This window comes from Mesorhizobium sp. WSM4311 (assembly GCF_002295115.1).
Lineage (GTDB): Bacteria > Pseudomonadota > Alphaproteobacteria > Rhizobiales > Rhizobiaceae > Mesorhizobium.
Genome location: NZ_NSFV01000007.1, coordinates 1 through 112,845 on the forward strand (window position 1 = coordinate 1; position 112,845 = coordinate 112,845).

Genomic DNA, 112,845 nt, shown 5'->3' on the forward strand with positions numbered 1-112,845 from the left:
ATGCCGGCCTGGCTGATGGAGATGGCGATGGCGACGGGATCGCCAGTCGTGCTGCCGTCGTTGCCGACGTCAACCCGGCCGACCACAAGGCCGCCCTCGACATTGAGCAGGATATTGTGCCCGGCGAGGGAATCGAAGCCGGAATCGACATTCGCGCCGCTGACGCCCAGCGAAAGCGTCTGGGTGCCGCCGTCGGTGCCGAAGCTCGAATTGGGTGTGACCACCGCCGAGGCGCTGGCCGCCCAGCCGAGCGCTGTGCCGAGCGCCGCGAAGGCGGCGGGCAAGGCGCCGGCCTGGTCATTGGAACTGGCATCGACGCCGGCCGTCTCGTCATGCAGTACCTTGGCCGCGTTCTCGGTCAAGCCCGCCGTCGGTCCATCGTCCCTGATCTGCACCTTGTCGCCGATGGCGATGTTGGTGCTGCTGGTATCGCCGTCGCCGTCCGTGGCAGTGATGATCGCCAGCAAGGCGCCGTCGAGCATCGTCTTCACATCGTTGGGGTTGGTCGTATCCGGATGGGCGATCGCGACATATTGCGCGATGCTGAGAATGCCGGCCTGGCTGATGGAGATGGCGATGGCGACGGGATCGCCAGTCGTGCTGCCGTCGTTGCCGACGTCAACCCGGCCGACCACAAGGCCGCCCTCGACATTGAGCAGGATATTGTGCCCGGCGAGGGAATCGAAGCCGGAATCGACATTCGCGCCGCTGACGCCCAGCGAAAGCGTCTGGGTGCCGCCGTCGGTGCCGAAGCTCGAATTGGGTGTGACCACCGCCGAGGCGCTGGCCGCCCAGCCGAGCGCTGTGCCGAGCGCCGCGAAGGCGGCGGGCAAGGCGCCGGCCTGGTCATTGGAACTGGCATCGACGCCGGCCGTCTCGTCATGCAGTACCTTGGCCGCGTTCTCGGTCAAGCCCGCCGTCGGGCCATCGTCGTCAGTGAACAGCTTGTCGCCGACCGATTGGGTCACCGTCACGCCTTGCGACAGGTCGACCCGGCCGACGTCGAATTTGCCGACCACCGCCGTCGCCTGGAAGCGGTTGAAGGTTTCCACTGCCTGTGTGCTGCTGTTGTCGGTGAACCACTGCACCGTATAGGCATCGTTGAGGTGCTGGGCGGTTATGGTTCCGTCCCCGTTGAAGGTGACGAAGCCGTTCGACGACGTCGTGTCGGTGACCTGCTGGCCGGTGCCGTCCCTGATGACGACGCGAACGATAGCCACCGCCGCATCGTCGGCAAGCGCGCTTTGGCCGGCGTCGTTGCCAAGGTTGCTGCCACTGCCGAGGTTGTTGTCGATATAGCTTCGGCCCTGCTCGGGAGAGGTTGTCGCGCCGCCGGCGCTGAACGCGCCGATCTTGACGGTGAAGTTGGTGCCCGGACTGCCCTCGGTCTGCGAGATGAAGAGCTTGGCGTCGGTGACATCGATGAAGTCGGTGTAGCTCATATTGTCGATGTCGCCATAAGTGCCCGGTGCCTGGCCTTTGACGAAACTGAACACGGCCGTCTCACCCGGATCGAACATCTGGTTGTTGACGCCGATCGTGGCGCCAATGCCGCCCTGGCTGGTCTTGATGTTGTCACCTGAATTGTCGAGCGATCCGTCTGCCTGGATGACCGGATGTATGCCGCTCACCAACAATCCTGCGCCCGATGTGCCGACTGCCACGAACAGATGGTTGCCAGAGTCGAGATTGTCGAAATTGAATGAGGTCGATCCCGAAGCAGAGACATTGAGCAGGTTGGTCCAGTCGATCCGGTCATCTGGATTCGCGGTATTGGGATGAGCAATGGCCTCGAAGGTCACCATCTCGATGCTGGCGCTGAGATTGTCCCCGGCCGCTTTCAGGTAGAAAGCAGCGACGACATCGCCTAACCCTTCGATGGCGCTTGTCGTGGCGAGCACGATCGTGCCGTTGGCATAGGAATGCAGATAGATGGCGTCGCCATCGACCGTTTGCAGCGGGCTGCCATTGAAGATGACCTGGTCGCCGTCAAGCGGCGCGCCGCTACCATCGGAAAAGAACAGCTTGCTGATCGTCGCCCCGTCAGGATTGACCGTGACGAGGCCGGCCGCGCTGACCGCGGCCTCGACATCGTCGGCATAGGCGCGCTGGCCCGCAGACAGTTGCAGCTCGCCGGCAAGGCCGTTCAGGAAAGTCTGGAAAGCGGAGGAAAGCCCGCTGAGATCGCTGCCGATTACGGTGTCGTTGCCGTCTACCGGCGTCTGCTGCCCCGAAGTCTGATCAAGGATCAATGTGCCGTTGATGGTGATGGTGGTGGCCATGGTCGTCGTCCCCTTTGGAGAGGTTTGATGGCGAGGTTTTATTAGAACGATCCGCACGTCCGGCCGGAATGCCCCTACCCGAGTGCATCCGGTCGCGCGCTGTGCGGCCCTCCTACGCGATTGTGCCGCCGACGCAGAGGACGCGTCCATTTGCGCTTCGATAGTATTAGGGTGGATGCCCATAGCTGATCGAACGATATATATCCTTCGATAGATCATGCCGGCGCGGGCGGAGGCGCTGTTGTCGCGGCCATTGGCATCAGGCGGCTTTCCGGCCCGTTGCGGGCATCATGTCGATGCCAAGCTAAAGAGGGAGAGATGGTCAGAGCAGGCCGCTTCGGCCTATTCCTGGACGCTCGTCATCTTCGCCATGCGCTACCCAGGCCAATTCCGCCCGGCCGTCGAGGTGCAGCTTCTCGTAGACGTGATGCAGGTGCATCTTCACCGTACCTTCGGATAGATGCAGCCGCTGCGCGATGGTCTTGTTGCGCAATCCGCGCGAGACGAGATCGGCGATCTCGGTCTCCCGCCCGGTCAGCCTGGATTTCGGCTGGGGCTGCGATCGAGGCATCAGCAGTTGCTGGACGATCTTGTTGTCGATCCACTTCTTGCCCGCCGCCACTGCATTCACGCATTCGGCGAGATAGCGGTGGCTGATGCCGTCGAGCAGCAGACCGTCGCCGTCGAGTGCCTGTATTTCCTTGATATCGAGCCTGCCGTTCGGCTGCACGATGAAGATGACGCCGAGACTGTCGTTGCAGGCTCTCAGCCGGGAGGAAAGACCGATTGCCTGCGGATCGGCAATGTCCAGCCCGACGATGACGATATCGGGCCGATGGCGCGCCACATAAGGGAGAACGTCCGCAGGGCGGCGGCACTGGGCGACAACATCGTGTCCAGCCTTGCGCAGCACCCATTCCAGACCGGCGAGATAAACCCCCCGCGGGTCCGCAACAACCAAAGTTGACATGCGAACCGTCCGTAAAAAACGCAACGAACTTGTCTAAAAATCCGTAAAATCAGGAAACCAGAGCTTAAGCAGTTTGTCAAGCAACAGCTAATATGCATTTTGCTATAATAGCAAGCCAATGCTGTTGAGGCGCCCGGCATGGGCACCTCGCAGGGCAGCAGTCGGAATCGTCGTCGCGGCGAGAGCCTTGAGCCGGTTCGATGCATCAGGATCTTTTGAGGATCTCCGGGTGCTCGAACTGCAGGGCCGCGGGCCGCGATCTCAGGCAACGGCCCAGCGCCTGGGGTTGCTAGGGGGACTGGCAGCGGAAGGCCGCTGGGCCTGACCGACAGGGCCTTGAGGACGGGCGGCGCCGGCTGGCGGGATATATGCACTCCAATTGGCAACAGCGAAACATGCGAATGAAGGAAGTCAAAGCCGGCTGAAGGCCGTGCGACATGGTAGCCCAACAGGCTTAGTTGCAAATTTGCTAATATATGGACAAACTCATTGGAGCGGGGAGGAACCCGAAAACTCACCGCAATGGCCGGTGCGGCGTCTGTCGCGCCCCAAAGCCCACCCGCACCGGCCATTCCCCAACGGTTAACCTACAGCCGATCGAAATCAGCCAGCCCGAGACGTCTTCGCTGGCCCTCTGCATATGCCAGGGCAAACGACTCCAGTTCGAACGCTCGGGTTAGTTCTTCGTCGCCATCGACCACACGGACGAACCACTCTCCGCAGGCTTCGATCACTTCAACGCAAGGATTGACCTCGCCGTCAGACGCCACGCGATCCATCGCAAAGTTCCATAGAATGCAACGGTGAACGTCGATTTTGTTAAGGGTCGCGCGAATCCATTTTCAATATCAAATGTGTATCGAGACATTGGTTGTCTCTAAGAATTTATCCGTGCGGCAGGACGGTGCCCTCCATCCTCACCCGAAGATCTGGCCCGGATCGGCCCGCGTGCCTCTGTCAGAGAGCGCGGGCTTCAAGCCACTTCTTCAGCGACATCGGGCGGCGTCAGCTCCGGACGCGACTTGAAATCATCCACCCGGATGCAGTTGAGGGAATCCAGGTAGCTGATTCTTATGTGATTAGATTGGGTAGCGGGAGAGCGCTACCGCCTTTCCCGAAGGTCGCCGCGACGGTCCAGACATGACAACGGAGGACTCGAATTGTCTTGCATCTCATGATGCAGCAAAGCTCATGTACGTGCCGCGTCGCCTGCTGGACCAGCCTAGGCGTCGCCATCTCCCGTCATAAGGCGGTTGAGATTCGGCAGCTAACTCCCCAGTATGATGCGTGCCAGTCCCAATGGATTCTCGACCGCCGAAAAGTGTCCGGTATCCTTGAGCGTGAACATGCGCGCGTCAGGGAGCAGTGCCCTGGTCCGCTCCCTTTCGTTGGGGCGCGACCAGTCGCTGTCGCCATAGATGAGCGTTACGGGCGTTGAGACGTGCCGATACTGGTCCCGCGCCTCGCTCCAGGATCGCCAACCTGCCAGCACTTTGCGCGCGATGCGCTTATATCCAGGGCGTTGCGCCACCCGGCCGAACTCGGCCAGAAGCTCGGAAGGCAGTTTGCGCGGATCGTGATATCCGCCACCCATGATCTTGCCGAGTACCATCTGGTTTTCCATCCACGCATTGAACGGACCAAGAATTGGGATCTGCAAACTTCCGATGATGAGGTTCGCGAACCAGTTGCCACGTCGCAGGCCATCGCCATAACGGGTTTCGTAGTCGTAAGGATTGCTGGCGAAGACGCGCTCGACCCGCCGCGGAATGGCGGCAGCGACCGTGAGAGCCAACGCACCCCCGATCGATTCGCCAACAAGCGTGACGCCGGTGAGGTTGAGCTTCTCGATGAAGCCGATGACGCTCTGCCTGAAATACGGCTCATCGAAGGACGCGAGCGGGTCGATCGGCGAATGGCCGTGTCCAGGCAGATCGATAGCATAAACCGTAAACGACTTGGCGAGGAGAAGGGCCAAACCGCGAAAATATTCAAGCTGTGTGCGGATCGTATGCACAAGGATCAATGGCGGGCCATTGCCGCTCTTTTCATAACGCAGGCTGAGCGCGTCCGATATTTGCAAGAGGCTTGGCTGGGATTTGGTGGCCGTTAGCATTTCATATCTCTTCTTTGTTTGTGACGGCAAATGAGGCAAGCGCATCTCAATCAACCGGCGCGCCAATCCCACCGTCGGAACAGCGCGCTGGCGTTGACGCCTCCGAAGCCGAAGCCGTTGCAGATCGCGTACTCCATCTCCATTGGCCGGGCCCGGTTTGCGACGAAGTCGATCCCTTCACCCGCTGGATCAGCGGTGTTCAAATTGAGGGTGGGCGGTGCCATCTGATCCCTGAGCGCCAGGATCGCGAAGATCGCGCCAAGCCCGCCGGCGGCTCCAAGCAGGTGTCCGGTGGCCGCCTTCGTGCCGCTGACCGCTATGCCGTAATCTTCCCCGAAGACGCTTTTGATCGCGGCGATTTCCCCCAGGTCGCCGACTGGCGTGGACGTCGCGTGCGCATTGAGGTGGCTGATCTCGCGCGCCGAAATGCCGGCCTGGGCAATCGCGATCTCCATGGCTCGACGCGCGCCATCGCCGTCCTCGGGACCGGAAGTGACATGATGGGCGTCCGCCGTCGTGCCGTAGCCGACCAGTTCGGCGAGCGGTTTGGCGCCGCGCGCAAGCGCGTGGCTCAATTCCTCGATGACCAGGATGCCGGCGCCTTCGCCCATGACGAAGCCGTCGCGCGCCATGTCGAACGGGCGAGAGGCCTCCTCTGGACGATGATTGAAGGACGTCGAAAGAGAGCGTGCCGCGGCAAACCCACCGAGACTGACCGTATTTGTGCAGGCTTCCGTTCCGCCGCACACCGCGATGTCAGCTTCATTGGCGCGGATAAGACGGGCCGCGTCGCCGATCGCTTGAATGCCGGCCGCGCACGCCGTCACCGGCGCTCCGAGCGGACCTTTGAAGGCGTGACGGATCGAAATCTGTCCTGCCGCCAGGTTGACCAGGAAGGATGGCACCGTGAACGGTGAAAGACGTCGAACGCCGCGCTGATCGACCGTTCGCACCGCTTCGGTTATCGCGGGGAACCCTCCGATGCCCGATGCGATGATCGTCGCGGTGCGGACCCTGTCATTTTCCGAGACCGGCTTCCAGTTCGCCTGGGCAATCGCCTCTTCCGCTGCCGCCAGTGCGAAGAGAATGAAGCGATCCACCTTGCGCTGGTCCTTCGGCGCCAGGACGGTATTGGGATCGAAGCCGGCTTCGGGATCCTCTTCCAGGGAAGGAACCGTGCCGCCGATCTTCGCCGGCAGGTCTCCCACGACATCGTCCGGCAGCCTGCGGATGCCCGAGCGACCGGCAAGCAGACGCGACCAGGAGGCTTCCACATGTGCGGCAAGGGGCGTGACCGCTCCCATGCCCGTAATAACGATCCGTCGCATCTATTCTCCCATCACTTGGGTGCGTCGCCAGCGCTGCGTGCGGCTTTCAAGCCGCGACTGCTTCGAGAACTTGATCGGACGCTGCACCCAGAAAAGCCCTCGCGAGGTCGGGATCATTGACGGCGCGCGAGAGGACGACCGCACCGACCATTGTCGAGAGAACGGCCATGGCCTTAACGCCGGCCTCCTCGCCGCGGGTCTTGCCAACCCATGAGCCCAGCATCTCGAGGTATTCTCGGATGCCGGCCTCAAATGATGCTTTCACCTCGGCGCCTTGCCTGGCAGCATCCGAGCCAAGCGCAACCACCGGGCAGCCGTCCATCTTTTCCTCGCGATGCCCGGTGCTGAGATAGAAGTCGATCACGGCGCCAAGCGGATCCTCAGGGCTCGCCGCGGCCGCTGTCGACCATCGGTTCGCAGAACTCTCCAATGCCCTTCTGGACGCCTGCGCGACCAAGTCGTCCTTGGACGCGAACTGCTTGTAGAACCCGCCTTGTGTCAGCCCGGCGCCCTCCATCAAATCCTTGACGCCGATGCCATCGAATCCGCGCTCCCGAAAAAGCCGGCTCGCCACATCGATCACGGTTTGCCGGTTCTGCTCAGCTTGGCTGCGAGTCACACGCATCATCCATCTCCTTTTTGATTGCGTTCATAATCTATATCAGCTATAGAGTACGAATGCAATCTATTTTCACAGAGGGCGATGGGCATGAAAAAGCGACTTGTTATTGGACTGGCGAGCATCCTGGTCGTGGGGCTAGGGGTGGCCGCATTCATTACGCTTCGCACGCAGACGGCCGCTGCCGCGGCTGACCCGAGGCAGGAACCTCCGATGGTCAAACTGGTGACGGCAGCGGGGGTCACCGGATCTGACCGCGGCTTCACGGGCACAATTGCGGCGAGGGTGCAGAGCAATCTTGGTTTTCGCGTCCCCGGTAAGATCATCGAGCGACTTGTGAGCGTCGGCGAACAGGTCAAGGCGGGCCAACCGCTGCTGCGGATCGATGATACCGATCTCGTCCTTGCGCTCACCGCGAAGCGCAACGCTGTCGCTGCGGCGCGCGCTGTCCTGGTCCAGACGAGCGCCGACGAAAAGCGCTATGCCGTCCTGGTCCAGAAGGAATTGGCGGCAACCCCGCAGCGCCATGAGCAGGCGAAGGCAGCACTCGATACCGCGACCGCACAGCTCGCGGCCGCGGAAGCGGACGCGAAGGTCGCGCAGAACGAGGCGGCCTATTCCATTCTGGACGCGAACGCAGATGGAACGGTCATCGAAACGCTTGGTGAGCCTGGACAGGTTGTCACTGCGGGACAGACCGTGGTTCGGATCGCCGACGCCGGTCCCCGCGAAGCGGTTGTAGCGCTTCCCGAAACGATCCGGCCGGAGATCGGCTCGGTAGCCGAGGCGGCGATGTACGGGGCCGATGGGCAGCACTATACGGCGCATCTGCGACAGTTGTCGGACGCTGCCGATCCCCAGACCCGCACCTATGAGGCCCGCTATGTGCTCGACGGTGAGGCCGCGGCAGCACCGCTTGGCGCGACGGTAACCATTCGGCTTGCAAGCCAGGCGAGTGAACCGGAAGTCCAGGTGCCGCTGGGAGCCGTGCTGGATGATGGCCAGAAGACCGGCGTTTGGATTCTGGACGGCGCAACCTCGACCGTACATTTCCGGCCCGTCAAACTTGTTCGTTTGACCAGCGAAACCGCCGTGATCTCCGGGCTGAGTTCCGGTGATTCGATTGTTGCGCTCGGCGCACATCTCCTGCAGGAGGGCACCCGCGTCAGGACCGCCTCTGGAAGCGGGAGCAACTGATGAACCTCAATCTTTCCGCGATCGCCGTTCGTGAGCGAGCCGTAACGCTCTTCTTCATCATCCTGCTGGTCGCCGCCGGCGCCTACGCCTTCCTCATGCTTGGACGTGCCGAAGACCCCAACTTCACCATCAAGACCCTGACGGTCACGACGGTATGGCCGGGCGCAACGGCTCGCGAGATGCAGGGACCTCGTCGCCGAACCGCTGGAGAAGCGGCTTCAGGAATTGACCTGGTACGACCGTGTCGAGACGACGACACGGCCAGGCTATGCCTATTTGACAGTTACGCTGAAGGACAGCACCCCGCCATCCAGCGTGCAGGAGGAGTTCTACCAGGCCCGCAAGAAGCTCGGGGATGAAGCCCGCAACCTGCCGCCCGGCGTGCTCGGTCCCTTCGTCAACGACGAGTATTCGGATGTGAGCTTCGCGCTTTATGCATTGAAGGCCCAAGGCATGCCGATGCGGGAACTCGCGAGGCAGGCCGAGACCATTCGCCAGGACCTTCTGCATGTGCCCGGCGTCAAGAAGATCAACATCCTCGGCGAACGTCCCGAGCAGATATTCGTCGAGTTCTCCTATGCCAAGCTGGCAACCCTCGGCGTGTCGGCACAAGACATCATTGCCGCCTTGCAGCGGCAGAACACCGTCACGCCGGCGGGCTCGATCGACATAGAGGGGCCGCAGGTCTTCATCCGGGTCGCCGGCGCCTATGACAGTGTCCAGGCGATCGCCGACACGCCGATCGTCGCCGCGGGACGGACGCTGAAGCTCTCCGACGTCGCCGAGGTCCGGCGCGGCTACGAGGATCCTCCCACCTACATCATCAGGCACCAGGGTGAGCCGACCATCATGCTCGCGGCAGTGATGCAGGAGGGCTGGAATGGTCTTGAACTCGGCAAGGCGCTGGAGGAGAAGTCCGCTTCCATCGCACAGACGCTGCCGCTCGGAATGACGCTGGCCAAAGTCAGCGACCAGGCCGTGAACATTGGCTCGTCGGTCAACGAGTTCATGCTCAAATTCGCGATGGCGCTCGGCGTGGTGCTCCTGGTGAGCCTGCTCAGCCTTGGCTGGCGCGTCGGCATCGTCGTGGCGGCCGCGGTCCCACTGACGCTCGCCGTCGTGTTTCTCATCATGCTGGAAACCGGCCGGTTCTTCGACCGCATCACGCTCGGTGCCCTCATCCTGGCGCTTGGCCTCCTCGTCGACGACGCCATCATCGCCATCGAGGTGATGGTGGTGAAAATGGAGGAGGGCATGGACCGCATCAAGGCAGCAGCCTATGCGTGGAGCCACACCGCGGCGCCGATGCTCTCAGGCACGCTCGTGACGATTGCCGGGTTCCTGCCGGTGGGCTTCGCGCGCTCGACGGCGGGCGAATACGCCGGCAACATCTTCTGGGTCGTGGGGTTCGCCCTCATCGTCTCCTGGATCGTTGCTGTGATCTTCACCCCTTATATGGGCATCAAGATGCTGCCCGCGATCAAACCAGTCGAAGGCGGCGTTCACGCCATATACGACACACCGAACTATCGGCGCCTTCGCCGGCTCATCACCTTTGCGGTGCGCCACAAGTTTTTGACGTGCGCTGCTGTCGGCATCGTCTTCGCGCTTTCGGTTGTTGGCATGGGCGGTCTCAAGCAGCAGTTCTTCCCGACATCCGATCGCCCTGAAGTGCTGGTCGAGGTTCGCCTGCCGGAAGGCACCAGCATCGAGACGACGACCGGCACGGTCGAGAAGCTGGAACACTGGCTTGGCAGCCAGCCCGAGGCCAAGATCGTGACGAGCTATATCGGTCAGGGCGCTCCCCGCTTCTTCTTCGCCATGGCGCCCGAATTGCCTGATCCCGCCTTCGCAAAGATCGTCGTGCTGACACCGGACGCGGAGGCGCGCGAGGCTTTGAAGCACCGGCTCCGCGTGGCGGTTGCGACAGGGCTTGCCCCCGAAGCGAACGTCCGTGTCACGCAACTCGTGTTCGGACCCTACACGCCGTTCCCGGTCGAGTTCCGGGTCATGGGGCCAGACCAGCGGCAATTGTACACCATCTCCGAAAAAGCCCTCGACATCATGCGCGGCGTGCCGGACGTGCGGCAGGCCAATCGCGACTGGGGCAATCGCACGCCGGTACTGCGCTTCATCCCGGATCAGGATCGACTGAACCTCATCGGCCTGTCACCGGCGGAGGTGGCCCAGCAACTCCAGTTCCTCCTCATCGGCATCCCCGTCACGCAGGTCCGCGAGGACATTCGCAATGTTCCCATCGTGGCACGCAGCGCCGGCGGTGAGCGGCTGGATCCGACGCGTCTGGCCGACTTCTCGCTGATGAGCCGGATGGCCGCCAGATTCCGCTCGACCAGATCGGTCACTCGGACGTCCGCCTGGAAGAGCCGATCCTGAAGCGACGCGATCGCACACCCGTCATCACGATCCGCTCGGACATCAACGAGGCGACGCAGCCTCCAGAGGTTTCCAAGCAGATCATGACGGCCCTTCAGCCGGTGATCAGATCCCTTCCGGCCGGCTACCGCATCGAAATGGGTGGATCGATCGAGGAGGCGGCCAAGGCCAATACAGCGCTGGGTAAAGTCTTCCCGGCCATGATCGCCGCCATGTTGATCGTCATCATACTGCAGGTGCGATCCTTCTCGACGATGGCGATGGTCATGCTGACGGCGCCGCTCGGCCTCGTCGGCGTCGTGCCCATGTTGCTCACCTTCAACCAGCCCTTTGGATTCAACGCCATTCTGGGCCTGATAGGGCTGGCCGGCATCCTGATGCGCAACACGCTGATCCTGACGGAACAGATCAAGGAAAACCGTGCCGCCGGCCTTGACGACTATCAAGCCGTTATCGAGGCCACGGTGCAACGCACGAGGCCCGTGATCCTGACCGCACTTGCCGCTGTGCTGGCCTTCATTCCTCTCACGCACTCCGTCTTCTGGGGATCGATGGCCTATACGCTCATCGGCGGCACGGCGGCCGGCACGGTGCTGATCCTGCTGTTTCTTCCAGCGCTCTATGTCGCGTGGTTCCGGATCAAGCCGACCGCGGATGAGGTCCAGGAGGTTTCGACGCAGGAGCCGGAAGTGCCAGTAGCAATGGCGGCTGAGTAGGGGCCGGCAATCGCAGGAAACTGTTCAGTTCCCGCCGTTGGCTTTGCCCGACCAAGGCAAGGCCAACGGCTCGGACTTACCACTTACTGCTGATCGTCCAGGCCTGTCCCGCAGGCTCGTGCTTCATCAATTCTGGAGACATCCGTGAATCGTCCGCTCCGAACGCGAACTGATCCCGATGAGATGCGCGCACGCATCCTGGAGATGGCGGAGGAGCAGTTTCGCCGCATCGGCTACCATAAGACGTCGGTGACCGACATTGCCGCGGAGCTCGGCATGAGCTCGGCAAACGTCTACCGTTTCTTCCCCTCCAAGGGTGCGATCATCGAGGCCATTTGTGGCCGGGTCGTCAACGAGGTCGCCGAGATCGCCTTTGCGATCGCACGCACGAGCGCGCCAGCCTCCGAAAAACTCAACCGGCTTCTGAGCGCCATTCACCACCACGGCACGACTACCCTGATCAAGGAAAAGCGCATGCACGACATGATTGTCGCCGCGATGCAGGAGAACCGGGCGATCATCAAGGCGCTTATCGAGCGGCTGATCTCAATCTTCGAGGTGATCATCCGCGAAGGCATCGAAGCGGGCGAATTCAAGGTCGAGGATCCCGCCGAGGCGACGCGCGCGGTCAAGACCGCGTTCACACCGTTCTTCCACCCGATTCTGATCGAGCACTGCCTTCAACACGGCGAAGACATCGAAGCGGGCCTACGTGAGCAGATTCGCCTCATTCTGAAAGCCCTCGGCAAGTCGTACTAAGCGGCGTGCCGAAACAAACGTCATGCAATATGCAGCAACCAGGCCGACGCGGCCTCGCGTCATAGATCCGACACTCGCTTTGGGAACTGAAACACGCGCGAAGCTGACTACCAATGTCGCAAACTGGCGGCATCCACGACGTTGGTCGGCACCACAATGTCAGCAGATAAGTATGGCCTCGGGCCTTGAAATCATTGAGGATTTTCAAGCGCGGCGCTATTATATATCCGCGATTTCGTTGTGATTTCAATAGTTTAGAGGAATTTTGGTAGCGGGAGAGGGACTTGAACCCCCGACCCCAGGATTATGATTCCCGTGCTCTAACCAACTGAGCTACCCCGCCAGGGCGGCGAAAGGCCCGAAATCCGCCTCAAATCAAAAGGCATTTCGAGGCGTTCGCCAAGGTCGCGCGGATATAAGGTTGGGAGGGCGAGCCTGTCAAGCTTCGAAGCATTCCATATCGCTGCATATTCTCATTGCCGAAAAAAGCTTTGCCGCGTGGACATTTGGTTGCAACCGCCGGGGTTGAGTTCGAAGGGGCACGTCGCTATGTCTCGGCCACGAGTTTTTAGAGTTTGAAACAGATGAAGCCGCGCATTGCAGTCCTCGGTTGCGGATACTGGGGTAGCAACCATATCCGCACCCTCAAGGCGCTTGGCGCGCTGCACGCGGTTTCCGACGCCAACCGGGCGCGTGCCGAAGGCTTTGCCAGCGAACAGGATTGCCTGGCGATCGAGCCGGACCAGTTGTTCGGCCGGGACGACATCGACGCCATCGTCATGGCCTTGCCACCTCAATACCATGCCGAACTCTCCGTGCGCGCCGTCGAGAGCGGCAAGGACGTGCTGGTGGAGAAGCCGATCGCACTGACGGTGCCGGATGCCGAGCGCTCGGTGCAGGCGGCCAAGGACAAGGCCCGGGTCTTCATGGTCGGCCATGTCCTGCGTTTTCATCCCGCCTTCGAGACGCTGAAGGGGCTGATCGACAATGGCGAACTTGGCGAGGTCCGCTACATCCACTCGCACCGGCTTGGCCTTGGCAAGTTCCATACTGAGAACGATGCGCTGTGGGACCTGGCGCCGCACGATCTGTCGATGATCCTGGCCATCACCGGTACCGAGCCGATCGAGGTGCGCGGCGAGGGTGCGGCCCTCCTCGACAATCTCAGCGACTTCGCGCATCTGCACATGCGCTTTCCCAACGGCCTGCGCAGCCATCTTTTCACGTCGCGGCTCAATCCCTATCGCGAAAGGCGGCTGACCGTGGTCGGGACCAAGGCGATGGCGGTGTTCGACGATGTCGAGCCGTGGGAGCGCAAGCTTGCCGTCTACCGCCATGCGGTCTGGCAGGACAGCGGCCAATGGGCCTTCACCACCAACGAGCCGTCCTATGTCGCGGTCGCGCAAGGCATGCCGCTGACGCGCGAGCTTGAGCATTTCATCCACTGCATCGAGACGCGGGCCGAGCCGCGCACCAGCGGCGAGGAAGCAATCAGGGTGCTGCGCATCCTGACGGCGGGCACGGTCACCCACACCAAGTCGAAAGACTGAAAAAGCGCGACCGTCTATTCGGCGGGAATTTGCGCCGGCCTTGCCGCAAGCTTCGTCAGCATGGCCTCGGCCTCGGCGCCGCGCTCGGAGCGCTCGATGAAGCCGCCGCCGAAGACGCGCGCTTCGTTGCCGTCGTCGGAATAGAGCACGCAGGCTTGGCCGGGCGCGATACCGGACTCGCCGTCGGCCAGTTCGACCGACGTCACGCCCGCGATGTGGCGCAGCACTGCCGGACGCGGCGGCCTGGTCGAGCGCACCTTGGCGAACAGTTCAAGGCCGCCTTCGGGAATATCACTGAGCGGCCCGTCGCCAAGCCAGTTCATGTTGCGCAGATAGATCTTGTGCGTCTCCAGCGCCTCGCGCGGGCCGACGACGACGCGGGCCCGTTCGGCATCGAGATGGACGACATAGAGCGGCTCGCCCGACGCGATGCCGATGCCGCGGCGCTGGCCGATCGTGTAGCGCAATATGCCCTCGTGGCGGCCGAGCACGCGGCCGTCGATATGGACGATGTCGCCCGGATTGGCGGCGGCTGGCTTCAGCTTGGCGATGACGTCGGAATATTTGCCTTGCGGCACGAAGCAGATGTCCTGGCTGTCCTGCTTGGCGGCCACCGTCAGCCCCATCTCCTCGGCAATGGCGCGAACCTGCGGCTTCGACAGGCCGCCCAGGGGAAAGCGCAAATAGTCGATCTGCGCCTGCGTGGTGGCGAACAGGAAATAGCTCTGGTCGCGATCGGCATCGACCGGCCGGTAGAGCGCGCGGTGGGCGCCATTGGCGCCGGAGCGAATGTAGTGGCCGGTGGCGAGCGCATCGGCGCCCAGTTCCTTGGCGGTGGCCAGCAGATCGGCGAACTTCACAGTCTGGTTGCAGGAGACGCAAGGGATCGGGGTCTCGCCGGCGACATAGCTCTCGGCGAAGGGGTCGATGACCGCCTTGCGGAAGCGCTCCTCATAGTCGAGTACATAGTGGGGGATGCCCAGCGTCTCGGAAACACGCCGGGCATCGTCAATGTCCTGTCCCGCGCAGCATGAACCGGCCCGGTGCGTGGCCGCGCCGTGATCGTAAAGCTGCAGGGTGACGCCGACGACATCATAACCTTCGCGTTTCAACAGGCCGGCGACCACGGACGAATCCACGCCGCCCGACATGGCGACGACAATGCGGGTGTTTTCGGGACGTCCGGGAAGGTCGAGACTGTTCATGATGCTTTCATTCTGCGCGGCGTCTGAATGCCAATGTCGAGAATATAGGTCAAGCTTTCCGCCGGCGCCAGCTTGCAAGGCGATCGGCCGATTGCGCGTGATCCGCGATCGGCCGGATTTTTTCCAACCAATTCAAGGCTTCCAGCCGGATATTTCAAATGCCTGCGAAAACACTAACGCGGCGTTCACGATCCTTACCTAGTCATTAGGGTCTGCTTAGGCAATTTTTAAAGCTGTGGCGGTAACGTGGCGGGGATTGGGTCTTTGAGTTTTTTGTAGAGAGTACGATGACCGATCTGGTTAGACCTAGAGTTAAGTATGTTATCGGGCCTGACGGCAGCCCTCTCACGATTGCCGATCTGCCGCCGACCAACACGCGTCGCTGGGTTATCCGGCGCAAGGCGGAAGTGGTTGCGGCGGTGCGCGGCGGGCTTTTGAGCCTCGAAGAGGCATGCCAGCGCTACAAGCTCACCACCGAGGAATTCCTGTCCTGGCAGGCGTCGATCGACGAATATGGCCTTGCCGGGCTGCGCACCACGCGCATCCAGCAATACCGGCACTAGGGCCGGGCTGAAGATACAAAAGGGCGCGGCATGCCGCGCCCTTTTGCTTTTGGGTCGTGTCTTTGCCGGTCAGATCGTCAGCGCCACCTTGCCGATTGGCTTGGTGGTGAGAAAGGCGTGAGCAGCCCCGGCCTCTTCGAGCGGGAAGCTCTTCGCCACATGAACGGTGAGCTTGTCCGCGTCGATCAACCGGCCAAGCTCCACCAGGCCTTCGCGGTCAGGCACGACGGACATGCGCTCGACGCGGATGTCACGCGCGCTGGCCAGCGCCCTGGTGGTGTCGTTCAGATCCAGCAAGGACACCAGCACGCCGCCGTTCCTGATGACCTTCAGCGAGCGTTCCGCATGGTCGCCGCCGATTGGGTCCAGCACCAGATCGATGTTGCTGATCCGGCCGGCAAAATCGCCTTGAGTGTAGTCGATGACCTCGTCGGCGCCGAGATTGCGGACGAAATCGAGCTTGTTGGAACTGGCGGTGGCGATGACGTAGGCGCCGCGCGCCTTGGCGATCTGCACTGCCAGATGGCCGACACCGCCGGCCGCCGCATGCACCAGCACGCGCTGGCCCGACTTCAAGGCGCCATGGCGGACAAGGCCCTGCCAGGCGGTCAGGCCGGCCAGCGGCAACGCGCCTGCCTGGATATGGTCCGCCGCCTTCGGCTTCAGCGCGACCTCGTCGGCCGGCACTGCTGCTCGCTCGGCGTAAGCCGCCGCCTGCTTGGGGAAGCGTGGCATGCCGAACACCTCGTCTGCGACCTTGAGGCCGGTGACGCCGGCGCCGAGCGCCTCGACGGTTCCCGAAATATCCCACCCGACGATGAAGGGCGGCTCTCCGAGAAGCTTGTAGTGACCAGAGCGGACGGCGCCGTCGACCGGATTGATGCCGGCTGCCTTGACCCGGACCAGCACTTCGCCGGGCTTGGGAGAGGGATCGATTTGGTTGGCGATGACAAGAACTTCGGGTCCGCCGAAGGAATTCTGGATAACGGCACGCATGGTATCTCTCCTGCTTGGTTGGTGCCGCTATCATTTGGATAGTAATATTCCCTTGTCCAGTATGTACCTTTTTGATATATACTCACCTCATGGATAGCGATGACGACTCCCCCTTCGGCTATGATGCGTTCCGGCGGACGTGTCCTTCCCACACCGTGCTCGAGATGCTGGCCAGCAAATGGGTCTATCTGGTGGTTTGCGCGCTGCGCAAAGGCCGGCTGCGCAATGGCGAGCTGGCCCGCAAACTCGAAGGGATCACGCCCAAGATGCTGGCGCAGACATTGCGCGTGCTCGAGCGCGACGGTCTTGTGCGGCGTGAGATCTTTCCGGTCATTCCGCCGCGCGTCGAATATGAATTGACCGAGCTTGGCCAGAATCTGGGAGGGCTGCTTACCCAGATCAGGGCATGGGCGGAGCAGCACGCGCCTGACATCAAGGATGCCCGGGCCAGGGCGATTGCCGTAAGTGAAGGGGATTGGGCCGCCTAGAGCGGGGATCTCGCGGCAAGGGGGTGGTTCGGGCCGATGGCCCGATGAACTCCCCGCCCGCGCCGGTGCCGATCTCGCCGGTTCAGCCGATCATGGCGCTGCGGCCACCGGTTTCGGCTTCGCGGACCTTGGTGTCGCGCGATTCCAGCATTTCAGCCTTGGAAAGCTCCGCTTCAGCTTCGCCGAGTAATGATTCGGCAGTGCTTCGCTGTTGGGCGAGGTCGCTTTGCGAATTTCTGAGGTTGTCGCGGCGCAAGCGGGCCGCCTTGGCGAAGGTCGGATAGGCGAAATGATTGATGTCGGTGATGCCGGCTTTCTTTTCCTCGGCGGTGATCTGAAGCTCCAGTTCGACGGCCATGCGTTCGAACTCGGCGATCATCATGTCGAGCTGCAGCAGCTGGCGCCGCTTCTCATTCACCTGAAACTGTTTCAGCCGAACGAGGTTTTCACGTGACTTCATGATTCGGTACTCCCGGAAACGCACACCCGCACATATCGTCCAAACCACCTGGAAAGGCCCAGGCTTTGCCCGTGTCCACCGGCATCTCCCGAACTATGGGAAACAAAACCCTAAAGTTTTTTGCCGGCGGTAACCATTCGTTTACGGGCATTGTTAATCATACGGGTCAGGACTTAAGGCCGGGTAAAAATTCCGGCCGCCGAAGCGAAGGCGCGTCGATGAGTCCCTGGAGTCGCTTAGTCCGGGTTGTTAATGTGTTGCATTAGGAATTTGGGCATGAGATTCGTTATTAGATTCAAGAGGGTGTAGAAAGGGGTTAAAAAATCTGATACCGTCATGGACGGGAAATTAGGTTTTGTTAACCATTCAATGGCAGCCTCTGCACAAGGCAACCACTGCTCCGGGGCAGGACGGGTCGTGAAATGGCCCGGCAGCAGAAAAGGGGAATGAAATGCGTGTTCTGCTGATAGAAGATGACAGTGCAACCGCACAAAGCATCGAACTGATGCTGAAATCGGAAAGTTTCAATGTCTATACGACGGACCTCGGTGAAGAGGGTGTCGATCTGGGCAAGCTCTACGACTACGATATCATCCTTCTCGATCTCAACCTGCCCGACATGTCCGGCTACGAGGTCTTGAGAACGCTTCGCCTCTCCAAGGTAAAGACGCCGATCCTGATCCTTTCCGGCATGGCCGGCATCGAGGACAAGGTGCGCGGCCTCGGTTTCGGCGCTGACGACTACATGACCAAGCCGTTCCACAAGGACGAGCTGGTTGCGCGCATCCATGCCATCGTGCGGCGCTCCAAGGGCCACGCTCAGTCGGTCATCACCACCGGTGACCTGGTGGTCAACCTCGACGCCAAGACCGTCGAGGTCGGCGGCCAGCGCGTGCACCTTACCGGCAAGGAATACCAGATGCTGGAGCTGCTCTCGCTGCGCAAGGGCACCACGCTGACCAAGGAAATGTTCCTCAACCACCTCTATGGCGGCATGGACGAGCCGGAATTGAAGATCATCGACGTCTTCATCTGCAAGCTGCGCAAGAAGCTCGACGCCGCATCCGGTGGCCAGAACTACATCGAGACCGTCTGGGGTCGCGGCTACGTGCTGCGCGAACCCGAAGACATCCGCGTCAGCGCCTGAGCGGCGCGCGCCGCCCGAATCATTGCCATCATCGACAAAAAACCCGGCTTCGGCCGGGTTTTTGCGTCATGGATCAGCGATGAGAGGCCTCTGCCGCCTCAAGCTGCGATTTTCAGGTTTCGAAAGCGCTCGAGCAATTGCGGGCGATTGAACGGCTTCAGGAGATAGCCCTGGGCGCCGGCGCGCTTGGCCCGCATGATCGAGGCGATGTCGAGCTCCACCAGCGAGATCAGGATCTGCGGTCTTATCGGGCTTTCCATGGCGCGCACGCGGCGGATGAGGTCAACCGCCTGCACGTCCGGCAGGGCACCGTCGACGACGATGATGTCGGGCATGTCGGCGGCGCACATCTCCAGTGCATCAAGCCCGCTGGCTGCTTCGATGACCACCATGTCGGAACCGCCCAGGATGCGTTTTGCAACCTTCCTGATGACGCTTGAATCGTCGACGAACATGCAGCGTTTCATTTCCGGGTCCTCTTTGCCTTGGGGCAATCCGGTCGTGCGGGGCATCTGACAAGCACCCTAGGCCGATCTGGTAAAGAACCCGAAAAGTCTTTAGGTAAAATTTTTGGAAAGATGACGCCGGACAGGCTTTTCTTCGCGAATGCTTCGCTGCCGCCGCGGATTGAGCCGTCACGGCAATATTACGCCGTTGAAATACTTTGTTCTCCCGGCAAGCCGGCCGGACGCTCAGGCTGCCGAAAGCACGATTTCTTCCGCCGTCGCATGGATCGATATCGTCATGCCGGCCTCGCGGGCCAGCAGCAGCGTGTAGTAGGGTTGCACCGAATGCGCGTCGATCGGCTCTTCCGGCTTGTGGCCGGAATGCAGTTCGAGGAATTTCGGCGGCACGCGCAGCATCGGGCCGCTTGCCGAAAGCGAAATGCGCGGCTCGGTCTCGAGATTCTCGAGGGTGACGACCAGCTTGCCGCCACGCGGAATGGCGGCGTTGGCGACCAGGATCAGGTTGAGCAGCAGCTTGACCTTGTTCTTGGGCAGAAGCGCGCGCGCCCCATTCCAGGTCAGTTCCGGCTTTTCGTTCTTGAGGAAGGCGATCGCCACCGCTTCGGCGTCGCCGGTGTCGATCAGCATGCCGGCGGAGCCTGCCGCGCCGAAGGCAATGCGGGCGAACTGCAACCGGGCCGAGGCGTTCTTGGCGCTCTGGCGGATGAGCCGCATGGCGTCCTCGTCGGCGCCGCCCTCGTCAAGCAGTTCAAGCCCGTTGTTGATCGCGCCGACCGGCGAGATGATGTCGTGGCAGACACGGCTGCACAGAAGCGCCGCGAGGTCGGGCGCGGAAAGGGTGAACAGATCGGCCATCGGTGAAAATCCCTGCAAAATTCCACAATTCCTGGCCGAGCGAGCGATCGTCGCGCCTGCCTATACGAATCACGCCTCAACCCGAGGCTTTCTGAATACACAGCAGCTGTACGTACAGCAACAAATCCAAAATTGTCGTCCGGCAAATGGCGCCTTTGCGCAGGCTTTCAGAGCCGCGCGACCCCAAAAGCCAGCCTTCGAACCGCCATCTTCCTGTGGGAGTTAATGGTTGAAAAAGGATTACGGCATAGTTTGCCCCTAACAGTCATCCTTAACGGCCGCCTAAAGAGCCGGACCGGATGCGAGGCGTCGGCGAAAGTGCTCCATGACGGAGATTGGAAGCATGTTTTCCCGATTCTACGACCGGAGTTTCCTCCGCGTCACCTCAGGCCGGAAGTTTCTCCGTGTCTGCTCAATGGCGATCACGCTCATGGGCGTCCTCGTCTTCTCGACTTCAGCCCTGCGGGCCCAGGAGTACACCGCTCAGGAGATTATCGATTCCGGTCACAAGTTCTTCGGCGCGACATCGGGTGGGCTCGCCACCGTCGTCGAGAAGATCTTTGCCTCCTACGGGCTGCCCAATGGCTATCTGCTCGGTGAGGAGGGGTCGGGCGCGCTGATCGGCGGCCTGACCTACGGCGAAGGCACGCTCTACACCAAGAATGCCGGCGACCACAAAGTGTTCTGGCAAGGCCCGTCGCTGGGCTGGGATTTCGGCGGCGAGGGGTCCCGGGTGATGATGCTGGTCTACAATCTCGACGATGTCAGCAACCTCTACAACCGGTATGGCGGCGTCGCGGGGTCGGCCTATGTGGTGGCAGGCGTCGGCTTCAATGTGCTGAAGAACAACAATGTGCTCCTGGTGCCGATCCGCACCGGCGTCGGCGCCCGGCTCGGCGTCAATCTCGGCTATCTGAAACTGACCGAGCGGGCGACCTGGAATCCGTTCTAAAGTCCGACCGGTCATGACCGCAATGCCAAGTTTTCGATGGGAATTGTAGGCCTGTGACCCTCCGCGTGCTGCGGCAAGCTCTTGCCGCAGCGCCGGATTTCCGCCATGCCAGTGTGATGCGGTCCAGTTCCGGCGGTTGCCGCCGATAGCGGGTAGTCCTTTGGTTCAGTCGGTCCTGTTCTTTGCCCTCGGCTTTCTCTGCGCCGGCTTTCTGGCGCTGATGGTGGCTCCGGCCGTCTGGCGCCGTGCCGTCGCGTTGACCCGCAGGCGCATCGAGGCCTCCATCCCGCTGACACAGACCGAAATCCAGGCAGACAAGGACCGCATCCGGGCGGAATACGCCATGGCGACGCGCCGCCTCGAAATGAACGTCAAGGCGCTGCGCGAGAAAGCGGCCGAACAGCTCGTCGAGATCAATCGTGGCCACGAGGCGTTGAAGGGGTTGGCGATCGAACGCACGGACAAGAACAACGCGCTCGCCGAACTCGGCGCCAAGAACGAGGCGCTGCGGCAGCGCGAAGAGGAATTGCACCGGCTTTCGGAGCGGCTCAAGGAAACCGAACGCAAGCTGGAGAAGCGGGCGCTCGAGCTGGAAAAGCTGGAGCAGATGTATGACGATGCCAGTTTTTCCTCCTCCAGCCGGCAGATCGAGCTCGTGGCGCGGGAGTCCGAATTGCAGAAGCTAGCCAGCGATATCGCGCTGCTGCGCGGCCAGCGCAAGGAAGCGGACCGGCGCCAGCAGGAGATCGCGGCCGAAAGCAAGGCCGCACGCGATGCGCTCAAGGCGGAGAAGAAAAGGGTGGCCGAACTCGACAAGAAGGTCGAACGGCTGCTGGCGACGCTAGCCGATCGCGAGGACAAGCTCGACCGCCGCGAAAGGGAGCTGGCGCGCCTGCGCGAAAAGGCGAAGGCCGAGGACGGCGGACCGGCCTTGCGGCTGGTCGGCAAGCCGGATGAAGCGGGCAGGCCTGACGAGGCCAAACAGCGCGACGATCTGGACCAGGCGATCGCCAAGCTCGACAGCGACCGCGAGCGGCTGGAGGCCAGGCTGACGGCGCTGGCGCGCGAGAACAAGCGGCTCAAGGCGGATCTCGGCGCCGCGGCATCGTCGGGCACGGCGAATGCCAGTGCCGCGCTGCGCGAGCAGATGAACGAGCTTGCGGCTGAAGTCGTCCACCTGACGGCCAAGCTCGAGGGGCCTGACTCCCCGATCGCCAAGGCGCTGGCGGCACCACAGGACAGCCGATCCAACGGCGGCGATCGTAGCCTCGCCGACCGCGTGCGGGCCTTGCAGAAGGCGGACGCGAACTGAAACGGCGGTGCGCCGCCGTCGCCCATGCTGCTCAACGATGCGAGAAGTGATGCAGCGCGATGGCTGACGCGGCGGCGACGTTCAGGCTGTCGAAGCCTTTCGACATGGTGATCCGCACGGTTTGCAGGCGCGCAAGCAGGCTTTCTGGCAGGCCTTCGCCCTCGGTGCCGAGATAGAGCGCCAAGCGTTCGGCCTGCCTAGCATCGCGTAGGTCGGTTCGTCCACGCGGCGATAGGGCGAATTGTTCAAAATCCCGTTCGGCGAGCATCGCCGTAAAGCCTGATGTGTCGGTGAAGGATGCAAACGGGATCTTGAGCGCGGCGCCGACGGAAACGCGGATCGCCTTGCGGTACAGCGGATCGCAGCATGTCGCATCCATCAGCACCGCATCGGCACCGAAGGCGGCGGCGTTGCGGAAGATCGAGCCCATATTGTCGTGGTTGGCGATGCCGACGAGCACCACCACCAAGGCCTGGTCGGGCAACGCATCCAGCAACGGCCCGGCCGCTTGCGGCGCCTCCTTGCGGCCGATGGCCAGGATGCCGCGATGCATGTGGAAGCCGGCGATCGCATCCATCACCGCGCTGGTGACGACGTAGACCGGCAGGTCCGCCGGCGCCTTGTGCAGGATGTCCTCCAGGCCGCCGAGCCGGTTTTCCAGGACAAGAATGGATTCGGCGCCGAAGCGGCCGGACGACAGAAGCAGATCGAGAACCACTTTGCCTTCGGCGACGAAACGGCCTTGTCGGCCTGCAAGATCGCGTTCGCGGATATCGAGATAGGCGGCGACGCGTGAATCCCGTGGGTCGTCGATGCGAATTGGGTCCATGTCCTGCGCTCAAACATCGAGAGCGTGGTTCGTGCGTTGGAGAGACGCACAAGCCACGCTCCGAAAATCGTCAGCGAGGTAAGCGGCCGCAGCAGCGTCCGGTCAAGTCCCGGCGCGGCGCAATCTCTGTGCCATCTGGGACAGGTCCTCCTTGCCGGTACCGAAAATACCATCCAGCACGACAAGCAGCTCGCGCACCGCGTCGGATTTGCAGGAGTAGTAGATCATCTGACGGTCGCGGCGGGTTTCCACGAGGTCAAGCGCCCGTAGCTTGGCCAGATGCTGCGAGAGCGCGGATTGGCTGAGCATCACCTTGTCGGCGATGGCGCCGACCGACATTTCACCGTCGATCAGATAGCTCATAATCAAGAGCCGCTTTTCGTTGCCCATGAGCATCAAAAATTCGGCAGCAGATTCGGCGTTGGCGATTAGCTTTGTCGAGACCATGAATGCCCCATGCTGTTTGCTCATCAAGGCGCCATGGGGGCAATGGTGCCTGAATCCATAAATTCACTTGCGAAAGGCCACTGACGAGTCAGTGCCACCTGTGAAGGGTAGAACATTTCCTTCAAATCTCAAGTGTTGCTTTTGATCAAATGCAATTAAGTTTCATCATCTGCCCGTCCGGCCGCCTGGCCGCCCCTGGCCATTTCGACCAGAACGGGTCGCAATTCCCTCGTCGCTACCAGAGGTTGTGGGAAGAATACCCGGCAAACATCGTCTCCCGACACCAGATCCATGCCATCGGCGTCCAAACCGGCGATGCCCCAGCCGTCGGCAGATGCCCCAGCGTAATGATGCGCGTAAATGGCGACCGCGTCCAGATGGTCCGCGTTCATGTGCTCGATGGCGGATTGTTCGCTTACCGCAAGTTCTTCGACGATGGGGCCGACGGTGACGAGATCGGAGCGATCGAGCAGATAGGCCTTGCCGAAACCGCCATTGAGGCTGGCGCGCTGCGGCTCGAGGCGAAAGATCGAGAAGTCACCGAGCCCGGCATAGAGGCGGGCCTTGGGATTGCGGTTGAGATAGCGGCGCTCGGCGCGGGCGTGTGCGTCAGAGCCACGCTCAAGCCGCGACGCCTGGCAGATCAGCGTCAGGCGCGGATGCGCCAGCGGGTCGCCCTTGCCGGGCTCGCCGAGCAGCAGGGAACAGCGTGGATCGGCAAGCATGGCGGGCGTGTGGGCCGAGAGCATCGAGACCAGGATCAGCGGTGCGCCGTCGATATCGGTGGCGACGCCGACCCGGCTCGCCAGCGGCGACCCGGTCTGCGGCTCCAGCACCGCCAGGGCGCCGAAGCGGGCGCTGCGCAGAAGCGTCTTCGCCAAGCGGATCGCCTCGGCGTCGGTCTGGCGGATCACGTCCTTCTTTCGATCGGCCAAGGGTCTCGTCCTGCTAAGTTGATTTTCCTATTCCACTTATCAGACGATGATGCCGGTCCTGGCAAGCGTTCTATGCAAGTCGGCCAAAACCGCATCGCACTTCCGGACTTATACTACTTCGGCGCCATGCGGATGGCGCCGTCGAGGCGGATGGTTTCGCCGTTCAGCATCTGGTTTTCGATGATGTGCAGGGCAAGTGCGGCATATTCGGACGGTTCGCCGAGGCGGGACGGGAAGGGCACGGCGGCGCCGAGCGAATCCTGCACCTCCTGCGGCATGCCGGCCATCATCGGTGTCTTGAATATGCCGGGTGCGATGGTGCAGACGCGGATGCCGGAACGGGCAAGGTCGCGCGCCACCGGCAGGGTCATGCCGACCACGCCGCCCTTCGAAGCGGAATAGGCGGCCTGGCCGATCTGGCCGTCATAGGCGGCGACCGAAGCGGTGTTGACGATGACGCCACGTTCGCCGCCCTGCAGCGGCTCGAGCCTGGCGGCGCGGTCGGCGACCAGGCGGATCATGTTGAAGGTGCCGATCAGATTGACCTCGATCACCTTGCGGTATTGATCGAGCGGATGCGGCCCGTCCTTGCCGATCGTCTTCACGCCAATGGCGATGCCGGCGCAATTGACCAGGAGGCGCGGCTCGCCCAGCTTGCTCGCCGTCTCGGCGACGGCGGCGGCGCCGCTGTCGGCGTTGCTGACGTCGCATTGGACGGCAATGCCGCCGATTTCGGCGGCGACCTTGGCGGCGCGATCGATGCCGACATCGAAGATGGCGACGCGGGCACCCTTGGCGGCAAGCGCGCGCGCCGTCGCCTCGCCAAGGCCGGAGCCGCCGCCGGTGACGATCGCGATCTGGCCGTTCGGGTTCATGGCGTCATCCTTTCCCGGAGAAATTCATTATTTCACAAAAGCGCCGAACCGTTTCACATCTTCCTGGAATTGCTCCCAGAAAACAGGGATGGATCAGGCCTGGATCGACGGCCAAGGTCAAGCCATCGCCTAGACGTGCTCGGCGACCCTGGCCTGGCTGGCATGACCGACCTCGCCGGTGAGCCTGGCGACCGCGCCCGGCGTGATCTCGTGCGACAAAAGGCGGTCGAGATCGACAGGGCGCGGCATCGAAATCTGGCCGCGCGGGATACGCTTGAAGCCGAGCGGCCCGTAATAGGGCTCGTCGCCGACCAGTATGACGGCGGGTGCGCCGGCCTTTGCAGCCGCTTCGAGCGCGATCGCCACCAGCCGGCGACCGATGCCGAGATTCTTGAAGGCCGGCCGCACCGCGAGCGGCCCGAGCATCAGCGCGCGGCCGGCACCGGCGGCGATGCGGGTCATGCGCACCGAGGCGACGACGAGATCGCCATCGACCGCCACAAAGGACAGTGCACGCTCGTGGCCGCCGGCTTCGCGGATCTTGTAGGCGGCCAGCACGAAGCGGCCGGGCCCGAAGGCCTCGTCATTGATGGCTTCGATTTCGGGGTCGTGCGCCGGAGTTTCCGGCAGGTATTTCACGTCGGCAAGGCTCATGGTCTTTGCGTTCCGGTAGAGGAGGAAAGGTTGCTGCAAACGGCAGCGTTCGCCAGTCAGCGCTTCATCAAGCGCGGGCGCCCTTTCGTCGTCGGTCAAACCGGATCAAAGCAAAGTCGAACATGCGGAGTGTCCGCTAGCATCAATTTTCGGCCGCCGCAATTGGCCTGATGTGTTCGCCGTCTCCGTCAAGTGACGGTCTGTTCAGCGCCTGACGTCTTCGGCGGGGCAAACTTGCGCCTAGATAATGCGGAAGGATGCAAGGAGATTCGCATGGGATTGCTGGTCGAGGGCAGGTGGCAGGATCGCTGGTACGATACGGCTGACAATGGCGGCAGGTTCGTGCGAACGCAGTCGCAATGGCGTGACTGGATCACCGTCGACGGGGCGCCGGCCGAAGGCCGGAGGCGCGGCTTCAAGGCCGAGCCGGGGCGCTACCATCTCTATGTCTCGCTCGCTTGCCCGTGGGCGCATCGGACGCTGATTTTTCGCGCGCTGAAGAGGCTCGAAGGCATCATCTCCGTCTCGGTCGTGCATCATTTCATGGGCGCCAACGGCTGGACATTCCTGGCCGAGGACGGCGCCACGGGCGACACGCTCTACGGTCTCGATTTCCTGCACCAGATCTATGCCAAGGCCGATCCCGCCTATTCCGGCCGGGTGACCGTGCCGGTGCTGTGGGACAAGAAGGAGCAGACCATCGTCTCCAACGAGTCTTCCGAGATCATCCGGATGCTCAATTCGGCGTTCGACGCATGGGGCGATGCAAGCCTCGACTTCTATCCCCAGGACCTGCGCAATGAGATCGACCGCGTCAACGCGCTGGTCTATCCCGCGGTCAACAACGGCGTCTACCGCGCCGGCTTCGCCACCACGCAGCGTGCCTATGAGGAGGCGTTCGGCGAATTGTTCGCGGCGCTGGATACGTTGGAGGAGCGGTTGTCAAAGCAGCGCTATCTCGTCGGCGACCGCATCACCGAGGCCGACTGGCGGCTGTTCACCACGCTGGTGCGCTTCGACCCGGTCTATGTCGGCCATTTCAAATGCAATCTGCGGCGCATCGCCGACTATCCGAACCTGTCGAACTATTTGCGCGATCTCTATCAGGTGCCTGGTGTCGCCGCGACTGTGAACCTGCATCACATCAAGGCGCACTACTACGGCAGCCACGAAACGATCAATCCGACACGAATCGTGCCGGTGGGGCCGGAGCTCGACTATGGCGCGCCGCATGACCGGGCAAGGTTCGCGATCTGAGAGCCCGTGCGAGAATTCATGATGCACGGGCAATGCGTCTGACGAGGGTCATGATGCATGCCGCGCAAAGGAAGACTTTTGCGGACTTGATGTCGCTTGCGGATCTTTCCAGAGCCGCCGCTTTCGGCTGATCCACGCTAAGAAGCGTTCAACAACCCACCGCTTGGGATGAACGGCGAACCCAATCTGATACTTCGGTTTGCGGACAATCTCGACATCGACGAGCGTCGCAGTTTGCGACTTAACGGCTAAGGCAAGCTTACCAATAGGGCGACGCGGGTTCCTCCCCAAAAACTTCGGCGATCCGTCGCAGCGTTGCCGGCGTCGTTCCCTCCGGCAAACCATCGAGCGGGAAGAAGCCGGCCTCGGCGATCTCGTGGTCCGGCAGCTTCGGTATCGTCTGACTGAAATGCTCGATGACGTAAAAGCCGACATGGTCGCGGCGGCTGGAGCGGCAGTTGAAATGCATCGACTTCAGCACCGCCGGCGCGTTCAGCGCGATGTTGCCTTCCTCGGCGAGTTCGCGCACCAGCGCCTCGGCTAGCGTTTCTCCGACCTCGACGCCGCCGCCGGGAAGCTGCCAGCCGGGCACATAGGTATGGCGGATCAGGAAAACGGAATTCGTCGCGGTATCATGGACGAGCCCGCGCACGCCGAGCGTCATTGGCCGCCGCAGCACGAAATAGAGATGGAACAGCCTGGCCCGCAAACCCGGCCAGCCGGTCTGTCGGAAGATGTCGTCCGGATTTGCCATCAGGTGCGAAACCGGTAAGAAAACCTTGAGTGGAAAGCGCGGCGCTGGTCGCCTATGAGGGATGGATGTTCAGGCTCGCGCATATTTCCGATGTCCATCTGGGGCCGCTCCCCGATGTATCCTATCGCGATCTCGCCTCCAAGCGCGTGCTCGGCTACGTCAACTGGCAACGCAATCGCCGGCGCCACATGCATGACGCCGTCATCGATGCCATCACCGCCGACATCAAGGCGCAGAACCCCGACCACCTCGCCGTCACCGGCGACCTCGTCAATCTGGCGCTCGACGGCGAGATCGAGATGGCCAAGCACTGGCTGGAGACGTTGGGATCGCCGAACGACGTTTCCGTGGTTCCCGGAAACCACGACGCCTATGTGCCCGGCGCCTTCGACAAGGTCTGCCGCGCATGGGCGGCCTGGATGAGCGGCGACGGCGTCAACACGCCGGTCGACCGCAACGCGTTCCCGTATCTGCGCGTGCGCGGCAATGTCGCGCTGATCGGCGTCTCGACGGCGCGCGCCACGGCACCCTTCATGGCCAACGGCTTCTTCATGGAAGGGCAGGCGGAGCGGCTCGGCAAGATCCTGCGCGATGCGGCCGGGCAAGGCCTGTTTCGCGCGATCATGATCCACCATCCGCCGGTGCGCGGCGCCGTCTCGCAGCACAAGCGGCTGTTCGGCATCGCCCGCTTCCACAAGGTCATTCGCAAGAACGGTGCGGAACTTGTCCTGCACGGTCATTCGCATCTGCCGTCGTTGTTCCAGATCGGGCTGCGCGGCACCAAGGTTCCAGTGGTCGGGGTCGCCGCCGCCGGCCAGGCGCCGGGTGGCAAGCATCCGGCCGCACAGTACAATCTGTTCGATATCGATGGCGAAAAGGGCAATTGGCGCATCCGGCTGACGCGGCGCGGCCTAACCGGGCCGGCGATACCGCCTGCCGATCTGCAGACCTTGGAACTGGGTGTGGAGGCCAGCGCTTCTATGGCCGCAGGCTGAACACCATCGCCACGAGGCGGTCCCAGAACAGGGCGACCGACACCGCCAGGCCGACCAGTGCGCCTGCGGCGACCAGGCCAAGGCCTGACAGGAAGGCCGACCAGCCCTTGCCGCGTTGCGGCGACCGCAGCGGCGGCTCGGCCTCCGCCACCTCGGCGCGCCTCATGCTGGCGACGGCCGGCTCGACCCCGCCCTCCATCATCCTCTGGCGCTCGACGATGCGCTCGGCGACATACCGGGTCACCGAATCGGCAACCGGCTTCATCTCGGTCGATTCGGCAAGCACCACACGGCCGATGCGGGTGTCCTTGAGGAAGCGGTAGGTGCGGCGGTCGCGCCCCATGGCGACATGGCTGACGGCATCGATCCACAGACGCGGCTGCAGCCCTGACGAAACGACGAAGTCGAAATTGTCCATGTCGGCGGGCACATCGGCAAAGACGGGTGCGAGTTCGGCGGCCAGGAGATCAAGGCGCATGCGATGCGCCTCGCGCATGTCGACGACGACATCGTCGCGGTCGGCGAAGGCGTTCTTCACATCACGGACGGCATCGGACAGTTTGCTTGACGGATCGATCTTTTCGCCTGTGTCCTTCATCGGCGTCTGCCTCGCGGGTTTGGTTAACACGGGGTTAACACAGACGCCGGCAAAATGCACTGGCGAGATGAAGCGGACCGACGCGCTGTGGGATGTTGCGCCGACGCGCGTCGCGTTACGCGACGCGCTTCAGATCTTTGTTTCATGCATGTCGTGCTGCCAAAAGCGAGGTCATTTTTGGGCGACATGCATTAAGCAACTCAACTGGCCGCGGCGGCGAGTTTGGGGCGAACGGGTCTGGCCCGACGGTTCATATTGCGCCGGATGATGCTGGCGATCAGATCGGGCGCTTCCTCGATCAGCATATGGCCGGCCTCCAGCACTTGATGCACATGAAAGCGCGCCGGCAGGTCGTCGGCTTGGGTGAAGGGCAGCACCGCGTCATCACTGCCCCATACCACCATCACCGGCATGGTCAGCCTGTCCAGATGCCCACGCGGGATGACGCCTTGCCGGTCGTCCCTGGTCATGGCGGCGGCGATCGCGACGAGTTTTTCCGATTGTCCGGGTCGCTGGCGCATTTCGCGGAGCGTATCGGCGGTGTGATCAAAAGGCGGCGCCCGTGGACCCGACATGGCGGCAAGGCAGGCGAGGATCTCGGACAGACTCTGTGCGCCGGCATAACGACGCAACAGCGGCCCGTTGATCTCCGGGCCGAAGCCGCCAGGCGCCAGAAGCGTCAGCGAGGCCGCCCTCTCCGGCTCGGCCAGAGCCATCAAGGTCGCCACCGCTCCGCCCATCGAATGGCCAACGAGATGGATGCGTTTGGCCCTGCGGGCCGCAAGGTCGGCAAGAACGGCCCTTGCCGCCACCTTTGCAGGCCCGGCATCGGGAAAGTCGAGCGATAGGCCATGTCCCGGCAGGTCATAAGCAAGCGTGCGCGCGGAGGGCGCCAGCGGGACGATCACGTCGCGCCAGACGTCAGCGCAACCGCCGAAACCGTGCAGCAAGACGATGGTCTTGGACCCGGCACCCTTTTCGGCAGCGTGGAGCGATGAGATCATGAAAGCGGACGGTATCAAATTGCGGGAACGCTTGAAATGCGACTGGATTGCTCTTTGTCCATGGCCAGTAAACCTTTCGCGATTTTCGCGAGCGCTGGCATGTCATCCAAGGGTTCGTCCGGCAAAAGCCGGGAAATCAGCCGGATCGGCGCTTCGTCCTGTGGGCGCGAACGCCCAACAATTCCATTGGTCCAAACGAGGTCAGCTGGCGTTGCCGAGCCCGGCGGCGCGCAAGGCGCCGATCAGCCGCTCGGTCAGGTCGGCCGGATATTTTCGGTCAATGAAGGTCGCGCGAGGGTTGGCGGCGAATTTGGGGAATTTGGTGGTGAGTTCATCGAGCAGCTTACGTGCCAGGCTGTCCTGACCGGAGATCCTGGCGCCGATCAGCCGGGCTGCAAGATAGTGTGACTTTGTTGCGGTGGTTCTCAGGGCAGAGCTGGCGATCGCGGCCTTGTTCGTGTCGCCAAGCATGAATTCCCCGGCGAAAAGCCCGTAATCCCACCATGTCGGATGGCCGCTGGAGGCATCCACGGCATGGGCCAGAAGGGGGGTTCCCTCGGCGTAGCGGCCGGCGAAAACCAACCCATAACCATAGGCGGCCGCCATGGCGACGTCATAGGGGTTGAGGTCATAGGCCTTGCGCATCCAGCGCAGCGCTTCGTCGGCGTTGCCAAGACGCGAATTGATGTAGCCGTAGGAACGATGCGCATAGGGACTGGTCGGACCGATCTGCACGGCGCGATGGGCGAATGTCATCGCCTTCTCGATCGTCGCATCCGGCGGATAGGCGTAGTGGTCGTTCACGGCCTCGAGGTGTAACGAGGCGAGCTCGGAATAAACAAGCGACGATCTTGCGCCGTTCTCGGCAAGGGTTTCGAGGCAGCGATAGGCGGCCTCGTGGGTTCTGGCGTTCTGGTCGAGATAGTATTTGCCGTTGAGCAGCAGGCACTGCGTCAGGCCGTTCTGAATGCCGCTCTGCTCGATGTAGTTGTAGATCGTGCCGGACGCGGGCAGCGCCGAACTCAGGATGCCGGCGATACGGTCCTCGACGGTCGATGGCGCGCTGTCGGCGACGGTCAGCTTGCGCGACAAAAGCACACGTCCGGTCGCCACGCTTTGCAGTTCGATGGTGATCTCGCCAGCGCCCGGTCCAGGCAGGACATCGAACATGAAGCTCGTTGCACCGGCGGCCGGATCGGTCTTGTCGACAGTGTCGCGACCGATGAAATCGATCGTATCGAAGCCGCTCAGGCCGGCGCGCAACGACGCGGCGACGCGGGTGGCGTCCGCGCCGCTGGCCTTGACGGCGATGTAGACGAGCGGCAGGGCCTCGCTGACCGGGGACGGCCCGATGCTGCTGGTCAGGCCGGCGCTCTCGAACGTCGCCGGCAGATCGCCGCCGGCGAGCAGCGCGCCGCCGCCCTGACGCAGGATCAGGACGCCGAGCATGGCGATGACCACGGCGATCGCCATCCAGAAGAAGCGGAGGTGGCGCGCCACCGAAGGCGCGGGTGCTGCCGCCGGCGCCAGCAATGCGGCGGGTGCCACGGCCTCCTCGGCAGCACTGGGGTGCTCGGCCGGAGCCGCCGCCGGCGTCTGCTCGGCGGGTTTGGCTGCTTCCGGCAGACGAATGGCGTTGAGCTCATAGGCCGGGACGTAGCCGCCGCGTGGGATGGCGATGCGGACGGGGTCGGCGATGCCTTCGTTGGCGAAATACTGCTGCAGCAATTCGCGCAGCCGGCCTGCCTGCACCCGCACCACGGCATCGGTCGATGGATCGAAATCGCCGTCCTTGCCGAAGACGTCCATGGCGATGGAAAAGCCCTTGAGCCTGTCGGCTTCGCCGGCCTGTTCGCGTTCGACGAGATAACGGATCAGTTTGCGCGCGCGCTCGGACCGTCCGAACGTTTCGCTGGCAAGCAGTCGCTCCAGTGTCTCGCGCACTGCGGGGGCGGCAGGCGTGGCATGCTGCAAGTGTCGATCCTCTCGAAGTCGGCACAGGTTGAGGCGCGATCATATAGGGCTCGCATCACCACACAAGTATACACCCCTTATGCGATCGCGTACCTCACCGGATAATTTTCCGGTGGTTAATGACGCGGCCGATGCCGGCTACAGGATTGGTGGGTCGCCGGTGTCAGCCGTTTGAGGCCAAGGCCGAAAAAACGGCTGGCGCGAGAGCGGTTGTGATCTCTCGCGCCAATCGTCGGTAGACGCTACCGCGGCTTGCGGCCGACGATGCGGTTGGCGGCCGACGTCACCGCTTCCAGCGAGGCGGCGACGATGTTGGTGTTGATGCCGGCGCCGAACAGCTTGCCGCCGGGATATTCCATTTCGACATAGGAAATTGCGGATGCATTGGAGCCACGCTGCATCGAGTGTTCGGAATAATCGAGCACCGACATCTCGATGCCGACATGGCGCGACAGCGCATCGACGAAGCCGTCTATCGGGCCTGTGCCGGTGCCGGTAATGGTCACTTCCTTGCCCTTGTCGAGGATCACTGCCTCGATCACGCGCCGGCCCTTGACCACTGTATCGGGATAGGTGTGGTGGTCGAGGAATTTCAGGCGCGCGCCCGGCTGGTCGACATAGGTTTCGAGGAAGCGCTCATGGATGCGCTTGGCCGGCACTTCCTTGCCCTCGGCATCGGTGATCGCCTGGATCGCCTGGCTGAATTCGATCTGCAGGTTGCGCGGCAGATTGAGGCCGTAATCGGCCTGCAGCACATAGGCGATGCCGCCCTTGCCGGACTGCGAGTTGATGCGGATGATCGCCTCGTAGCTGCGGCCGACATCGGCCGGGTCGATTGGCAGATAGGGCACCTCCCACAGGCCGGTGTTGGCCTTTTTCAGCGCCTTCATGCCCTTGTTGATGGCGTCCTGGTGCGAGCCGGAAAAGGCGGTGTAGACGAGCTCGCCGACATAGGGGTGACGCTCGGGGATCTTCAACTGGTTCGAGTATTCGTAGACGTCCTTCATGCGGTTGATGTCGGAGCAGTCGATGCCCGGATCGACGCCTTGCGTGTACATGTTGAGCGCCAGCGTGACGATGTCGACATTGCCGGTGCGCTCGCCATTGCCGAACAGCGTGCCTTCGACGCGGTCCGCGCCCGCCATCAAGCCGAGCTCGGTGGTGGCGATGCCGGTGCCGCGGTCATTGTGCGGATGCAGCGAGATGATCAGGTTCTCGCGGTTGTCCAGATTGCGGCACATCCACTCGATGCGGTCGGCATAGATGTTGGGCGTCGACATCTCGACCGTCGACGGCAGGTTGATGATCAGCTTGTTGTCCGATGTCGGCCTGACGATCTCGGTGACGGCGTTGCAGATCTCCAGCGCGACTTCGAGCTCGGTGCCGGTAAAGCTTTCCGGCGAGTATTCGAAGCGATAGCCGCCGCCGGCCTTGGCCGCCATGTCGGTGATCATCTTGGCCGCATCGGTGGCGATGCGCTTGATGCCGCCTACATCCTTTTCGAAGACGACGCGGCGCTGCAATTCGCTGGTCGAATTGTAGAAATGCACGATCGGGTTGGTGGCGCCCTTCAGCGCCTCGAAGGTGCGCGTGATCAGCTCGGGCCGGCACTGCACCAGCACCTGCAGCGACACATCGGCGGGCACGTTGCCTTCCTCGATGCACCAGCGGGCAAAGTCGAAGTCGGTCTGCGAGGCCGAGGGGAAGCCGATCTCGATCTCCTTGAAGCCCATGTCGAGCAGCAGGCCGAACATGCGCGCCTTGCGCTCATGGCCCATCGGATCGATCAGCGCCTGGTTGCCGTCGCGCAGGTCGACCGAACACCAGATCGGCGCCTTGTCGATGACCTTCGAGGGCCAGGTGCGGTCGGTGAGGCCAACCGTCGGATAGGGTTGATATTTGCGGGCCGCGTCGGGCATGCCGCGGGCTGGTTCCACATGCTCGCCGGCGACCGCGGCGTCAGGGCGGATTTGTTCTCGTGCGTTCATCGTCTTGTTCTCCCGGCGGCCCTCGGATCCGTCTCGGACGGATGGCTGGCGAGTGGCGCCTCTACCAGATTTTCGTTCGCTTGATGTGACTGCCAATTTTGAGACTGGCCAAGGAGCATGCGCTTGCGCGGCGGTTCGACCGCCGGGCGCTCCTTCAGCGAACCCGGCGATCGCCGATAAGGCCGAGAAGAAGCAGGGTCGAGGCAAGCGCGCGCACGGTCTCGCCGGCAAAGCCGGTCTGACGGGAAGCGATGGTGGCGCGTGTGTTCATGCCGGTTCTCATACAGGAGCGCCCCCGCAGAGGCAAGCGGGGGCTGAATCCGTTGAACATTATCCCAAATGCGGGTGCTCTTCCCCAGGCGGCGCAAATGCGCCAGACTTGCGCGCCGGCGGGGCTGCGGTGCGCCGCCGCCATGAGGGGGTGTCCATGAATTTCGTGTTCTTCTCGCCGCATTTTCCGACCAACGGCGCCGATTTCTGCGACCGGCTGAAGAAGGCCGGTGCCACCGTGCTCGGCATTGGCGATGCGCCCTATGACGTGCTGGACGGCAGGCTGAAGGCAGCGCTTTCGGAATATTACCGCGTCGCCGACATGGAGGACTACGATCCGGTGTTCCGGGCGATGGGGCATTTCATCCACAAATGGGGCCGCATCGACCGGTTCGAATCGCTCAACGAACACTGGCTGGAGCTGGAGGCCAACATCCGCACCGACTTCAACATCTACGGCACCAAGCTCGATTTCGTGAAGAACCTGAAGCGCAAGAGCCGCATGCGCGCCTTCTTCCGCAAGAGCGGCGTCGAGACCATCGCGCAGCGCAAATGCTCCGACCGCGCCGGCGCGATGACCTTCATCCGGCGCGTCGGCTACCCGGTGGTGGTGAAGCCCGATAGCGGCTCAGGCGCCTCGAATACCTTCAAGATCTCCAACACAGGGGAGCTCGACCAGTTCTTCCGGGACAAGCCCGAGGACGTGACCTTCGTCATGGAGCAGTTCATCGAGGGGCTGGTGGTGACCTATGACGGGCTGGTCAACCGCGACGGCGAGGTGGTGCTGGCGGCCAGCCACCGCTACGACCAGAGCGTCATGGAGGTGGTCAACAAGGACCGCCATATGAGCTACACCTGCTTTCCCCATATCAGGCCAGCGGTCGAGGAGGCCGGCCGCAAGATCCTGAAGGCGTTCGACGTGCGCGAGCGCTTCTTCCACATCGAGCTGTTCGAGACCAGGGACGACCGGATCATCGCGCTGGAGGTCAACATGCGGCCGCCCGGCGCCTGGATGACCGACGCCATCAACTACACGTTCGACATCGACGTCTACGCGGCATGGGCCGACATGGTGGTCAAGGATGCCGCCGGCGGACCCTATGAGGGCAAGTATTTCACCGCCTATGCCAGCCGCAAGCGGCACCTCCACTATTTGCACAGCCACGAGGACGTGCTAGCGGCGCACCGCGACAAGATCGTCCACCATCAGGCCATCGAAGAGGTTTTCAGCCGCGCCATGGGAAATTACGCCTACCAGATGCGCTCGAAGGATCAGGCGGCGCTGCGCGAGGCGGTTGCCTATATCCACGCGGAAAAGGCCTGAGGCGATGGACATCTCCTATCACAAGCATTTCTCCGGCAAGCTCGGCCGCGACATGGAATACAAGCGCTACGGGCATGCCGGCCGACCCGTGGTGGTGTTCCCGACCTCGCAGGGGCGGTTCTACCAGTTCGAGGATTCCGGTGGCGTCGGCGCATTGGCCGAGTTCATCGACACCGGCCGTATCCAGCTGTTCACGGTCGACGGCATCGATTCGGAATCCTTCTTCGACAAGCATGCCGACGCCGCGCATCGCATCGGCCGCCACGAGGCCTATTTCCGCTATGTGCGCGAGGAGGCGCTGCCGGAAATCCTCTCCACCGCATCGGCCGCCAATGGCGGGCGCAGGCTGAAGCCCTTGTTTTCAGGCTGTTCGATGGGCGGCTACCATTCCTCGAATTTCGTCTTCCGCTTTCCGGAACTGGCAAGCGGCGTCATTTCGCTGTCGGGGGTCTATTCGGCCCGCGATTTCTTCGGCAAGGCGCTGGAGGGCGACATCTTCTACAACTCGCCGCTCGATTACCTGCCCGGCATCGTCGATCCGAAGCTTTTGGCCCGGCTGAAGGCGCTGCGGCTGATCTTTTGCTGCGGGCAGGGCGCCTGGGAAGAACGCATGCTGGTCGAGACGCGCCAGCTGGAACAGATCCTGCGCGACAAATCCATTCCCGCCTGGGTCGACTATTGGGGCGGCGACGTCAGCCATGACTGGCCGTGGTGGCACAAGCAACTGGTCTATTTCTTCGGCCGCTGGCTGGATGATGATCTGATGCACAGGTTGGACTGATGACCACGCCCGACGCGATCCGCCGCCTTGTCCAAGCCACCAATGCCGGCGATACCGAAGCCTTCTAGCCGCATCTAGCGACGATGCTTTCCTGAGCGACCGGGGTCGCGATTTCCGTGGCCGCGACGGGATCGCTCGGTGGAACCTGTCGGACAATATCGGCGTCCAGTCCAACCTTCGCATCGTACGCGTCGCGCAACGCGACGGCGTCTATCATGCCCGCGTCGCCGTGACGGGCAACGGCTTCAAACGGCGAGGGCGACATGCCCTTTCACGCTGGACGGCGATCGGATCGCAAGCCCGGTCATCAGCTGAAGACCGGATGCGTCAAGGCGCCTTCCCGCGGTTTCGTCCGAAAATATGACTGTCATAATCATGTTTTAGTGGCAATGCCGCCGGCGCTGTGGCATGCCGACGCTTGTCGACACCGAGCTTCAGCCGGTGTCGCTGCACTCGGTGTGGAAAGGCCGACGATGAAGCCCTTGAGCGCGCAAACTCGTATCCAAAGCGAAGGCATCTGCGCGGTGATGGACAGGCTGTGCGCTGAGCATAGCGACTATGAGATCGACACCGGCGTTGTCGGCCAATGGGAATTGCGCACGCATTACGGCTCGTTGAATGCCTCGTTCGAGGACGGTGGCGTGCTGATCCGCGTCGCGGCGGAGGACGAGACCTGCCTCTCCTACATGAAGATGATCTTGGCTGGCCACATCGCCGCGCATCTGCGCACGACCGAAGGGTTGCGCTGGCATGGCGACGGCGCGGATGCCGGCACGCCGGTGTTCTTCCGCGAGATTTCGGTCCTGTCCTCGACGCGATTGTCGCCGCATATGCAGCGCCTGCGTTTCTCAGGCCGCGACCTCGACCGCTTCAGCCATGGCGGATTTCATGTCCGGCTTCTGCTGCCGCCGACCGGACGGCAAGCGGTCTGGCCGACCATGGGTGCCGACGGCCTGATCGTCTGGCCGTCCGGCGAGGATGCGCTGACCGTGCGGGTCTACACGATTCGCGCGCTGGACGTGACCGAGGGCTGGCTCGACATCGACTTCGTGCTGCATCCTGGTGCCGAGACGCTGGCCGCGGCCTTCGCGCTGGATGCGCGGAGCGGCGACGTCATCGGCATGATCGGCCCCGGCGGCGGCGGCTTGCCCGAGGCATCGAACCTGCTTCTGCTGGGCGACGATACCGCGCTTCCGGCGATCGGCCGGATGCTGGAAGAGCTTGCGCCGTCCGCTCGCGCCGAAGCCATCATCGAGGTCGATGGTCCGCGAGACCGGATGGCGCTGGCGGCGGGCAACAACATCGCCGTCCGCTGGCTTTACCGGCATGGCCGCGAAGCGGGCGGCGCCGGCCTGCTGCCCGCGGCGCTGCGTGAGCGTGGTCCCGCGGCCGACGATCTCTATGTCTGGGCCGGGTGCGAGTTCGCGGACTTCCGAGAAATCCGCAGCATCGTGCGCAAGGGATGGGACCTGTCGCGCGACCGGCACCTGGTCACCGCCTATTGGCGCCGAGACGCGCAAGGCAAGGACGGGGCCGGCGAGGAATAGCGCTGTCTTCAGTCGCGGTCGCTGACCATGGCGATCGCCGGCGCCGCCAGCAGCGCGACCACGCCGGCGCCGCCGAACAGCGCGCCATAGCCGAGATGTTGCGCCACATAGCCGGCCAGGACGCCGCCCGCCATGCTGACCAATGCGTCCATGCATTGGAAAAGCGTGAAATCGACGCCCGCCTGCCTCGGGTCCGACCAGCGCATGAACTGCGCATAAAGCGCCACGAAGCCGAGCGCCATGATGCCCGAGGAACTCAGCATCGCTATCGCCATCAGCGGACCCGCCGGGAAAGTGCCCGAAAGCGCGAAGGCCGAGAGGGTGAATAGCGATCCGGCCTGCAGGACGAGCGCCAGGACAAGCACACTGCGCGTGCCCAGCCATCGCACGAGAGCACCGCCGGCAAGCGCGGCCGCGACGCCGAGGATCATGCTGCCGGCGCCGTTGACCAGCCCGATGGTGGCAAGGCTGAGCCCGGCATCGATCAGAAACGGACCGAGCATGGCCAGCGCCGCCTTCTGCGCCAGAACGTAGATCGCCGATGCCGCAAGGCCGCGGCGTATCTGCGGGCGCCGCAACGCCGCGGCGAGCGCAGGAACGTGTTCGCGCATTTCCTCGCGCGATCGGCTGGCGATGCCGAGCAGGAAGGGAAGGCCGAGCAACACCAGCAGCGAGGCCATGGCCGAAACCGCCGCGCGCCAGCCATGGATTTCGACCAGATAGAGGAAAAGGCCGGCGCCGATCGCCGAGCCGAAATAAGCACCGCCGACCTGGGCGGCATTGCCCCAGCCGAGATTTTCCCCGGCAAGGTTCTGCACCGCAAAACCGTCGCAGGCGATGTCGACGGTAGAGGCCGCAAAGGCAACGACTGTCAGGCAGGCAATCACGGGCCAGAAGGCGGTGGGGCCGAGCTGGGCAACGGCCAGCAATCCGGCGATGGAAACCAGGCCGCCGACAAGGACGATCGCGCCCGTGCGGTTTTCGCCGGTCGGCGGAAGGCGGTGGCGCTCCACCGCCGGTGACCACAGGAACTTCAGCGCCCATGGCAGGGCGATCAGGGTGAGCAGGCCGATGCGGTCGAGCGGCAGGCCCTGGTCGCGCATCACGGCCGGCAGGCCGGTCCAGGTGATGCCGCCGATCACGCTCTGCGCGACATAGAGGCCGCCGATCGCCGCGACGACGGCGGCCGGCGACGACGCGGCCTGGTTTGGGACCGAGACCGACATCAGAAGCGATAGCGCAGGCTGCCGAACAGCGAGCGGCCTTCGTCGCGGTAGCAATAGCCGGCCGAGCAAATCGTCTGCTGGTTGTCGAACAGGTTCTTGGCGTTGATCTGCAGCTTGACCCCTTCGAGCTTCGGACTGCGGTAGCCGAAGTCGTAGGACAGCGAGGTGTCGACGAAGGCGCGCGCGTCGTTCTCGAAAGTGTTGGCGTCGTCGCCGTAGCTCGCGCCGGCGAAGCGTACGCCGGCGCCGAGCCCGAGCCCTTCCAGCGTGCCGTTCTCGAATTGATAATGGCCCCAGAGCGACAGGATGTGGTTCGGCGTCGCCGACAATTCCTTGCTGTCGGTGCCCTCGGCGCCGCGTTCGATCTTCACGCGCAGATAGGTGTAGGAGGCGATGACGCTGAAACCGTTGTCCAACGAGGCATTGGCTTCCAGCTCGACGCCGCGCGAGTTCAGGTCGAGCTGGCGCTGCTTGTTGATGCCGGTCGAGGCGTCGAAGACGACGCCGTCCTTCTGGTCGATGTCGAACAGCGCGGCGCTGATCGTCGCGTTATGGTCGGGGATCTCGTATTTGACGCCGATCTCCTTCTGCGTGGCAATGGTCGGGCGGGCGACGCGGCCGACAGAACTCGAGACGTCGTCATAGACAAGGCCGATGTTCGGCGAGAAGGAGGTCGAATAATTGACATAGGGAATGATGCCCCATTCGGTCCGGTAAGACAGGCCGACGCGGCCGGAGAAGGCGCTGTCCTTCTGTTTCGACTGGCTGAAATCGGCCGCCGTTGAGGTGGTGTCGACCCAGTCGTAACGACCGCTGGTGAACAGGGTGAGATCGTTCCACTCCATCTGGTCGTGCAGGTAGACGCCGAGCTGGTTCATCTCCTGCCCGCCGGAATGCGGGACGGGGGCGGCCTCGATGTCGTCGACCGAGACGTAGGAAAGCCCGCTGCCGGCGTCATAGTCCGACCAGGCATAGTCGATGCCGGCAATCGCGGTGTGCCTGACCGAGCCGGTATCGAATTCGAGTTGCGCCATGTTGTCGACGACGAAGTTCTTCATCGCCTCGGCGTAGTGGCCCCAATAGCGCTGCAGCGGCTGGTCGGCGCCGACCGAATAGTGGCCGCTGTATTCGATGTCTGAATCGACGGCGCTGTAGCGCAGGTTCTGGCGCACCGTCAGCCAGTCGTTGAAGCGATGCTCGAACTCGTAGCCGATGCGCCCCTGGTCCTGGGTGAAGTCGTTCCAGGCCGCGTCGCCCTCATAGACATTCGACAGGACGCCATAGGCCGAATTGTAGAAGGCCGCGGTGCCGCCGGTGACGGACTTGGAATATTCGCCGAGGATGGTGAGTTTGGTGTCCTCGTCCGGCTTGAAGGTGACGGCCGGCGCCAGATAGAGCTTGTCGTCGGGATAGTCGGGCAGGCCGGTCTCGCTCAGGCGGCCAAGGCTGGTGAAGCGGTAGAGGATGCTGCCGTCGTCGTTGACCGGGCCGGAGGCGTCGAGTGCCGCCTGGAAGCGGTTGTGTTCGCCGGCCAGCAACTCGATCTCGTGGAACGGCTCGTCCTTGGGCCGCTTGGTGACGACATTGACGATGCCACCCGGACCACTGACGCCGTAAAGCGAGGAGGCCGGACCCTTGAGGACGGTGACGCCCTCGATGCCGTAGGGCTCGGTCTTGAACCAGGCAGAGGGGCCGTTGTACTGGCGCAGCCCGTCGCGGAACATGCCGTTGTAGAAGGCCTGGAAGCCGCGCAGGAAGAAGGCGTCGTAGCGCGTATCGAAACCGAAGCTGTTGGGGTTGGCGCTGGCCGTGTAGCCCAGCGCGTCGTTCAGCGTGCGCGGCTTCTGGTCCTCGATCTGTTTTTGCGTGACGACCGAGACCGCCTGCGGGATCCTGGCAATCGGGGTGTCGGTCTTGGTGCCGATGCGGTCCTTCTTGGCGACGTAGCCGTCCTGTTTCAGGATCTCATTGCTCTCGGCTGTCACCTCGATCCGGTCGAGAATGGTGGCGTCGCCGCCATCCTGGGCAATTGCCGGCCAAGCATGGCAGAGGATGGCGCTGCCCGCCAGCAATGATAATCCCCGGCGCCATGTCCTCGACTGCTTCGACATTAACCTGTCTCCAACTCTCATGTTTTGGTTGCGCTTCCGCGCTCTCAAATATGAGTATAAGAGTCAAGTATTTTTTGACGCCTTGCCGGACTTGATGGCGTCACGTGGCGTCAGCCTTCCTGGCAGGCCGGGACAGGAGCAGCGTCTTGTTCCGGCGCCGAACCGCGACGCAGACCGAGGAAGACGACGATGGCGGTAAGCACGGTGATTGTCGCCAGCACGACCAGCAGCCGGTAGAAGGCCGTTTCGTAAGCATGGACCAAGGCACTGGCGTCGGCCATTGGCAGACGCTGCGCTGTTTCGCCGATGTTGCCGGTTGCCAGCAGTTGCGCTGCCGCGGCCGCTTCGGTGGGCGAGGCCAGCCCTTGAACCCCGAGTTGCGTGGCGGTGAAACCAGACAGGGTCGCCATGACGATCGCCACCGCCACGCCCTCGCAAGCGACGCGGGTGGTGTTGAAGATGCCGACCGCCATGCCGGCGCGCTCCCTGGGCACGACGCTGACGGCAAGCCCGTCCATCAACCCCCAAGGCAAGGCGATGCCGACGCCGATCAGCATCAGCGGGGCCACCAGTGCGACGGCGACCGGCGGCGTCAGGCTCAGCCAGACGAGCCCGGCGGCGGCGATGAGCAGGCCTGCGCCGCAGATCGTGGCCGGAGCGACCCAGCGCGCCAGCTGGCCGGCAAGCAAGGGCAGGATCAGCAGCGGCCCCGACAGGCAGATCATCAACTGCCCGGCCTGGATCTCGCTCATCCCTTCAATGCCGATGAAGCGGATCGGCAAAAGCACCAGCAGGACGACGAAGCCATAGGCGGGCGCCGCTGCCAGGAACTGGACGCCGACGAAGCGGGGAAAGCGAAACAGCGTGAGGTCGAGCATCGGCCTGCGCACGCGCCGCTCGACGATAACGAACGCAGCGAAGAACAGGGCGGCCGCCGCAAGCAGGGCGATGACGATGGGGTCGGCCCAACCGCTCTGCGGCGCCTGCAGGACGCCATAGGTCAGCAAAGCCAGTGCGATCGTGAAAGTGCCGGCTCCCGCCCAGTCGAGGCCGGTCGCATCCGGGTCGCGCGATTCCCGGATGGTGCGCAGGCCCAGCAGCGCCGAGGCGATCGCCAGCACTGCCACCAGAAGAAAGATCGACCGCCAGCCGAATGCGGAGATGAGCAGGCCGGAGGCGATCGGACCGAAGGCGAGACCGATGCCGAAACTGGTGCCGAGGAAGGAGAAGGCGCGCAGCCGCAGCTGCCCTTCGAATTCCTGCGCAAGTGCGGAGGCGCCGCCGGCGAAAGCCAGGGCACTGCCGATGCCCTGCGCCGCCCTGAACATGTCGAACCAGACGATGCCGGGCGCCAGCATCGCACCGAGCGACGCCAGGACATAGAGGCAGAGGCCGGCGAGGAAGATGCGCTTGCGGCCGTGGTTGTCGGCCAGCGCTCCAGCCGCCATCAGGCTGGCGCCGAAGGTCAGCATGAAGGCGTTCGTCACCCAGTTGAGCGCGATCGGGCTGCCGCCGAGATCGGCCGCGATGCGGGAGAGCGCGACGGCCGGGCCGGTGAAGGTCAAGGGCATGGTCATCGCGGCAAGGCATACCGACAAGAGCATGAGCCATCGCTCGGCCGGGCCGGTTGAGGGGTTCGAGGTCATGGATTTTCCTATCTGAAGCAGCATCCGCCGGCATGGGCGTGGGTCGCAGCGCCGGTCGCAACGACAAGATAGGTCGGCGGTCTTTCCGGAAAAATGGTATTATATCTCCTGACATACCGGACTGAAGCGCTCGAATGGAAGACTACGATGGATCGTCTCAGTGGCCTCCTGGCCTTCGCCCGCACCGCCGAGCTTGGCAGTTTCATCGCCGCCGGCCGGGCGCTCGGCATTTCGGCCTCCGCCGTTGGCAAGAGCGTCGCAAGGCTCGAGCAGGAGCTCGGCGTGCGGCTCCTGCAGCGCAGCACGCGGCGCGTCGGCATGACGGAAGAGGGCAGGCTGTTCAACGAGCGGGTACGGCGCATCCTCGACGATATCGACGATGCCGAGGCGATGCTGTCGCGGACACGGGAAACGCCGCACGGACGGCTGCGCGTCTCGACGCCAATCGTCACCTACCATCTGCTTTTGCCGGTGCTGTCGGAGTTCATGGCCCGCTATCCCGAGATCGAACTCGACATCGATTTCAACGACCGCATTGTCGACGTCATCGAGGAAGGCATCGACGTCGCGATCCGCAGCGGCGAGCTGCCCGATTCACGATTGGTGTCGAGACCAGTCGCACCCTTTCGCATGCTTTTGTGTGCGGCGCCCGCCTATCTCGACCGCCACGGCACGCCCGGGGAGCCGGCGGATCTCGTCCGGCATTTCGGCATCAACTTCCGCTTTCTCAACAGCGGCAGGCTGCTGGAGTGGCCATTCATGACCGGAAGCGCCGAACCGCAGATCCGCTCGAAGCTGACCTGCAACAATATGGAGGCCTTGAAGGGTGCCACGATCGCCGGGCTCGGCATCGCCTGCATGCCCGATTTCCTGGTCCGCGAGGCGTTGCTGGACGGAAGGCTGCGCACCGTGCTGGACGATCATATCGACGGTCGTGGTCAGTTCCGGATGCTGTGGCCCTCCAATCGCCATCTGTCGCCAAAGGTGCGCGTCTTCGTCGATTTCCTTCCCGAGCGGCTTGCGGCGCGATAGGTAGCCGGCGGTGAAGAGTGGCCTGTCAGTCCCCGATGCTTCTGGCAACCAGCCGGGCGACGCTCGGGCCGACGAGCAGCACGATCAGGAAGCGCGCCGATTGCAGCGCCATGACGAAAGAGATGTCGACGTGCTGCGCCGCGGCGGCGATGATGGCCACGCTGTCCATGCCGCCGGGGCTGGTCGCCAGATAGGCGGTGAGCGGATCGATGCCAAGGAGATGGCTGATCAGGAAGGCGAGCCCGCCGCAAAAGGCGATCAGCGCTACGATCGAGGCGATGATCTGCGGCAGCGCACGCGTCGCATGGCGCAGGATCGGCCTGGTGAAGTTCAGTCCGATCGACCAGCCGACCATGGCGTAGCTGATTGCCAGCAGCCAGGGCGGCAGCTGCATCTCGACATCAAGGCCGAGATGGACGACGGCGCCGAAGATGAAGGTGCCGAGGAAGAAGGGCGAGGGCAGCCGGCACAGCTTTCCCGCCAGGCCGCCGACCAGCGCGATGCCTGACGTGGCGGCGAAGGCTTGGACATCGATCGGCGGAAACCAGATGATTGGCGGGATTTCGATGCCCGATGTGTCGACCCACATTTTGGCGACGATTGCCGCCGTCATCGAAACGAAGATGACGCGCAGATACTGCATGAAGGCGACAAGGCGCTGGTCGGCGCCAAAAGCGCCGGCCATCAGCACCATGGCGGTAGCCGCACCCGGCGAGGAGCCCCAGACGGCGGTGGTGCCGGGCAGGATGCGCCAGCGGCTGATCAGCCAGCCAAGCAGGCTGGAGGCCGCGACTGTCGCAATCACGACGCCCAGGAACAGCGGCCACTCGGCATGGAAGACGGGAAAGATGTCGGCCGAGATCGACGCGGCGACGAGACAGCCGACAATGGCCTGGGCGGAGCCGAACAGCAGGCGCGGCACCCGCACCGTGGCGCCATTGGTGCCGGCGACGATGGCTGCCAGCATCGGCCCGATCAGCAACGCCGCCGGCAGGGCGGCGAATTCGAGCGCGCCGGCAAACAGGGCCGAGATGGTGAGCAGGACCATCCATTGCCAGGGCGTGCCCATCCGCGCCATGCGCTCGGTGGCGGGCTGGTCGCGAGGCTGCACCGAGGAATCCATGTGTCGGTCTTAGACCCGAAGCACGGCGATGCGAACCCCGCCGTGCTGAAAAAGCTGCCCGAAGGCCTCAGCCTGTCTTGCCGTCAGGCAACCCGAAGCCGCCAACGGGATTGGTCTCCACCTGGAACTCGAAGCCGGCGATGAAGGGTCGCGCCTTGGCGATTGCCGCCTGGACTTCCGGAAGCTGCAGCGAGGCCTTATGACTTGCCTGGTCGGTCCACACTTCGGTCACCCAGATCGCGTCGGCATCGGCCGGGTCGGTGGCGACGATATAGCTCAGGCAGCCCGGCAGGGCGCCGGTGCTGGCGCGCAGCACGTCCATGACCGCGTCGCGCTGGCCGCGCGCCGCCCGCATCTTGCCGATCAGTCCGTACATTCAGCTGTCTCCCTTCAAAATCTTCGACAAGAGTACGCGGACCGTCAGTATGCAGATAGCCGGTCACGGCATCAACTGGCCGCCATTCACCTCGATCACCTGGCCGGTGATGTAGCCGCTCAGCAGGTCCGAGGAGAGGAACAGATAGGCGCCGACGCAGTCTTCCGCCGTGCCGGCGCGGCCCTGCGGAATGGTGGCGACCATGCCCTTGATCTGCTCCTCGGTCGAATAGCGCTCGTGGAAGGGTGTCAGGATCGTGCCGGGCGCCACGGCGTTGACGCGGATGCCGAAGCCGATCAGCTCCTTGGCCATACCGCGCGTCACATTGGAAACGAAGGCCTTGGCCGAGCCGTAGAGGCCGGCGCCGCCGCCGGCACCATTGCGCGCGGCGATGGACGAGGTGTTGACGATGAAGCCGCCCTGCTTCTTCAACCACGGCATCGCCTTGCGCGAAGCGGTCAGCACCGAACGCGCATTGAGGTCCATCACTGCGTCGTAATGCGCTTCGGTCTGGTCGGCGTAGGGTACGCGGCCGAGCATGCCGCCGGCATTGTTGACCAGCCCGTCGAGGCGGCCGAAATGCTGGGCGCTGTCCTCGACGACGCGCTCGACGTCGGCGGGGACGGAAAAATCGCCCTGGACGAGGAACACCTCGCCGCCGCTGTCGGCAATGGTCTTGGCGAGTTTCTCGGCGGCCTCGCGGCTCGAATTGTAATGCAGCGCCACCCTGGATTTCTGCGCGGCGTAGGCCAGCGCGAGTGCCGCGCCGATGCCGGTCGAGGCGCCGGTCACCAGCACCGCCTTGCCGGCGAGATCGGGAATGCTGAGCGTGTTGGTGGCTGGCACTGTTGTTCCTCCGGGATGTCTGCCGCCCTTCGTAGGCCTTTGCCACCCCGGTGTTCAAGCCTCAGGGGCGTAGATAGGCATAGCCCTGGCTTTGCAGTTCCGCGAGCTTGACGACGCCGCCCTTGTCGGCGGCATGAAATCCATCGAGCAGGTCGGCGAGCGAAATATCCATGCCCCGCATGGTGTTGCCGCAGGCTTGCGGCTCGAGGCCCTGCTGCACCAGGCCGGCGAAGCGGCCGGAGATAGCAGCTGATATGCCCTTCGACTTGAAGCTCGCCAGGGCCGGGCCATGCACGACCAGCGCGATGTCGACATTGCCGCCGGTGCCCTCATAATGGTTCTTGATGTTGCCGAGCACGAAGTTGACCTTGTCCACATCGCTCAGATGATAGGCGACCTTCAGCCTGGCGGGCTCCGTGGCCGCGGCCTGCGCGGCCCGCAGGCCGAGAAACGTTGCGGTCCCGGCAAGAACCGCGCGGAACATGTCGCGTCGGCGCATGGCATCCTCCTAGATCTTACCGCGATTTGCGTGGCTGCGGCCGCAATACTAGCATAAATTGACGCTGCGTCCTGTCGATGCGAGGAGAGGTCATGACGTTCAGGGCAGGGGAATGGAAGACAATCGCGGGCGCCGGATTTGGCGCCGCGTTGCTTGGCTTGCTGACGGGCACGGCCGTCGCCGACGGCGCGCTCAAGCTTAGGGAACTCAGCCCGAACGGGGCGGACGTCTGTTTCGGCCGGGTCTATGACGCGACCCATCTCAAGGCACATCCGAAGCAGAAGGTGGCACGGATCTTCTTCTACTATGGCCATGACCCGGTCAGCCGGCCGAACGAAGAGCCCACGGCAAATGCCGACACGTCCTACAATGGCTTTCTCACCACGACGGTGCGTGGCGCCAAGGCGCCGCAATGGGCCGGCGGCTGGTGCAATCATGAATCCGAGGATGGCACATCAGGGCCGATCCGTTGCGGCATGGACTGCGACCGCACCATGGCCTCGCTGAAGGTCGATGACAAAGGCCGCCTGATTGTCACCGATGTCTCGGCCGACCTCTATCTCGATGCCGGATCAGAAGAGGAACTCGGCAAGGCCGAATATGACAGGCAGGCGCTGGGCTCAGAAGATGACAATTTCCGCCTCGACCCGATGCCGGCCGCGACCTGCAAGGCCGAGTTCGCGCGCATCGACCCGATCGATCCGGCGCTCGGCCCGCCGCTGCGCGAGCGGCTGAAGCCTGACCAGGCCTTCTGCTACGGCCGCGACTATGACGCGGCGCATCTGGCTTCGCATCCCGAGCAACTGACGCAGTCGATCCGGGTTTTCCGCGGGCCGGTGGAACTGGCGTCCTTCGCTTCGGGCGGCGACATCGCCAACTGGCCTGACGGCGCCGACATCGCCGTCTCGGTCACGGCGCGGCTGAAGTCCGGCAAGATCACGCAGACTTATTCCTGCCAGGGCGAGGCCGACCAGTGGCGCTGCGCGGCAAGCTCGAAGATGAGCGATTTCTCCTGCGACATCGCGCAGAAGGAAATCTTCCTCAAGCGCGGCGCCAACGGCTCAATGATGCTGGCCAACCCCAACAGCAGCCTGCCGATCGTCGATCTCTGCTCGAAGGCAGCCGACGGCAAGACGAAGTCGGACGACAAGGTCTATCGGCTGGAGCCAATGCCGCAATCGGCCTGCGCACCATAAGCTGAAGGGCATCACGCAAACGGCACGGCCGTCGTGCCCTTGGGCAGCTTGGCCTCGTCGTCGGGCTCGACATGGATGGTGACGCGCACCGAGGGGATTTCGGCTTTCAGCGCGTCTTCGATCCGGTCGCAGATGACGTGGCTGGCGCCGACCGACATGTCGGCGTCGACGACCAGATGGAACTCGATGAAAGTGGCGCGGCCGGCGATGCGGGTTTTCAGGTCATGCACCTCCAGCGCGCCCTTGCAATTGGCCGAGATGACGTCGCGGATGCGCATGTTTTCCTGCGTGTCGACGGCACGGTCCATCAGGCCATTCATCGACGAGCCGATGACATGCCAACCCTGCCACAGGATGTTGAGCGCGACGATGACGGCGAGCGCCGGATCGAGGATCTGCCAGCCGGTCAGGATTGCCCCGACCAGGCCGCCGAAGACGCCCACCGAGGTGACGACGTCGGTCATGATGTGATTGCCGTCGGCGACCAGCGCCGGCGACTTTTCGGCCCGGCCGGCGCGGATCAGCGTCCAGGCCCAGAAGGCGTTGATCAGCGTGGCGATACCGTTGACGGCAAGGCCATTCCAGGGCCGTTCCAGGGGCGCTGGCGCTTGCCAGGAGCGCCAGACCTCGTTGAGGATCAAAAGCGCGGCGACGACGATCAGCACGCCTTCGAGCACCGCCGAGAAATATTCCGCCTTGTGATGGCCGAACGGATGATCCTGGTCGGCCGGCTTGTAACTGACCTGGATCGCCCAGAAGGCGGCGACCGAGGCAATGACGTTGACGATCGATTCCAGAGCGTCCGAATAAAGCGCGACGGAGCCGGTAATGTACCAGGCGGCCAGCTTCAGCGCGAGCACGACAAAGGCGACCACGATCGACCAGAAGGCAAGGTTGGCGACCTTGCGCTTCGCGGCCTCCCTGGCTGCGATCGCCATCGTGTTCTCGGCTTCGGCCATCGAGGTCAGGCTGCCTTTTCCTTCGCCTTGCGCGGCAAATGAGCGACGATGTTCTCGATGATGCGCATGCCGGCATTGTGGCCGAGCGTCATGATCGATTCCGGATGGAACTGCACGGCGGCAATCGGCTCCTTGCGGTGCTCGAAGGCCATGATGATGCCGTCCTCCGTCTCGGCCGTGACAATGAAATCATCGGGCAGGCGCACCGGATCGGCGAAGATCGAGTGGTAGCGACCGACGGTGACCTCCTTGGGCAGGCCGGAGAAGATGATGCCGGGCTTGGAGACGCGGATGCGCGAGGGCTTGCCGTGCATGGGAATGTGCAACTGGCGCAGTTCCCCGCCATAGGCTTCGGCCAGCGCCTGCAGGCCCAGGCAGACGCCGAAGATCGGCAGGTCGCGGGCGCGCGCTCGTCTGATGGTCGCGGCGCAATCGAAATCCTTCGGCGTGCCTGGTCCGGGTGAGAGCACGACGAGGTCCGGCTTCAGCCGCTCGAAGACTTCTTCCGGCACCGGCGTGCGCACGGTCGAGACATTGGCGCCGGTCTGGCGGAAGTAGTTGGCCAGCGTGTGGACGAAAGAGTCCTCGTGGTCGACGAGCAGGATGTTGACGCCGTCGCCGACGCGCGCGGTGGTGCGCTCGGTGCTGGCGGAATTACCCATCTTGGCGTCGCGGATGGCGGAGAGCATGGCGGATGCCTTCAGTTCGGTTTCGGCTTCTTCTTCCTCGGGAATGCTGTCGAACAGCAATGTGGCGCCGGCGCGCACCTCGGCGATGCCGTCCTTGATGCGGATGGTGCGTAGCGTGAGGCCGGTGTTCATGTCGCCGTTGAAATTGACCATGCCGATCGCTCCGCCATACCAGGCGCGCGGGCTCTTCTCGTTCTGCTCGATGAAGCGCATGGCCCACAGTTTCGGCGCGCCGGTGACGGTGACTGCCCAGGCATGCGACAGGAAGGCGTCGAAGGCGTCCATGCCTTCGCGCAGGCGGCCCTCTATGTGGTCGACGGTGTGGATCAGGCGCGAATACATCTCGATCTGGCGGCGGCCGATGACGCGCACCGAACCCGGCTCGCAGACCCGCGACTTGTCGTTGCGGTCGACGTCCGAGCACATCGTGAGCTCAGACTCGTCCTTCTTCGAATTGAGCAGTTTCAGGATCTGCTCGCTATCCGAGATCGCATCGTCGCCGCGCTTGATGGTGCCGGAGATCGGGCAGGTTTCGACGCGGCGGCCGTTGACGCGCACGAACATTTCGGGCGAGGCGCCGATCAGATATTCGTTTTCGCCCAGATTGATGAAGAAGGAATAGGGCGAGGGGTTGATCGATTTCAGCTTGCGCGAAATCTCGGAGGGCTGGGTTTCGCAGCGCTCGTAGAACATCTGGCCGGGCACGACCTCGAACAGGTCGCCGCGCTTGAACGAGTCCATGGCGCGCCGCACAAGGTTGGCATATTCGCCCGGCTCATGGTCGCCGCGCAGCGGGATGCGGTCGGCGGTTTTGAACGGCTCGGCGATTGCGTCGCGCGGCAGGCCTTCGGTCGAAAATCCCTCGCCTGAATAGTCGTAGCGGTCGGTCCAGGCCTTGGCCGAATAGTGGTCGACCACCAGGATCTCGTCGGGCAGGAACAGCACCAGGTCGCGCTGGCTCGGCTTGCGCTCAAGCTTGTAGTCGACCGGGTCGAACTGGAAGGCGAGGTCGTAACCGAATGCGCCATAGAGGCCGAGATTGGCGTCTTCGTCGGTCTTGAACAAAGCGGTGATGGCGCGCAACACGGTAAAGACCGAAGGCACGCGGCTGCGCTCCTCCTCGGTGAAGACGCGGCCGGGCTTGGCGACGTCGAGGCGGATCAGCGTCTTCGTCGTCTCCGCGATGGTGATGTCGGCAAGGCTGCCCAGCGTCTTGCCGATGACCGGCAGCAGCGCCTGGCCACGGCGGTTCAGCGCTTCGATGCGCATGGCGCGGCCGCGCGCGGAGATGACCAAAGGAGGGTCGATGATGGCGGTGTCCCAGCGTGTGTAGCGGCCGGGATATTCGTAGTTGGAGGAAAACACCGCGCCCCGGCGCGAGTTCAAGCCATCGACATAGGCGTCGATCGCCCCCGCATAGGGCCGGTCGTGGCGCTCACGCGCAATGGTGATGCCACCCGCGGTCACGAAACTTTCAGCGCCGTTTTCCAGAACCTTCATCGTCATTGCCGTCTCCATCAGCTTGTTGGGGCAACGGACCCGAGACTGGCTTTTAAAAAACAAATGGCCGCCCGGACTTTCCGTTGCGGCCACCCTCTCTTTTCACGCACGCGCGTTCGAACAGGCCGCTGTCAGCAGGCCCACCACCAAATGGTCTTGGTCGAACGCATGTTCATGGCGAAATCCATAGCGGCGAAAAACCGGATGCGCAACAGGTTTGAAAGGTCCGTCCGGTGGCCGCCGCTTCAAGGGCTCATGGCACATCGCCAGGGCCGGCGGTCCCGGCTAGGCTGGACTTCCAACGATACCAAGACGGGAAACACCCATGACCGACCAGGCCCAGCGCGCGCGGACGTTCCATTCCCTTCACGTCAAGGGCAACCCGATCGTTCTCTACAATGCCTGGGATCCGGGCTCGGCCAGGATCGTCGAGAAAGCAGGAGCCAAGGCCATCGCCACCGGAAGCTGGCCGGTTGCGGCCGCCTTCGGCTATGCCGATGGCGAGAAAATCCCGCTGGAACTGGCGCTCGACAACATCAGGCGCATCGTGCAGGCGGTCGATCTGCCGGTGACCATGGATCTCGAAGGCGGCTACGGCGTCGAGCCGGAAGTCGTCGCCCGGACGGTGACACGCGCCTTGCAGGCCGGCGCTGTCGGCTTCAACTTCGAGGACCAGATCGTTGGCGGCACCGGCCTGCACGACATTGCTGTCCAGGTGAAGCGGGTCGAAGCGGCCGCGGCCGCCGTCAAGGCCTCGGATATCCCGGCCTTCCTCAACGCCCGCACCGACATCTTCCTCAAGGCCAAGCCCGATGCGCATGACAAGACGCTGCTCGACCAGGCGATCGAGCGGGCGCATGCCTATGAAAGGGCCGGAGCGAGCGGTTTCTTTGCGCCGGGCCTTGGCGACGAGGGTCTCATCGAGGCGCTGTGCAGGGCGACAGCACTGCCGGTCAACATCATCGCATTGGCGCATGTGCCGCCGCGCCAGCGGCTGGCCGAACTCGGCGTCGCCCGCGTCAGCCATGGTCCGGTGCCATACCGGCAAATGGCGGAATGGCTGGAAGCCAAGGCGCGGCTGGCGATCTCGGGCTAGGTCAGTCCTCCAGCGTACCCGACCTGGCATCGGCGCTTTTCCTGTCGCCGACCAGCTTCAGCAGATCCTCGCCGGCGCGGATGATGCGACGCGAGCGGCGGGTCAGGATGATGCCGTCCTGCGGCGCGAACACTTCCGCGCGGCCATCGGCTTCGCCCGGCGCATGGACGATTGTGGCGAGACGATCGCCCCTGATGACGCGGTCGCCGGGCTTCACGTCATAGAGCACTGCGCCGGCCCGTGGCGCCGGCATCATGTCGATATTTTCCAATGGCGCGACGACGCCCTTGAATGGACCGGGCGCGGGCAGCGCGCTGTCGACGATCACACCGCGTGCCACCAGCAACCGGTAGAGCCCGTCGGCGTCCGCGGCGGCGAGCGCGCCGTCGACGTCGAGGATGCCGCGATATTCGACCGTGGCGGCGACGCGGCGGTCGAACTTCGCTACGTCGGCGGGAACGTTCTGGTAGGGCATGATCGAGGCACCCTCGAAGGTGCCGTCGGTGTCCTCGCTCCACAGCACCACCGCGTCGACGCCCATAGCTGCGGCGCAATCGGCCATGGCCGGCCACAGGCTGGTGTGGATGTAGAGATAGGCAAGGCCCTCGTCGTCGCAGTGCAGGTCGAGCACGATGTCGTGGCCGAGCGACAGCTGCACCAGGTGGGACTTCAGCCGCTGGTCGGCGCTGCCAAAGCTGGTGTCGGGCAAGAGCTTGGCGTCGGGCGCGGCAAGCAGCGGAAAGGCGCGGTTGAAATTGGTGCGGGTGCCCAGGTGAAAGCGGCCCTGATGCTCGCCGAAATGATATTGCGCGCGGCCGATCGGGTTGGCCCAGGGCACGATGGTGATGTCGCCCTTGATGCGGCCTTCGGCAGCGGCCTTGTTCAGCGCCGGCATCAGCGCGTCGATGGTGACGACGCCCGGCAGTTCGCCGGCATGGAGGGCGGCCTGCAGATAGGCCGAGGGCGCCGCCTTGTCGCTACCTGTGAAGCGGAACACCGGGAATTCGTAGGAAACGCCCTCGCTGTCGCCGGCGATGCGTTCGATCGATTTCTGCATGACTTCCTCCATTGGAGCGAGAAGACATGCCCATTTGAGGTATCGCTGTCGATTGGTCCAGTCGGCCGCGCTATGGGCGCAAGATTTCCGTCGCTTTGGCGAATGGATGCCTATTCGGCTGCAGCCTGGAGCGGGACAGACGCGCGCCGGTCCAGCGCCTGCGACAGCACCGCGACGGTGACCGCCAGCAAGGCGAGCACCGTGCCGACCAGCGGCAGGTGGGCGTAGGAGACGCCCGCCGAAAGCGCCACGCCGCCAATCCAGGCGCCGCTGGCATTGCCGACATTGAAGGCGCCCTGGTTCAGCGTGGCGGCAAGGTTCGGCCCTTCGGAAGCGGCCTCGACGACGCGGATCTGCAGCGGCGGCACGACGACGAAGATGAGCATGCCCCAAAGGAAGACGATGCCGATGGCGACACCGGCAATCGCGCCGAACTGTGTGAAACCGACGAACAGCACCGCCATCGACAGCAGTGTGCCGATGACGGTCGGCATCAGCTTCCAGTCCGCCAGCCGCCCACCAATGATGTTGCCGATCGTCATGCCGGCGCCGAACAACAGGAGCACCCAGGTGACTGCAGAGGTCGACAGGCCGGACACGTCGGTGAGGTAGGGTTTTATATAGGTGAAGACGGCAAACAGGCTGGCCGAGGCCAGCGAGGCGATCAGCATCGCCAGCCAGACCTGCAGCCTGCCCAGCACCCGCAACTCGCCGCGCAGGCCGCCGCCGCTCGGCTCCGTGACATCCGACGGCACCAGCCAGGCGATGGCGGCGACCGAGATCAGGCCGATGCCGACCACGGCGATGAATGTGGAGCGCCAGCCGAAAGCCTCGCCAAGCGCTGTGCCGGCGGGAACGCCCAGAATGTTGGAAAGTGTCAGTCCGGCAAACATCAGCGCCATGGCGCTGGCGCGTTTGTTGCGCGGCACCAGGCTAGCGGCAACGACCGAGCCGATGCCGAAGAAAGCGCCGTGCCCAAAAGCGGTGAAGACACGCGCCGCCATCAGTGTCCAGTAGTCAGGCGCGATGGCGCAGAACAGATTGCCGACGACGAACGACGCGGCCAGCCCCACCAGCACCGGCTTGCGCGGCAGATGCGCGGTGGCCATGGCGACGATCGGGGCGCCGAAGACGACGCCGAGCGCATAGCCGGTGACCAGCAGGCCGGCCGAAGGGATCGACACGCGAAGGTCGGCGGCGACCTCCGGCAGCAGGCCCATGATGACGAATTCGGTGGTGCCGATGCAGAAGGACGCGATGGCAAGCGCAAGGATCGGCAGAGGCATGGAGCGTCCAGACTGAATCGGTTCAATCCAGAGATTGCGCGAGGAGTTGAGCTATGCGCAATGCACATTGCTGCAATGCACCAATGCAGAATGTCTGGAGCTTTAGGTGCCTCAGGCCAGCGGCTTCAGCTCCTGGGCAATCGTGGGCAGCAGTTCCGAGACAGTGGGGTGGATGTGCGTCGCGCGCGCCAGCGTGTCGACCGGCGCCTTGGCGTACATCAGATCGAGCACGCAATGCACCGCCTCGTCGCCGCCGGGACCGAGCACGCAACAGCCGAGGATCTGCCGCGTGTCGGCATCGACGAGGATCTTCATGAAGCCCTGCGTCTCGCCTTTTTCCACGGCGCGGCCGACGCGGGTCATCGGCCGCTGGCCGACCAGCGCGCGACGTCCGGATTTCCTCACCGCCGCCTCGGTCATGCCGCAGCGGCCGAGCGGCGGATCGATGTAAAGCGCATAGGCCTCGATGCGGTCGCTGACCTTGCGTGGGTCGTTGTCGAGCAGATTGGCGGCGACGATCTCGTAGTCATTGTAGGAGGTGTGGGTGAAAGCGCCCTTGCCGTTGCAGTCGCCCATCGCCCAGATGCCTGGGACGCTGGTGCGCAGCTGGTCGTCCACGATAACGGCGCCACGCTTGTCGACGGCGACGCCGGCTCGGTCGAGGCCGAGATCGTCGGTGTTGAGCGTTCGGCCAAGCGCCAGCAGCACATGAGAACCGACGGCCGGCGGCTTGCCGGCCGAGAAGGCCACGGCGATATCGTCGCCCTGTTTGGCGAAACCGATGTCGTCGGCGCCGACATGGACCGTGATGCCTTCGTTTTCGAGGATGGACAGGATGGTGGCCGAGACGTCCTCGTCCTCGCGGCCGGTCAGGCGCGGGCTCTTCTCGATGACGGTGACTTCGCTGCCGAAACGGCGGAACATCTGCGCGAATTCGAGCGAGATGTAGCTGCCGCCGACGACGACCAGATGGCGCGGCAGGACCTCGAGATCCATCATCGAGGAATTGGTCAGATAGTCGATGTCGTGGACGCCGGGCAAATCGGGCACGGAAGCGCGGCCTCCGGTGTTGAGGAAGATCCTGTCGGCGGTCAGAAGGTCGTCGCCGACGCGCACCGTATTGGCGGTTTCGAAGCGCGCATGGCCGCGGTAGAGCGTGCATTTGTCCATGCCGGCGATCCACGTTTCCAGCCCGGTGCGGGAGGCGCCCGAAACCTTGTCCTTGCGCGCCTTGATCTTGGCATAGTCGACACCGACAGGGCCGCTGAGCGTCACGCCATAGTCGGCGGCGCGCCGCGCCAGATGCGCGGCATAGGCGCTCGCCACCATCGTCTTGGTCGGGATGCAACCAGTGTTGACGCAGGTGCCGCCGACCAGCTTGCGTTCGATCAGCGCCACGCTCATGCCGGCTGCGTTCAGCCTGCCGGCGAGCGGTGTGCCGGCCTGGCCGGCGCCGATGATGATGGCGTCGAAAGTTTTTGCCGTCATGCCACCGCCGCCACGATCAGCAGGCCGCCGATGATCGCCACCGCGTCCTCGATGAAGGCGGCGGGCGGGTCCTTGCCGAAAGCAGCCGCAAGCCGGCCGCGCGCTTCGGCGCCGCCCAGCGTGCCGATGACGGCACCGATGGCGCCGGCGATCAGGCAGACGATGGTGGCGCCGGCGGTCGCGCCGATCACCGCGCCGGTGAAGGCGCCCATGATGATGCGGGCGCCGAACTGCTGCGGCACTTTACGGCTCGGCGTCGACGGCAGCTGGTCGGTGACCAGCTCGACGATGGCGAGGATGGTGAAGATGCCGACAGCGGCCCAATGGCTCATGAAGCTTGCCCAGGTGCCGGCAACCGGCAGCCAGCCGAGATAGGCGCCCCAGGCGACCGCGGCCGGCGCGGTCATGGCGCGCAGGCCGGCGATGACGCCGATCAGAAGTGCAAGAAGATAGAGCATGTTGATCCCCTCGATCACCAGGCCAGGACGGCCTGAACGGCAGGCTACCATAGGTCCGATATTTGACCAGTACTTGGATTGGCGCTTTTCTGCTGGTCGCAACTATGCTTTGCAAGGACGCAAGGACGTCAATTGGGGACCCGCCATGGCTGGAAGCGAGCGCGCGAAGATGACGGCCGGCGAATGGTACTCTTGCCTCGATGACGAGCTGGAGGCGCTGCGTGCCCTCGCGCGCGACGCGGTGTTCGAGCACAATTGCCTGCCGCCAAGGCAGCGCGGCAATCTCGGGCCGGACCTCAAGGCATTGCTCGGCGGCGTGGGCGAGGGCGCCCGCATCGAGGCGCCGTTCCACTGCGCCTATGGCTTCAACATCGTTCTCGGCGATGGCGTCTTCCTCAACGCCGGCTGCACCATCCTCGACACGGCAAGCGTGCGCATCGGCAAGGGAACGCTGCTTGGCCCCAATGTGCAGATCTATTGCGCCGAGCACCACAGGCAAGCCGCGGGCCGACAGGCGGGGCTGGAGATCGCCAGGCCGGTCGAGATCGGCGCCCATGCCTGGATCGGCGGCAGCGCGGTCATCCTTGGCGGCGTCAGCATCGGCGAGGGCGCCATCGTCGGCGCCGGCGCGGTGGTGACGCGTGATGTGCCTGCAAACGAGACGGTGGTCGGCAATCCGGCGCGGCCGGTCAAGCGTGACTGAATTTCCGCCGCAAGCAATCAGGCCTGCGCCATCCGTTCTTCCTGGTCAATCCGCTGGGAGAATTCGCGCCGATACTGCGCCGGCGATGTCCTCAGCCTTGCGGCGAAATGCTGGCGCAGCGAGGTGGCGCTGCCGAAGCCGGCCTCGAAGGCCACGATGTCCATCGATTTTTCCGTCGCTTCCAGCAGCCGCTGCGCCAGTTCGATGCGCTGGCTGGTCAGCCAATCGCCAAAACTGGTGCCGATCGATTTCTGGAAGCGGCGGGTGAAGGTACGCCGCGTCAGACCGGCGGCCTCGGCGACGCTGTCGAGGCTGTGCGCCTCGCCGAGCGTGGCGCGCACCGCGTCAAGCGCTTGGGTGAAGCGATCGGCATTCGCGCTCTTTGCCACGGGGCGTTCGATGAACTGCGCCTGCCCGCCCTGCCTGTGCGGTGAGAGCACGACGTGCCGGGCGAGCCGCAGTGCCGCTTCCGCGCCATAGCGGGCGCGCACGATATGCAGGCAGCAATCCAGCCCGGCGGCGACACCGGCGGAGGTGACGATGTCGCCATCGTCGACATAGAGCACGTCGGCATCGACCGAGATGTCGGGGTGCAGGGCGCGCAGCTGGTCCGTATAGGCCCAGTGCGTGGTCGCCTTCCGGCCTGAAAGCAGGCCGGCGGCGGCAATGGCAAAGGTGCCGAGGCACAGGCCGACGATCAGCGCGCCGCGCCGGTGCGCGCGACCGAGCGCTTCGTCGAGCGGCCCGGCCAGCGGGGCTTCGAGATCCTTCCAGCTCGGGATGATGATGATGTCGGCATCGTCGAGCGCGGACAGACCGTGCGGGACAAGGATGCTCAGCCCGGCATCGGTCCGGATCATGCCTTGCTCGACCCCGCAGACGCGGAAGTCGAAGCGCGGCAGGCCGAGCCTCGTGCGGTCGGCGCCGAACACCAGGCAAGGCACGGAAAGGTGGAACGGGCTGATGCCGTCGAAGGCGAGGGCGGCAATGATCGGGGCGGTCATGGGCATTTCCGGTTCGAAAGCTGGATTGTCCCAATTCTTTCGAATGATGTCAATCGGGCCACTTTCGATCACTCCTGAAGCCGCTTATTTTCGGCTCATCGCATTCAAGCCGGAAGGAAAGCACCATGTCTGCCCCAGCCAAAACCACGCCACGCCGCGCGCTCATCGTCATCGACGTCCAGAACGACTATGATGGCGGCAATCTGGCCATCCAGCATCCGCCGTTCCGCGACAGCGTCGTCAATGTAGCACGCACCATGGATGCGGCTGCCGCCGCCGGCATCAAGGTCGTGGTCGTCAAGCAGATGGCGCCGGAGAGCTCGCCGATCTTCGCCAAGGGTAGCCACGGCGGCGAACTGCATCCCGAGGTCGCGAGGCGAAGCCGCGACCATTATGTCGAAAAGACGCTGCCGTCGGCCTTCACCGGCACCGACCTCGAGGCGTGGCTACGGGCCAATGCCATCGATACGCTCACGGTCGTCGGCTACATGACGCATAATTGCGACCTGTCGACCATCATCCATGCGGTGCATATGGGCTTCGCCGTCGAGTTCCTGTCGGATGCCACCGGCTCGGTGCCCTATGCCAACAGCGCCGGCTATGCCTCGGCCGAGGAGATCCACCGCGTCGTCACGATCATCCTGCAGTCACGTTTCGCGGCCGTACTGAAGACCGCCGAATGGGTCGACTGCCTGAAGACCGGCGCCTTGCCGGAACGCGACACGATCTACGCCTCCAACCAGCGGGCGCTAGCGCGCAACGCGGCGTAGGACCACTCCGCAAACGGAAAGGGCGCCGCATCGCTGCGGCGCCCTTTCCGTTTGGGATTTGAAGATTCTAGAACAGGCCTTCGATCTGGCCGACCTCGTTGAGGAAGATCTTTTCCGAGGACGGCGCCTTGGGCAGGCCGGGCATGGTCATGACCTCGCCGCAGATGATGACGACGAAGCCTGCGCCCGCCGAAAGCCTGACCTCGCGCACCGGCACGGTGTGGCCGGTCGGCGCGCCGCGCAGGTTCGGGTCGGTCGAGAAGGAGTACTGGGTCTTGGCCATGCAGACCGGGAGGTTGCCGTAGCCGGCCTGCTCCCAGGCGTGCAACTGATCGCGCACCGACTTGTCGGCGATCGCTTCCGAGCCGCGATAGATGCGCTGGACGATGGTGTTGATCTTCTCGAACAGCGGCATGGCGTCGGGATAGAGCGGCGCGAATTGCGAGGCGCCGGATTCGGCCAGCGCCACCACCTTGTTGGCGAGTTCCTCGATGCCGGCCGAGCCGTTGGCCCAGTGCTTGCACAGGATCGCCTCTTCGCCCATCGAAGCGACATAGTCCTTCATCGCCTGGATTTCGGCGTCGGTGTCGGAATAGAAGTGGTTGATGGCAACCACCGCCGGCACGCCGAACTGGCGGATGTTCTCGATGTGGCGGCCAAGGTTGGCGCAGCCCTTCTTCACCGCCTCGATGTTTTCCTTGCCGAGGTCTTCCTTCTTGACGCCGCCGTTCATCTTCATGGCGCGCACGGTGGCGACGATGACGGCCGCCGCCGGCTTCAGGCCGGCCTTGCGGCACTTGATGTCGAAGAACTTTTCCGCGCCGAGATCGGCGCCGAAGCCGGCTTCGGTGACGACATAGTCGGCAAGCTTGAGCGCCGTCGTGGTGGCGACGACCGAGTTGCAGCCATGCGCGATGTTGGCGAACGGGCCGCCATGCACGAAGGCCGGGTTGTTTTCCAGAGTCTGCACCAGGTTCGGCTGCATGGCGTCCTTGAGCAGCACGGCCATGGCGCCGTCGGCCTTGAGGTCGCGGGCATAGACCGGCGACTTGTCACGGCGATAGGCGACGATGATGTCGCCGAGGCGCTTCTCGAGGTCCTTGAGGTCGGTCGACAGGCACAGGATGGCCATGACTTCCGAGGCGACGGTGATGTCGAAGCCGCCCTCGCGCGGAAAGCCGTTGGCGACGCCGCCGAGCGAACAGATCATCTCGCGCAGCGCGCGGTCGTTCATGTCCATGACGCGGCGCCAGACGACGCGGCGGGTGTCGATGCCGAGCTCATTGCCCCAGTAGATGTGGTTGTCGATCAGCGCCGACAAAAGGTTGTGCGCCGTGGTGATGGCGTGGAAGTCGCCGGTGAAGTGGAGGTTCATGTCCTCCATCGGCACGACCTGTGCGTAGCCGCCGCCGGCTGCACCGCCCTTGACGCCGAAATTCGGGCCGAGCGAGGCTTCGCGGATGCAGACGATTGCCTTCTTGCCGATGCGGTTCAGGCCGTCGCCGAGACCGACCGTGGTGGTGGTCTTGCCTTCGCCGGCGGGCGTCGGGTTGATGGCGGTGACGAGGATCAGCCTGCCGTCCTTGTTGCCCTTCACCGATTTGATAAACTCGGCGGAAATCTTGGCTTTGTCGTGGCCGTAGGGCAAAAGGTGTTCGGTTGGAATGCCGATCTTCTGGCCGATCTCCTGGATCTGCTTCTTCTTGGCGCCGCGCGCGATCTCGATGTCGGACTTCACTTCGGCCATGACGGCTTTCCTCTGGATTGGACTGTGGAGGGGACGGGTTTGATCTCACTGGCAGGCAGGTTGGAACCGGGCGCGGGCTGTTTTAACCCTGTCGCTGCCGCGGCGTCAACTTGCATGCAACTATGTTTCCTATGAAGAAAATTCCTCTGCGGACCGGCCGACCTGTTCTCGGGTTCTTTTCGGCTCCGTTGCCGCGCCGTATAGAAGCCAGAGGACGCGCCGTTCCGCCGTCTCAAAACAGCCGCACAATGCACGGAATGCGACAGAGGCGACGGCGCAAATTCGCCATCGCCAGGCTAAAGCGCATCGCGCTTTAGCCTTTTGTTCTTATGCATGTCGTTCGCCCAAAACCGGGGCCACTTTCGGGCGACATGCACTGCGACCGGCGAACGCTATTGCGTCAGCACGTTGCTGATTTCGACCATGTTGGAGCGCACGCGCAGGATGTAGAAGCCCATTGTCGTTAGGTGCGTCGGCAGCAGCCAGCCATCCTCGCGGCCATTGGCGATGATGAAGGGCTGGATACGCAGGGCCGAGACGAATTGCGCGTCCATCGTGTCCCACAGGCTCTGCAGGTGCTTTTCCTTGATGACGTCCTCGAAGTCGGCCTGCGCGCCCTTCATCAGGCCGTAATAGGCATAGAGCTGGCCATAGGCGAACCAGTAGCGGTCGTCGGCGCGGGTGTCGAACCAGCCATTGTTGTGGTTCTCGGCGCGTTCCTTGAGGATGGCGGAAGTCGAGCCGATGTCCGATGCGATGCGGTCGATATACTGCTTCAGATTGTCGGCGCGGGCATCGAAAGTGGCCTGGCAGGTGGCGAGGCGGGCATTGAACGAGCGCAGCTTGCGCACCGCGTCGCGATAATAGCTCGGGGTCGGTGTCTTCGGGCCGAACGGGCTGACGCCGAAATACCAGGTGTATTCGTCGAACTGCAGATTGCCGCGCGCATCCTGCAGATCGGCATCGATCTGCGAAGTCGTGCGCACGCGGCCGAGATTGTCGGCGAGCTCGGTCGCCGTGCGCCGCACAGCCTGGTTGATGCCGCGCTGGAAGGACGCCTTGTTGTCCATCCACGGCGTGTTGTCCCAGTCGATGCCGAACAGGCCGAGCTTGTAGAGGATCATCGACGAGATCCAGGCATTCTGGTTGACGTTGAAGTCGGTCAGGTCCGCCGCGATCTGGGCAATGCCGGAATTGCCGCAGGTCTTTGCCGTGTCGGTGCCAGTGCCGGCGGCCACCTGCTCGCCGGCGGAAACATTGCGCTTCTCGAAAGTGTAGGTGTCAGGATAGTTCGGGTTGAAATTGTTCCACCACTGGGTGGCATAGAAGAAGTTGGCGTAGAGGCCGATCAGCACCAGCAGGGCCAGGCCGAGCACGGCCTTGAGGATCCAGCCGCGCTGCGTGTACCAGCGGCCGGCCCATAGGAACGGCCACAGGATGGCGCCGATCAGAAGGCCGATGCCGCGGCCGATCCACTGAAAAATCCTGACGAAGAAGTTCACGATCGGATCGAGCATGGCTGTGTCACCCCCTCAAAGCATGATGCCAAAAAGTTGCAGACTTTTTGGATAACATCATGTGCTAAAACAATAAGTTAGAACAAAATGACAGCTCGTTTCGTTCTAGTCGGTCAGGCCGTAGAGGCGTGTGCGAAACGCCACCTTGTCCTTCAAATATGTGGTTTTCAGAACGTCCACAACATGCGATCTCCAGGCGTCGCTGAAGCCGTCATAGTCCTTGTAGAAGCCCTGCTTGTTGAAGATGTAGCGCGAGACAAAGTCGGTCGGCACGAAATCCGAGATCAGCCGGTTGGTCAGCCAGGCGTCGGGATGGTCCGGCTTGGCGCGCACCACCAGGAAGCGCTGCTGCGGGAACACATCCTCGATCTTGAGATGGCCAAGCTGGGCGATCTCGCGCTTGGCGGCGTTGAGGAAGGGGAAATTGCCGTCCTTGGTAATCAGGTCGGCATGGCTCTGGATCCAGGTCTGCAGCCAGACCTTGTCGACATCGGTCAGATTGCGGTTGGGCTCGGCGTCACGGATCAGCGCGCGCACCACCATCTCGGCGCGGTGCTCGAGATAGCCGGACGTTTCTACCCAGGAGGCGCGCGGCAGCTCGATGCGGCCGGTGCTGGCCAGGAACTTGAAAACCTTGTCAGCGTCGTTGATCGAGAGATAACTTACCTGCCACGGCCGCGAGCGGCGAAAGCCCGGGGCCGCCGGATCGCTGATCACCGTCGTCATGTCGGGATCGACGAACACGTAGAGCCCGCCGAAATGGCTGGTCCAGTAGGCATTGTGGCGGAAGATCACCTGGTCTGGCACCAGCGCGTTCTCGCGGATGTCGCCGCAGATTTTCGCCAATTCCACCATGCGCGTCAGCATGGCGTTGTCGCGCCAGGCATCGGGCTCCTGCTTCAGCCGGTCGACGAGCTTGCCGAGTTCGGCTGCCTTGCCCAGCACATCCTCGGCCGACAGAACCTTGAACTCGACCTGGTTGATCGACAGCAGGTCCTCGATGTCGATGACCTTGGGAACGGAATCCTCGATCTCGCCGTAGATGACGTCCTTGATGGTCAGCGCGTCGATGGCGCGCTGATTCTTGGACATGAACTCGAACATCAGCTGCGAGGTGTTGGAGAAGGCCGTGTGCACCACCGGCAGGTCGATCTGCGACGGCGTCAGGATGATGAAGCGGCGATTGACCTCGTTGGGGTCGAGATAGTCAGGGTCGCCGCACTCGTCGGCGATCTCGGGCGAGAAGCCGGTGCGGTCGATCTGGAAGCTCTTCAGCTTGGTCGGAGGCAGGCCAAACGCGGCCAGCGCCTTGTTGTAACGCTGGACGAGATGCGGCTCGTCGACGGTGAGCAGACGGCCGTAGATGAGTTCGTTGTCGCGCAAGAGGTCGGGTTTTTTGGCGCTCATCTTTCCTTCTCCCCGTTCACGGCGAGAAGGTGCCCGAAGGGCGAGTGAGGGGCGGCGCAAGCGCTCATTATTCTTGCTCCAACGCCGTGGCCGGCAGAAATTTCGCACCGACACCGATCATCTTGCGATCGAGTCGACCATCCAGCGCCGCGACAATCGTATCCAGCACGCTCGAAAGATTGGCTAAAACATCCGCGTGCCAGACCCTCAATACCGACCAGCCGTTGTCGTTCATCGTCTCGTCCCTGTACCGATCACTGAATTGACTGGCATGGTGGCTTCCATCGACTTCCACAACCAGATTCGCCTCGCGGCAGGCAAAGTCCGCGAAATAGGGGCCGATCGATAGTTGGCGAACAAACTTGTGACCATTCAATCGCCGTCCGCGCAATTCATGCCAAAGCCTTTCCTCGGCATCGTTCTCAACTCTCCGCAACTCGCGGGCTCTCACAATCTTTGGCTCATTTCTTCCACGCATGGCGCTGCCCCTCATCCGCCCTTCGGGCACCTTCTCCCCGTAAACGGGGAGAAGGAAAAGATCACCACAGCCCCTTCTGCTTCATCTCCTCCATCTCGCGCGCCGCCCGCTCGCGCAGCCGCGCGTCGCGCAGCAGCTTTTCCACGGCGGCGTCGTCGGACTTGTCGGAGTAGCGGAATTCGGAATCGGCGTAGCGGTTGATCTCCTGCATGACAATGTCCAGAGAGAACGGACCGCGCAGTTCCTCGATCATGGCTTTCTTCTCGTCATAGCCCTTGTGCATGAAGGCTTCCGGCTTCTCGAACCAGTCGTCGGGAAGCTCGATGTCCATGGCGCGCATCTTGATGGCGTCGGTGACGTTCTTGATGGCGCGGCCAGTGAAGCGCGGCTCGGCGTCCTTGATCAGGTGCAGATAGGTGCCGATGTCGGCCATGGTCTTGGGCGCGCCATTCTCCTTCATGTAGCGCTCATAGACCTTCATCAGGCCGTCCTCCTGCGGCTTTTCGTGCTCCTCATAAGCCTCCTCGACAGCGCGCTGGATTTCCTGTGCGGCGTAAAGCTCGTGCTTGCCCAGAGGGATTTCGTGGTTCTTGCCGGCGAGCAGCACGAAGATGTCGATATAGTCGTCGCGGGTCTGCGGGCCGTCGACCAGCCAGCGGGCACCGGCGCGCTGGCGCAGCGCGTCGTCGACATTTTCGGGATAGTTGGAGAACATGCCGAAGGAGCAGTTGCCGCGCACCACGGTTGACGCGCCGGCGAAGGCATCCATCAGGACGCCGGTGATCTCCTGCTGGCCGGCCGAGGCGCGGTCGTCGGAGCGGCGCGCCGCCACCTGGTCGATATCGTCTATGGTGCCGAAGCCGATGACGCGCGGGTTGAGCACGTTGTTGATGAACTGGCGGCAGTTCTGGCCCGATTTGCCCTGATAGGACGAGATCTGGTCGACGCCGAAATTCTCATAAGCAAAAGGATAGCCGGCGACCTGGCAATAGCCGTTGACCAGGCCGGCGATCATCTGGATCAGCGTCGTCTTGCCGGTGCCGGGCGCGCCGTCGCCGATGAAGGTGAACAGGAAGCCGCCGAGTTCGACGAACGGGTTCAGCTCGCGCTCGAAATCATAGGCCATCAGCATCTTGGCGAGCTTGACCGACTGGTATTTGGCGATGTGGTTGCCGACGACCTCTTCCGGCTTCTTGAAGGTCATCACCAGCGGCTTCGACCGCTTGCCGGGGGCGACGTCGAAGCCGTCGAGGGTGAAGTCGTCGGCATCGATGCGGATATGGGCGTTCTCGAACGGGCCGATGCCGTCGAAGCGGCCTTTTCTGGCCAGCAGCCCATCGATGGCGACGCGGGCGAAGGCGCGTGCCCGTGTCGCCAGGTCGGCATCGTCCTTCGAGCCCGCTATCGCCTTGTCGAGGCCGGCGAGGATCGACTTCACCGCATCCTGCGGCGTGTCGAAAAGGAAGTCGGGTTCGGGGATGTCGTTGGGTGCCTCGCCGTCGCTGTCGATCAGCTGGAACAGATAGGATGCCAGGCTGAAGGCCGAGATATAGGCCGAGGCCGACAGGAGCTTCTTGAAGGCCGACGCCTCGTCGCCCTCGAGCGGGGCGCGGGTGTTCTTCGCCTGCAGGCTTTCGAGGTCGGAGCCTTCGGCGAAGACATCCGATATGGCCAGCGCGATCGCCGTGCCGCGCCGCGCGCGAAACAGAAGCGTGTGCTGCGGAATGGTGAGCAACTGGTCGTCGGGATGGACGGCGCCGACGGTCTTCGACAGCTCGACCTCGCGCGTGCGACGCACCGAGCCGACCGAGACGGTGGAGACGAAGCGGCGATTGGTGCCGGCCAGTGCCGCGCCGGACTCACGCGACGGGTCTTCCAGCACGACGATGCGGGTGATGAAGCTCTGCGCCGTGGCGCGGTGCTTCTCGATCGCCGCTTCCGGGATGGTGGTCAGGCCGGTGTCCATGAAGTGTGCTCCGTGGTGTTACGGTCAGACGTCTGAAATGACCTGTCCGTTGGACAGGATGTGGACCTTGTAGCCGCCAAAGATCTTCTGTGCTTCGCCGGCGGCGTAGAGCGCCTGGTAGGCCTCGTGCGGGATCAGCGCGTGGTTCTCGTAGCTGGACACGCCCTGGCGCGCGGCTTCCAAATCGTCGGTGTTGATGAAGAATTCCTGCGTCGTCTTCTCGCTGGAAAACAGCCCCTTGCGGCCGGGCTTCTCGCCCTTGGAATAGACCTCCTGGATGGTCCAGGTCAGCAGCCAGGCGTTTTCCGGCTTGCGCACCTTGGCCAGCACTTCGGTCACCGTCGAATTGTTGTCGGTAATGCCCGCGGAATAGAAGGGGCCAAGCACGACGCGGCGCAACTGCTTGGGGTGCAGCGGCTCGAAATCCTTGTCGAGATTGACCGCAATCGTCGCCGGCGACAGCGTGTAGGCGGAGTTCTTCTCGGTGAAATCGTCGAAACGGTGGGCGAGCTCGGGATTGAGCAGGCCGTCGACCGGCAGTGGGATATCGACCTTGTCGTTGAGCTTGCCGTTTCGGTCGACGAGCTGGCGGACCATGTTCTCGGAGGAATCCTCCACCGTCACCATGTAGACCAGCGGCAGGTTAGCGCTGCCGTCGAAGGTCGCCCAATGGACGAGATAGTAGGGCAATGCCGTCTTCGGATTGACCGACACCTTGGCCGTCTGCGCCAGCGTGAACGGCCCAAAAGTCTGCTCGCTCCTGACGTCCTCGAGATAGAGCCGCTCGGCCATCGACTTCTGCAGCGCCTCGGGGAATTCCTTGTGGCGCAGGATGAAGTCGGCCATCTCCTCGCGCAGCTCGCCGGCCAGAGGGATGTTGGCAAGGCGCGCATCGGCCTGGCGGCGGTCGTTTTCCAGTTCGAGCAGGTTCTGGAACACCGGGAAGCCGCTTTCGGCGCGCGAAATGCGGAACGTGTCCATGAAGCCCAGCCGGTTGCGCCAGCAGCCAAAAGACTTGTCGAGCCGGGCGATGTATTCGGCAACGATCTTGGCGACGATGCCGTGCCGGTAAAGCGGCGAGCGGTCGTCGCGCATGAACACTTCAAGGCCGCTAAGCGCGGCCGTGATTGCCGAGAAATACCGCGCCGCCGCGTCGTTTTCGGGGGTCATTCTGTCAGCCCTGGGCTTGTCGCACCGGTGCGCGCGGCAATTTATGACTGCACGTAGTTGGCCGAATTGTGCTTCTTCAGCACCTCGTCGAAGCGCCGGGCAAAGGCATCGTCGGCGAGCTTCTTGCGGCGCTGGATGTCGGCGCTGGCAACCATGTTCTTCTCGTGCATTTCGAGCAGGTCGCCAATGTGCTTCTGCGAAGCGGCGCCGATGCCGGCCATGGTTTCTTCCGCCGTGTTGTCGACCTGGCTGCCCAGCGTGTTGATCTTGTGGGCGACGTCCTGCTGCGCGGCGGTCTTCAAGGAATCTTCCAGCGCCTTGTAGAGCACGATGCGCTGCTCGGTATCGATGGTCAGCTTGTTGATCAGCGTCGACTGCGCGGCGATCTGGTTGTTGAGCGAATCGACGAAAGTCTGAAACATCGAGGTGTAGCGCTCGAGCGTCTGGCTTTCGGCCAGCAGTTCCTGCTCCTTGGCCTGCTTCTCGTTGTATTCGGTGGCGAGCTTGGAGCGTTCGCCCTCAAGCTGGGTGCGGTTCTTCTGGCTTGTCGAGGCGGCGATCTTGTTTTCGATGTCGAGCAGCATGGGGTTGAGTTCCTCGATGCGTTTCTGCACGGCTTCGAGGTTCGACATGGTGGTCTTGCGGCGCTCGATGACCTGCGACAGGCTGGCCTCGGAGGTCTTGTAGCGCTGGTCGAGAACCTCCTTCTGCGCCTTCAGGATGCCGACGATGGTGTCGGACTTGGCCAGAAGTTCCTGCAGATTGCCGGCCAGCGACATGTTGCGGACGCGGTCGGTGCGCATGCGCTGCTTGCGCTGGCTGGAGAAGACACCGACGAAGTTCTCCCAGCCGGTGTAGTTCTTCATGCTCTCGAACTCGGCGCCGAAGACGTTGGTGGCGTCCTCGAGGCCGATGATCAGGTCGGCAATGTTGCCTTCCATCACCTTCTGCTGCTTCAGCACGTCCTCGATGCGGGCGTTCTCGATGTCGAAATTGGCGTCGCCGATCTTCTTGTCAGCGGTGGCAAGCGTGTCGAGCACGGTGCCGGACTGCTCGATCTTGGTGCGCATGTCCTGGACGACCTGCTTGGTCTTGGCAATTTCGGCATCGAAATTCTGCAATGTCGCCATAGGGGCCTCCCGCTTCGGCTTCCGGTCGCTGGTTGCGAACAGCGGCGAATATATGTGGGGCATCCGGGGATTGAAAGACGTGAAGACAAGGGCCGCGTGAAAACAAAAGAATCCGCCAAGGCCTTGAAAGACAATGCAGGTGGGGTCATGGCGTGATTAGCCGGTCAGTCGGGACTAGTTCAGCTGTCATTGAACTTTCATGCCGGCAAGACAGTCAGCCCCCGCCGACGCGGAAATGCTGAATTCGGCAGGGGATTGAACCGGTTGCAGGCAAACACATCAGTGCGGCCGCACCGCACAGACGCCACTCAGGGCTTCGGATCGGCCTTCAGATAGGCGATGACATTGGCAATGTCGTCATCATTCGTCAGGCCACCAAAAGCCATTTTGTTGCCGGGAACTTTGAGCTTAGGGGCCCTGAGATACTCGGTGAGATTTGCCTCGTCCCAGACGAGACCGGCAGCGCCCGCACTCTTCATGGCTTCGGAATAATGGCCAAGGAAGCTTTCCGCGGTGCCTGCGGCGCGGCCGACGACACCCTTGAGATGCGGGCCAACCTTGTCGCGGTCGGTGGCCGCCTCATGGCAGGCCATGCAGCGGTTGAAGACGTGCTTGCCCTGTACGGGGTCGCCGCCGGCATGGGCGGCAATGGAGGTGGCAATGAGAAGAAGGCTGGCTGAGGAAACGGCTCGAAGCATGGCTGACCCCGGAGAGCTCTGGCTGACGGCCTTATAGGACCGAGGCCTTAACAAACGCTGCATCGTGGCGAGTGGAGACGGTCGTACCTGCTCGCGCCTTTCGCCGGCATCGGCCAGCATGTTCCCGCTCATGCATGGAGTTGGCTGGTCAGCATCGGCGTGCTGCACACCGGCATTGCCTATGTGCTGATGAACTCGGCCTTTCCGCGCCTGACGACGCCGGTGATCGGCATCATCACCTTCATCTATCCGGTCGTTGCCATCATCATCGTCGACTGGGCGGTCTACGGGCATCCGCTCGGGCCGGCGCAGGCCGCCGGCATGGCGCCGATCGCCGTGGCGACGCTTGGTGTCCGGCTGGGCTGGCGGTTTCCGCTGAGGCGTGTTTCTGCGGCCTGACGCGGGTCGCAGGGTCAGGATTTCATGAAGCCGATGAAATCGTCAGGCGCGGCGCGGCCCATTTCTTCTTCCCAGTGACGGCGGCAGAGCGAGACATAGACATCCTTGCCGATCGCCACCTGTTCGCCCCGGTGGGCCACCTTGCCGTCCGGGCCGAGCCGCACGACCATCGTCGCCTTACGGCCGCAGCGGCAAATGGTGCGCACCTCGCGCAGGTCGTCGGCGATCGCCAGCAGCGCGCGCGAGCCGGAAAACAGCTTGCCCTGGAAATCGGTGCGCAGGCCGTAGCACATGACGGGGATGTTCAGCCGGTCGGCGATGCGGGCCAATTGCCAGACCTGCTCTTCCTCGAGGAACTGCGCCTCGTCGACGAAGACGCAGTGCACCGTCGTATGGTCGTGATGTTCGGCGACGCGGGCGAACAGGTCGTCGCCGTCGCGGAACATCTCGGCTTCGGTCTCCAGCCCGATGCGCGACGAGATCAGGCCGCTGTCGCCCTTGCGGTAATGGCCGGCGACGAACAGCATCGTCGTCATGCCGCGTTCGCGATAATTGTACGAGGCCTGCAAGAGCATCGTCGTCTTGCCGGCATTCATCGTTGCGTAGTTGAAGTAGAGCTTGGCCATGCCGTCCTTTACGGTCCGTTGATATTCAGGCGATGCCGGCCTGCAAATGGCCGTGCCCTGCGCTTCCCCGTTCTACTGCGTCGCAGTAGATCTGTGCTCACATGCCCAAAAGTACGCTCCGCTCCGGTTCTCGGGCCCACCATTTTCGTCTCGGCCTGACCTGAATCCAAACAGACCTTAAGCCGAGTTGCCTCTGCGCGGGGAGGGGCCGCTGGCGCATTCCCCTGAAAAAGCCGGCTCGCCGCTGAAAAAGATGAGCGGCGTGACAAAAGCGTCAGCCGTGTCGCTGATTGGCCATTCCGCGCCGTTGATCGTGATTGCCTTAGCGCTTGAAACTACACCAGAATGGTGTTTGGCTGACGAAACAAGGCGGGCAGAGAAACCGTTACGACGCTTCGCCAAAGAATCACAATGGGAGACTGTCTATGTCGCGTATGAATTCCTTCGTCGCCGGCCTCGGCCTGGCGGCTTTCCTGTCCACGAGTGCCGCCTTTGCCGGCGATCCGGCGAGCTGCAAGGCGGTGCGTCTTTCCGATGTCGGCTGGACCGACATCCAGGCCACCACGGGGCTCGCTTCGGTGCTGCTCACCGCGCTCGGCTATGAGCCGCAGGTGATCCAGCTCTCGGTTCCGGTGACCTATGCGTCGCTGAAGAACAAGGACCTCGACGTCTTCCTCGGCAACTGGATGCCGTCGATGACCAACGACATCAAGGACTATACCGCCGACGGTTCGGTCGAGACCGTCAGCCAGAACCTCTCCGGCGCCGGCTATGGCATCGTCGTGCCGACCTATGTCGCGGACGCCGGCGTCAAGACGCTGACCGACCTTGGCAAGTTCAAGGACAAGTTCAACGGCAAGATCTATGGCATCGAGGCCGGCAATGACGGCAACCGCATCATCCTCGACATGATCAAGAACCCGAAGGACAATCTTGAGGGCTTCGAACTGGTCGAGTCCTCGGAGGCCGGCATGCTGACGCAGGCCGAGCAGTCGATGAAGAACAATGAATGGATCGCCTTCCTCGGCTGGACGCCGCATCCGGTGATGGGCGCCATGAAGATCACCTATCTCGACGGCATGGGCGACAGCGGCTTCGGCGCCGCCACCGTGTCGACCAATGTGCGCAAGGGCTACACGACCGAATGCCCGAATGTCGGCAAGTTCATCACCAACCTGAAGTTCAATCTGGATATGGAAGGCCAGATGATGGACGCGATCCTGAAGGGCGGTGACGCCCAGACGGTCGCCACCGACTGGCTGAAGAAGAACCCGGACGCGGTCAAGCCGTGGATCGCCGGCGTGACCACCTTCGACGGCGGCGACGCCGCAGCGGCGGTCAAGACCGCGCTCGGAAGCTGAGCCGACTTCGCATCCGGCATGACCGGATGAAGATGGGCAGCCGTTTGACAAAGGGCTGCCCTTTTTCACATCCTGTGACAAGATGACGTTGCGACAGCGCGGGGCCGAAGTCAGAGCCCTGGTGGAAGAGGGGTGAGATGGATCCGATTTCCAAATTCATGGTCGATCACAAGATCCCGATCGGCGCTTGGGGAAAGTCCTTTTTCGGGTTCCTGACCGATAATTTCGACACCATCTTCAGAGCCTTCTCCAACGGTCTGAATTTCATTCTCGACGGGCTGGTCGACCTCCTGCTGATGGTGCCGCCGGTGCTGCTGGCGCTGGTCATCGCTGGTATTGCCTGGTTGCTGCAGCGCTCGCGGCCGCTCGCCATCGGCGTCTTTCTCGGCCTGATCTTCATCATCAACCAGAACCTGTGGAAGCAGACCGTGCAGACGCTGGTGCTGGTCGTCGCCGCCGCCGCCATGGCCATGGCCATCGGCGTGCCGCTCGGCATCTGGGCGGCGCACAAGCCGAAGGTCTACCGTGTCATGCTGCCGGTGCTCGATCTGATGCAGACCCTGCCGACCTTCGTCTACCTGATCCCGGTCTTGACGCTGTTCGGCCTCGGCAACGCGCCCGGCCTCATCGTCACCATCATCTTCGTCATCCCGACCGCGGTCAGGCTCACCCATCTCGGCGTCGTTTCTGTGCCGAAGTCGATCATCGAGGCGGGCGAAGCGTTCGGCGCCACCAAGAGCCAGCTGTTGTGGAAGGTGGAGCTGCCGTCGGCGCTGCCCACCATCATGGCGGGGCTGACGCAGTCGATCATGCTGTCGCTGTCGATGGTGGTGTTCGCGGCCCTCATCGGCGCCGGTGGGCTGGGCACGGAGATCAACCGCGCGCTCGGCTCGCGCCGCATCGATCTCGGGCTTGAGGCGGGCCTTGCCATCGTCGTGCTGGCCATCGTGCTCGACCGAATGACCCGCATTGGCGTTGGAGGCAAGAAATGACCGTCGCCGTCGATTTCAAGAACGTCGATATCGTCTTCGGCGCCGACCAGGCCGGTTCGCTTGCGATGATCGACAAGGGCGCCACACGCGCCGAAATCCTGGAGAAAACCGGCAATGTGCTGGGCTGCGCCGGCGCCAGCCTTACCGTGCATGAAGGCGAGATCTCCGTGCTGATGGGTCTGTCGGGCTCCGGCAAGTCGACCCTGCTTCGGGCCGTCAACAGGCTCAACGTGGTGTCGCGCGGCCAGGTTCTGGTCAAGGACGGCGACAAGATCGTCGACGTCGTCACCTGCGACGAGCCGACCTTGCGGCGCTTGCGCCAGAAGCAGGTTGCGATGGTGTTCCAGCAGTTCGGCCTGCTGCCGTGGCGCACGGTCGAGGAAAATGTCGGCCTCGGCCTCGAACTTGCCGGCGTGCCGGACGCCGAACGCAAGGAGCGCGTGCACAGGCAGCTCAAGCTGGTCAATCTCGACCAGTGGTCGAAGAAATACGCGCACGAGCTGTCGGGCGGCATGCAGCAGCGCGTCGGCCTGGCCCGTGCCTTCGCCACCGAAGCGCCGATCCTGTTGATGGACGAGCCGTTCTCCGCGCTCGACCCGCTGATCCGCACCAAGCTGCAGGACGAACTGCTGCAGCTGCAGGCCGAGCTGAAGAAAACCATCATCTTCGTCAGCCATGACCTGGAAGAGGCGCTGAAGATCGGCAGCCATATCACCATCATGGAGGGCGGGCGCATCGTCCAGACCGGCGCGCCGGAAGACATCGTGCTGCGCCCCGCCAACGACTATGTCCGCGACTTCATCGCCAATGTGAACCCGCTCTCGGTGCTGACCGCCTGGAACGTCATGCGCGATCGCCGCGACCTCGAGCACGGCGACAATGGCTGGGTGTGGCTAGACCGGCGCAAGACGACGCGCTTCAAGATCGACGATCACGGCCTGGTGGCGGCGGCCGAACGCGATGGCAAGCCGGCGGTGTGGGTGTCCTGCGCCGATGTCGAGGGCCAGCCGGAGGAAGTGGCGCAAGTGTTCTGGGCCAATCCCGGCACGTCGCTGAAAACCGTCATGCTGGCCATGCACCGTTCGCAGACAGCACCCGTGGCACTGTTCGACGACCAGTCCCGCTTTGTCGGCGCCATCGGGATCCGCGACGTGCTGAGGGCGGTGCTGCGGCGCTAGCAATAGAGGAGCGGCGAGACCTCCTTCAACTATCAGGAAAAGGCGCTTTGGAGCGGATTTTGGGTTGGCTGTCTAAACCGCGGACCGCGCAAACTGCGCTCGGGGTACTGCTCGTGATTGCGATGCGATCGATCCTGGAGTTTTTCAGGATCGGCGGTGCGAGCGGCACGCAACTGAGTGCAAATCAGCTCTTTTATATCGAAGGGACGCTCGCAGCCATCATTGCCGCATTCGCAGTTCTTGTCCTGCATGCATTCGGGCGGCATGGTTGGGCGACCCTCTTCAGCGGCGCAGCGATAGTTGCCCTGCTGGCATGGAAGATCGCCGTCATCCGTTGAAAAACGGCAAAACGGGAACACATCCGAGGCGACCTGCGTCAGGCCGCCAATGGCAGGCGCAGCTCGGTCAGCAGCCCGCCGTCCGGATGGTTGGACAGGCGGATCTCGCCGCCGGCGGCGCGCGCGATGTTGCGGGCGATGGTGAGGCCCAGCCCAAGGCCGCCGGTCTGGCGGTTGCGGGACTGTTCGAGGCGCACGAAGGAGCCGAAGACGGCATCGATCTGTGCCTGCGGTATGCCAGGCCCTTCGTCGCGGATGGTGAGCGTGATCGTGCCGTCCGAGCGGTGCAGGCTGAGATGCGCCTTCTTGCCGTAAGTGACGGCGTTCTGCACCAGATTGGTGACGCAGCGTTTGAGTGCCACCGGCCGCGCGATGCAGATCAGGCCGCGAGAACGGGTGTCGTCATTGTCGAACGAGACTTCCGGATAGGGGTCGGCGATCGATTCCACGAGCGACCAGAAGTCGATGCGCTCGGCCTTTTCCTCGTTCACCTCGAAAGTGGCGAAGTCGATCACTGAACTGGCGATGCTCTCGACATCGGCGAGATCATGCGCCAGCGCCTCGCGAACCGCCGATTTGCGCAACAGTTCGAGCCGCAGCCGCATGCGTGTCATCGGCGTGCGCAAATCATGCGCGAGTGCCGCGGCGAGATGTTCGCGGTCCTCGACATATTCGCGCAGCCTCTTCTGCATGGCGTTGATCGCCCTGGCGGCGGCCCGCACCTCTCGGCTGCCCGACTCGGCGATCGGCGGGCTTTTCAGGTCCTTGCCGATCCGGTTCACGGCGGTTTCCATCATCCGGTAGGGCGCGGTCAGCCGGCGCAGCGACCAGATCGACATGATCACCACCAGGCCGGCGATCAGCGAATAGAGCGGCAGGCTGTCGAAGCTCAGGATCGGGCCGACGGGCGTGATCGGCTCGGTGAAGTTCAGCCACTGGCCGTCGGCGAAGCGCAAGGAGGCCGTCAGCTTGTCGCTCTGGGCGAAATCGGCGGCGAGCACCAGAAGGTCGCGCTCGACCTGGCCGATATCGGGGCCGGATGCAGTGCCGCTGGCGTCGTCGGCCTCACGCGTTGCCGGATCGCGCCGCACGCGCGCATCGGTGATGCCGAACTTCGACAGCCGGCCGACGAGAATGTCCTCGAGTTCGGCTAGTTCGTCGTCGCCGGCGATCGAGGAGGTGACGGCGGGCGTGTCGGAGACGGTAAGGGCGTAAGTCGAGTTGAACAGGCCCGCCGCGGTTGCCTTGCGCTCCTCGGGCGTGGCGCCGCTCATCAGCTGCACCAAGGAGAACGCGCGGTCGTTGAGCCGGTAGAGGTCGACCACGTCATTGGCGGCGGCGCGGTCGCGCGACACGATATAGAGGGTCGCGACCTGGCTGATCAGCAGGCCGGCAATGACGATCAGCAGCACCCAGACAGGCAAGGTCTGCGGCAGGAAACGTCTCATTCGGAGGTCGTCTCGGGCAGGAACTGGTAGCCGCCGCTGCGCACCGTCAGGATCAGTTTCGGCGTTTTCGGGTCATCTTCCATCTTGCGCCGCAGCCGGCTGACCAGGATGTCGATGCTGCGGTCGAAGGAATAGTCGCTGTCGCCGCCGGAGAGCTCGATGAGCTGGTCGCGGGTCAGCACGCGCTGGGCGCTCTTGACGAAGGTCTGCAGCAGGTTGAATTCGGCCATGGTCAGCTCGACCCTGACATCGTCGGGCGCGGTCAGCCGGCGCCGCGAACAGTCCATCGTCCAGCCGGCGAAACGGTAGATCTGCTTGGTAGTGGCGCGTTTCGGTTCGGAAGTACCATTGCGCCGCAGCACGGCACGGATACGCGCCAGGAGTTCGCGCGGATCGAAGGGCTTGGGCACATAGTCGTCGGCACCCATCTCCAGGCCGACGACGCGGTCGGTGGTCTCGGTGACGGCGGTCAGCATGATGATCGGTGTCGTATACTGGGCGCGCAGGTCGCGGCACAGTTCCAGCCCGCCCTTGCCGGGCAACATCACGTCGAGCACGATGAGGTCCACCTGCGCGCGGCGCAGGACGGCCTCCATCTCGGTACCGTCGGCGGCAACTGAAGTGTGCAGGCCCCGCTTCTGGAAGAATTCCTGAAGCAGGTCGCGGATGCCCTTGTCGTCGTCGACGATCAATATGTGTGCGTCGGATTTCACGAGGTGCCCTGTCTCGATTGCCGGCCAAGTCATTCCTGGCAGGTGAGCCACACGATAGAATTCGGGCCATATGTTGGCCAGTGCCTTGCTTTTCAAGGGAGAACGAATTCGGCCTTGTTGAAGCTCTCTGTTTCCATGCGTGCGGTTCCCAAAACCGGGACCGATTTGGACGATACGCATGAGGCGGGCGGGACAGACACAATCCAGAAACAAAATTCTACAATTGGGAAAAACTCCTGAAAAGGTAGGGCGGCATAACGGTGCCGTGGCGGTCAGATTACCGGCTGCGACGCAAAATCTCCGGGTTCACGGAAAAACCGATGCCAAGCTTGTCGATCAGTTTGTTGGGTGCGTTGCTGGGCCTTGGCCTGGTCACCGCCGCTGCTGGACAATCGGACGCAAAGGCGCCGCTCACCCGGAGCGAACGGTGCGCCAATCTCAGCCACCAATTTGATGAAGCCCTCGAAACCCATGCCACGGCAACGCAGGTCACCGCGGCAAAGGCACTTCAGAGAAAGGGCAACCGGTATTGTGCTGCCAAGAAACAGGCACAGGGCATCCGGATGCTCGCCAACGCTTTGAAGCTGCTTGGAGTGACACCGAACGACCCGGTCCAGTGACGCTCAAAATCGACCCGCATAAAAAGGAAATGAAGCCATGAAAAAGTCCCTCCTGTCGGCCCTCGGTCTCTCCGTTGCTCTTGCCTTCTCGATGCCGGCTCTTGGCAACGCTGCCGCCACCACGACCGCTGCCCCGGCTGCCGCCACCACGACCACAGCTCCGGCCGCTGCCGCGACGACCACCGCACCGGCCAAGGCTGCTCCGAAGAAGGTTGCCAAGAAGGGCGCCTGCAAGGTGACCAAGAAGCACAAGTGCCCGGTCAAGAAGGCCCCTGCCAGGGCGGCCCCCGCGAAGGCAGCCCCCGCCATGGCGGCCCCGAAGGCTGCTGCCAAGAAGCCCTGATCAGTTTCGAGGTCAGTTCTAGCAAGGCCGCCCCGCCGCAACCGGCTGGGGCGGCCTTGCGCCGAATGCATGGTCGATGAGCTGAACACCGGCGGCTTGCAGCCGCGCATCTCGATCGTGCTTAACCCGTTTGCAACGCCGGTCGTGTAGGACAATCCGCATGAAGAAGCGGCTTTCGTCCATTTTGCGTTCGATGGTGATCGGCGGCCTGGTTGCCACCGGTGTCGCCAGGGGGCTGATTCTGCTCACCGCCAGCCCCGTGCCCGATCCTGCCAGTGGCCGCACCGAGCCCTCGCTGTTCGCGCCGATAATTTCCAGCAACTGGGACTACATCACGCCTGTCCAGGCGTGGCTGCTGATCGTGCTGCTTGCCGTGACGCTGGTCTGCGTTGTCGGATGGCTGATCGCGGCCTGGGTGGAGCGCCGGGCGGATGCCGGCGCGAACCGCCGTATCTTCGGCCGCCAGGGCCGTTGAACGGCGCCCGACAATTTCCCACATGATTGCAAATGACCGGGCCGGCCCGCCGGCCGCCCGCATGCCAATCAAAATGGACGATCGCTGCCGCCCGTGGCAAAATACCGGGTAAAGCCCGATCGCGAAACTGTCGGTTCCGATGCCAGAAATCACCACAAAACCGCGAACCAAGGTCAAGCCACAGACCGAGCGGCCGAAGCTCTACAAGGTCATCCTCATCAATGACGATTTCACGCCGCGCGAATTCGTGGTGACGGTGCTGAAGGGCGAGTTCAAGCTCAGCGAGGATCAGGCGCACCGCATCATGATCACCGCGCACCGGCGCGGCGTCTGCGTGGTCGCGGTCTTCACCAAGGATGTCGCCGAGACCAAGGCGACGCGAGCCACCGACGCCGGCAAGGCCAAGGGCTACCCGCTGCTGTTCACGACCGAGCCGGAGGAGTGAGTGATCGGTTCGCCACAGGCGAATTCATCGTGCCAGTGGCACGATGAAAGGTCACGAACGCTCAGGAGTTGCCGCAGGCAACGGGGCCTCGGCAGGTGCCGTTTGACATAAAGCGCGGACAGCTTTGGCGCCAACGCCTGATTAGCATCAATGCTTCAGAGGTCAGCGCCGCCCCTCATCCGCCCTTCGGGCACCCGTGAAACCGGGGAAAAGGGAAGCTTACCGTCCCTCGCGATACCACATCGATCCCATCGCCAGGAGCAGCAGGCCGAGGCCGAGGAAGCCGCCGAACAGCGGCACGCGCGAGACGGCCTTCAAGACGCTGTCGTCGGTGGTGCGCAGGCCGATCCAGTCGCTGCCGGAGGCATCGCCGGCCGAGCGAACCGGCACGATGGACGGCAGGGTCACGTCGCTGCCAAGGGCCGTCGATGACGCCAGCCGGCGCACGCTGCCGCCGGTGGCTTCCGCCGGTGCCTTCAGCCGGTTTTCGGTGGAGATGACATCGGCGAATTCCGGCGCATTGACCGGTCCGACATGGGCGAGCGCGGTGAGATCGCCATTGGCGACCTGGAAGAGGCCGATCTCGTTGGTCTGGACGCTGCCGAGGAAGACGCCGGGCTCGGATTTATCGAGCTTGACGGTCACCGTCTTGCCCGAGGGCGTGATGATCTGCGCGGAGCCTGGATCGTCGGCCATGGTCTGGCGGCGGATCTCCAGCACCATGCCGCGTCCCTCGGCGGTCAGCCGCTCTTCCTCGAGCTCGGGTTCCTTCATCAGCCAGTGGGCGATGCGCCTATAGAGCTGGACGTGCGGACCGCCGCCCTCGAAGCCGCGCGCCCACAGCCAGCCCTGGTCGGACAGAAGCATGCCGACACGGCCTTCGCCCTTGCGGTCGAGCAGCAGCAGGGGCCGGTTGTCGGCGCCCTTCATCACCACCTCGCCTTGCGGGTTCTGCACGCCAATGGTGCGGAACCAGCGGCTCCAGTGCGGCGGCTCGGTGGCCGAACCGTCGAGGCCGCGCGTCACCGGATGACGCTGGCCGAGGTCGGTGAGGCGCGGATAGAAGGCCTTTTCGAGCACTTCGCCGGTCGGCATGGCGGGCAAAGCCGACATCAGCGGCGTGCGTGCGATCGAAGACTCGCCGGCATATTCGGGGCCGGCGGCGATCAGCAGCGCGCCGCCCTTTTCGACATATTCGGAGATGTAGTCGTAATAGAGGATCGGCAGCACGTCGCGGTGCTGGTAGCGGTCGAAGATGATGAGGTCGAAATCCTTGATCTTCTCGACGAACAGTTCGCGCGTCGGGAAGGCGATCAGCGACAATTCGTTGATCGGCGTGCCGTCCTGCTTCTCGGGCGGCCGCAGAATGGTGAAATGGACGAGATCGACCGAGGCGTCCGATTTCAACAGATTGCGCCAGGTGCGCTCGCCCGCATGCGGTTCGCCCGAAACGAGCAGCACGCGCAAATTCTCGCGGATGCCGTCGACCAGCGCGATGGCGCGGTTGTTGGTGTCGGTGAGTTCGCCGGGTTCGCGGTCGATGGCGAGTTCGATGATGTTGCGCCCGGCGCCGGGGATGGTCACCTGCAGCGGCATGGCCTGGCCGACGGTGGCATGCTCGACCGCGACCTGCTCGCCATTGACCGAGACGCGCACATCGACCGGGCCGGCTTCGTTTTCCGTCGAGATGACGCGGTAGGTCATGTCGAGCGGCTTGCCGACGATGCCGAAACGCGGCGCGTTCTCGAAGCGGATGCGGCGATCCTTTTCGTGGTCGTTGCCGGTGATCAAGGCGTGCAGCGGGGCGTTGAAGTCGGGCGCGCCCGGGGGCGCGTCGTGCACCTCGCCATCGGTGATCATGATGGCGCCGCCGATGCGCGACGGCGGCACGTCGCGCAAGGCGCCTTCCAGCGCGCCGAACAGCCGTGTTTCGGTACGCTCCTCGGCGGCATCGGACTTGCCGGCCTCGACGACGCGGACGTCGAACTGCTTGAAGCGGCCTAGACGCTGCTGCAGTCCGGCGAGCGCTTCATCGGTCTGCCTGGTGCGGTCGCCGATGTCCTGGCTCTGGCTGCGGTCGACAATCAGCGCGACGACGCTTTTCAGGGGCTCGCGCTCCTCGTTGAGGAACACCGGGTTGAACAGGGCGGCGGCCAGCGCCAGCAGGGCGATGAAGCGCAGGACACCGCCGCGCTGGCGAAACCACAGGCCGACAAGCGCCAGCAGCGCCAGCGGTACCAGCACGAGGGCCAGCAATGGCCAGGAGATCAGCGGTTCGAAGGAGATCGACCAGTTCATTGGTTACTGCCCCAGCCGTTCAAGCAGAATGGGGACATGCACCTGGTCGGATTTGTAGTTGCCGGTCAGCATATACATCATGATGTTGACGCCGGCGCGCAGCGCATAGATGCGCTGCATCGGGTCGGCCGGCACCGTCGGCAGCAGCGGGTCGCCGTTCTCGTCGACGGCCCAGGCGCCGGCGAAATCATTGGCGGTGATCATGATCGGCGAGACACCATCGCCGGTGCGCACCGGCCGGTTGTCGGCGTTGCTGGCGTCGAGCGATGCCTCGACCCAGAGCGGGCTGCCGGCGAAGCGACCAGGGAACTCCGGCAGGATGAAGAAGGACTTGGTCAGCACGTGGTCCGACGGCACCGGCTCCAGCGGCGGCACGTTGAGGTTGCCGAGGATGTCGCGCAGCCGCTCTGTCGCCGGGCTGGTCGAATCGGCGCCGATGCCGTTGGCGAACTGGTCGCGCGTGTCGAACAGCACCGTGCCGCCCTGTTGCATATAAGCGTCGATACGGGCGATCGCGGCCTGGCTCGGCATGGGGGCGGCCGGATCGATCGGCCAGTAGATCAGCGGATAGAAGGACAGTTCGTCCTTCGCAATGTCGACGCCGGCCGGTGCGCCGGGTTCCAGCGCGGTCTTCTCGATCAGGAAGCGGGTCAGGCCCTCGAGCCCGGCACGGCTGATCGAATCGTCGCCCGGCACGCCGGTCAGCACATAGGCGATGCGGGTTTTCGAAATCGCCGTGATGGCCGCCTCGTCGCCCGGCTTGGCGTCGTCGGCGCGGGCGAAATCGGCATGGCCGAACAATGCGCCAAGTGCGATCAGGATCGCAGCGGTGGTGGCCACAGCGCCGGCACGGCGCCGCCGGCGCGAGAACAGCCCGCCCATCCAGAACACCGCCAGCGTGTCGAGCAGCATCAGCAACAGGGCGGCGGTGACCAGCGAACCTTTCAGATTGCGGGATTCATCGAAGGCGTACTGGATTGATGTGACCGGAACCGTGAGTTGCGGGCGCGCCAGCGGCACGAAGGTGCTTGCGGCATCGAGCAAATTGTGGGCGAAGACGCCGGTTTCCGAGCCGTAGAGGCCGGGCGGGTTCTCCAAGGTCACCCGCGCGCCGGCGCTCGGCACCAGCGGCCGTGCATCCGGCGTCGGCGGCACCAGCGAGCCGTCGGCCGCGATCATGCGGTAGGGTGCCAGCGATGTGGCGGCGGCTTCGGCATTGGCGATCGCCGCGCCCTGGTTGCGCGACAGCTGCACGATGCGACGCAGCATCTCGACGAAGCTGCCCGAGATCGGCAGGTTCGACCATGTCGCCTCGGGCGTAACGTGGAACAGCACCAGCGTGCCCTTGCCTCTCTTCAGCCCGGTGACCAGCGGCGTGCCGTCGGCAAGAGCGGCCCAGGTGCGCTCGACGATATCGGGTGTCGGTTCGGCCAGCACCTGCCTGCTCACGGTGACTTCCGTAGGCGGCGCAAGATCGGCGAAAGGACCGGCCTTGGGAAATTCGGTGACCGGCTGCGGCGAGGTCCAGGACAGTGCGCCGCCCAGCGAACGCTCGCCGGTGCGCAGGCGGACCGGCAGCAGATCGTCGTCATTGCCTGCGGCGGCCAGCCGCGAGCCGGCGAAACGCACCAGCGTCCCGCCATTGTCGACCCAGTCGACCAATCGCTGCCGGACCTGCGCCGGAATGGTGCCGATATCGGCCATGATGATCATCGCCGGCTTCTGGTCGAGGATCTGCGGGATGGCGTCGGCGAGATCGGCGCTGGAGGGTTCGACCAGATCGGCGAAGGGCTGCAGCGCGCGCCTGATGTAATAGAGCGGTGACAGAAGCGGCTGCGCCTGGTCGGCCTCGGCCTGCGATAACAGCCCGACGCGGCGGCGCTTGGAGCTTTCGTCGAGCACGCGCACCGCACCCGCCTGGCGCTCGCCGTCGAGGGCGATCGAAGCGAAGTCGTTGCGCAGCTCGAACGGCACCGCCATGGTGCCGGTGGCGGTGGCTTCGCCGGGCGCGAAGGTCAGCGTCGCATCGGCGATGCGGCGGCCCTTGTCGTCGAAGGCGCCGGCGGTGACCTGCGCCGGTGCCGGGTCACCCGGCGCGCGGATGGCGGTGAGCGCAAAACCGTCGACCTGGTTGTCGGCGGCGGTGAGGCCTGTCAGCGAAAGCCGATCGGCCGTTGCCCAAACCACGCGTGCCGCATTCTTCGACAACAGCGTGTTGAAGGCGGCCTCGTCGCCCTTGGCCGCGAGGCCGTCGGCCAGCACGGCGACGCTGGCGCCGGGCAAGGTCTCCAGCACGCCGGCGACGCGGGCATAGACGGCGGGCCGATCGGTCGGGATCGGCCGCGGCTTGGCGGCGCGCAGCCGGTCGAGCGCGGCGGCGGCATCGAAGGGGCCGATCTCCGCATTGGCCTTTTCGGCGGTAAACGCGATGATGACCGGCACGCCGTTCGAGCCGGCATCCTTGATTAGCCGCTCGGCGGTGGCGACGCGCTTGTTCCAGTCGGCGGCACTCGCCCAGTCATTGTCGATGACCAGAGCAAGGGCCGCGCCCTCGGCCGGCAGCTTTTCGCGCGGGTTGAAGACCGGTTCGGCCAGGGCCGCGACGATGAGGCCCGCCATCAGCAGCCTGAGCAGCGTCAGCCACCAAGGGCTTTGATGCGGCGTTTCCTCGCGCTTCAAGACGCGTGCCAGGATCTTCAGCGGCGGGAAAATCTCGGCCTGCGGCTTGGGCGGCGTCAGCCTGAGCAGCCACCAGATCACCGGGAGCGCCAGCAGACCCCACAGCACCATGGGCGCGCCAAAGGAGAGCGGCAGCCAGCTCATGCGACCGCCTTTCCAGGCCGACCGGTACGACCGCTACCGGCATAGCCGCCATCGGCTGTCATCGCCATGTGCAGGCGCACCAGCGCGTCGGACGCCAGCCGATCGGTGTGGTTGACGGTAAAGCTCCAGCCGAGCCGCTTGCACCAGCCGGCCAGCTCCTGGCGGCGGGCGGTGTAGAGCAGGCGGTATTCGTCGCCGAGCATCTCGGCGCGTCCGGCGGTCAGCTTTTCGCCGGTCTCGGGATCGGTGAATTCGGTGCGGCCGGCATAGGGGAAGGTTTCCTCGGCCGGGTCGGCAACCTCGATCAGATGGGCGCGCACGCCGTGGCGGGCGAGCACGTCGAGCCATTCCATCGTCTCCTCGACCGGGTCGAGGAAATCGCTGGCGATGACGATGTCGCAGAAGCGCCTGATGTCGGTGAGGTCAGGCTTGGCTGGCAAGTCGCCGGCATGCATCAGCTGGGCGGCGATGCGCTCGGCGCCGTTGCGGGCGGTGAATGGATCGGTCAGGCCCGGCCAGGCGATGCGTTCGCCGCTGCGCGACAACAGTTCGGCCATGGCCAGCGCCAGCACCAGCGCGCGCGACTGCTTGGAGACGCTGGCGCCGGTCGATTTGTAGAGCATGGACGGCGAAGGGTCGGCCCACAGCCATACCGTATGGGCGGCTTCCCATTCGCGGTCGCGTACATAGGTGTGGTCGTCGCGGGCCGAGCGGCGCCAGTCGATACGCGAGGAATCGCCCTCGACATAGGGCCGGAACTGCCAGAAATTCTCACCGATGCCGCGCTTGCGGCGGCCATGCCAGCCGGCGATCACGGTGTTGACGATGCGGCGCGCCTCGACCAGCAGGTCGGGCACCAGCGAAGCCCGCAACCGGCCACGGGCGAGCGCGTCGCGCGTTGCTGCCGGGGCCTGGACCTCGCCGATGCGCGCCATCAAATCCCTTTCACAAGCTTCGCCACCACGTCGCGCACGCTGGTGCCTTCTGCGCGGGCGGCGAAAGTCAGCGCCATGCGGTGCTGCAACACCGGCTCGGCCAGCGCCCGTACATCGTCGACCGAGGGCGCCAGGCGCCCGTCATAGAGCGCCCGCGCCCTCGTGCACAGCATCAGCGCCTGGCTGGCGCGCGGGCCGGGGCCCCAGGCGACATGCTTGTCGGTATCGGCATTGCCCTGGCCTGGACGGGCCGAGCGCACCAGAGTGAGGATCGCCTCGACGACGCTTTCGGGCACCGGCATGCGGCGGATCAGCGTCTGGATTTCCTTCAATCGAGCCGGCTGCAGCACATTCTGCGCCTTGGCATCCTCGATGCCGGTGGTTTCCAGGAGGATGCGGCGCTCGGCCTCGATTTCGGGATAGAGGATGTCGACCTGCATCAGGAAGCGGTCAAGCTGGGCTTCCGGCAGCGGATAGGTGCCTTCCTGCTCCAGCGGGTTCTGGGTCGCCAGCACATGGAACGGTGCGGGCAGGTCATAGCGGGCGCCGGCGATGGTGACATGGTATTCCTGCATGGCCTGCAGCAGCGCCGACTGGGTACGCGGCGAGGCGCGGTTGATCTCGTCGGCCATCAGCAACTGGGCGAAGATCGGGCCGGAGATGAAGCGGAAGGAGCGCTTGCCGGTCTCGTCCTGTTCCATCACCTCGGAGCCGAGGATGTCGGACGGCATCAGGTCGGGCGTGAACTGGATGCGGCGCGAATCGAGGCCGAGCACGATTCCCAGCGTTTCGACCAGCTTGGTCTTGGCAAGGCCGGGAACACCGACCAGCAGCGCATGGCCACCGGCCAGCAGCGCCACGAGCGTGCGTTCGACGACATTCTCCTGGCCGAAGATCACCCGGCCGACCCCGTCGCGGATCCTGGAAATGTCTGCCAGTGCCTTTTCGGCCTCGGCGATCATGTCCGTTTCGCTGATCGGGCTTTCCTTGACCATCACGCTCATTCGGCTCGATCCCTTCGCTTGGAAATACCGGCCCGCACCATATCATAGGTTGCCGCGATTCGGCCTCGCGTGGCGCCTATGGCCGAACTTAAATCACAGACTTAGGCTGACAAGCGGAACAACAGTGACTATTTCGTGACGATGACGGAACACGACGAACATCGCCAACAAAGCCTTACGCAGGCAACCGAGGCGCGCGGCCTGGAGGCGCTGATCTCGCGCGCGGCGCGCGCCGGCAAGGGCGCGGCGCCCGTGGAGCGCTGGAATCCCGACTTTTGCGGCGATCTCGACATGGAGATCAAGGCCGACGGCACCTGGTTCTATCTCGGCACGCCGATCGGTCGCATGCCGCTGGTGCAGCTCTTCTCCTCCGTGCTGCGCAAGGACGCGGATGGCAGGACCTATCTGGTGACGCCTGTGGAAAAGGTCGGCATCCGCGTCGCCGATGCGCCGTTCATCGCCGTCGAAATGGATGTTTCGGGCAGTGGCGACGAACAGATCATCACCTTCCGCACCAATGTCGGCGACGTGGTCGAGGCCGGACCGGAACGGCCGCTGCGTTTCGTCGACGAGAACGAGACCGGGGGCCTGAAGCCCTATGTGCTGGTGCGCGGCAGGCTGGAAGCGCTGGTGGGGCGGCCTGTCATGTACGAGCTGGTCGGACATGGCGAGGAGATCGAGATCGGCGGCAAGGAGATGTTTGCCGTGCGCTCGAAGGGCGCGGTGTTTCCGATCATGCCGGCGGACCAGTTGAAGCGGCTGAGCGCATGATGGATCGCGTTTCATTGGCGCCGTTTTCATCGGCGGATTTTCGCGCGCGCTTCGCCGCGCAGCCAGAGGCGCATGCCGGCGACGACTATGGCGACCATCGCTTCAATCCGGGTCATCCGCGCCTCAACCAAGGCAAGGTGCTGCGCAATGCAGCGGTGCTGATCCCGGTGGTCGATCACGAAGACGAGGCCACGGTTTTGCTGACCAAACGGGCCGAAAAGCTGCGCAACCATTCGGGGCAGGTGGCCTTTCCCGGCGGCACCATCGATGCGACCGATGCCAGCCCGGAGGCGGCGGCGCTGCGCGAAACCTTCGAGGAGATCGGCCTTGACCAGGATCGCATCGAGATCATCGGCCGCATGCCCGACTATGTCGCCGGCAGCGGCTACCGCATCGCTCCCGTACTGGGCATCGTGCGGGCCGGCTTCCAGCTGGCCTTGAATGCCGACGAAGTCGATGCAGCCTTCGAAGTGCCGCTGCGCTTCCTGATGGACCCGGTGAATCACAAGCGGGACAGCCGCATGTGGAACGATCTCGAATGGTTCTTCTACGACATGCCCTATGGCGACCAGCGTATCTGGGGCGTCACCGCGGGCATCATCCGCACGCTCTATGAAAGGCTCTATGCGTGAGTGTTTCGATCGCGGGCAGGGCCGACTGGCTCGCCGACAAGCATTTGCAGCGCCTGCTTGCCGCCCTGGCTGAAGGCGGCGAAGAGGCGCGTGTCGCCGGCGGCGCCGTGCGCAACACGCTGATGGGCCAGCCGGTCGCCGATGTCGACATCGCCACCACCTGTTTGCCGCAGGAAATCATCCGCCGCGCCGAGACGGAGGGTTTCAAGCCGGTGCCGACCGGCATCGAGCACGGCACCATCACGGTGGTCGCCGGCGGCAAACCCTATGAAATCACCACTTTGCGCGCCGATGTCGAGACCGACGGCCGCCGCGCCAAAGTGTCGTTCGGGCGCGACTGGAAGCTGGATGCGGAGCGGCGCGACTTCACCATCAACGCCCTCTACGCCGACGCGGATGGCTCCATCGTCGACCTGGTCGGCGGCATCGCCGATATCGAGGCGCGGCGGCTGCGCTTCATCGGTGATGCGGAAGCACGGATTCGTGAGGATTATCTGCGCATCCTGCGCTTCTTCCGCTTCTTCGCCTGGTATGGCGAAGGCCGGCCGGATGCCGAGGGGCTGAAGGCCTGCGCCCGGCTGAAGGAAGGCCTGGCCCATCTTTCGGCGGAGCGCGTCTGGTCCGAGTTGAAGAAACTGCTTTCGGCGCCTGATCCGTCGCGGGCGCTGCTGTGGATGCGGCAGGCCGGCGTCTTGACCGCCGCGCTGCCGGAAAGCGAGAAATGGGGCATCGACGCCATCCACGGGCTGACCAAGGCCGAGAAGGATCTGGGCTGGGCGGCCGATCCGATGCTGCGGCTGGAGGCGATCGTGCCGCCGGATGCCGCGCGCATGAAGACGCTGGCCGAGCGGCTGAGGTTTTCGACCGCGGAATCGGACCGTTTGCGCTACTGGGCGCTCTCGACGGCGGTCGAGCCGAAGACGACCGAGGGCGAACTGGCGAAAAGGCTCTATCGCGGCGACCGGCAAGGGGTTGTCGACCGCCTGCGGCTATCGCTTGCCGGAGCCCGGGTGCGCGCCGTCGAGGACAATGACGCGCTGCTCGAAGCCGGCGGCTTTTCGCGCCTGCTGGCCTTCGCGCTCAAATGGGAAAAACCGGTGTTTCCGCTGAAAGGCGCCGATCTGACGGCGCTCGGCGCCACGCCAGGGCCGAAGCTGGGCGAAATCCTCAAGAACCTCGAAACGGAATGGATCGAGGCGGGATTTGCCGCCGATCGCGGCACGCTGCTGGGCCGCGCCGCGAAGGCGCTTGAAACTTAGACTGGAGCTTGCCCGGACGACCGTGCCGATCAAAAGGCATAGCCGAGGCGACGATTTGATCGGGCGAAAGGTCGCTCTCCTACCTGATCGCCGTGGGAGCCAGGGCGCGCGAAAGGCTTGCCTCGCCCTTGCCGTAGACCGAGGCCCTGTAGTTGACCAGCGTGTCGGTACGAGCCGTGTTGAGCAGATCGTTGGTGATCTGGGTCGCCGTGGCCGTGGTGAACTTGCTGCCTATGATCGCCGCATATCCTGAAATGATCGGCGCGGCGAAGGAGGTGCCATAAAGGCCTGTCTTGCTTCCATCGACACCAACCACGAGGAAGTGGCTTTGCACCAGCGCATTGGAGCCGGCGGTATTCGAATACCAGGCAAGCTGGGCCTTGCTGGACGTCGTGCCGTTGGTGGACAGCGCGCCGACGAAGATCGCGGATGGTTTTCCGATCAGGGCAAGGTCGAGATAGTCCTGCTGGCCGTTCGTGACCCCGCCCACGGCGACCGAATCGTTGCCCGCGGCCTTCGAAACGACAGCCGTCCCCCTGGTGGCGTAGGAGATGATGGAGGCTTCCTCCGGGGCCCAGCCGATCTGGTTCGAGCTGTAGCCCGCCCTGGCGTACATGCCGTAGCTCAGATTGAGCACGTTCAGGCCGGGCGCAAGGCCGACGGCCGAACCGGTTGAGAAGTCCTTCGACCTGATGGTCGCCAAGGGCGCGATCATGCCGGCTTCCTCACGCGTCCATTCACCGTGGCGCTGGGTTTGAACCCCAACACCGAAATTGCCGGAGAACCGCGATGTACTGGAGAAATCGTCGACGATCGTTATCGTGACGCCCTTGCCCTTGTATCCGGCGGCCCAAGCCGCGCCAATTTCGGGGCTCATCCACCGCTGTACTGCTTGCGTGCCCGCGACCGGGATCGTTGCGCTCACGCATGTGGACAAGCCGCCGCCGTGGCACAGCGCGGCCATCTCGTCCGCATTGACGGCCTCCTGTGCCGATGCCATCGGCGCCGACAGGATGGCGAGAGCCGTGGCGATGCCGAATTTGAAGCAACTCCCTGACATGCTGTTACTCCGTTCAAACAAGAACCAAGACGGGGTGATCGCGAGTTTCGGGGCGAGATGATTTTCATTTGCATCCTCCCGGCGATCAGAAAGTTACACGGTAATTCAGCCAGATGTGCTGGCTCTCCGGTTTAGCGTTAACCAGATATTTCAAGGTTTCCTCAGGCGCCATCCGGCTGGCCGCGAGCCGGCAATTGACGCTGTAGGTGCCAAAATCGCCGTAATCGGCTTCGCAGGACTTTTCGGTAAGCTTGCCGCCGATGGTCGTGGTGAGCGAAAGGGAAAGAGTGCTGTTCGGGTTCGGATGCATCTGGGTGAGGAACCCAAGCTTGAGGCTTGGCTCGATGCGATACTTCACGCCCTCTTCTCCGGTCCCAAAGCCCCAAAGGATGCCGGTATCCTCCGTGATCTGGGTGAGCAGGTCCACATGCATGTCGACCCAGTTTGCCCGGTACCATTGGTTGAACGAGACAAAGGTCCCGTTCTGCAGTTCGTAGCCGCCATTGCCAAGGCTCCTCGCGCGGTCGCTGAGCGGCGAGCCCTGATGTATGTCGACCAACGATGTCGTCATGTCCTGGGCGGCTGCCGGCGACGCCCCGATGAGCGCGCACAGCAGGAGCGCCATCGTGCGGAACCTCACTCGACTGCCGGACTTTTCGCGCATGCGCGAAACACCTCGCCCACCTGATTCCGGATCAGCGCCTGGTGGCGACGGGCTCCTCTGGCAGCCCACTGTGGCCGGATTATCCTCGTGACGGTGGCACGGGTTCGGTTACCGCGTGGTTTATTTTAGCTGATGCAAATGTGATTTTTTGACCCCGTAGGGTCCGGCTCCGAGGCGCCCGCGGCGGCGCCCCGATCTCGAAGCGCCAACGCGGCTGGTTGCTAACGCTGGCGAAAGCAGGCCGGCCAAAGCCTAGGCGGCGTCGCGGACTTTTTCAATGCGCGAGCGGATCGCCTCGATCATGGTTTCGCGGATGGTCGTCTCGCCATGCGTCTCGCGCATATGCTCGACGGCACGGCGCATCACTTCGGCTTCCTCGTCGGCACGGGTGTGCCACTCACAGCCGGGAACAAGCGAGCCGCAGTGGAATTGCTTCATCGGATTTCTCCTTTTCCTCCAGGGAGCCTGTCGAGGCTCCGCGACTTTTTTAGCCCACGGTCCATTCCACGTGGGCGGGGCGAGAGCTATAACACGGGAGGAGCGGTCTGGTTGCATCAAAGCATCGTGCACCGCCCGCCCTGTCTCCTCGACTTGACGCGATTCCAGAATGGAATTGCTCCGGCTGATCCTACGGCCAGCGCACCTCCGGCGGCAGGCTGGACAGGATCGAGGCGACATTGCCGCCGGTCTTCAGACCGAAGATGGTGCCGCGATCGTGAAGCAGGTTGAACTCGACATAGCGGCCGCGGCGGATGAGCTGTTCGTCGCGGTCGCCGTCCGTCCAGTTCTCGTTAAAATTGGCGCGCACGAGGTGGCCGTAGACGACGAGGAAGGAGCGTCCGACGTCCTGGACGAAGTTGAAATCGGCGTTCCAACCGCCTCTGTCGTCGCCAGAATGCAGCCAGTCGAAGAAAATGCCGCCAACGCCGCGCGGCTCGTTGCGGTGGGGCAGGAAGAAATACTCGTCGCACCAGGCCTTGAATTTCGGGTGGTCGGCGACGGCGGCGTTCTTTTCGCAAGCGAACTGCATGGCGCGGTGGAAGGCGACAGTGTCGGGGTCGTCCTGGGTACGGCGGTGGTCGAGCACCGGCGTCAGATCGGCGCCGCCGCCGAACCATTGCCTCGAGGTGACGACCATGCGCGTGTTCATGTGCACGGCAGGAACGTTGGGATTCCAGGGGTGCGCGATCAGCGAGATGCCGGAGGCCCAGAAGCGCGGGTCTTCCTCGGCGCCGGGCATTTGCTTCCTGAATTCGGGCGAGAACTCGCCGTAGACGGTCGACGTATGGACGCCGACCTTCTCGAAGACGCGGCCATGCATCATCGACATGGTGCCGCCGCCACCCTTGCCCTGGTCACGCTCCCACGGCGTCTTTTCGAAACGGCCCGGCGACCATGAGGCGAGGGGGCCCTGGAGATCCTGCTCGATCTGCTCGAAAGCGCCGCAAATGCGTTCGCGCAGCGCCTCGAACCACAGGCGCGCCTTCATCTTCTTCTCTTCAATGTCGGCGGGCAGGCCAGCGGGTATTTCAGGTCGTTCCAAAGTGCCGTCTCCGGTTGCGGGGTGGCCCGCCCCTACAAATGACTCGTCTTTTGCCGGCGCGATCCCTAATCTCTTAGGGGACAGGGTCAAGTCACTTTGCTTTTGCGCATGATCCTTTCGGGGGCATGTGCCAGGTGCAGGGAGTTGTTTCGTGCGCACCCCGGCAAGACCGCCGCTGGATGGCCTGAAGAAAAGGCTCGATCAGAGCCGGACCGAGCGCGCACGCATGCCGCGCGACGGCTTTCTGCGCGAGACCTTCGTCCTGCCGCGCTCCGATGCGCGGCTCAAGGCCAAGGAATGGTTCGAGCGCTTTCCCAAGCAAGCCTACTGGACGGAGATCGAAAGCTGGTTCGAGCGGCCGGGGGATTTGATCGAGTTCACCATCAGGCGGCTGCCGGCGGCCGATTAGGGTCCGACCAACAGCCTCCGCGCGCCCGCTCCCTCATTTGCCAGCCGGTCCCCCTTGTTCCTGAGCGGGCATTTGTCGATCGACATGCAGCCGCAGCCGATGCAGTCGCTCAGCCCGTCGCGCAGTTTCTTCAACTGGGCGATCTTGTGGTCGAGCGCGTCGCGCCATGCGGTCGACAGCAATCCCCAGTCGTCGCGCGTCGGCGTGCGGCTTTCGGGCAGCGACGCAAGGGCTTCGCCGATTTCGGCGAGCGAGATGCCGACCTCCTGCGCGACCTTGATGATTGCCACCCGCCGCAGCACGTCGCGGCCGTAACGGCGCTGGTTGCCTGACGTGCGGTGGCTGCGGATCAGCCCGCGCGTCTCATAAAAATGCAGTGCCGACACCGCTACGCCGCTGCGCATGGCCACCTGGCCGACCGTCAATTCCGTTGCTGGAGCCATTTCCGACTTTCCGCTTGACCTCAAGTTAAGTTGAGCTTGTAGCGAAGAAATACTGATTGGGCAAATGACAGGAGAAGGCGATGTGCGCCTGGGTGAGAATGGCCAGAGAAACCGCTGTCGTCGGCGACGGCAAGGCTGTCGATGGGCCGCCGATCCTATCCGAGCTGCCGGATGGCCTCGCCCGCCACCATGGCGACGGACAGCGCGACATTGATGCTGCGCGCGATGCCCTGCATGGGGATGGTCAGCCGCGCATCCGCCGCCTGATGGACAGGATCCGGCACGCCCGCGGATTCGCGGCCGAACAGAAGGATGTCGCCGTCCGCAAAGCTGAAGCTGGTGTAGGGGGTCGCAGCTTTGGTCGACAGAAGCACCAACCGGCGCCCGTCCTTGTTGCGCCAGTCCTCGAAGGCGTTCCAGTCGACATGCCGGGTCAGGGCAGCCATTTCGAGGTAGTCCATGCCGGCGCGCTTGAGCGCCTTGTCGGACAGCGGAAAGCCGGCCGGCTCGATGATGTCGACGCCAAGGCCGAGACAAGCGGCGAAGCGCAGGATTGTCCCGGTATTGCCGGCAATGTCCGGCTGGTAGAGTGCGATGCGGAGACGACGGTTCATTTCCGCATCCTTCTAATAAGTGGCAGATCGGCCACAGGAGCTTCCCGGTTTTGGAAATTCCTGGACCTGCGGGTGGCCATTTTCTGCGAAGTCGGGTATGTCAGTCGCATTGTCAACCCGAACCGATGGAGGGGACACTCATGATGACCATGCACATCCAGCGCCCCTCTCGTGGGCTTGTACGCCTGCCGGCGGCTTCGGTACGACGATTCACCTGACTCTCTAAGACTTGATCGCACCGATTCCCGCCGAGACGATTTTTCGGCTCTTGAAGGAATCCTGCGATGTTTTTCAAAAAGTCAAAAGGGCTGAACGCCCCAGCTGAACATGTCCAGACCGACTCGTTCAGTCGTGTCCGGACCGACGCTTATCGTGTCCAGACCGATGCCGAGCGTCGGTTGCGGACCGAGGCAATCCGCGCCTCCGGCCGAATGCCGGCGGACGATGTTGCTTGGCCTTTTCATCTTTATTTTCATACGGAGGACGGACCGATGTTCGATCCCTACAGAATACCGGGCTCGAGGAGCCTGCATATCCACCGACTGCCGACCTGGGCGCTGTTGATCGGCGAGACCTATTCGTCCGCGGTCCATGCCGAAGTCCGACGCCGGCCGCATCGCGGCATGCTGCCGGATGTCGATTTCTCGCATGCTGTTCCGGATCCCAGCCGGCCTTCGCTGGTGCGCCGGATCATCCGGCTGATCCGGCCGGGCACGAAAATCCGGCTTGTCGACACCGCGTCGACGGGATCGGCGAACGAGCCTGTCGGCGAAAAGCCCGCGAACCCCTATATTGGGCGAAGCGGGGCCGACGGTCCGGACGATTCCGGACCGTCGGCCCTCGGCGCCACACGGTCCGAGGACTTCGTACGTTCACGCGCCGCGTAAGCGGAAAACAGACTTTCACAGGCATGACCTATGTTGTTGTTTAGCTGGTTTGAAAGAAGGCTCGATCCGTTCCCCGCTGCGGAACCGGTCGAGCCGCCCAAGACGCTCGTAGCCTTCTGCCTGCATTATACGCGCGGCGCCTGGCCCTATATCCTTGTCGACGCGGTGCTGGTGGCGGCCATCGCCATCGCGGAAGTGTGGATGTTCGGCTTCCTCGGCCGCATCGTCGACTGGCTGTCGGGGCAGAATCGCGAAACCTTCTTGCAGACGGAAGGCTGGAAGCTCGCCGGAATGGCCTTCATCGTGCTGTTCGCACTGCCGGGCACGGTATGGGTGCATTCGCTGCTCAACCAGCAGACGCTGATGGGCAACTATCCCATGCGCATCCGTTGGCAGGTGCACCGCTACCTGCTCAACCAGTCGATGAGCTTCTACCAGGACGAGTTCGCCGGCCGCATCGCCACCAAGCTGATGCAGACCGCGCTCGCCGTGCGCGAATGCGTCATCAAGGTGATCGACGTGCTCAACTACGTCATCGTCTATTTCCTCGGCATGCTGTTGATCGTCGGCTCCGCCGACTGGCGGCTGGCCGCGCCTCTGGCGGTCTGGCTGGTCGGCTACGTGCTGTTGCTGCGCTACTTCATTCCCCGGCTGGGCAAGGTCGGCGAGGAGCAGGCCAATGCGCGCTCGGTCATGACCGGCCGTGTCGTCGACAGCTACTCCAACATCCAGACGGTCAAGCTGTTCAGTCATGCCAAGCGCGAGGCGACCTTCGCCAGGGAAGGCATGATGGGCTTCCTCGACACGGTCTACCGGTCGATGCGGCTGGTGACGGTGCTTTTCGGCACACTCTACATTCTGAACGCCCTGCTGCTGTTCTTGGTCACCGCCATCTCGCTGTGGCTGTGGATGGGGCAAGTGGTGACGATCGGCGCGGTCGCCGTGGTCATCGGCCTGGTGCTGCGGATGTGGGGCATGTCGCAGTGGATCATGTGGGAGATGTCGGGCCTGTTCGAGAACATCGGCACCGTGCAGGACGGCATCGCCTCGATCTCGCTGCCGCGCCTTGTCGAGGACAGGCCGGATGCGAAGGCGATCGCCGTTTCCAGGGGCGAGATCCGCTTCGAGGATATCCGCTTCCACTATGGCAAGCAGAAAGGCGTGATCGAAAACCTGTCGTTGACGGTGAAGCCGGGCGAGAAGGTCGGCATTGTCGGCCGCTCGGGCGCCGGCAAGTCGACGCTGGTCAACCTGCTGTTGCGCTTCTACGATCTGGAAAGCGGCAAGATCCTGATCGACGGCCAGGAGATCGCCGGCGTGAAGCAGGATTCGCTGCGCGCCCAGATCGGCATGGTCACGCAGGACACCTCGCTGCTGCACCGTTCGGTGCGCGAGAACATCCTCTACGGCCGGCCCGATGCTTCGGACGAGATGCTTGTCGAGGCGGCGCGGCGGGCCGAGGCGCTGGACTTCATTGGCGGGCTCGCGGATCACAAGGGCCGCAAGGGGTTCGACGCCTATGTCGGTGACCGCGGCGTCAAATTGTCCGGCGGCCAGCGGCAACGCATCGCCATTGCTCGCGTTATGTTGAAGGATGCACCTATACTTATCCTTGACGAGGCGACATCGGCGCTGGATTCCGAGGCGGAAGCGGCCATCCAGGAGAACCTCTACAAGCTCATGCAGGGCAAGACCGTCATCGCCATCGCCCATCGGCTGTCGACAATCGCGGCGATGGACAGGCTTGTGGTGATGGATCAAGGCCGTGTCATCGAGGAAGGTTCGCACGAGGAACTGGTCGCCAAGGGCGGGCTCTACGCGCAGCTGTGGCAGCGCCAGTCGGGCGGGTTCCTGCTCGAGGACATACCGGCCGATGTCGCCAATGACGTGATCGCGAAAGGGCAAGCCGCAGAATGATGGCCGCCGCATGATGACAGCCATCTATCGCTGGTTCGAGAACTGGGTCTATCCGTTCAGGGAGCCGGCGAATCTTCGGCCGCCGTCGAGTGTCGGCGGCTTTCTGTGGCACTATGTCGGCCAGGCGAAGTTCGCCTTCTTCGCCATGCTGGTCATCGGCGGCATCGCGCCGCTGGTCGAGGCCGGCCTGTTCTACTTCGTCGGGCGGCTGGTCGACATACTCGACCAGCTTCCCGGCGGGCGCAGCTGGCACGCGCTGTGGGCCGCCGCCGGCCCCGAGCTGGTGTTCATGATCGCGGTGGTGCTGGTCATCCGCACCATCATCGTCGGCCTGTCGGCGCTGGTCGACGAGCAGACGATCACGCCCGGCTTCTACAATCTGGTGCGCTGGCAGGCGCATCGGCATGTGTCGCGCCAGTCCTACGCCTTCTTCCAGAACGATTTCGCCGGCCGCATCGCGACGAAAGTCTGGCAGGCGGGGCAAGCGACCGGCGACCTGATGGAGAGCTTCATCGAGGTCATCTGGTTCATGGTCGTCTACACGGTGACGACGCTGGCGCTGGTCGCCGGACTGGATCTCCGACTGGCGGTGCTGGTGGTGATCTGGATTTCCGCCTTCGGCTGGCTGGCGAAACTTTATCTGCCGGCGATCCGCAAGCATGCCGAGGCGACAGCCGAGGCCGGCTCGATGATCAATGGCCGAATCGTCGATTCCTATTCCAACGTGCAGACGCTGAAACTGTTCTCGGCCGACGGCGACGACCGCTATATCAAGAACGGCTTCGACATCTATCTCGACGCGCTGCGCCCCTTCACCCGCCGGTTGACCGGCGTGCGCATGGCGCTGACGACACTGTCGGGCGTCATGATCACGACGATCGGTTGCTTTGCCGTCTATCTCTGGGTCGAAGGCTCGATCACCGTCGGCGCGGTCGCCTTCACGCTGTCGCTGGTGCTGCGGCTCAACATGCTGCTCGGCCGGGTGATGATGCAGCTCAACGGCATATTGCGGAATCTCGGTGTGCTGGAGAATTCCAAGGCGCTGATCTCGCAGCCGCTGGGGCTCGTCGATGCGCCCGATGCCAGGGAGCTTGTCGTTGCCGGCGGACGCATCGACGTGAAGGGGGTCGAGTTCCACTATGGCAAGGGGTTCGGCGTGCTGAACGGCATCGACCTCGTCGTCAAGCCCGGCGAAAAGGTCGGGCTGGTCGGGCCATCGGGTGCCGGCAAGACCACGCTCGCCAACCTGATCCTGCGGCTCTACGACCTGGAAGGCGGGTCGATCGCTGTCGATGGCCAGAACGTCGCCAAAGTCACGCAGAATTCGCTGCGCGCCAATATCGGCGTCGTCAGCCAGGATACGGCGCTCTTCCACCGTTCACTGCGTGACAACATCAAGCTCGGCATGCCGGATGCAACCGACGCCGAGGTGATCGCGGCGGCCAAGAAGGCCGAGGCGCATGACTTCATCCTCGGCCTGCGCGACAACCGGGACCGCGCCGGCTACGAGGCCTATGTCGGCGAGCGCGGCGTCAAACTGTCGGGCGGCCAGCGCCAGCGCGTGGCGATTGCCCGCGTCTTTCTGAAGGACGCGCCGATCCTGATCCTCGACGAGGCGACCTCGGCGCTCGATTCCGACATCGAGGCGGCGATCCAGGAGAATCTCGCCCGGCTGATGGAGAACAAGACGGTCATCGCCATCGCCCACCGGCTGTCGACCATCGCCGCACTCGACCGTCTTGTGGTGCTGGACGGCGGCCGCATCGTCGAGCAAGGCACGCATGACGAACTGGTGGCGCTCGGCGGGCTCTATGCGCGGCTGTGGAGGCGGCAGTCCGGCGGCTTCCTCTCTCACGAGGACAGCGTGCTCGAAGAGACGCGGCCGGCGGAGTGAAGGCATGGGCGGGACGCCGGAAGTCGGTTATGTGCTCAAGCGGCTCCGGCCGACCACGCCGGCCTTCGACAGGCTGAAGGATGAGAGCCGGCTGGAAGGCTACTGGATGCTGGTGCGCCTGGCGGATGGCTGGGCAAGTGGCCGCAACAAGTTCCTCAAGCGGGGCGAGGCGTTGTTCGGGGCGTGGCATGGCGCCGAACTTGCCGGTGTATGCGGGCTGAACATCGATCCCTATGCCGGGGGCAGGGACCAGGGGCGGGTCCGGCACCTGTTCGTCAGCGCGCCTCACCGCCGCGCCGGCCTCGGCCGCATGCTGGTCGAGACTGTCATCGATCGGGCACGCCGCCATTTCACCGCGTTGAACACCCGCGCGCCGCGGGACGCCTTCGGCTTTTATGAAAGGCTTGGCTTTCGGCGCGTGGAAGGCGAAGAATTCGTCACCCACCGCATGCTTTTGGGGAAGAGGAACTGACATGTCCTTGCGTCCGCCATCCCATCTTGCCGGCTCTTCGGCCGCTGAAGCGGCCTTCGACGCGCTTGGCCACGAAGTCCTGGCCGAAAAGGCGGCCGCACTCGGCCGCGCCGGCCAAAAGGTCGAGGAAACGCTGGCCATGTTGCGCGACAATGCCGATGAGGAGTTGCGCCCCAAGCTTCTCAAGCAGGCCGCCGAGGCGGTGCACGGCTATTTCATCCAGCGCGAGCTGTGCGGCTTGCGCAAGCACGATGGCGTCATCCGCGAATACGACATCCCCAGGGCCGTGCTGGTCAGGCTCGGCGCCCGCTAGGCTCGGCGCTTGCAGCGCTGATTTCCCTATGGAATCGCGCCAGGCGGATGGCGAGCGCTTCGGGGTTCTCGTCGGCGACGAAGTGCCCGCTGTCGGCTATGACGTCGCCGATGACATTCGAGAGCCCGGCAGCCCGCAGGCCATCGACATAGTCGCCGATCTCGCCGGGCTCGGCCGCACCCCTGAGATACAGCACCGGAACCGCGATCGGCGTGGCGGGCCGCGCGGCATTGGCCTTGGCATCCTCGGGGAAAGCGCGATACCAGGCGAAACCGGCCTGGAGGCTTTCGGGCCGGGAATAGGCCTTTGCGTAGATTTCCCTGGCATCGTCGGGGATCGCGGCCCGATCCTGCGAAAGCACATTGAAGAAGAAGTCGAAATAGGCGCTCTGATGGCCGCTCACCAGCGTTTCCGGCAAGGCCGGTACGGCATGGAATGCAAAGTGCCAGATCTGCGGATTGCGAATGACCTTCTCCCACGGCGCCACGCCTGGAATGACGACATCCATGATCACCGCGCCGCTGAGAATGTCCGGATGGTCGCGCAACAGGGCAAATACGATCTGGCCGCCGACATCATGGCCGGCGACCACGAGGTGCCGCAGCTCGCAAGCCTCGGCGACGCCTCTCATCAGCCTTGCCAGGGTCCGCTTGTCGCCAGCCCGGGGCATGCCTTGTGAGCCACCGATGCAGGGCAGATCGGGGGCGACGACCCGGTAGTCGGCTGCCAGCCGGCCGATCACCCGTTCGAACGCGTAGGAGCTTTGCGGCCATCCGTGCAGCAGGAGGAATGCCGGCGCTTCGGCCGGACCCGCCTCGCGGATGGCAATGCTCAGCCCTTCGATTTCGACGGTCGAGACTTGCATGTCCTGATCCTGCCGACTGCCTCTGCCATAGATCTAGGCGGCAATCGGGAATTCGACAGGGCCTTGAACCGTCACTCGAGCCACTTTGTGATGAACGTGCCGTTCTCGTGAATGTCGGTCGTTTCCAGCGGGCCCGGACCGAGATTGGTGAATTTGTGCGGCGTGTGGGGTGGCACGATGACGATCTGGCCGGCGGAAGCCTCGATTTCCTTGTCGCCCACGGTAAACAGCCCGGTGCCCTGGCGGATGATGAAGATCTCCGCATAAGGGTGGGAATGCAGCCGTGGGCCGCCGCCGACATCGGGCAGGTAGTTGAAAATCAGGCAGGAGCTGGAGCCGTAGGCGCCGCCTTGCAACTCGCCCTTCCAATGGTCGGAGCGAACTGCCCATTCGTCGCGGTCTATGACGTGCGCCATGCGATGGAGGATAGATCACACCGGCGCCCCGTGTCGAGGCAAGCTTGAGCCTTGGATTTTGCTGATATTTCCCGGTTGTTTAGCAGCCTTTTGCGGCCCTTTGCCGTTCCACCGGACAATAGGGGATTTTGTCCCCGCGACAATCTGCCCTTGTGCCTTGAGCCGTCTGGACAAAAACGGGCTTCACGCATAAACCGAAGTCCAAATGCCGGAGGAATTCGCTAGCCTGTTCGCCATGCGCTGTCGGGTTGGCGTGATTGAGCGGGGAACAAGGCTCGGCCACCGGCGCGGAAGAGGCGAAAGGATCAGGCACCCGTGAGCGCAACCGACATCCACGATCCCAATCGTCGAGATTTTCTTTATGTCGCCACGGGCATGGCTGCCGTGGTCGGAGCCGGCGCCGTCGCCTGGCCTTTCATCGACCAGATGCGCCCCGATGCCTCGACGCTGGCGCTCGCCTCGGTGGAAGTCGATGTCACCTCGCTGACGCCTGGCATGTCGCTGATCGTCAAGTGGCGCGGCAAGCCGGTCGTGGTGCGCAACCGCACCGAAAAGGAAATGAAGGACGGCGAGGCCGTCAACCTCTCCGATCTCAAGGATCCGATCGCCCGCAACGCCAATCTGCCGGCCGATGCGCCGGCGACCGACGCCAACCGCACCACGCCCGGCAAGGAAGCCTGGATGGTGATGGTTCAGGTCTGCACGCATCTGGGCTGCATCCCGCTCGGCCAGGAAGGCGATTTCGGCGGCTGGTTCTGCCCGTGCCATGGTTCGCAATACGACACCGCCGGCCGCATCCGCAAAGGCCCGGCACCGGAAAACATGGCTGTGCCGGTATTCAAATTCATTTCCGATACCAAGATCCTTATCGGTTGAGGCAGGGGATATTTCGATGAGCGAGGGACACTCGACCTATACGCCCAAAACCGGTCTCGGACGCTGGTTCGACGCCCGCATGCCGCTGCCCCGGCTGGTCTATGACAGCTTCGTCGCCTATCCGGTGCCGCGCAACCTCAACTATGCCTGGACCTTCGGCGGCATCCTGTCGATCATGCTGGCGGCGCAGATCCTGACCGGCATCGTGCTGGCCATGCACTACACGGCCGACACCAATCTCGCCTTCGGCTCCGTCGAAAAGATCATGCGCGACGTCAATTCCGGCTGGCTGTTGCGCTACCTGCATGCCAACGGCGCCTCGTTCTTCTTCGTCGCCGTCTACATCCATATCTTCCGTGGCCTCTATTACGGCTCCTACAAGGCGCCGCGCGAGCTGCTGTGGATCCTGGGCTGCATCATCTATCTGCTGATGATGGCGACCGGCTTCATGGGCTATGTGCTGCCATGGGGGCAGATGAGCTTCTGGGGCGCCACCGTCATCACCGGCTTCTTCAGCGCCATTCCGCTGGTCGGCGACTGGATCCAGCAGCTGCTGCTCGGCGGCTTTGCCGTCGACAATCCGACGCTGAACCGCTTCTTCGCGCTGCACTACCTCTTGCCGTTCATGATTGCCGGCGTCGTCGTGCTGCACGTCTGGGCACTGCATGTCGTGGGCCAGTCGAACCCGACCGGCATCGAGGTCAAGTCGAAGACCGATACCGTGGCCTTCACGCCCTACGCGACCATCAAGGACGCATTCGGCATGATCGTGTTCCTGTTCGTCTTCGCCTATTTCGTCTTCTACCTGCCGAACTATCTCGGCCATCCTGACAATTACACGGTCGCCAACCCGCTGAAGACCCCGGCCCATATCGTTCCGGAATGGTACTTCCTGCCGTTCTACGCGATCCTGCGCGCCATCACTTTCAACATCGGGCCGATCAATTCCAAGCTCGGCGGCGTGCTGTGCATGTTCGGCGCCATCGTCATGCTGTTCCTGGTGCCCTGGCTCGACACTTCCAAGGTGCGCTCGGCGGTCTACCGGCCCTGGTACAAGCTGTTCTTCTGGCTGTTCGTGGCCGATGCCATCCTGCTCGGCTGGCTGGGCTCGCAGCCGGCGGAAGGCAGCTATGTCTTCATGGCGCAGATGGCGACGCTTTTCTACTTCGCCTTCTTCCTGGTCGCGCTGCCGGTGCTTGGCCTGATCGAGACGCCGCGCAGGCTGCCGAACTCGATCACCGAGGCGGTGCTCGAAAAGAACAAGGGTGGCAGCGGGCATCCGGCGGGCGCCACGGCCGCGCCAGAGACCAAGGGCTGAGCGGTAGAGAATCTAAGGGGATTTGGCATGAAAAAGATTCTCACCTCGCTGGCGCTGGTCGGCCTTGTGGCCGCCGGCACCGCAGCGTTCGCGGCCGAAGAGGCGCACAACGCCGCGGCACCCACGCATTTCCCCATCGACGAGCCGAAGGAAATGAGCTGGAGCTTCACCGGCCCGTTCGGCACCTATGACAAGGCGCAGCTGCAGCGCGGCCTGAAGGTCTACAAGGAAGTCTGCTCGGCCTGCCATTCGATGAACCTGGTGGCGTTCCGCACGCTGTCGGACCTCGGCTACAACGAAGCCCAGGTCAAGACGCTGGCCGCCGGATACACCATCCATGACGGCCCCAACGACGCCGGCGACATGTTCGACCGTCCCGGCAAGCCGTCCGACCATTTCCCGGCGCCGTTCGCCAATGAGGAAGCCGCGGCTGCCTCCAATGGTGGCGCTGCCCCGCCCGACATGTCGCTGCTGGCCAAGGCGCGCGGCGTCGAGCGCGGCTTTCCGCAGTTCGTCTTCGATATCTTCACCCAGTATGACGCGGGCGGCCCCGACTATATCCATTCGCTGCTGACCGGCTACGACCAGACGCCGCCGGCCGGAATGGTCATTCCCGAGGGCACGCACTACAACCCGTACTTCATGTCTGGCGTGTCGCTGAAGATGCCCAAGCCGCTCTCCGACGGCCAGGTGACCTATGATGACGGTTCGCCGCAGACAGTCGACCAGTATGCCCGCGACGTATCGGCCTTCCTGACGTGGGCCGCCGAGCCGCACATGGAAGACCGCAAGAAGATGGGCTTCCGCGTGCTGGTGTTCCTGCTGCTCTTCGGCGCGCTGGTCTACCTGACCAAGCGCAAGGTGTGGGAAGGCGTGGCCCACTAAGCCGGCGTAGCCAACGACCAAGAAAGGCGCCGAAAGGCGCCTTTCTTGCATGTCCGGCGACAGGCTGTGTCACATGACCGTCACCGCCAACAGCGATCCTGCGCCATTCGCACAAAAGGATCGCACCCATGAAGAAATACGCATCGCTGACAGCCGGTCTGCTGTTGCTGGTTATCGGCTCTGCCGCCCGGGCCGAAGACGCAAAACCCTTCGTCACGTACAAGGACATCGACCTGACGATGATCCTGCCGCCGCCACCGGCAAACGATTCGGCGCAGACCAAGGCCGAACTTGGCGAGGTGCTGACGCTGCAGGTGACACGCACGCCCGAGATGGTGGCCAGCGCCGTTGCCGACTCCGAGGAGAATGTCTGGCGCTTTGCCAATGTGATGGGGCCGAATTTCAACAAGGACAAGCTGCCGAAATTCAGCGCCTTCTTCGATCGCGTGGTCGAGACCGAAGGCGCTGTCGTCGATCCGGCCAAGGATGTCTGGAAGCGCCCGCGTCCGCATCAGCTCAGCGACCTCGTCAAGCCTGTGGTCAAGTTGTCGAGCTCCGGCTCCTGGCCATCCGGCCACGCCACCGTCGGAACCATGATGGGCATCATCCTGGCCGACATGGTTCCGGAGAAGCGCGCCGAGATCATGGCGCGGGCGGCCGAATACGCCCACAACCGTGAGGTTGGCGGTATCCACTATGCGTCCGACGTCGAGATGGGCAGGATTTCCGGCAGCGTCATTGCCGCTGTCCTGCTCAACCGGGACGACTTCAAGGCCGAATACGAAGTGGCCAGGGCAGAGCTTCGTTCCGATCTCGGCATGTAAATTCCGTCAGCAGTCGGCTTCGACGCGAGGGGCGCTCCAGGCGCCCCTTTTCTGTTCACGGCCATGCTCGGCGCGAGTTCCGCAATTAGCCCGTTGGCAGGGCTGCATCGGATTGATATTCGAGGCATAGAAGGGCGGCGAATGCTGGCCTGCCATGGGCCTGGGAATCGATGATGCGGCTTCGTGACTGTCACAACTTTTCCGATTTCCGCCGCATGGCGCAGCGAAGGCTGCCCGGGCCGATCTTCGACTACATCGATGGCGCGGCCGACGACGAGGTCACCTATCGCCGCAACACCGAAAGCTTCGAGACCTGCGACCTCGTTCCCAACGTGCTGCGCGGGGTGAGCGAGATCGACATGTCGGTGACGGTGATGGGGCAGAAGCTGGCGATGCCGTTCTATTGCTCGCCGACCGCCCTGCAGCGGTTGTTCCATCATCAGGGCGAGCGCGCGGTGGCCAAGGCCGCCGCCAAATACGGCACCATGTTCGGTGTCTCTTCGCTTGGCACGGTCAGCCTCGAGGAGGCGCGCGGGATCAGTGCCAGTCCGCAGGTCTACCAGTTCTACTTCCACCGGGATCGCGGCCTCAACCGGGCGATGATGCAGCGGGCGAAGCAAGTTGGCGTCGAGGTGATGATGCTGACCGTCGACAGCATCACCGGGGGAAACCGCGAGCGCGACAAGCGCACCGGCTTTGCCATTCCCTTCAAGCTCAACCTCGCGGGGATGGCGCAGTTCGCGCTCAAGCCGGCCTGGGCGATCAATTATTTCACCCATGAGGGGTTCAAGCTGCCGCAGCTCGACGAACATGTCGACATGGGCGGCGGCACGATGTCGATCAGCCGCTATTTCACCGAAATGCTCGACCCGTCGATGACCTGGGACGATGTCGCCGAGATGGTCAGGCAGTGGTCGGGCCCGTTCTGCCTCAAGGGCGTCATGTCGGTCGAGGACGCCAAACGCGCCGTCGAGATCGGCTGCAGCGGCATTGTGCTTTCCAATCATGGCGGCCGGCAGCTGGACGGCTCGCGGGCGGCATTCGACCAGTTGGCCGAGATCGTCGATGCCGTCGGCGACCGGATCGACGTCATCATGGATGGCGGCGTAGAGCGCGGCACGCATGTGCTGAAGGCGCTGTCGCTCGGCGCCAAGGCCGTCGGCATCGGCCGTTACTATCTGTTTCCGCTGGCGGCGGCCGGCCAGCTGGGTGTCGAACGGGCGCTTGAACAGATGAGGGTCGAGATCGAACGCGGCATGAAGCTGATGGGCTGCAGTTCGATCGGACAATTGTCGCGCGAGAACCTGCGCTTCCGGTGACCAGCAGAGCATCGGCGCGGACGGTCACTGCGCCTGGCCAGGCCAATCCTTTGCCGGACGCGCTTGTCTCGGCCGCCACATCGCGCTAGCCGTTGTCGGTCGCGTCGGGCTACGATCAGCCTCCCGCGCGTTCCAAACCTGTCAGCTGGATCATCCGGAGCCGCCTCATGAAACCTTCGCTCGAAGACACGCTGCTGGCGGCGATCCGCACCATCCCGGATTATCCCAAGCCCGGCATCCTGTTTCGCGACATCACCACGCTGCTTGGCAATGCGCGCGCTTTCCGCCGCGCCATCGACGAACTGGTGCATCCCTATGCCGGCCAGAAGGTCGACAAGATCGCCGGCATCGAGGCACGCGGCTTCATCCTGGGCGGGGCCGTCGCCCACCAGCTTTCGGCCGGCTTCGTGCCGATCCGCAAGAAGGGCAAGCTGCCTTTCGAGACGGTGCGCGTCGCCTACAGCCTGGAATACGGGCTGGACGAAATGGAAATGCACAAGGACGGCATTTCCCCAGGCGAAAAGGTGATCCTGGTCGACGACCTGATCGCCACCGGCGGCACGGCGGAAGCGGCGGTCAAGCTGCTGCGCCAGATCGGCGCCGATATTCTTGCCGCCTGCTTCGTCATCGACCTGCCCGATCTCGGCGGCCGCGCCAAGCTCGAGGCGCTTGGCGTGCCGGTAAGGACGCTGATCGGGTTGGAGGGACATTGAGAGGCGGTTCTTCCTTCTCCCCTTGTGGGAGAAGGTGTTGCCGAAGGCGACGGATGAGGGTGTTCCAGGGAACGCCAACGCCTCACTCCGCTGGAACACCCCTCAACCGTCTCGGCGCTGTGCGCCGATCCACCTTCTCCCACAAGGGGAGAAGGAAGGGGCGTTGCGGCTACTCTACCTTCACCAGCACGGCGCTTTCAAACTCCAGCACCTTGTCGCCGGTCGAATCGAAAGCTTCCGCGCGCAGCGACAGCATTCGCCAGCCGGGGCGCGAGGCGATGGCGCGATGGGACAGCGCGGTGCGGCTGAAGGTGACGGTCTCGCCGGCATGGACCGGCTTCAGCCACTTGAGGTTCTTGAAGCCGGGCGAGGGGCCGAATTCCGGGGCCGGGCCGGGGCCCCTCCAACTGGCCCCCTCGGCATCCATGCTCGCTTCGAGGTTGAGCTTCATCCAGGTGGCGGCGGTGTGCCAGCCGGAGGCGCAAAGCCCGCCGAGCACGCTCTTCATGGCGGCCTCCTCGTCGATATGGAAGATCTGCGGGTCATATTTGCGGGCGAACGCCTTGATCGCCTCGGGCTCGAATGTGTGCGAGCCCAGCGTCATCGTGGTGCCGATGCGGAAGAATTCATCCAGGGTCATGCCTGATACCCCGCGGCATCGCGCGTCAGGAACATGACGGAATTCTCAAGCTCGAAGACGCTTTCGCCGCGCTGGTTGACCAGTTCGCTGCGCATGGTGATGAAGCCGAGTTGCGGCTTCGATCGCGACAGGCGTTTGGCCAGGACAACCAAATTGCCTCTGAGCGTATCGCCGGCCAGGACCGGCTTCTTCCATTTGACCTGGTCGACGCCGGGCGCGCCCTGGCAGGTGGAGTCCAAAAGGAAGGCATCGCACAGCATGCGCATGAACATGGCGCAGGTGTGCCAGCCCGAGGCCGAGAGGCCGCCGAGGATGCTGGCCTTGCCGGCTTCCTCGTCGAGATGCATCGGCTGGGCATCGAATTCACTGGCGAACTCGATGATCTCGGCCGCGCTCACCTGTTTCGTGCCGAGGTCGAACGAGGCGCCCTCGACGAAATCCTCATAGGCCCATGTCTTTGCGCTCATGTCGGCAATCCGGTCAAATCCCAAGGATCGGGCAACCCGGATGCAGGCCGGCAGCGATTTGGTCAAGTCCTTTCTGGTGAGCCAGCCTGAGGCAGCCGGCGCCGGCGGCAGCGGTCAGAGCCAGCCGCGGCGGCGGAAATACCAGAAGGGCAGGATCGCCGACAGGATCATCATGCCGATGGCGAAGGGATAGCCAAACTCCCATTTCAGCTCGGGAATGACGTCGAAGTTCATGCCGTAGATCGAGGCGACCAGTGTCGGCGGCAGGAAGATGACGGCGGCGACCGAGAAGATCTTGATGATGGCGTTCTGCTCGATCGAGATCATGCCGAGCGTGGCGTCGAGCAGGAAGGAGATCTTCTGCGACAGGAAGGTGGCGTGGTCGGCGAGCGACAGCACATCGCGCGACAAGGTCTTGATGCGGGCGCGGACATCCTTGCTCATCTTGGTCTGGGTCGCGACATGGGCGAGGAAGCCGGCAAGGCGCTGCAGCGAGATCAGGCTGTCGCGCACGGACGAAGCGATATCTTCCTTGCGGCCGATGGCTTTCAAGAGCTCCTGGAAGTCGCGGTTGCGCTTCGACACCTTGGTCGAGCGCGCTTGGAAAATGTCGCGTGAAATCGTCTCGATATCGCGGCCGGCGCGTTCGAGGATGTCGGCCAGACGGTCGACGATCGCTTCCAGGAGGCCGATCAGGATGGTGTCGCCGCTGGTGCAGCCGGTCGCCACCTTCTCGGCGCGCAGCGGGAAGGTCTTGAAGGCCTTGGGTTCATGATAGCGAATGGTGATCAGCCTGTTGCCGGCGAGCGCGAAGGTGACGGGCGACATCAGGGGATCGTCGACCTCGGTCTGGGCAGGCAAAGTGGCGGTCATGAAGTAGGCGCCATCCTCTATGTAGAGGCGGCTGGAAATCTCGATCTCCTCCATCTCCTCGCGGGTAGGGACGGCGACGCCGAGCCAGTTCTCGATGGTGGCCTCTTCTTCCTTGGTCGGACTGATCAGGTCGGCCCAGACGACCCTGTCGCCATCGGCCAGCAGGTCGTCGACGACGCGCAGGCGATCATTGTCCACGACAAATGCCTTGATCATCGCCAGATCTCCCCTGCGAAGGTTCGTTCGGATTGCGCGTCGTGTCGGATTGCACGGCTCTTCGTCGCGTGCGCGACCGTGTGCCAGCCGCTTAGACCCGTGCCATGACAAAATCAAGACAAGCGTCGGGAGCCGGGCCGGGATCGACCGCTCAGAAGAACTCGTCGAGCAGCCGATACCAGGAAAGCTTCGCCGGCTCGGTTTCCGGCGGCCCGTACCGTTCGAGAAAAGGCTCTATCCAGCTCGAGCCGAGATTGTAGCGGATGCTCCGGCCGGCGAGCACCAGATCCTGGTGACGACCCGCCAGGCGTCAGGTATTGAACTTGAACAGCATGATGTCGCCGTCCTGGACGACATATTCCTTGCCTTCGTCTCGCGCCTTGCCGGCTTCCTTGGCCGCCACTTCGCCGCCCAGCGTGATGAAGTCGTTATAGGCGATGGTCTGGGCGCGAATGAAGCCGCGTTCGAAGTCGGTGTGGATGACGCCGGCGGCCTGCGGGGCCTTGTCGCCCTTGTGGATGGTCCAGGCGCGCGTCTCCTTCGGCCCGACGGTGAAATAGGTGATGAGATGCAAAAGCTCATAACCGGCGCGGATGACCTTGTTGAGGCCGGGCTCGTCGAGGCCGAGCGAGGACAGGAATTCCATCTCTTCCTCGTCGGAGAGCTGGGCGACTTCGGCCTCGATCGCGGCCGAGATCACCACCGTGCCGGCGCCCTGCGCGGCAGCCATCTTTTCCACGGCCCTGGTGTGCTCGTTGCCGGTCGCGGCATCGGCCTCCGCGACATTGCAGACATAGAGCACGGGGTGCGAGGTCAGCAGGTTCAGGCCCTGCAGGATGCGCAAATCTTCCGCCGAGATGCCCTTGAGCAATATGCGGGTCGGCTTGCCGGCCTGCAGCAGCTCGAGCGCTGCCTCCATCATCGGCAGCACGGTCGTTGCTTCCTTGTCCTTGCTGCCGGCGCGCTTACGGATCTGGACGATGCGGCGCTCGAGGCTGTCGAGGTCGGCGAGCATCAGCTCGGTCTCGACCGTCTCGGCGTCGGCGACAGGGTCGATGCGGCCCTCGACATGGGTGATGTCGTCATCCTCGAAGCAGCGCAGCACATGCACGATGGCGTCGACCTCGCGGATGTTGGCGAGGAACTGGTTGCCCAGCCCTTCGCCCTTCGAGGCGCCGCGCACCAGGCCGGCAATGTCGACGAAGGAGATGCGGGTCGGGATGATCTCCTTGGACTTGCCGATAGCCGCGATCTTCTGCAGGCGCGGGTCGGGCACCGCCACCTCGCCGGTGTTCGGTTCGATGGTGCAGAACGGATAGTTGGCGGCCTGCGCCGCCGCCGTTCTGGTCAGCGCGTTGAAGAGCGTCGACTTGCCGACGTTGGGCAAGCCAACGATGCCGCATTTGAAACCCATTTTGTCCAGTCCTATCGGAAAAGCGAAATTTGATGAGGGCTATGGGCGATAGGGGTGATCAACGTCAAGCCCCGTAAGGCCGCATGCCTACGCGCTCAGTCCTTGTTGCCGAAGAGTTTCTTCAGCATGGCAGCCATCGGGCCGGTCTCCGGCAGTTTGGCGGGTGCTTGTTGCGACCGCGCCTGGCGGATGTGGCTTTGTTGTTTGGGCTGCTGCTTCTGCACCGGCTTTTCCAGCTCGGCTATCGCCTTGCCCTGGATGGCGAGGGCGGCCTTGTTCATGAAGCCGGATTCGTCGCCCTTGACGATCATGGCGGCGTTGTCGGCGATCGCCTCGAGCAAGGGATCGAGCCATTCGCGGTCGGCCTTGGCGAAATCGCCGAGCACATGGTGCTGGACCATTTCCTTGACGCCGGGATGGCCGACGCCGATGCGCACGCGACGATAGGTGTTGCCGACATGGCCGTCGATCGAGCGGATGCCGTTGTGGCCGCCGGCGCCGCCGCCGGTCTTGATGCGCAGCTTGCCTTCGGCAAGGTCGATCTCGTCATAGAAGACAGTGAGCGCGGAAAGCTCGAGCTTGTAGAAGCGCAGCGCCTCGCCGACCGACTGGCCGGACAGGTTCATGAAGGTCTGCGGCTTGATCAGGATGATCTTTTCGCCGGCAATCGTGCCCTCGGCGATCAGGCCCTGGAATTTCTTCGACCAGGGCGAAAAGGAATGGCGGCGGGCAATTGCGTCCGCCGCCATGAAGCCGACATTGTGCCGGTTATCTGCGTATTTCGCGCCCGGATTGCCGAGGCCTGCAAAGACAAGCATCGTCTGCTCCGGGCGGGAAAGAGTTACTTCTCTTCGGCGACAGGTGCCGCTTCAGGTGCAGCCACCTCGGCCGTCTCTTCGACCTCCGGCTTCATCGCCGACGAACCGGCAATGGTCGCGATGGTGAAGTCGCGGTCGGAGATGACCGGCTTGACGCCGGCCGGCAGCTTCACCGCCGAGATGTGGATCGAGTCGCCGATGTTGGTGCCGGTGAGATCGATGGTGATGAATTCCGGGATGGCATTGGCCGGGCAGTGGAACTCGACTTCGTGACGCACGATGTTGAGCACGCCGCCGCGCTTGATGCCGGGAGACTTGTCCTCATTGATGAAGTGGACAGGCACGTCGACATTGACTTCGGTGTCCTTGCCGATGCGCAGGAAGTCGACATGGACAGGGAAATCCTTGACCGGGTCGAGCTGGAAGTCCTTGGGCAGGACCTGGATCTTCTTGCCGTCGACATCGATCGTGGCGACCGTGGTCAGGAACCCGCCGCCGTGGATCTTGTAGTAGATGTCCTTGTAGGTGAGAGCGATCGCCAGGGGAGGCTGCTTGTCACCATAGATTACTGCAGGCACTTTACCGTTGCGGCGAACTGCACGGGCGGACCCCTTACCGACCTGTTCGCGCGCTTCGGCCTTGAGCTCGTAAGTATCGTGGCTCATGGCTTTTCCTTTCGCGTGTTATGGAGCGTTTGCGGAGGGCAGATTGCCCAAGCCGAAAACGTCGAAAGCCGCCAGACCTCGATGTCCGAATGAGGGCGTCCGCTTTGAGACGGAGCTTTGTTCGGGATCACAAGGGAAGGCAGCCTTCCGCCGCGTTGCCTCCAAGGGTGTCTACGCGGGTGGCGGCTCTATAGCGGAAGGTGGCGAGAGGCGCAAGCGGTCGGGCTGGAAGGCATGAAGGGCAGATCGAGGACCGATCTTCGTCTGACAGTCCGCCAGCATTTGCCGTGTCTGCGGTGGGCAACCAGCGATGGCAGTCATCTTTGCCGCGGCATATGTTTAGACAACCAGCGGCGAAGCTTTTGGATCAAAGTGCGTTTGACTCGCGCTCGGGAGCTGATTTGCACGCGCCAGTCCGGAATATCAATCTCGGATTCCGAGCTCGCCGCACGGACCTTTTGCGCCAACCATGTCATGTCAACAAGCGCGCATCCATTGGCCAGCAACCGGTTGGTGAGCATCAGCTCATTGAGAATAGCCCGCGCCTTGCTTTCGAAAAACGGCAGCGTTTCAGGTGTGAGATCGAACCTTGAATGCCAGATTACCTCTTCGCCGTCGCCGTCGCCGGTGAGCCAATGCAGCAAAAACTGCTGATATGCTTGCGAGATCGGTGCGTCTTCACGGAAGGGCTGTCGAGGGTTGCCGCTAAAAATCGGCGCGTCCCTGCCGACGCTTACCAGGGATCCCAGGCTGCTGAGTTGCCGCGGGGTCATCAGGATGAACGAGCTGCGGAGCCAAGCCTGCGAACCGATTCCGAAAATCGAGAAAGCCTCACGGCGAGAATCAATGCAACCCAGCGCTCCCTGAAAACCAAGCAACGACCGCAACGAGCCACCATCGATCAATTTGAGATGGTCAGATGCGGATGCCGCGAAAGCCGAAGTGGCCAGGTGGACCAGATCATAGTGATGAAGTTTGGCGCCGGTATGGTTGATGCCGCGGTCCCACGCGGAGAATTCCCAATCTTCGTTCGACGCGCCGATCAGCTCGACGCCGCGGTCCAAATCAGAGCCATGACCGACCGGCAGCGAATTGTCGATCACGAGCATGCGATGCGCAACGTCCGGCATCTGGCGAGCGAACATAGCTCGCAAGTCCTGCCACGCGGTCGGATACTTCTCGGTCCCGTGACGCACCAGAAGGGTCAGAACACGAAGCGGCTGGGCGTGCATGGCGAATCCAGAAAAAGCGCAGAGAACGCAAGCAAGTCTTGGGAATTTCTCCACTGCCGGAGGTCATGACGAAGCCATTTATCCTGGGGCTGCTGACACCCATTCATCTCATCTTCGCCGCGGCATTCTCTACAGCAGAATCGAGAGCCCTATAGCAGAATCGAGAGCCTGTGGGTCAATTCCCCGTAACTCCTCATGCTCGAAATTTCGTTTCGTGCCAGCCTGGGCACGAGAGGCGAACCAAGGAGCATTTCGATGCCGTGCGAGCGCAGTTCAAGCCGCGCCGAGGCACTCAAGCTTCAGCCGGTGGCTACCGAACGCCGCTCAACGCATCGCGCAGCGCCTGGATTTGCCGGTTCAGCGCATCGAGCTCCGCCAGCGTCATGCCCGAGCGCTCGATCAAGGTCTCGTTGAGGCAGGTGCATTGGACGAGCAGCGCGCGCCCGGCCGATGTCAGGTCGATCTGGACCTGGCGCTCGTCCGCCTGGCTGCGCTGGCGGGTGACCAACCCGGCCTGTTCCATGCGCTTTACCAGGGGGGTGACGGTGCTCGATTCCAAAGCAAGCCGATGAGCGACCCTGCCGACCGACATGCCGTCGGCCTCGCCCAGCGCGTTGAGCACGAGATATTGCGGATAGGTGA

The 112,845-nt window shown here is 63.5% G+C and carries 110 protein-coding genes, 1 tRNA gene and 2 pseudogenes (1 of these 113 only partly in view); 43 read left to right on the top strand and 70 right to left on the bottom strand.

The features are described 5' to 3' along the window. From CK226_RS19100 to CK226_RS19125, 6 genes are all read right to left on the bottom strand, one after another. Positions 1-2,282 (bottom strand): DUF5801 repeats-in-toxin domain-containing protein (locus CK226_RS19100; protein ID WP_245437785.1); only part of this gene is annotated, 2,282 nt, incomplete at its 3' end. 322 nt (positions 2,283-2,604) lie between these two features. After that, positions 2,605-3,252: a response regulator transcription factor gene (locus CK226_RS19105; RefSeq protein ID WP_095773455.1), complete on the bottom strand. Its 648-nt coding sequence runs from the start codon at positions 3,250-3,252 to the stop codon at positions 2,605-2,607. A gap of 587 nt (positions 3,253-3,839) precedes the next feature. Further along, a complete protein-coding gene (locus CK226_RS19110) occupies positions 3,840-4,031 on the bottom strand; it encodes a hypothetical protein (RefSeq protein WP_095792742.1) in 192 nt (63 codons plus the stop codon). A gap of 488 nt (positions 4,032-4,519) precedes the next feature. Further along, a complete protein-coding gene (locus CK226_RS19115; protein ID WP_095792743.1) occupies positions 4,520-5,368 on the bottom strand; it encodes an alpha/beta hydrolase in 849 nt (282 codons plus the stop codon). 50 nt (positions 5,369-5,418) lie between these two features. Beyond that, positions 5,419-6,696 (bottom strand): beta-ketoacyl-ACP synthase II, encoded by a 1,278-nt coding sequence (fabF, locus tag CK226_RS19120; protein WP_095792744.1) that lies wholly within the window; start codon positions 6,694-6,696, stop codon positions 5,419-5,421. 46 nt (positions 6,697-6,742) lie between these two features. Beyond that, positions 6,743-7,321, bottom strand: a complete 579-nt coding sequence (locus CK226_RS19125) for a TetR/AcrR family transcriptional regulator (RefSeq protein WP_095792964.1) — start codon at positions 7,319-7,321, stop codon at positions 6,743-6,745. Positions 7,322-7,405: 84 nt separating this feature from the next. Here CK226_RS19125 and CK226_RS19130 point away from each other — a divergent pair, with 84 nt between their 5' ends. From CK226_RS19130 to CK226_RS19140, 3 genes and pseudogenes are all read left to right on the top strand, one after another. Beyond that, on the top strand, positions 7,406-8,512 hold the full coding sequence (locus CK226_RS19130) for an efflux RND transporter periplasmic adaptor subunit (protein ID WP_095792965.1): 1,107 nt from the start codon (positions 7,406-7,408) through the stop codon (positions 8,510-8,512). Continuing rightward, positions 8,512-11,622: pseudogene (locus CK226_RS19135) on the top strand (efflux RND transporter permease subunit). The gene CK226_RS19130 and the pseudogene CK226_RS19135 overlap by 1 nt, the downstream one beginning before the upstream one ends. 183 nt (positions 11,623-11,805) lie before the next feature. Further along, positions 11,806-12,381, top strand: a complete 576-nt coding sequence (locus CK226_RS19140; RefSeq protein WP_095792745.1) for a TetR/AcrR family transcriptional regulator — start codon at positions 11,806-11,808, stop codon at positions 12,379-12,381. 266 nt (positions 12,382-12,647) lie between these two features. Here the strand turns inward: CK226_RS19140 and CK226_RS19145 are convergent. Continuing rightward, a tRNA-Met gene (locus tag CK226_RS19145) sits at positions 12,648-12,724 on the bottom strand. A gap of 241 nt (positions 12,725-12,965) precedes the next feature. Between CK226_RS19145 and CK226_RS19150 the strand changes: the two genes are divergently transcribed. Then, a complete protein-coding gene (locus tag CK226_RS19150) occupies positions 12,966-13,931 on the top strand; it encodes a Gfo/Idh/MocA family oxidoreductase (protein WP_095773459.1) in 966 nt (321 codons plus the stop codon). A gap of 14 nt (positions 13,932-13,945) precedes the next feature. Here the strand turns inward: CK226_RS19150 and mnmA are convergent, their stop codons facing one another. Next, the gene (mnmA, locus tag CK226_RS19155) at positions 13,946-15,136 is read right to left on the bottom strand and encodes a tRNA 2-thiouridine(34) synthase MnmA (protein ID WP_095792746.1); all 1,191 of its coding nucleotides are present in this window, start codon (positions 15,134-15,136) and stop codon (positions 13,946-13,948) included. Between the two features lie 287 nt (positions 15,137-15,423). Here mnmA and CK226_RS19160 point away from each other — a divergent pair, with 287 nt between their 5' ends. Next, positions 15,424-15,699, top strand: a complete 276-nt coding sequence (locus tag CK226_RS19160; protein WP_006203587.1) for a DUF1153 domain-containing protein — start codon at positions 15,424-15,426, stop codon at positions 15,697-15,699. Positions 15,700-15,768: 69 nt separating this feature from the next. On the opposite strand, the gene CK226_RS19165 is transcribed toward CK226_RS19160, so the two are convergent. Continuing rightward, positions 15,769-16,695 carry an NADP-dependent oxidoreductase gene (locus CK226_RS19165; RefSeq protein ID WP_095792747.1) on the bottom strand — a complete coding sequence of 309 codons (927 nt, stop codon included), beginning with the start codon at positions 16,693-16,695 and terminating at the stop codon, positions 15,769-15,771. Positions 16,696-16,784: 89 nt separating this feature from the next. Between CK226_RS19165 and CK226_RS19170 the strand changes: the two genes are divergently transcribed. Beyond that, a complete protein-coding gene (locus CK226_RS19170; protein ID WP_095792748.1) occupies positions 16,785-17,183 on the top strand; it encodes a helix-turn-helix domain-containing protein in 399 nt (132 codons plus the stop codon). An 82-nt stretch (positions 17,184-17,265) separates the two neighbouring features. Here CK226_RS19170 and CK226_RS19175 read toward each other — a convergent pair whose 3' ends face one another. Continuing rightward, on the bottom strand, positions 17,266-17,643 hold the full coding sequence (locus tag CK226_RS19175) for a flagellar export protein FliJ (protein ID WP_027047321.1): 378 nt from the start codon (positions 17,641-17,643) through the stop codon (positions 17,266-17,268). A 451-nt stretch (positions 17,644-18,094) separates the two neighbouring features. On the opposite strand from CK226_RS19175, the gene ctrA reads away from it, so the two are divergent. After that, positions 18,095-18,790 (top strand): cell cycle two-component system response regulator CtrA, encoded by a 696-nt coding sequence (ctrA, locus tag CK226_RS19180; RefSeq protein WP_006203583.1) that lies wholly within the window; start codon positions 18,095-18,097, stop codon positions 18,788-18,790. A gap of 98 nt (positions 18,791-18,888) precedes the next feature. Here the strand turns inward: ctrA and CK226_RS19185 are convergent, their stop codons facing one another. After that, entirely contained in the window at positions 18,889-19,257 is a 369-nt protein-coding gene (locus CK226_RS19185; protein ID WP_019860755.1) for a response regulator, read from the bottom strand. A gap of 225 nt (positions 19,258-19,482) precedes the next feature. After that, positions 19,483-20,112: a histidine phosphotransferase family protein gene (locus tag CK226_RS19190; RefSeq protein ID WP_019860754.1), complete on the bottom strand. Its 630-nt coding sequence runs from the start codon at positions 20,110-20,112 to the stop codon at positions 19,483-19,485. Between the two features lie 415 nt (positions 20,113-20,527). Between CK226_RS19190 and CK226_RS19195 the strand changes: the two genes are divergently transcribed. Further along, entirely contained in the window at positions 20,528-21,064 is a 537-nt protein-coding gene (locus CK226_RS19195; RefSeq protein ID WP_244277619.1) for a DUF1134 domain-containing protein, read from the top strand. A gap of 160 nt (positions 21,065-21,224) precedes the next feature. Further along, positions 21,225-22,376 (top strand): hypothetical protein, encoded by a 1,152-nt coding sequence (locus tag CK226_RS19200; RefSeq protein ID WP_095790137.1) that lies wholly within the window; start codon positions 21,225-21,227, stop codon positions 22,374-22,376. Between the two features lie 31 nt (positions 22,377-22,407). Here the strand turns inward: CK226_RS19200 and CK226_RS19205 are convergent, their stop codons facing one another. The 5 genes from CK226_RS19205 to CK226_RS19225 all read right to left on the bottom strand — a co-directional run bounded on the left by CK226_RS19205 (position 22,408) and on the right by CK226_RS19225 (position 26,116). Continuing rightward, a complete protein-coding gene (locus CK226_RS19205) occupies positions 22,408-23,205 on the bottom strand; it encodes an RNA methyltransferase (protein WP_095792749.1) in 798 nt (265 codons plus the stop codon). Positions 23,206-23,307: 102 nt separating this feature from the next. Next, positions 23,308-23,652 (bottom strand): metalloregulator ArsR/SmtB family transcription factor, encoded by a 345-nt coding sequence (locus CK226_RS19210; RefSeq protein ID WP_027047319.1) that lies wholly within the window; start codon positions 23,650-23,652, stop codon positions 23,308-23,310. Between the two features lie 155 nt (positions 23,653-23,807). After that, complete coding sequence (locus CK226_RS19215) at positions 23,808-24,587, bottom strand: HugZ family protein (protein ID WP_095792750.1); 780 nt, start codon at positions 24,585-24,587, stop codon at positions 23,808-23,810. Between the two features lie 113 nt (positions 24,588-24,700). Next, positions 24,701-25,462 carry a 3-hydroxyacyl-CoA dehydrogenase gene (locus CK226_RS19220; protein ID WP_095773467.1) on the bottom strand — a complete coding sequence of 254 codons (762 nt, stop codon included), beginning with the start codon at positions 25,460-25,462 and terminating at the stop codon, positions 24,701-24,703. A gap of 129 nt (positions 25,463-25,591) precedes the next feature. Continuing rightward, positions 25,592-26,116 carry an N-acetyltransferase gene (locus tag CK226_RS19225; protein ID WP_027047317.1) on the bottom strand — a complete coding sequence of 175 codons (525 nt, stop codon included), beginning with the start codon at positions 26,114-26,116 and terminating at the stop codon, positions 25,592-25,594. Between the two features lie 273 nt (positions 26,117-26,389). Between CK226_RS19225 and CK226_RS19230 the strand changes: the two genes are divergently transcribed. Then, on the top strand, positions 26,390-27,373 hold the full coding sequence (locus tag CK226_RS19230) for a glutathione S-transferase family protein (protein ID WP_095792751.1): 984 nt from the start codon (positions 26,390-26,392) through the stop codon (positions 27,371-27,373). Positions 27,374-27,389: 16 nt separating this feature from the next. Here CK226_RS19230 and CK226_RS35570 read toward each other — a convergent pair. Further along, positions 27,390-27,607: pseudogene (locus CK226_RS35570) on the bottom strand (IS5/IS1182 family transposase); the annotation flags it as partial. A gap of 25 nt (positions 27,608-27,632) precedes the next feature. Then, complete coding sequence (locus tag CK226_RS19240) at positions 27,633-28,127, bottom strand: NUDIX domain-containing protein (RefSeq protein ID WP_095773469.1); 495 nt, start codon at positions 28,125-28,127, stop codon at positions 27,633-27,635. Between the two features lie 65 nt (positions 28,128-28,192). On the opposite strand from CK226_RS19240, the gene CK226_RS19245 reads away from it, so the two are divergent. Further along, positions 28,193-29,122: a metallophosphoesterase gene (locus CK226_RS19245; protein WP_095773703.1), complete on the top strand. Its 930-nt coding sequence runs from the start codon at positions 28,193-28,195 to the stop codon at positions 29,120-29,122. Here CK226_RS19245 and CK226_RS19250 read toward each other — a convergent pair. The 4 genes from CK226_RS19250 to leuA all read right to left on the bottom strand — a co-directional run bounded on the left by CK226_RS19250 (position 29,106) and on the right by leuA (position 34,686). Beyond that, a complete protein-coding gene (locus CK226_RS19250; protein WP_095792752.1) occupies positions 29,106-29,720 on the bottom strand; it encodes a hypothetical protein in 615 nt (204 codons plus the stop codon). The two genes, CK226_RS19245 and CK226_RS19250, sit on opposite strands and share 17 nt — an antisense overlap. A 200-nt stretch (positions 29,721-29,920) precedes the next feature. Beyond that, positions 29,921-30,724 (bottom strand): alpha/beta fold hydrolase, encoded by an 804-nt coding sequence (locus CK226_RS19255; protein ID WP_095792753.1) that lies wholly within the window; start codon positions 30,722-30,724, stop codon positions 29,921-29,923. 201 nt (positions 30,725-30,925) lie between these two features. Further along, positions 30,926-32,698, bottom strand: a complete 1,773-nt coding sequence (locus CK226_RS19260; RefSeq protein WP_095792754.1) for a hypothetical protein — start codon at positions 32,696-32,698, stop codon at positions 30,926-30,928. A 242-nt stretch (positions 32,699-32,940) separates the two neighbouring features. Next, positions 32,941-34,686, bottom strand: a complete 1,746-nt coding sequence (gene leuA / locus CK226_RS19265; protein ID WP_095773472.1) for a 2-isopropylmalate synthase — start codon at positions 34,684-34,686, stop codon at positions 32,941-32,943. A gap of 427 nt (positions 34,687-35,113) precedes the next feature. Here leuA and CK226_RS19275 point away from each other — a divergent pair, with 427 nt between their 5' ends. Together CK226_RS19275 and CK226_RS19280 are read left to right on the top strand one after the other, a co-directional pair. Continuing rightward, entirely contained in the window at positions 35,114-36,280 is a 1,167-nt protein-coding gene (locus CK226_RS19275) for an ATP-grasp domain-containing protein (RefSeq protein WP_095773473.1), read from the top strand. 4 nt (positions 36,281-36,284) lie between these two features. Beyond that, entirely contained in the window at positions 36,285-37,061 is a 777-nt protein-coding gene (locus CK226_RS19280; RefSeq protein ID WP_095773474.1) for an alpha/beta hydrolase-fold protein, read from the top strand. Positions 37,062-37,125: 64 nt separating this feature from the next. Here the strand turns inward: CK226_RS19280 and CK226_RS34945 are convergent, their stop codons facing one another. Continuing rightward, on the bottom strand, positions 37,126-37,326 hold the full coding sequence (locus CK226_RS34945) for a hypothetical protein (RefSeq protein ID WP_179301083.1): 201 nt from the start codon (positions 37,324-37,326) through the stop codon (positions 37,126-37,128). 208 nt (positions 37,327-37,534) lie between these two features. On the opposite strand from CK226_RS34945, the gene CK226_RS19290 reads away from it, so the two are divergent. After that, positions 37,535-38,608 (top strand): siderophore-interacting protein, encoded by a 1,074-nt coding sequence (locus CK226_RS19290; protein WP_095792966.1) that lies wholly within the window; start codon positions 37,535-37,537, stop codon positions 38,606-38,608. A gap of 8 nt (positions 38,609-38,616) precedes the next feature. Here the strand turns inward: CK226_RS19290 and CK226_RS19295 are convergent, their stop codons facing one another. From CK226_RS19295 to CK226_RS19305, 3 genes are all read right to left on the bottom strand, one after another. After that, positions 38,617-39,834, bottom strand: a complete 1,218-nt coding sequence (locus CK226_RS19295) for an MFS transporter (RefSeq protein ID WP_095792755.1) — start codon at positions 39,832-39,834, stop codon at positions 38,617-38,619. Then, a complete protein-coding gene (locus CK226_RS19300) occupies positions 39,834-41,945 on the bottom strand; it encodes a TonB-dependent siderophore receptor (RefSeq protein WP_095792756.1) in 2,112 nt (703 codons plus the stop codon). The genes CK226_RS19295 and CK226_RS19300 overlap by 1 nt, the downstream gene beginning before the upstream one ends. Positions 41,946-42,055: 110 nt before the next feature. Continuing rightward, positions 42,056-43,591: an MFS transporter gene (locus CK226_RS19305; protein ID WP_095792967.1), complete on the bottom strand. Its 1,536-nt coding sequence runs from the start codon at positions 43,589-43,591 to the stop codon at positions 42,056-42,058. A 147-nt stretch (positions 43,592-43,738) separates the two neighbouring features. On the opposite strand from CK226_RS19305, the gene CK226_RS19310 reads away from it, so the two are divergent. Continuing rightward, positions 43,739-44,623, top strand: coding sequence for a LysR family transcriptional regulator (locus CK226_RS19310; RefSeq protein WP_095792757.1), 885 nt, complete (start codon positions 43,739-43,741; stop codon positions 44,621-44,623). A 25-nt stretch (positions 44,624-44,648) separates the two neighbouring features. Here CK226_RS19310 and CK226_RS19315 read toward each other — a convergent pair whose 3' ends face one another. From CK226_RS19315 to CK226_RS19330, 4 genes are all read right to left on the bottom strand, one after another. Then, positions 44,649-45,746: an AbrB family transcriptional regulator gene (locus CK226_RS19315; protein WP_095792758.1), complete on the bottom strand. Its 1,098-nt coding sequence runs from the start codon at positions 45,744-45,746 to the stop codon at positions 44,649-44,651. 67 nt (positions 45,747-45,813) lie between these two features. Beyond that, entirely contained in the window at positions 45,814-46,122 is a 309-nt protein-coding gene (locus CK226_RS19320) for a putative quinol monooxygenase (protein WP_095773480.1), read from the bottom strand. A gap of 63 nt (positions 46,123-46,185) precedes the next feature. Next, on the bottom strand, positions 46,186-46,968 hold the full coding sequence (locus CK226_RS19325; RefSeq protein ID WP_095792759.1) for an SDR family oxidoreductase: 783 nt from the start codon (positions 46,966-46,968) through the stop codon (positions 46,186-46,188). Between the two features lie 61 nt (positions 46,969-47,029). Beyond that, the gene (locus CK226_RS19330; protein ID WP_095790128.1) at positions 47,030-47,467 is read right to left on the bottom strand and encodes a DsrE family protein; all 438 of its coding nucleotides are present in this window, start codon (positions 47,465-47,467) and stop codon (positions 47,030-47,032) included. Between the two features lie 92 nt (positions 47,468-47,559). Here CK226_RS19330 and CK226_RS19335 point away from each other — a divergent pair, with 92 nt between their 5' ends. Continuing rightward, a complete protein-coding gene (locus tag CK226_RS19335) occupies positions 47,560-48,663 on the top strand; it encodes a hypothetical protein (protein WP_095792760.1) in 1,104 nt (367 codons plus the stop codon). Positions 48,664-48,674: 11 nt separating this feature from the next. Here CK226_RS19335 and CK226_RS19340 read toward each other — a convergent pair whose 3' ends face one another. After that, complete coding sequence (locus tag CK226_RS19340; RefSeq protein ID WP_095773484.1) at positions 48,675-49,622, bottom strand: cation diffusion facilitator family transporter; 948 nt, start codon at positions 49,620-49,622, stop codon at positions 48,675-48,677. 5 nt (positions 49,623-49,627) lie between these two features. Continuing rightward, entirely contained in the window at positions 49,628-51,817 is a 2,190-nt protein-coding gene (locus CK226_RS19345; RefSeq protein WP_095792968.1) for an anthranilate synthase, read from the bottom strand. A 319-nt stretch (positions 51,818-52,136) separates the two neighbouring features. Between CK226_RS19345 and CK226_RS19350 the strand changes: the two genes are divergently transcribed. Further along, positions 52,137-52,907, top strand: coding sequence for an isocitrate lyase/phosphoenolpyruvate mutase family protein (locus tag CK226_RS19350; RefSeq protein ID WP_095792761.1), 771 nt, complete (start codon positions 52,137-52,139; stop codon positions 52,905-52,907). 1 nt (position 52,908) lies between these two features. On the opposite strand, the gene CK226_RS19355 is transcribed toward CK226_RS19350, so the two are convergent. From CK226_RS19355 to CK226_RS19370, 4 genes are all read right to left on the bottom strand, one after another. Further along, on the bottom strand, positions 52,909-53,964 hold the full coding sequence (locus tag CK226_RS19355) for a succinylglutamate desuccinylase/aspartoacylase family protein (RefSeq protein WP_095792969.1): 1,056 nt from the start codon (positions 53,962-53,964) through the stop codon (positions 52,909-52,911). Positions 53,965-54,074: 110 nt separating this feature from the next. Next, on the bottom strand, positions 54,075-55,250 hold the full coding sequence (locus CK226_RS19360) for an MFS transporter (RefSeq protein WP_095792762.1): 1,176 nt from the start codon (positions 55,248-55,250) through the stop codon (positions 54,075-54,077). A gap of 111 nt (positions 55,251-55,361) precedes the next feature. Further along, positions 55,362-56,738 carry an FAD-containing oxidoreductase gene (locus CK226_RS19365; RefSeq protein WP_095792763.1) on the bottom strand — a complete coding sequence of 459 codons (1,377 nt, stop codon included), beginning with the start codon at positions 56,736-56,738 and terminating at the stop codon, positions 55,362-55,364. Next, positions 56,735-57,196, bottom strand: coding sequence for a DUF4126 domain-containing protein (locus CK226_RS19370; RefSeq protein WP_095790150.1), 462 nt, complete (start codon positions 57,194-57,196; stop codon positions 56,735-56,737). Before CK226_RS19370 ends, CK226_RS19365 begins: the two co-directional genes overlap by 4 nt. A gap of 145 nt (positions 57,197-57,341) precedes the next feature. Between CK226_RS19370 and CK226_RS19375 the strand changes: the two genes are divergently transcribed. Then, on the top strand, positions 57,342-57,899 hold the full coding sequence (locus tag CK226_RS19375; RefSeq protein ID WP_095792764.1) for a sugar O-acetyltransferase: 558 nt from the start codon (positions 57,342-57,344) through the stop codon (positions 57,897-57,899). 17 nt (positions 57,900-57,916) lie between these two features. Here CK226_RS19375 and CK226_RS19380 read toward each other — a convergent pair whose 3' ends face one another. Beyond that, positions 57,917-58,903, bottom strand: a complete 987-nt coding sequence (locus CK226_RS19380) for a helix-turn-helix domain-containing protein (protein WP_095773709.1) — start codon at positions 58,901-58,903, stop codon at positions 57,917-57,919. 125 nt (positions 58,904-59,028) lie between these two features. Here CK226_RS19380 and CK226_RS19385 point away from each other — a divergent pair, with 125 nt between their 5' ends. Further along, on the top strand, positions 59,029-59,673 hold the full coding sequence (locus CK226_RS19385; RefSeq protein WP_095792765.1) for a cysteine hydrolase family protein: 645 nt from the start codon (positions 59,029-59,031) through the stop codon (positions 59,671-59,673). Between the two features lie 67 nt (positions 59,674-59,740). Here CK226_RS19385 and CK226_RS19390 read toward each other — a convergent pair whose 3' ends face one another. From CK226_RS19390 to CK226_RS19425, 8 genes are all read right to left on the bottom strand, one after another. Then, positions 59,741-61,420, bottom strand: a complete 1,680-nt coding sequence (locus CK226_RS19390) for a formate--tetrahydrofolate ligase (RefSeq protein ID WP_095773491.1) — start codon at positions 61,418-61,420, stop codon at positions 59,741-59,743. A gap of 392 nt (positions 61,421-61,812) precedes the next feature. Beyond that, complete coding sequence (locus CK226_RS19395; RefSeq protein ID WP_010911160.1) at positions 61,813-62,937, bottom strand: DUF2333 family protein; 1,125 nt, start codon at positions 62,935-62,937, stop codon at positions 61,813-61,815. 105 nt (positions 62,938-63,042) lie between these two features. Then, on the bottom strand, positions 63,043-64,344 hold the full coding sequence (locus CK226_RS19400; RefSeq protein ID WP_095792766.1) for a DUF6638 family protein: 1,302 nt from the start codon (positions 64,342-64,344) through the stop codon (positions 63,043-63,045). 67 nt (positions 64,345-64,411) lie between these two features. Continuing rightward, the gene (locus CK226_RS19405) at positions 64,412-64,822 is read right to left on the bottom strand and encodes a DUF559 domain-containing protein (RefSeq protein ID WP_095792970.1); all 411 of its coding nucleotides are present in this window, start codon (positions 64,820-64,822) and stop codon (positions 64,412-64,414) included. A 61-nt stretch (positions 64,823-64,883) separates the two neighbouring features. Next, positions 64,884-66,788 (bottom strand): ATP-binding protein, encoded by a 1,905-nt coding sequence (locus CK226_RS19410; RefSeq protein ID WP_095792767.1) that lies wholly within the window; start codon positions 66,786-66,788, stop codon positions 64,884-64,886. Positions 66,789-66,812: 24 nt separating this feature from the next. Further along, positions 66,813-67,958 carry a hypothetical protein gene (locus CK226_RS19415; RefSeq protein ID WP_095792768.1) on the bottom strand — a complete coding sequence of 382 codons (1,146 nt, stop codon included), beginning with the start codon at positions 67,956-67,958 and terminating at the stop codon, positions 66,813-66,815. A 41-nt stretch (positions 67,959-67,999) separates the two neighbouring features. Further along, a complete protein-coding gene (locus CK226_RS19420; protein WP_095792971.1) occupies positions 68,000-69,088 on the bottom strand; it encodes a hypothetical protein in 1,089 nt (362 codons plus the stop codon). A gap of 308 nt (positions 69,089-69,396) precedes the next feature. Next, complete coding sequence (locus tag CK226_RS19425) at positions 69,397-69,786, bottom strand: cytochrome c family protein (RefSeq protein ID WP_095792769.1); 390 nt, start codon at positions 69,784-69,786, stop codon at positions 69,397-69,399. Between the two features lie 144 nt (positions 69,787-69,930). Between CK226_RS19425 and CK226_RS19430 the strand changes: the two genes are divergently transcribed. After that, a complete protein-coding gene (locus CK226_RS19430) occupies positions 69,931-70,185 on the top strand; it encodes an EamA family transporter (RefSeq protein ID WP_348629093.1) in 255 nt (84 codons plus the stop codon). 14 nt (positions 70,186-70,199) lie between these two features. On the opposite strand, the gene CK226_RS19435 is transcribed toward CK226_RS19430, so the two are convergent. Next, positions 70,200-70,811: a thymidine kinase gene (locus CK226_RS19435; RefSeq protein WP_038649140.1), complete on the bottom strand. Its 612-nt coding sequence runs from the start codon at positions 70,809-70,811 to the stop codon at positions 70,200-70,202. Positions 70,812-71,236: 425 nt separating this feature from the next. Here CK226_RS19435 and CK226_RS19440 point away from each other — a divergent pair, with 425 nt between their 5' ends. The 4 genes from CK226_RS19440 (at position 71,237) to CK226_RS19455 (ending at position 74,680) form a co-directional block, all read left to right on the top strand. Further along, the gene (locus CK226_RS19440) at positions 71,237-72,172 is read left to right on the top strand and encodes a choline ABC transporter substrate-binding protein (RefSeq protein ID WP_095790116.1); all 936 of its coding nucleotides are present in this window, start codon (positions 71,237-71,239) and stop codon (positions 72,170-72,172) included. A gap of 137 nt (positions 72,173-72,309) precedes the next feature. Next, positions 72,310-73,164, top strand: coding sequence for a choline ABC transporter permease subunit (choW, locus tag CK226_RS19445; protein WP_095773498.1), 855 nt, complete (start codon positions 72,310-72,312; stop codon positions 73,162-73,164). Further along, positions 73,161-74,342, top strand: a complete 1,182-nt coding sequence (choV, locus tag CK226_RS19450; protein WP_095792770.1) for a choline ABC transporter ATP-binding protein — start codon at positions 73,161-73,163, stop codon at positions 74,340-74,342. The genes choW and choV overlap by 4 nt, the downstream gene beginning before the upstream one ends. 47 nt (positions 74,343-74,389) lie before the next feature. After that, entirely contained in the window at positions 74,390-74,680 is a 291-nt protein-coding gene (locus tag CK226_RS19455; RefSeq protein ID WP_095790113.1) for a hypothetical protein, read from the top strand. A 38-nt stretch (positions 74,681-74,718) separates the two neighbouring features. Here CK226_RS19455 and CK226_RS19460 read toward each other — a convergent pair whose 3' ends face one another. Continuing rightward, a complete protein-coding gene (locus tag CK226_RS19460) occupies positions 74,719-76,128 on the bottom strand; it encodes an ATP-binding protein (protein ID WP_095792772.1) in 1,410 nt (469 codons plus the stop codon). Then, positions 76,125-76,841, bottom strand: coding sequence for a response regulator transcription factor (locus CK226_RS19465; RefSeq protein ID WP_095792972.1), 717 nt, complete (start codon positions 76,839-76,841; stop codon positions 76,125-76,127). The genes CK226_RS19460 and CK226_RS19465 overlap by 4 nt, the downstream gene beginning before the upstream one ends. Positions 76,842-77,161: 320 nt before the next feature. On the opposite strand from CK226_RS19465, the gene CK226_RS19470 reads away from it, so the two are divergent. The 4 genes from CK226_RS19470 to clpS all read left to right on the top strand — a co-directional run bounded on the left by CK226_RS19470 (position 77,162) and on the right by clpS (position 78,724). Further along, positions 77,162-77,461: a hypothetical protein gene (locus CK226_RS19470; protein WP_095773502.1), complete on the top strand. Its 300-nt coding sequence runs from the start codon at positions 77,162-77,164 to the stop codon at positions 77,459-77,461. Between the two features lie 37 nt (positions 77,462-77,498). After that, on the top strand, positions 77,499-77,804 hold the full coding sequence (locus CK226_RS19475) for a hypothetical protein (protein WP_095792773.1): 306 nt from the start codon (positions 77,499-77,501) through the stop codon (positions 77,802-77,804). A gap of 160 nt (positions 77,805-77,964) precedes the next feature. Beyond that, a complete protein-coding gene (locus CK226_RS19480) occupies positions 77,965-78,279 on the top strand; it encodes a hypothetical protein (RefSeq protein ID WP_095792774.1) in 315 nt (104 codons plus the stop codon). A 139-nt stretch (positions 78,280-78,418) separates the two neighbouring features. Further along, a complete protein-coding gene (clpS, locus tag CK226_RS19485; protein ID WP_010911143.1) occupies positions 78,419-78,724 on the top strand; it encodes an ATP-dependent Clp protease adapter ClpS in 306 nt (101 codons plus the stop codon). 219 nt (positions 78,725-78,943) lie between these two features. Here the strand turns inward: clpS and CK226_RS19490 are convergent, their stop codons facing one another. Genes CK226_RS19490 through CK226_RS19505 form a run of 4 tightly spaced genes read right to left on the bottom strand, consistent with a single transcriptional unit; the run spans position 78,944 to position 85,784 of the window. Then, positions 78,944-81,022, bottom strand: coding sequence for a hypothetical protein (locus CK226_RS19490; protein ID WP_095790110.1), 2,079 nt, complete (start codon positions 81,020-81,022; stop codon positions 78,944-78,946). A 3-nt stretch (positions 81,023-81,025) separates the two neighbouring features. Continuing rightward, on the bottom strand, positions 81,026-83,845 hold the full coding sequence (locus tag CK226_RS19495) for a DUF4159 domain-containing protein (RefSeq protein ID WP_095792775.1): 2,820 nt from the start codon (positions 83,843-83,845) through the stop codon (positions 81,026-81,028). Further along, the gene (locus tag CK226_RS19500) at positions 83,842-84,780 is read right to left on the bottom strand and encodes a DUF58 domain-containing protein (RefSeq protein WP_095792776.1); all 939 of its coding nucleotides are present in this window, start codon (positions 84,778-84,780) and stop codon (positions 83,842-83,844) included. Before CK226_RS19500 ends, CK226_RS19495 begins: the two co-directional genes overlap by 4 nt. Then, complete coding sequence (locus CK226_RS19505; RefSeq protein WP_095773508.1) at positions 84,780-85,784, bottom strand: MoxR family ATPase; 1,005 nt, start codon at positions 85,782-85,784, stop codon at positions 84,780-84,782. The genes CK226_RS19500 and CK226_RS19505 overlap by 1 nt, the downstream gene beginning before the upstream one ends. Positions 85,785-85,925: 141 nt before the next feature. Here CK226_RS19505 and CK226_RS19510 point away from each other — a divergent pair, with 141 nt between their 5' ends. The 3 genes from CK226_RS19510 to CK226_RS19520 are packed head-to-tail and all read left to right on the top strand — an operon-like array spanning position 85,926 to position 88,446. Continuing rightward, positions 85,926-86,555 (top strand): DUF1285 domain-containing protein, encoded by a 630-nt coding sequence (locus CK226_RS19510; RefSeq protein WP_095792777.1) that lies wholly within the window; start codon positions 85,926-85,928, stop codon positions 86,553-86,555. Beyond that, positions 86,555-87,187 (top strand): CoA pyrophosphatase, encoded by a 633-nt coding sequence (locus tag CK226_RS19515; RefSeq protein WP_095792778.1) that lies wholly within the window; start codon positions 86,555-86,557, stop codon positions 87,185-87,187. The genes CK226_RS19510 and CK226_RS19515 overlap by 1 nt, the downstream gene beginning before the upstream one ends. After that, complete coding sequence (locus CK226_RS19520; RefSeq protein ID WP_095792779.1) at positions 87,184-88,446, top strand: CCA tRNA nucleotidyltransferase; 1,263 nt, start codon at positions 87,184-87,186, stop codon at positions 88,444-88,446. Before CK226_RS19515 ends, CK226_RS19520 begins: the two co-directional genes overlap by 4 nt. Positions 88,447-88,525: 79 nt before the next feature. On the opposite strand, the gene CK226_RS19525 is transcribed toward CK226_RS19520, so the two are convergent. The 4 genes from CK226_RS19525 to hemF all read right to left on the bottom strand — a co-directional run bounded on the left by CK226_RS19525 (position 88,526) and on the right by hemF (position 91,713). Beyond that, entirely contained in the window at positions 88,526-89,506 is a 981-nt protein-coding gene (locus CK226_RS19525; protein WP_095790106.1) for a S8 family serine peptidase, read from the bottom strand. Between the two features lie 85 nt (positions 89,507-89,591). Beyond that, positions 89,592-90,131 (bottom strand): hypothetical protein, encoded by a 540-nt coding sequence (locus tag CK226_RS19530; protein ID WP_245437786.1) that lies wholly within the window; start codon positions 90,129-90,131, stop codon positions 89,592-89,594. 291 nt (positions 90,132-90,422) lie between these two features. Next, positions 90,423-90,608, bottom strand: coding sequence for a DUF1059 domain-containing protein (locus CK226_RS19535; protein WP_027047304.1), 186 nt, complete (start codon positions 90,606-90,608; stop codon positions 90,423-90,425). 190 nt (positions 90,609-90,798) lie between these two features. Further along, complete coding sequence (gene hemF / locus CK226_RS19540) at positions 90,799-91,713, bottom strand: oxygen-dependent coproporphyrinogen oxidase (protein WP_095792780.1); 915 nt, start codon at positions 91,711-91,713, stop codon at positions 90,799-90,801. 151 nt (positions 91,714-91,864) lie between these two features. On the opposite strand from hemF, the gene CK226_RS19545 reads away from it, so the two are divergent. Then, entirely contained in the window at positions 91,865-92,122 is a 258-nt protein-coding gene (locus CK226_RS19545; RefSeq protein ID WP_032933697.1) for a hypothetical protein, read from the top strand. Here the strand turns inward: CK226_RS19545 and soxR are convergent. Both soxR and CK226_RS19555 read right to left on the bottom strand, forming a co-directional pair. Beyond that, positions 92,119-92,565 carry a redox-sensitive transcriptional activator SoxR gene (gene soxR, locus CK226_RS19550; RefSeq protein WP_095792781.1) on the bottom strand — a complete coding sequence of 149 codons (447 nt, stop codon included), beginning with the start codon at positions 92,563-92,565 and terminating at the stop codon, positions 92,119-92,121. The two genes, CK226_RS19545 and soxR, sit on opposite strands and share 4 nt — an antisense overlap. 155 nt (positions 92,566-92,720) lie before the next feature. Next, entirely contained in the window at positions 92,721-93,179 is a 459-nt protein-coding gene (locus tag CK226_RS19555) for a tRNA (cytidine(34)-2'-O)-methyltransferase (RefSeq protein ID WP_095792782.1), read from the bottom strand. 491 nt (positions 93,180-93,670) lie between these two features. On the opposite strand from CK226_RS19555, the gene CK226_RS19560 reads away from it, so the two are divergent. Genes CK226_RS19560 through CK226_RS19580 form a run of 5 tightly spaced genes read left to right on the top strand, consistent with a single transcriptional unit; the run spans position 93,671 to position 98,662 of the window. Then, positions 93,671-94,066, top strand: coding sequence for a hypothetical protein (locus CK226_RS19560; RefSeq protein WP_095792973.1), 396 nt, complete (start codon positions 93,671-93,673; stop codon positions 94,064-94,066). Between the two features lie 30 nt (positions 94,067-94,096). Beyond that, on the top strand, positions 94,097-95,983 hold the full coding sequence (locus CK226_RS19565; RefSeq protein WP_095792783.1) for an ABC transporter ATP-binding protein: 1,887 nt from the start codon (positions 94,097-94,099) through the stop codon (positions 95,981-95,983). Positions 95,984-95,993: 10 nt separating this feature from the next. Next, positions 95,994-97,877 (top strand): ABC transporter ATP-binding protein, encoded by a 1,884-nt coding sequence (locus tag CK226_RS19570; protein WP_095792784.1) that lies wholly within the window; start codon positions 95,994-95,996, stop codon positions 97,875-97,877. A gap of 4 nt (positions 97,878-97,881) precedes the next feature. Then, complete coding sequence (locus CK226_RS19575) at positions 97,882-98,349, top strand: GNAT family N-acetyltransferase (protein WP_095792785.1); 468 nt, start codon at positions 97,882-97,884, stop codon at positions 98,347-98,349. 1 nt (position 98,350) lies between these two features. Then, entirely contained in the window at positions 98,351-98,662 is a 312-nt protein-coding gene (locus CK226_RS19580) for a DUF6665 family protein (protein ID WP_095792786.1), read from the top strand. On the opposite strand, the gene CK226_RS19585 is transcribed toward CK226_RS19580, so the two are convergent. Continuing rightward, positions 98,643-99,527 (bottom strand): alpha/beta hydrolase, encoded by an 885-nt coding sequence (locus CK226_RS19585; RefSeq protein ID WP_095773522.1) that lies wholly within the window; start codon positions 99,525-99,527, stop codon positions 98,643-98,645. The genes CK226_RS19580 and CK226_RS19585 overlap by 20 nt on opposite strands. Before the next feature lie 71 nt (positions 99,528-99,598). Beyond that, positions 99,599-99,943 (bottom strand): cupin domain-containing protein, encoded by a 345-nt coding sequence (locus CK226_RS19590; protein ID WP_095773523.1) that lies wholly within the window; start codon positions 99,941-99,943, stop codon positions 99,599-99,601. A 315-nt stretch (positions 99,944-100,258) separates the two neighbouring features. On the opposite strand from CK226_RS19590, the gene petA reads away from it, so the two are divergent. From petA to CK226_RS19620, 6 genes are all read left to right on the top strand, one after another. Then, on the top strand, positions 100,259-100,819 hold the full coding sequence (gene petA / locus CK226_RS19595; RefSeq protein ID WP_095792787.1) for a ubiquinol-cytochrome c reductase iron-sulfur subunit: 561 nt from the start codon (positions 100,259-100,261) through the stop codon (positions 100,817-100,819). A 16-nt stretch (positions 100,820-100,835) separates the two neighbouring features. Continuing rightward, entirely contained in the window at positions 100,836-102,137 is a 1,302-nt protein-coding gene (locus tag CK226_RS19600) for a cytochrome b N-terminal domain-containing protein (protein ID WP_095773524.1), read from the top strand. 27 nt (positions 102,138-102,164) lie between these two features. Next, positions 102,165-103,022: a cytochrome c1 gene (locus tag CK226_RS19605; protein WP_095773525.1), complete on the top strand. Its 858-nt coding sequence runs from the start codon at positions 102,165-102,167 to the stop codon at positions 103,020-103,022. 128 nt (positions 103,023-103,150) lie between these two features. Further along, entirely contained in the window at positions 103,151-103,846 is a 696-nt protein-coding gene (locus CK226_RS19610) for a phosphatase PAP2 family protein (protein ID WP_095773526.1), read from the top strand. 173 nt (positions 103,847-104,019) lie between these two features. Beyond that, positions 104,020-105,165 carry an alpha-hydroxy acid oxidase gene (locus tag CK226_RS19615; protein WP_179301085.1) on the top strand — a complete coding sequence of 382 codons (1,146 nt, stop codon included), beginning with the start codon at positions 104,020-104,022 and terminating at the stop codon, positions 105,163-105,165. Positions 105,166-105,332: 167 nt separating this feature from the next. Beyond that, the gene (locus CK226_RS19620; RefSeq protein WP_095792974.1) at positions 105,333-105,878 is read left to right on the top strand and encodes an adenine phosphoribosyltransferase; all 546 of its coding nucleotides are present in this window, start codon (positions 105,333-105,335) and stop codon (positions 105,876-105,878) included. 169 nt (positions 105,879-106,047) lie between these two features. Here the strand turns inward: CK226_RS19620 and CK226_RS19625 are convergent, their stop codons facing one another. The 9 genes from CK226_RS19625 to CK226_RS19665 all read right to left on the bottom strand — a co-directional run. Continuing rightward, a complete protein-coding gene (locus CK226_RS19625; RefSeq protein WP_095792789.1) occupies positions 106,048-106,518 on the bottom strand; it encodes a MaoC family dehydratase in 471 nt (156 codons plus the stop codon). Continuing rightward, a complete protein-coding gene (locus tag CK226_RS19630) occupies positions 106,515-106,985 on the bottom strand; it encodes a MaoC family dehydratase (protein ID WP_095792790.1) in 471 nt (156 codons plus the stop codon). Before CK226_RS19630 ends, CK226_RS19625 begins: the two co-directional genes overlap by 4 nt. A gap of 114 nt (positions 106,986-107,099) precedes the next feature. Further along, on the bottom strand, positions 107,100-108,074 hold the full coding sequence (corA, locus tag CK226_RS19635; protein WP_095773530.1) for a magnesium/cobalt transporter CorA: 975 nt from the start codon (positions 108,072-108,074) through the stop codon (positions 107,100-107,102). 151 nt (positions 108,075-108,225) lie between these two features. Further along, complete coding sequence (locus CK226_RS35575) at positions 108,226-108,357, bottom strand: hypothetical protein (RefSeq protein WP_280951030.1); 132 nt, start codon at positions 108,355-108,357, stop codon at positions 108,226-108,228. Between the two features lie 27 nt (positions 108,358-108,384). Then, positions 108,385-109,488, bottom strand: coding sequence for a redox-regulated ATPase YchF (gene ychF, locus CK226_RS19645; protein WP_095789060.1), 1,104 nt, complete (start codon positions 109,486-109,488; stop codon positions 108,385-108,387). A gap of 95 nt (positions 109,489-109,583) precedes the next feature. After that, complete coding sequence (gene pth / locus CK226_RS19650) at positions 109,584-110,306, bottom strand: aminoacyl-tRNA hydrolase (protein WP_095792791.1); 723 nt, start codon at positions 110,304-110,306, stop codon at positions 109,584-109,586. Positions 110,307-110,329: 23 nt separating this feature from the next. Continuing rightward, a complete protein-coding gene (locus tag CK226_RS19655) occupies positions 110,330-110,971 on the bottom strand; it encodes a 50S ribosomal protein L25/general stress protein Ctc (protein ID WP_095773532.1) in 642 nt (213 codons plus the stop codon). 317 nt (positions 110,972-111,288) lie between these two features. Next, positions 111,289-112,203 carry a hypothetical protein gene (locus tag CK226_RS19660; RefSeq protein WP_095792792.1) on the bottom strand — a complete coding sequence of 305 codons (915 nt, stop codon included), beginning with the start codon at positions 112,201-112,203 and terminating at the stop codon, positions 111,289-111,291. A 310-nt stretch (positions 112,204-112,513) separates the two neighbouring features. Further along, positions 112,514-112,845, bottom strand: partial view of a MarR family transcriptional regulator gene (locus CK226_RS19665; protein ID WP_095792793.1) — the 3' portion only. The gene runs 97 nt beyond the window's last position; 332 of the gene's 429 nt are visible here — the last part of the coding sequence; the start codon falls outside the window, past its right edge — the gene reads right to left on this strand; its stop codon occupies positions 112,514-112,516.

Coding starts and splice junctions, on each gene's coding strand:
- CK226_RS19105 (WP_095773455.1), bottom strand. CDS start 3,252: ATGTCAACTTTGGTTGTTGCGGACCCGCGGGGGGTTTATCTCGCCGGT.
- CK226_RS19110 (WP_095792742.1), bottom strand. CDS start 4,031: ATGGATCGCGTGGCGTCTGACGGCGAGGTCAATCCTTGCGTTGAAGTG.
- CK226_RS19115 (WP_095792743.1), bottom strand. CDS start 5,368: ATGCTAACGGCCACCAAATCCCAGCCAAGCCTCTTGCAAATATCGGAC.
- fabF (WP_095792744.1), bottom strand. CDS start 6,696: ATGCGACGGATCGTTATTACGGGCATGGGAGCGGTCACGCCCCTTGCC.
- CK226_RS19125 (WP_095792964.1), bottom strand. CDS start 7,321: ATGCGTGTGACTCGCAGCCAAGCTGAGCAGAACCGGCAAACCGTGATC.
- CK226_RS19130 (WP_095792965.1), top strand. CDS start 7,406: ATGAAAAAGCGACTTGTTATTGGACTGGCGAGCATCCTGGTCGTGGGG.
- CK226_RS19140 (WP_095792745.1), top strand. CDS start 11,806: ATGCGCGCACGCATCCTGGAGATGGCGGAGGAGCAGTTTCGCCGCATC.
- CK226_RS19150 (WP_095773459.1), top strand. CDS start 12,966: ATGAAGCCGCGCATTGCAGTCCTCGGTTGCGGATACTGGGGTAGCAAC.
- mnmA (WP_095792746.1), bottom strand. CDS start 15,136: ATGAACAGTCTCGACCTTCCCGGACGTCCCGAAAACACCCGCATTGTC.
- CK226_RS19160 (WP_006203587.1), top strand. CDS start 15,424: ATGACCGATCTGGTTAGACCTAGAGTTAAGTATGTTATCGGGCCTGAC.
- CK226_RS19165 (WP_095792747.1), bottom strand. CDS start 16,695: ATGCGTGCCGTTATCCAGAATTCCTTCGGCGGACCCGAAGTTCTTGTC.
- CK226_RS19170 (WP_095792748.1), top strand. CDS start 16,785: ATGGATAGCGATGACGACTCCCCCTTCGGCTATGATGCGTTCCGGCGG.
- CK226_RS19175 (WP_027047321.1), bottom strand. CDS start 17,643: ATGAAGTCACGTGAAAACCTCGTTCGGCTGAAACAGTTTCAGGTGAAT.
- ctrA (WP_006203583.1), top strand. CDS start 18,095: ATGCGTGTTCTGCTGATAGAAGATGACAGTGCAACCGCACAAAGCATC.
- CK226_RS19185 (WP_019860755.1), bottom strand. CDS start 19,257: ATGAAACGCTGCATGTTCGTCGACGATTCAAGCGTCATCAGGAAGGTT.
- CK226_RS19190 (WP_019860754.1), bottom strand. CDS start 20,112: ATGGCCGATCTGTTCACCCTTTCCGCGCCCGACCTCGCGGCGCTTCTG.
- CK226_RS19195 (WP_244277619.1), top strand. CDS start 20,528: ATGGCGATCACGCTCATGGGCGTCCTCGTCTTCTCGACTTCAGCCCTG.
- CK226_RS19205 (WP_095792749.1), bottom strand. CDS start 23,205: ATGGACCCAATTCGCATCGACGACCCACGGGATTCACGCGTCGCCGCC.
- CK226_RS19210 (WP_027047319.1), bottom strand. CDS start 23,652: ATGGTCTCGACAAAGCTAATCGCCAACGCCGAATCTGCTGCCGAATTT.
- CK226_RS19220 (WP_095773467.1), bottom strand. CDS start 25,462: ATGAACCCGAACGGCCAGATCGCGATCGTCACCGGCGGCGGCTCCGGC.
- CK226_RS19225 (WP_027047317.1), bottom strand. CDS start 26,116: ATGAGCCTTGCCGACGTGAAATACCTGCCGGAAACTCCGGCGCACGAC.
- CK226_RS19230 (WP_095792751.1), top strand. CDS start 26,390: ATGGGATTGCTGGTCGAGGGCAGGTGGCAGGATCGCTGGTACGATACG.
- CK226_RS19240 (WP_095773469.1), bottom strand. CDS start 28,127: ATGGCAAATCCGGACGACATCTTCCGACAGACCGGCTGGCCGGGTTTG.
- CK226_RS19245 (WP_095773703.1), top strand. CDS start 28,193: ATGTTCAGGCTCGCGCATATTTCCGATGTCCATCTGGGGCCGCTCCCC.
- CK226_RS19250 (WP_095792752.1), bottom strand. CDS start 29,720: ATGAAGGACACAGGCGAAAAGATCGATCCGTCAAGCAAACTGTCCGAT.
- CK226_RS19255 (WP_095792753.1), bottom strand. CDS start 30,724: ATGATCTCATCGCTCCACGCTGCCGAAAAGGGTGCCGGGTCCAAGACC.
- leuA (WP_095773472.1), bottom strand. CDS start 34,686: ATGAACGCACGAGAACAAATCCGCCCTGACGCCGCGGTCGCCGGCGAG.
- CK226_RS19275 (WP_095773473.1), top strand. CDS start 35,114: ATGAATTTCGTGTTCTTCTCGCCGCATTTTCCGACCAACGGCGCCGAT.
- CK226_RS19280 (WP_095773474.1), top strand. CDS start 36,285: ATGGACATCTCCTATCACAAGCATTTCTCCGGCAAGCTCGGCCGCGAC.
- CK226_RS34945 (WP_179301083.1), bottom strand. CDS start 37,326: ATGTCGCCCTCGCCGTTTGAAGCCGTTGCCCGTCACGGCGACGCGGGC.
- CK226_RS19290 (WP_095792966.1), top strand. CDS start 37,535: ATGAAGCCCTTGAGCGCGCAAACTCGTATCCAAAGCGAAGGCATCTGC.
- CK226_RS19295 (WP_095792755.1), bottom strand. CDS start 39,834: ATGTCGGTCTCGGTCCCAAACCAGGCCGCGTCGTCGCCGGCCGCCGTC.
- CK226_RS19300 (WP_095792756.1), bottom strand. CDS start 41,945: ATGTCGAAGCAGTCGAGGACATGGCGCCGGGGATTATCATTGCTGGCG.
- CK226_RS19305 (WP_095792967.1), bottom strand. CDS start 43,591: ATGACCTCGAACCCCTCAACCGGCCCGGCCGAGCGATGGCTCATGCTC.
- CK226_RS19310 (WP_095792757.1), top strand. CDS start 43,739: ATGGATCGTCTCAGTGGCCTCCTGGCCTTCGCCCGCACCGCCGAGCTT.
- CK226_RS19315 (WP_095792758.1), bottom strand. CDS start 45,746: ATGGATTCCTCGGTGCAGCCTCGCGACCAGCCCGCCACCGAGCGCATG.
- CK226_RS19320 (WP_095773480.1), bottom strand. CDS start 46,122: ATGTACGGACTGATCGGCAAGATGCGGGCGGCGCGCGGCCAGCGCGAC.
- CK226_RS19330 (WP_095790128.1), bottom strand. CDS start 47,467: ATGCGCCGACGCGACATGTTCCGCGCGGTTCTTGCCGGGACCGCAACG.
- CK226_RS19335 (WP_095792760.1), top strand. CDS start 47,560: ATGACGTTCAGGGCAGGGGAATGGAAGACAATCGCGGGCGCCGGATTT.
- CK226_RS19340 (WP_095773484.1), bottom strand. CDS start 49,622: ATGGCCGAAGCCGAGAACACGATGGCGATCGCAGCCAGGGAGGCCGCG.
- CK226_RS19345 (WP_095792968.1), bottom strand. CDS start 51,817: ATGACGATGAAGGTTCTGGAAAACGGCGCTGAAAGTTTCGTGACCGCG.
- CK226_RS19350 (WP_095792761.1), top strand. CDS start 52,137: ATGACCGACCAGGCCCAGCGCGCGCGGACGTTCCATTCCCTTCACGTC.
- CK226_RS19355 (WP_095792969.1), bottom strand. CDS start 53,964: ATGCAGAAATCGATCGAACGCATCGCCGGCGACAGCGAGGGCGTTTCC.
- CK226_RS19360 (WP_095792762.1), bottom strand. CDS start 55,250: ATGCCTCTGCCGATCCTTGCGCTTGCCATCGCGTCCTTCTGCATCGGC.
- CK226_RS19365 (WP_095792763.1), bottom strand. CDS start 56,738: ATGACGGCAAAAACTTTCGACGCCATCATCATCGGCGCCGGCCAGGCC.
- CK226_RS19370 (WP_095790150.1), bottom strand. CDS start 57,196: ATGCTCTATCTTCTTGCACTTCTGATCGGCGTCATCGCCGGCCTGCGC.
- CK226_RS19375 (WP_095792764.1), top strand. CDS start 57,342: ATGGCTGGAAGCGAGCGCGCGAAGATGACGGCCGGCGAATGGTACTCT.
- CK226_RS19380 (WP_095773709.1), bottom strand. CDS start 58,903: ATGACCGCCCCGATCATTGCCGCCCTCGCCTTCGACGGCATCAGCCCG.
- CK226_RS19385 (WP_095792765.1), top strand. CDS start 59,029: ATGTCTGCCCCAGCCAAAACCACGCCACGCCGCGCGCTCATCGTCATC.
- CK226_RS19390 (WP_095773491.1), bottom strand. CDS start 61,420: ATGGCCGAAGTGAAGTCCGACATCGAGATCGCGCGCGGCGCCAAGAAG.
- CK226_RS19395 (WP_010911160.1), bottom strand. CDS start 62,937: ATGCTCGATCCGATCGTGAACTTCTTCGTCAGGATTTTTCAGTGGATC.
- CK226_RS19400 (WP_095792766.1), bottom strand. CDS start 64,344: ATGAGCGCCAAAAAACCCGACCTCTTGCGCGACAACGAACTCATCTAC.
- CK226_RS19405 (WP_095792970.1), bottom strand. CDS start 64,822: ATGCGTGGAAGAAATGAGCCAAAGATTGTGAGAGCCCGCGAGTTGCGG.
- CK226_RS19410 (WP_095792767.1), bottom strand. CDS start 66,788: ATGGACACCGGCCTGACCACCATCCCGGAAGCGGCGATCGAGAAGCAC.
- CK226_RS19415 (WP_095792768.1), bottom strand. CDS start 67,958: ATGACCCCCGAAAACGACGCGGCGGCGCGGTATTTCTCGGCAATCACG.
- CK226_RS19420 (WP_095792971.1), bottom strand. CDS start 69,088: ATGGCGACATTGCAGAATTTCGATGCCGAAATTGCCAAGACCAAGCAG.
- CK226_RS19425 (WP_095792769.1), bottom strand. CDS start 69,786: ATGCTTCGAGCCGTTTCCTCAGCCAGCCTTCTTCTCATTGCCACCTCC.
- CK226_RS19435 (WP_038649140.1), bottom strand. CDS start 70,811: ATGGCCAAGCTCTACTTCAACTACGCAACGATGAATGCCGGCAAGACG.
- CK226_RS19440 (WP_095790116.1), top strand. CDS start 71,237: ATGTCGCGTATGAATTCCTTCGTCGCCGGCCTCGGCCTGGCGGCTTTC.
- choW (WP_095773498.1), top strand. CDS start 72,310: ATGGATCCGATTTCCAAATTCATGGTCGATCACAAGATCCCGATCGGC.
- choV (WP_095792770.1), top strand. CDS start 73,161: ATGACCGTCGCCGTCGATTTCAAGAACGTCGATATCGTCTTCGGCGCC.
- CK226_RS19460 (WP_095792772.1), bottom strand. CDS start 76,128: ATGAGACGTTTCCTGCCGCAGACCTTGCCTGTCTGGGTGCTGCTGATC.
- CK226_RS19470 (WP_095773502.1), top strand. CDS start 77,162: ATGCCAAGCTTGTCGATCAGTTTGTTGGGTGCGTTGCTGGGCCTTGGC.
- CK226_RS19475 (WP_095792773.1), top strand. CDS start 77,499: ATGAAAAAGTCCCTCCTGTCGGCCCTCGGTCTCTCCGTTGCTCTTGCC.
- CK226_RS19480 (WP_095792774.1), top strand. CDS start 77,965: ATGAAGAAGCGGCTTTCGTCCATTTTGCGTTCGATGGTGATCGGCGGC.
- clpS (WP_010911143.1), top strand. CDS start 78,419: ATGCCAGAAATCACCACAAAACCGCGAACCAAGGTCAAGCCACAGACC.
- CK226_RS19490 (WP_095790110.1), bottom strand. CDS start 81,022: ATGAACTGGTCGATCTCCTTCGAACCGCTGATCTCCTGGCCATTGCTG.
- CK226_RS19495 (WP_095792775.1), bottom strand. CDS start 83,845: ATGAGCTGGCTGCCGCTCTCCTTTGGCGCGCCCATGGTGCTGTGGGGT.
- CK226_RS19500 (WP_095792776.1), bottom strand. CDS start 84,780: ATGGCGCGCATCGGCGAGGTCCAGGCCCCGGCAGCAACGCGCGACGCG.
- CK226_RS19505 (WP_095773508.1), bottom strand. CDS start 85,784: ATGAGCGTGATGGTCAAGGAAAGCCCGATCAGCGAAACGGACATGATC.
- CK226_RS19510 (WP_095792777.1), top strand. CDS start 85,926: ATGACGGAACACGACGAACATCGCCAACAAAGCCTTACGCAGGCAACC.
- CK226_RS19515 (WP_095792778.1), top strand. CDS start 86,555: ATGGATCGCGTTTCATTGGCGCCGTTTTCATCGGCGGATTTTCGCGCG.
- CK226_RS19525 (WP_095790106.1), bottom strand. CDS start 89,506: ATGTCAGGGAGTTGCTTCAAATTCGGCATCGCCACGGCTCTCGCCATC.
- CK226_RS19530 (WP_245437786.1), bottom strand. CDS start 90,131: ATGGCGCTCCTGCTGTGCGCGCTCATCGGGGCGTCGCCGGCAGCCGCC.
- CK226_RS19535 (WP_027047304.1), bottom strand. CDS start 90,608: ATGAAGCAATTCCACTGCGGCTCGCTTGTTCCCGGCTGTGAGTGGCAC.
- soxR (WP_095792781.1), bottom strand. CDS start 92,565: ATGGCTCCAGCAACGGAATTGACGGTCGGCCAGGTGGCCATGCGCAGC.
- CK226_RS19555 (WP_095792782.1), bottom strand. CDS start 93,179: ATGAACCGTCGTCTCCGCATCGCACTCTACCAGCCGGACATTGCCGGC.
- CK226_RS19560 (WP_095792973.1), top strand. CDS start 93,671: ATGTTCGATCCCTACAGAATACCGGGCTCGAGGAGCCTGCATATCCAC.
- CK226_RS19565 (WP_095792783.1), top strand. CDS start 94,097: ATGTTGTTGTTTAGCTGGTTTGAAAGAAGGCTCGATCCGTTCCCCGCT.
- CK226_RS19570 (WP_095792784.1), top strand. CDS start 95,994: ATGATGACAGCCATCTATCGCTGGTTCGAGAACTGGGTCTATCCGTTC.
- CK226_RS19575 (WP_095792785.1), top strand. CDS start 97,882: ATGGGCGGGACGCCGGAAGTCGGTTATGTGCTCAAGCGGCTCCGGCCG.
- CK226_RS19580 (WP_095792786.1), top strand. CDS start 98,351: ATGTCCTTGCGTCCGCCATCCCATCTTGCCGGCTCTTCGGCCGCTGAA.
- CK226_RS19585 (WP_095773522.1), bottom strand. CDS start 99,527: ATGCAAGTCTCGACCGTCGAAATCGAAGGGCTGAGCATTGCCATCCGC.
- CK226_RS19590 (WP_095773523.1), bottom strand. CDS start 99,943: ATGGCGCACGTCATAGACCGCGACGAATGGGCAGTTCGCTCCGACCAT.
- CK226_RS19600 (WP_095773524.1), top strand. CDS start 100,836: ATGAGCGAGGGACACTCGACCTATACGCCCAAAACCGGTCTCGGACGC.
- CK226_RS19605 (WP_095773525.1), top strand. CDS start 102,165: ATGAAAAAGATTCTCACCTCGCTGGCGCTGGTCGGCCTTGTGGCCGCC.
- CK226_RS19610 (WP_095773526.1), top strand. CDS start 103,151: ATGAAGAAATACGCATCGCTGACAGCCGGTCTGCTGTTGCTGGTTATC.
- CK226_RS19615 (WP_179301085.1), top strand. CDS start 104,020: ATGCGGCTTCGTGACTGTCACAACTTTTCCGATTTCCGCCGCATGGCG.
- CK226_RS19620 (WP_095792974.1), top strand. CDS start 105,333: ATGAAACCTTCGCTCGAAGACACGCTGCTGGCGGCGATCCGCACCATC.
- CK226_RS19625 (WP_095792789.1), bottom strand. CDS start 106,518: ATGACCCTGGATGAATTCTTCCGCATCGGCACCACGATGACGCTGGGC.
- CK226_RS19630 (WP_095792790.1), bottom strand. CDS start 106,985: ATGAGCGCAAAGACATGGGCCTATGAGGATTTCGTCGAGGGCGCCTCG.
- corA (WP_095773530.1), bottom strand. CDS start 108,074: ATGATCAAGGCATTTGTCGTGGACAATGATCGCCTGCGCGTCGTCGAC.
- ychF (WP_095789060.1), bottom strand. CDS start 109,488: ATGGGTTTCAAATGCGGCATCGTTGGCTTGCCCAACGTCGGCAAGTCG.
- pth (WP_095792791.1), bottom strand. CDS start 110,306: ATGCTTGTCTTTGCAGGCCTCGGCAATCCGGGCGCGAAATACGCAGAT.
- CK226_RS19655 (WP_095773532.1), bottom strand. CDS start 110,971: ATGAGCCACGATACTTACGAGCTCAAGGCCGAAGCGCGCGAACAGGTC.
- CK226_RS19660 (WP_095792792.1), bottom strand. CDS start 112,203: ATGCACGCCCAGCCGCTTCGTGTTCTGACCCTTCTGGTGCGTCACGGG.